Source organism: uncultured Aquimarina sp., from assembly GCF_947500065.1.
Taxonomy (GTDB): domain Bacteria; phylum Bacteroidota; class Bacteroidia; order Flavobacteriales; family Flavobacteriaceae; genus Aquimarina.
In genome coordinates this window covers 1-115,343 of the sequence record NZ_CANMQT010000012.1, presented here as the reverse complement: position 1 = coordinate 115,343, position 115,343 = coordinate 1, and the positions used below count along the sequence as shown (strand labels likewise).

Sequence of the window (115,343 nt, the reverse complement as noted above, 5' to 3'; positions counted from 1 at the left end):
AAATTAAAAGGCTATAAAACCAATGAAGAAGAAACCAGAGTTATTGGTAAAGTCGATGGTATTCTTGTGTTACCTGATGGTAGTCTAGAAGGAGGTGCCGATAAACGTGGTGATGATACTGCTATTGGGTTTTAAAAATGAACTTATGATAGGAACTTAATGACTTAATTATTTGAAACTAAAACATATTCTTAAATTATTACTTCTCTAATTCTAATTTTTATAATTATGGAGACCAAAAATTACTTGTTTAGCAATTAAACAACGTATTAAAGCGTATACGTAAGACTCATACATCAAAATTATTATCAATTGCAACAATTCTTATACTTAAGATTTATTCTTAACTATAAATTTAGTGTAAACTAATTGACATTGTTAAAACATTGACACAGGTTGTGTCAAAAAAGCAATGTTTTGAAATTTGTAATTATGATAAAAAGATTATTTTCAACGCTATTATGTTTAGGATTTTTTTGTAGCGCAACTGCTCAATATGCGATTAGCTATGATTCTGCTGATCCGGTAACCGTTGTGGCCGGTCAATCCATCACCTTAAATTACACATATACCGCATCGATGCAAGTAGGTGCGCAATTTCAAATTTTTGAAACCGATGATTCAGGTATTTTCGGAGGTACTACTGCTATAGGAACGGCGGTGGCTGAGTTCCCTACTCTTGATGCTGGAACTGATGTAACAGCCACAATTACTCTTAATATACCAACTAATTTTCCGTTATCCTCATCATTATCAGGAACCGAATATCGCATTTTTGGTAAACTATCTTCTGCTGCAAATTCCGATGCTACAACAGATGCAACCTGGGACACAGGAGGAGTATACCCATTAATAACAGTTACGAGTCCTCCGTATTCTATAACCTATGATTCTGCGAATCCCATTTCTGTAGCTGCTGGAGAACCTATAACTTTAAACTACACCTATACAGCATCTATGGATGTTGCTACGCAATTTCAAATTTTCGAAGCTGATGTGCCTGGTATTTTTGGAGGTACTACTGCAAATGGTACTGCTATTATTGTTACTCCGACTGTTACTGCCGGAACAGATGTCTCAACAACGGTAACACTTGATATTCCGTCCGATTTTCCGATTAGCTCTTCCCTATCAGGAACGAAATATTATATTTTCGGAAAACTATCTTCTGCTGTAAATCCAGATGCTAATTCAGACGTAGATTGGAGTGTTACGGGAGCATATCCTGAGATCAATGTTTCACCACTACTAACTACTAACGATTTTATTTTTGATAGTGATCAACTATATTTTAATAACGCTTCAACATCTTTAATAATTAATGATTCTATTGAAGCTACATTCTTAGACATATATAATACATTAGGTAAAAAAATATTTGAAGTAACAGATGTCAATAATACAGCAAGTGTAGATTTATCTTCACTACCAAGAGGGTTATATATTGCCCGATCTGATTCTAAATTTTTAAAATTCATCAGATAAAAAACATAAAATAGACTTCTAAATTTAAATAAGAAAAAGCCAATGAAAGATCTTTCATTGGCTTTTTAATTGTCCTACTTTTTTATAATTTGTCGATAAATAATGTTTCCGTCTTTATTAATTTTCACGAAATATACTCCTTTTATCAGTTTACTTATTTCAATAGGTTCCTTTGTATTTTGAATAATTGTTATTAGTATTTTCTTACCAAGACTATCATAGATCTCTACAATCGTCTTTGCTCCATTTTCTAAATAAATTACTTCTGATGCAAGGTTGGGATATAACTTAATAGGTTTTACATCCTTACCCAAAGTATCTGCAGGGCTTTTTGTATCACCTGAGAATTCCAACCAATTGATATTAAATAAATATCCGCTTCCTCTATCTGTAATATCACCACCTGATTGTCCTATACAATCCTTACTATCGTTATCTAAATCGATCGGAAAATTAGTTAAGTTATTCTGTCCAGAGTTTACTCCATTTAGACACCTTATAGTATTGATATCCATATACTTGGCCGCAACATTGTTACCCAACTTTAGTTAAAAACACAGAACATATCTAACTCATTACAAGTGTTTTGAGAATTTGTTATCGTTCATTTATAATTTGTTTGAGAATTAGTGTTTTACATTATAATGATTCTTATATTGGTTTTAAAATTTAAATAAATGCAGTTTATTTCTGAACTAATTTCCAAATTTGAAAGTAATGTCAATGAAGAAAATGCACTAGCAATGGAGGCATATTTGAAGAATCTCTTTTCATTATACGGTGTAAAAGCTCCTCTAAGAAAACAGTTATTAAAACAAACTGTCCAAGAGTATAAAAGCGAATTATCTCATAAAAACATAATTCCTATTGTAACTAATTTATACAACAAACCTAAACGGGAATTACATTACTGTGCTATCGAACTAGCTGATAAATTCTTAAAGAAAAAGTATAAAATTCAAGCAATTGATTTCATTAAAGATTTGATTATAACAAATTCTTGGTGGGATTCTGTTGATTTTATTGCCAAACATATTTTAGGTAATTATTTGATTCAATTCCCTGATGAGATTGGACGTATAATAACAATGTTTTCTTCTTCAGAAAATATGTGGTTAAATAGAAGTGCTATTCTTTTTCAATTAGGATATAAAGATAAAACTGATGCTACAATCTTATTCGATATATGCTTAGAACATAAATCATCTTCAGAATTTTTTATTCAAAAAGCAATTGGATGGTCTTTACGAGAATACTCGAAAGTTAACCCTGATGAAGTAGTATCATTTGTAACTACAGCTGGATTAAAGCCGCTTAGTCAGAAGGAGGCCTTGAAAAGAATAAACAAATAACTTTACTTACTCAGGAATTGAATCTAAATAAGTACTCTAAAACTATAATTGAGAGTGGTACGTATTTGTCACTTCTCTTCTTTTTCCTGAAGAAAGTAAAGGAATTTCTTCGACATATTGTATCACTATATTGGCATCTTGACCAAAATATCCTTTATACTCTTCTAACATCTTAATTTCGTCTACCTTTTTATCTGTATTTAATTTAATCAAATAATCTTTTTCACCACGCTGTACTAACTGAAACTGTTTATAATCTCCATACTTACATAACTTATACGAAACATGAGAAGGTATTATTTCACCTTTAGTATCATAAATAAGATCCAATTTCCTACCTTCTATCGATGAGAGATAAGATATATTATTTTCATCCAGATCCATAGTCCCTACATCTCCTGTATCATATCTAATTAAAGGCATCGCGTAATTATGCAAGTCGGTGACCATAATCCTGCCTTTTTTCCCATGATCTACGAGAACATCTTTATCGAGATCAAAAATCTCTATATAATAACTGGCAGTATTAATGATAAACTTGGATGTTTTATCTCGATCTTCTTGTGCCAAAATTCCATTTTCATTATTAGAATACCTTGATACTGGCGTAATACCAAAATACTTTTTCACGGAATATCTAACATATTCATTAAGCCCTTCTGACATTGTTATGACAGATTGAACATTGGATTCTATGGGTGCAGCTTTTATTTTGTCTAAATATTGACAAATAGTGGTAAGTGCAGAGGTATATCCTAGAAAACTTTTCTTCGAAGTATCTTTAGTCAACTCTATAATAAACTTCTCGATTTCTTTATCCGATAATTTAAAAACGCTTTTGGGATGTATATTCTGCCACCAATACCTTGATAACATATTATGTTTATAATTATCGTCCCAGATTTTTACATATATTAGTTTTTGTCCAATTTCATATCCTGATTTATTAGAAAAATATAGGTTATCTCCTGTATTCCGACAACGTTTACTCATATTTTGTAAAATGGAAAAGGGAGCACCGGTAGAGCCGCTAGTAAAAACTAAAACACAGTTCTTTGTTTTATATTTTGAAGACTTGAATTCTTCAAAATTATCACGAATCATATTTTTGTTAATTATCGGAAAATCCGAGATAGAATTATAGCCAGCATATTTTTGATAGAACCAGGTAGTACTCACAGCATGTTGCAGAATTTCCTGAAGATATAGATCTTTCTTAGCTTGAGTAGTTTGAGAATTTGGGTTCTCAATCAACTCTTGTATATCTTGATAATGCTTCTTAATATCATTTCCTTTAAGGATATCAAAAAACCAAAATATCTTTCTACGAAAAACTTGCGATAAACTCATTAGTATATTCCATTACTTAGATCAAACTTTGTGAGATCTGATAGCGGTTACCTATATTAAGAATAGCTGTGTGTGAAATAAAATACTATAGGGGTATATAAGCCTGGATAAAATTAAAACTATTTTTTGTTATAGCTACATATAAAAGAAAAAAAAAATGCACAGCGAGAGCTGTGCATTTTTTATATAGAATAACTATTCTTATTTCACTTCTTCAAAATCTACATCTTCCACATCACTAGCTTCAGCATCTCCTCCTTCAGGTTGTGCTCCTGCTCCAGCGTCTGGTCCTGCCGCACCACCTTGTGCTTCAGCTTGCGCTTTATACATCTCTTCACTAGCTGCTTTCCAAGCTTCATTGATTTTATCAAGTGCTGGTTGTATGACAGCAAGATCTTTAGTTTCATAAGCTTTCTTTAATTCTTCTAAAGCTTCTTCTACTGGCTTCTTATTATCATCAGAAATTTTATCTCCAAATTCCTTAAGCTGCTTTTCCGTTTGGAAAATCATTCCATCTGCTTCATTTAGCTTATCTGCAGTTTCTTTTGCTGCTTTATCCGCTTCAGCATTAGCTTCTGCTTCCTGCTTCATTTTCTCGATTTCCTCTTCTGTTAATCCAGAAGATGCTTCGATACGAATATCCTGAGACTTATTAGTTGCCTTATCTGTAGCAGAAACTTTGATAATACCATTAGCATCTATATCAAAAGTAACTTCGATCTGAGGTGTTCCTCTTTGTGCTGGTGGAATTCCATCTAAGTGGAAACGACCAATAGTCTTATTACCAGCTGCCATAGGACGTTCTCCTTGTAGTACGTGAATCTCTACAGAAGGTTGATTATCTGCTGCGGTAGAAAATACTTGTGATTTCTTAGTAGGAATCGTAGTATTTGCTTCAATCAGCTTAGTCATAACGTTACCCATTGTCTCAATACCTAGAGAAAGTGGTGTAACATCTAATAACAATACATCCTTTACATCTCCTGTAAGTACTCCACCTTGGATTGCAGCTCCAACAGCTACTACCTCATCAGGATTTACTCCTTTACTTGGTGCTTTACCAAAGAATTTCTCTACTGCCTCCTGAACCGCAGGAATACGAGTAGATCCTCCTACTAAAATAATTTCATCGATATCACTTGTAGACAATCCTGCTGCTTTAAGAGCAGTACGACAAGGTTCTACAGTACGTTTTACCAAATCATCAATTAGTTGATCAAATTTAGCTTTGGTTAATGATCTCACTAAGTGCTTAGGACCACTTGCAGTAGCCGTTACATATGGTAAATTGATCTCAGTCTGAGAAGAAGAAGATAATTCTATCTTCGCTTTTTCTGCTGCTTCTTTAAGACGTTGTAAAGCCATTGGATCCTTACGTAGGTCCATATCTTCCTCACTTTTAAACTCTTCTGCCAACCAGTCTATAATTTTTTGATCTACATCATCTCCACCTAAATGCGTATCTCCATCAGTTGATAATACTTCAAATACACCATCTCCTAATTCTAGGATAGATACATCATGCGTACCTCCACCAAAATCAAATACTACGATCTTCTGATCAGTACCTTTTTTATCAAGACCATATGCCAATGCAGCCGCTGTTGGCTCATTGATAATTCTTTCTACTTTAAGACCTGCAATTTCTCCAGCTTCTTTAGTAGCCTGACGTTGTGCATCATTAAAATATGCCGGTACAGTAATTACTGCTCTAGTCACATCTTGTCCAAGATAATCTTCTGCTGTTTTCTTCATTTTCTGAAGTGTCATAGCAGATAATTCTTGTGGTGTATATAAACGACCGTCGATATCAACTCGAGGTGTATTATTATCTCCTTTTACTACTTTATACGCAGCTCTTTCTGCTTCTTTTGCTGATTCCGAGAATTTATTCCCCATAAATCTTTTAATAGAAGAGATTGTTTTAGTTGGGTTTGTAACGGCCTGACGTTTTGCAGGATCACCAACTTTAATCTCTCCTCCTTCTACAAATGCAATTACAGATGGAGTAGTTCTCTTACCTTCAGCATTAGGGATAACAACGGGCTCATTACCTTCCATTACAGAAACACAAGAGTTCGTTGTCCCTAAATCTATTCCTATTATCTTACTCATATTACTATATATAAATGTTTTAGTGTTGTTCCTAATAATTCATTGCACATAAGTCAATGATTATGCCATGACGATCTTGCTGACAGGATGTCATTATTCTTACATAATAAGTAGTCAAATTCCAAAACACAATAAAAAAAAGAAAACAAAACATCTACCTTAAGTATTCCTTAAAAAAAAGTATTCTTTTTTATCAATACCCTATATTTACCGCCTTAATATTACACACAAATATTGATTATGGAATGTATCAGTGTTTTTGATATGCTAAAAATAGGCGTAGGTCCTTCTAGCTCACACACTTTTGGCCCTTGGAGAGCAGGTAGGCGCTGGATAGCCGAATTGAAAGAAAATAATTTCTTTGACTCAATAGAAACAATTACGGTAGACCTATTTGGGTCACTCTCATTAACTGGCAAAGGGCATGCTACTGACATTGCTTCTATGCTAGGTTTATGTGGATATGATCCTCAGACTATTGATGTTTCTTCTATTTCTAGTATTGTGGACGAAATAAAATCTAACAAAATTTTATTTCTTAATAAAGAATTAGAAATTAATTTTGATCCAGAAGTTCATATTATATTTAATAAAGAGTTTAAAGAATTTCATCCTAATGCAATAACTTTTAACGCAACATTAAAAAATAATCAAAAAATTGCCTCCACATTCTATTCTATCGGAGGAGGTTTTGTTGTAAAAGAAGAGCGAAAAAGAGAAAAGAAAAAAATGGAAGCTTTTAGAGAGTTTCCACTTCCCATCCAAAAAGCAACAGATCTTTTAACATACTGTCAAAAAAAGGATAAAAAGATATCAGAAATTGTTTTAGAAAATGAACGCTCTCTTCAAAGTGATAAAGAAATAGATGCAAGAATAGCAGATATATGGGATGTCATGCTAGAGTCTATGTATCTCGGTTGTCATACAGAAGGCACACTTCCTGGAGGATTAAATGTAAGGCGACGAGCTTTTGATACACATAAAAAACTAATCGGAACTAAACAATACGCTAATCATACAGAATGGGTAGAATCTATTAGAGATACTGAGGTAAAGTTTCGTCAGATACTAAAATGGGTATCTTGTTTCGCACTCGCCGTAAATGAGGTGAATGCTTCTTTAGGTAGAGTTGTTACCGCACCAACAAACGGAAGTGCTGGTGTTATCCCTGCAGTAATGATGTACTATATGGTGATTGAAAATCACGATGCTAATTTTGATGATATAAAACAATTCATGTTAGTAGCCGGAGAAATTGGCAGTTTATTTAAAAAAGGTGCCACTATATCTGCCGCTATGGGAGGTTGTCAGGCGGAAATTGGAGTTTCTTCAGCTATGGCAGCAGGAGCATTAACTGAATTAATGGGTGGTAGTCCAGAACAAGTAGTGATGGCAAGCGAAATAGCCATGGAACATCATCTAGGTTTAACCTGTGATCCTATCGGTGGTTTGGTACAAATTCCTTGTATAGAACGAAACGCGATGGGGGCTATAAAAGCGATTAATGCTTGTGAAATGGCTTTAGACTCTGATGCATCTAATGCTAAAGTTCCTTTGGACAAAGTAATAGAAACTATGTGGGAAACAGCAAAAGATATGAATACGAAATACAAAGAAACTAGTGAAGGAGGTTTAGCAATTAAAGTAAGCTTAAGTGATTGTTAATTTATACTAATGTTTAAAAGTATTTTATTTCATAAAATTAAAAACCTATTCCTCTTTTACTTCCGATTATTCGGATTGTATATTCTTTTCTTCATTTGTGTAGCATTCCTTCAGAGTATATTTCCATATTTGGATTTAAAAAAATATTCTCAGGATAGTATTTTCGAGCTATTGAAAGATAACAAGCTTCAGGCTTTTTTGACTATGGTAGTATTTGCTCCTATTATTGAAGAACTTATGTTCAGAACCTTAGTGAATCCCAAAATAAAGGAGCTTTTATTATTCTTAAGCTCATGGACGCTTTTTATTATAGGATTGTTTATTACGTTGGAACTAGAATGGTACTATCGCTATCTAATCTTTTTAGTTGCTATTTCTGGAATATTCTTTATTTATGAACAGCTAATTTCAAAAAACTATCTCGAAAAAGCGAAGTCGTTTTTAAATAATCATCAATCAATAACACTTCAGATTACCTCAATTATATTCGGCTTTCTTCATATTTTCAATTATGTAGATTCTGTTAGGATAGATAGTATCTTATTTCTCCTTATTGTTCCCAGAATTATTGCAGGACACATGTTTGGAAAGCTTAAAATAGAAAATGGTCATATTATCTGGCCAATCCTATTACATGCCTTAAATAATGGAGTGGTATTTTTAATAATTAGTAGTAGGTCTTAAATTATTTACAACCTTCTCTTTTTCTGGTATCAGCAATTGCCATAATTCTCCAGGTCTTACCATCATTAAATAATTGAAAAATATTGACACCACAATGGCTAAATTGATCGTTTACATAAAACTCATATGGAGTCCAAATCTGAGCAATATGTGCATCGGCGTCAATCTTAAAACTCAATAACTTCTCCAACCATTTCTGATCCTCGGGTCTGTTATGTATTACTTCTAAAAACTTTCCAATATCGGTTTGAACTGTTTTAATTTTACCGTCCTTTCCTTTAGAAATTGTTTGCATCGCCATATTAGAATCTATCGTCTTTCGTATCTGAATAGTATCTCCTTTATGAAAACCTTCAAAAAAATCTAATACCGCTTGTTTTGCATTTTTTTGGTTCTCATCTATTTCTTTTTGAGAAAAAACGGCGTTACAGGAAATAAATAAAAAGAATAGTATCAAGAATCTACGCATAACATTTGAGCTTTAATTAACCTAAAATTAAGGTTTTAATTGTTTTATCAAAAATATAAGAATTACTTCTTTTAAATAAATTTAAATCAAAAATAATATCCTCTTGTTACGATCTTACTAATTGATTACTTTTACGACACTAAATTAACACACAAATGTCTACAGCAAAAAAAGATTACAAGCGGGTTACAGTAAAATCTCTAATAGAGATGAAAGCCAATAAAGAGAAAATATCTATGCTTACTGCATATGATTATACGATGGCAAAGATTGTAGATGGTGCTGGAGTAGATGTTATTCTTGTTGGCGACTCTGCCTCTAATGTAATGGCAGGTCATGAAACCACCTTACCTATCACCTTGGATCAGATGATATACCACGCGTCTTCTGTAATTAGAGCTATAGATAGAGCATTGATTGTTGTAGATTTACCTTTTGGTAGTTACCAAAGTGATCCTAAAGAAGCATTACGTTCTGCTATTAGGATTATGAAAGAATCTGGTGGACATGCTGTGAAACTTGAAGGAGGAAAAGAAGTTAAGGAATCCATCAAAAGAATTCTAAATGCTGGAATTCCTGTAATGGGGCATTTGGGATTAACTCCGCAATCCATCTATAAATTCGGAACCTATACGGTGCGAGCAAAGGAAGAGGCAGAAGCAAAGCAGTTAAAAGAAGATGCTCTAATGTTACAGAAAGCTGGATGTTTTGCAATCGTATTAGAAAAAGTTCCAGCTGCTTTAGCAAAAGAAGTGGCAGAAAGTTTGACAATTCCGATTATTGGGATTGGAGCTGGGAATGGTGTTGATGGACAAGTATTGGTAACTCATGATATGCTTGGAATGACTCACGAATTTAATCCTAGATTTTTAAGACGTTACCTAGATTTATATACCGAAATGACCAATGCATTCCAACAATATGTTGCTGATGTGAAGTCTGTAGATTTCCCTAATGATAATGAACAATATTAATTGTTAGTTAGATTATTAGATCATTGGAATAGTTAGATAATTAGATTTGCTGATATAGGAATATGCATCGATTTAAAGATTTAGAAATATGGAAAAAAAGTCGTGTTTTTTGTTCCAGCATTTATGATATCACATCCAGGTTTCCGGAAACTGAAAAGTTTGGGTTAACAAACCAATTAAGGAGAGCAGCAGTATCCATTCCTTCAAATATAGCTGAAGGATCTTCTAGACAATCAAATAAGGATTTTGCTAGATATCTTCAAATTACTTTAGGTTCTGCCTATGAAATTGAAACACAACTCCTTATTTCTTTAGACTTAAAATTTATTAATCAAACTAAATTAGATACACTTTTAAGTGACTTGGAATCCATTGTTAAGATGACTTCAAAATTCAAATCTACATTAAAATAGTTCTAAAAATCTAGCAATCCAACGATCTAACATGTCTCAAAAAACTATCTCAAATAAATCCAATCTTCAAGTACTATATGAAGACAATCACTTGATCATCGTTAATAAACGAGCAGGAGATATCGTACAAGGAGATAAAACAGGAGACAAACCACTTAGTGAAATAGTAAAGGAATATATTGCAGAAAAATATAATAAACCTGGAGCTGTATACCTTGGTGTGGTGCATCGTTTGGATCGGCCCACAAGTGGAATTATTGTTTTTGCAAGAACAAGTAAAGCACTTCCTAGGCTTAATAAACTATTCGCAAATAAAGAAGCAAAAAAAACATACTGGGCGGTTGTAAAAAAGAGTCCTCCAAAAGAGAATGACACGCTTATACATTGGTTAAAACGTAATCCAAAGCAAAATAAATCATACACCTACAAAAATGAAGTGGTTGATAGTAAAGAAGCCATTTTAGATTATAAGATTATAAAAAAACTAGACAACTATTGTGCATTAGAAATTGATCTTCATACAGGCAGACATCATCAAATAAGAGCTCAATTATCAAGTATCGGATGTATGATTAAAGGAGACCTAAAGTATGGAGCTGATAGAAGTAATAAAAATGGAAGTATTCATTTACACGCAAGAAAATTGACCTTTATACACCCTGTAAAAAAAGAAGTTTTAACTATCATCGCTCCTCCTCCATCCGATCCGATTTGGAATGAATGTATTTAGCCATGTTTTTCTGATTTAATAAAAAATACATTCTGAATTACGTTTTTTTATAAGTAACATTTTACTCAATTACTATACTAACACATAGGGGAAACTCATTTTTTATTATTTCATCTCTAATTAAGAATACATGGATTATATAACGAATTCGTCAGAATTATTCAAAAATATTGATTGGGGTTTTATCTGGAGTATTCTTAGAGATATCATACTTCCTAACTCTGGTACGTTGATTCTTAATATCATCATATTTCTATTTTTAGGTTTTGTAATAGCTATTATATATTGCATTGTACTCTGGCGTAAGGGTATTTTTAAAAGAGCGCCTAAATATTATAATTGGGCAGTAAAATTATACATTCCATTACTGATTGTAGGAATTCTTTATATTTTTGGTCAATGGGGTTTTATAAGAGGTATCTATAAAATACTGGATAATGAAAAAACAATGATTGTTGAAGGCATCTACAATGGTTCTGTGCAGCAAATTTTTGAATCCGAAGAAGCCAAAAATAAATTTGTCCTATCTGCTCAAATGTTAGCAATAAAAGCCAAATCAGATTCTCAGGATTATGCCATATTTTTCAAAAAAAACCTTAAAAATTATGACACAGGTAGCTCTTTCCTGAATAAAACCAAAAATAAACTAGCAAAATTTATTGTCAACAATTATAGTGATGATCTATACAAATTAACGATGTATGCACTTATAACTTCTGCCGGTAAAGGACACATTGATTTTTCTGAAGCACTTCCTTATGACGAATTTAATGCGGCTATGGATTTATTATTAGAAGTGGGATATCAGGATATAGAAAAAGTAGTTTTAGACAAATTAAGTCAATGGTTTTCTATCGGTATTACGGCTCAATATAACGGAATAGTAAAATCATTATTAATCCTATTATTCCTTATTCTTATTGTTCCCTTATTAGAATATTTTATATACAAAAAATGGATTGCTCCAAAATACATTTCTAAAACAGTGTAGTACTACCTATTAAAAAATCAGAGTACTCATGGATACTTCCTAAATTTGCGATGAATTATCTAATTACCGATAAGATCTAACACTTTCTATAACGACAGAAGTTAGGATTAATACGCCTCCAATAATTGTCGTTAAAACTGGTATTTCTTTAAGAAAAATAATTCCTATAATAATTCCATATACTGGTTGTATACTACTTATAATACTAGCCGTTGTGGCAGAAAACCTCTTTAAACTAAATAAAAATAATGTATGCCCGATTGCAGTGGTCAGTATTGCTAACATCAATGTCCAAGGCCATTGGCTTACAAACCCAGAACTATCCATTATAAAAAGCGTTGGCAATAACATAATACTAATGATCACAAGCTGATACCACATTAACATAGAACCATGATAATTACTCACCTTCGTCTTCATAATTAGATTTCGAAGTGCATAACATAATGCCGAAACAACTCCAAAACCAACAGCTTTAGCATAAGAGTTTTCTAAACTAAAATCAGGCACTAAAAAATAGATTCCTAATAACACTAAAGCTCCCAAAACTAAATGCATTTTCTGAAATTTTGTTTTCAGAAGTATTGGTTCCAAAAAAGAGGTAATTACTGGATATGTAAACAAAGACAGCATCCCTATCGCCACATTAGACATCTTTAGTGCATAGAAATAGGTTATCCAGTGTAACCCCATTAATATCCCTCCAACGATGATTGTAAACCTATCTTTGGACGCTATTCCAAAAGATATCTTTTTCCATTTACAAAACAAGAATAAAACGATCCCTGCTAATATGGCTCTAAAACCAATAGTAACTGGTACTGGCATATCGATATATCTTCCTAGTGCTCCAGAGGTACTTATAAAAAGCATGGCGAGATTTAATTCTAGGATATTACGTAGGTGCTGTGAATTTTTTGGCATGAAATAAAATGGTTATCGAACCAATTTTTTTGATTTTTCTTTAATAATATCTGCAACTGGTCTACCTTCAATATTACTTTCTAGCCATGACAAAATATCAAGATATAAAAATGCTCTTTTTTCGTATGGATGATCTTCGTATTGTTTCAAAGTTTTGTGAAGTTTTCTGAACTCATCCTTGATCTGATGAGGAAAAATATCACCGAGATTTTTAAGGAATTTTATCATCTCTTTTTGTACCTCATGTAAATCATCCATTTTTATTAAAAACCTATACGTTTCCTTCAATTGAGTTTCTAAATGATAATCCATCCCCGCTTCATAATGCGCTACCAAACTTAGTACTCTGGCAAAGCACATCAGATCTTCCCGCATTTTTAGTGATCTATTATTAATAATCTTACTAAGGTACTCTATACATTTACGATGATTAGCCATTCCAAAATACAAACAACCTATCTTATAATATAACACCATGATATGATGATCATCTAAACGATTTTTATACTCCTTAATTCCTTTTAGAATTTCTGTTACTAAATATTCTCCTTCAGCAAAGGTTCCTTCCAAAAAATGAACATTTAGTCTATTGTTATATATAAACTGAAAAGAAAGCACCTCTATATTATCATCAATCGGAAAATCATCTGATTTGATTGTTTTCTCGAACTTACTCAGCGTTAATCTTAATTGAGTTTTATCTTGTATGAGATATAATGATTCCAATAAATAATGATTCCCTCTCAGAAAAAAAACGGGATTAAGAATAATCATTTTGGGGTTTTCATAAAAAAGATCTACCCATTTTTTAGAATACTTATAGCACGATAAAAATTCTTGTACCATAAAGCTATACCACAAGTGCGCTTTATACAACCATAACTTTTCTCTGAAACCAAGAATATCCCAATCATATTTTGGTAACTTACTTTGAAAATAGTTTGTGATAACAGTATGCTCCTTATCATTTCTTACATACCCGCTTTTTATCATCAAACCATACAACTGCAATGATAGATTCGATAATCGACTAGTTAGCACATTTTTCATGCTTAGCATTTTGGCCTCAATCGTCAGTTCATCCGCACGGCTATTGATACTCCTGGTTATGTATTGAGTTTCGATAACTTTTTCTAACTCTACAATTTCATAAGCAATATTATTTTCTTCATTTTCTTTGGCGACAGTTTTTGCTTTATCAAGGATTTTAAGACTTTGCTTATAGAGTCCTTTATGATATAAAATGGTTGCAAAATCAAGTTGCTCTCTTATTTGCGATCTGACATTTTGATGTAATGGACTTAGTCTAAGACTAATCAATATTTGTTTATACAAATGGGCCTTAAGATTAGAAAGCTGTTGCTTCTTCACAATTCCTTTGGACACAATTAGCTCTTCATCCAACGACTCGTTTTTATCGAGATGGTTAAAAAGTGCTAAAAATTTAGAATCAGTATTTACACCTAATCTTCCAACGTACACCTTAAATTGTCGTTTTTCAGACTTCGAGAGCGACTTTACTAAAACAAACAAAGGATCTTTTTGATCATTAGTCATTGTAAGAAAATATATTGTAATTAATTGATTAAAAGAAACTTACGTTCGTATCAAAACATTTCAACATTGTAAAACACGTAGGCAAATACCTTCTTTTTGAATAACCAAAATATAAATTCGTAAGAGAATACTAAAGCATCTTAGAATATATTTTAAAAAGATATCATTTAAAGAGATGATCAAAATTAATAATTCACATAATTCCTATGAGCGATAATAAAGTCCAAATTTTTGACACCACTTTAAGAGATGGAGAGCAAGTCCCTGGTTGTAAGTTAAATACCAAACAAAAATTGGTAATTGCAGAACGACTAGACCTTCTAGGAGTTGACATTATAGAAGCTGGGTTTCCGGTATCAAGTCCTGGAGATTTTACTTCGGTTAATGAAATTGCTAAAATTGTAAAAAACGCAACAGTTTGTGGATTAACCAGAGCTGTTGAAAATGACATCAAAGTTGCTGCAGAAGCACTTAAGTATGCCAAAAACCCTAGGATTCATACCGGAATAGGTACATCAGAATCCCATATCAAGTATAAATTCAATTCTACTCAGGACAAAGTGATCGAACGTGGAATCGCTGCTGTAAAATATGCAAAGTCTTTTGTAGAAGATGTAGAATTTTATGCCGAAGATGCTGGTCGTACCGATAATGAGTTTTTAGCGCGAGTCTGTGAAGCTATGATTAAAGCCGGAGCCACGGTACTTAACATTCCAGATACTACAGGATACTGTTTACCAGAAGAATATGGTGCCAAAATAAAGTACCTGAAAGAAAACGTCAAAGGCATTGATAATGTTATTATTTCTTGTCACTGTCATAATGATTTAGGATTAGCAACTGCCAATTCTATTGTGGGAGCAATAAATGGAGCAAGACAGATAGAATGTACTATTAACGGAATAGGAGAACGAGCAGGAAATACCGCACTGGAAGAAGTGGTTATGATTATGAAACAACATCCGTATTTAAATCTAAACACAGATATCGATTCTAAGTTATTATATGACACAAGCTTAATGGTATCCGAAAGCATGGGAATGCTAGTACAACCAAATAAAGCTATTGTTGGTGCTAATGCTTTTGCACATAGTTCGGGAATACATCAGGATGGGGTTATAAAAAATCGTGAAACATATGAAATTATAGATCCTGCTGAAGTTGGAGTAACCGAATCAGCTATCGTACTTACAGCAAGAAGCGGTAGAGCTGCTTTGGCGTATAGAGCTAAAAAAATTGGATACGAATTAACCAAACTTCAATTAGATGAAGTATATAAAGAATTCTTAAACTACGCTGATAGAAAAAAAGAAGTAGTCAATGAAGATATTCATCAGATTATGAAAACTGTTGAAGTAGAAGTAGCGGTAGTCGCTTAAATATCTAATCTTATCATCTCTTTTTAGTTTATAAAAGAAAGAGTAATAGAGAAAATATATGAAAAAAACATTGTTTGATAAAGTATGGGATGCACACGTCGTCAAAGAGATAGAAAATGGTCCTCAGGTACTTTATATAGATCAACATTTAATCCACGAAGTTACAAGTCCACAAGCATTTAATGAACTTGAACAACGTGGAATTCCTGTATATAGACCTAATCAAATAGTAGGTACAGCTGATCATAATACACCAACAGTTGATCAGCACCTACCTGTAAAAGATATTCTATCTAGGAATCAGTTAGCTCAACTTACAGAGAATTGTAATAAAAACAATATCACCTTATATGGTTTAGGTCATAAGTATAATGGTATTGTGCATGTAATGGCACCCGAACTAGGTATTACTCAACCAGGGATGACCATGGTTTGTGGAGATAGCCACACCTCTACTCACGGAGCATTTGGTTCCATTGCTTTTGGTATCGGAACCAGTCAGGTAGCACAGGTTTTTGCAAGTCAGTGTTTGTTGCTTCAAAAACCAAAAAGTCTACGCGTAAGCGTAAACGGAAAATTAAAACCGGGTGTTTTACCTAAGGATGTAATTCTTTATATTATTGCAAAACTTGGAACCAATGCCGGTACAGGATATTTCTGTGAATATGCTGGTAATGTGTTTGAAGAAATGTCTATGGAGGGTCGAATGACTGTCTGTAATATGAGTATCGAAATGGGTGCTCGTGGCGGTATGATCGCTCCGGATGAAACTACTTTTGAATATGTAAAAGGACGAGAGTTCGCTCCAAAAGGAGAAGCGTATGATAAAAAAGTAGCCTATTGGAAAACACTACCTACAGATGAAGGCGCTGTTTTTGACAAAGAATATCATTTTGATGCTGCAGACATAGCACCTATGATCACTTATGGAACCAATCCAGGAATGGGGATCAAGGTTACTTCTACGATACCAACAGAGAACAATGCTTCTTTCGAAAAATCATTAGCATATATGAATTTTGAAAAAGGACAATCTTTGATTAATCAAGAAATCAATTATGTGTTTATAGGAAGTTGCACCAATAGTAGAATTGAAGATTTTAGAGTTGCCGCCAATTATATCAAAGGAAAGAAAAAAGCCGACAGTGTTACTGCTTGGTTGGTGCCTGGATCACAACAAGTAGCATCACAAATAATTGATGAAGGACTGAACGAAGTTTTTGAAGAGGCTGGGTTTCAACTCAGGCAACCAGGATGTTCTGCTTGTTTAGCTATGAACGATGACAAAATTCCTGAAGGAGAATACTGCGTCTCTACTTCAAACAGAAATTTTGAAGGCCGTCAGGGACAAGGTGCAAGAACTATTCTTGCTAGTCCACTAGTAGCCGCAGCGACAGCCGTTGAAGGAAAAATCGTAGACATCACTAAACACTTGAATTAAAATTATGGATAAGTTTATCAAACTAACTTCCTCTGCCATACCATTACCAATAGAAAATGTAGATACGGATCAAATTATTCCTGCTCGATTTCTAAAAGCTACGGACCGTGAAGGTTTTGGAGAAAATTTGTTTAGAGATTGGCGTTTTCATAAAGATGGAAGTGCCAATGAAGATTTCACTTTAAACAATTCTGAATATACCGGAAGTATTTTAGTGGCAGGAGATAATTTTGGTTGTGGTTCTAGTAGAGAGCATGCTGCATGGGCGATTCACGATTATGGATTTAAAGTAGTAGTTTCTAGTTTTTTTGCAGATATATTTAAAGGGAATTCATTGAATAATGGATTGCTACCAGTACAAGTATCTCCAGAATTTCTTCAAGAATTATTTGCCGAAATCGAAAAAGATTCGACAACTCAAATTGAAGTAAATCTAGAATCTCAAAAAATCACAATCCTATCAACCGGATCTGAAGCCAATTTCGAAATTAATGGCTATAAAAAGACCTGCTTAATAAATGGATATGATGATATTGATTTTTTACTAAGTAACAAGTCCGAAATCGAAGCCTTCGAAAAGGCAAGAGTTTAAAAAATAAAATTGCCAGGCTGCGCTTGTCGAAGCCTAAATAATTATAAAATATGAAACTAGAAATAGCCGTATTATCAGGAGACGGAATCGGTCCAGAAGTTACTTCTCAAGCCATAAAAACATTAGAAGCTATTGCACATCGTTTTGATCACGCCTTTACTTTTAAGGATGCATTAGTAGGAGCTATAGCTATTGAAAAAACAGGTAATCCATTACCTGATGAAACCTTACAGCTTTGTGCAGCTACAGATGCTGTGCTTTTTGGGGCAATCGGGGATCCTAAATATGACAATAATCCTAGTGCAAAAGTACGTCCAGAACAAGGACTACTGCGTTTACGTAAGGAATTGGGACTATATGCTAATATACGTCCTGTAAAAGCCTATGAAACGTTGCTAGATAACTCTCCATTAAAAAGAGAAATCATAGCAGGAACAGATATTTCTATATACCGAGAACTTACTGGTGGTATCTATTTTGGAAAAAAACATCTAAACTCCGCAGGAACTGTAGCCTCTGATTTATGTGAATACTCTAAAGAAGAGATAGAACGTATTACACATCTAGCTTTTAAAGCTGCGCAGAATCGCAGAAAAAAGCTAACCTTGGTGGATAAAGCAAATGTGCTAGAATCTTCACGTTTATGGAGAAAGGTAGTTACAGAAATAGCTAAGGAATATGATGATGTAGCACTGGATTTCTTGTTTGTAGATAATGCAGCCATGCAGATCATTCTTAACCCTAGCCAATTTGATGTCATTCTTACAGAAAACATGTTTGGAGATATCATTTCTGATGAAGCAAGTGTCATTGGTGGCTCTATTGGATTATTAGCGTCGGCATCTGTTGGTGATACGTGCTGTATGTTCGAACCCATTCACGGATCCTATCCACAAGCAACCGGAAAAGGAATTGCAAATCCTATTGCAGCCATCCTTTCTGCTGCAATGTTGTTAGAGCATTTTAATCTTATCGATGAAGCTAATGCCATCAAAGATGCTGTAGAAAAAGCATTAGAATTAGATCTAACCACTCCGGATCTTAATAGTATCAATCCTTTGACTACAGAAAAAGTAGGAGATTTTATTTATGATTACATTCTCAATCCTGAGGATCCCAATATAAATTTTGAAAACATACACGTAGGTCAGTCTACGATCATATAATGATAGTTATATATTTTTCATTAAAAAGCAATCAGGTTTTATAGTTTGGTTGCTTTTTTTGTTTTGTACAATTTTAAATTTTTAAACGTAGAACCTGAACCTGGATTCGATATAAGAAAAGGTATAGACAAAGTATAATTACAAGTAATCATACTTTTTATGTTTCCTCTCCCTCTGAGAGAGGATTAAGGTGAGGGACTCTATTATGAAAAAACCTCATCCCTGCCCGTCCGGTCAGGCGGGCTAACTCCAACGCTACATCTCTCCTATCGCAATAGCAATTATCCTCCAAGGAGAAAGAATCCTTTAGATTGTAAAACATTAAATAACAGCACCTTTTACATCGAACTCAGGTTAAGAGTAAGGTATTGCTAAGCTTTTCGACTTCGTGAATCTCAGCCCTCTTGTGGTACTCATTTACTTCCCCGAAGCCTGAGATATCATATTGAACTTGCCACTTTTCGATTACATAGATATTGAACATGTCACATTTCGACTACCCTCAACGCTCACTTATTTCCTACGCCTGAAGTATCATACTGAGCTTATCCAAATCCTCAGAATATTCCAACCCTGAGCCTGTCGAAGGGTAATTTTTCTGGGTTTCGGCTACGCTCAACCCTCTTTCAGTTTTGACCTATGGATGTAATAAAAGAGTGAATTCTAAAATTATTTTCAAAAAAAATGAATTTTGATAGTAACATATCTTAATATCACGACACTTACCCATATAAAGTAAAACCAAACGGGAAATTTTGAAGAATAAAAATATAATGTATTAAGGGAATATTCACCTAAGCATCTTACTGTCAATTAAATATTCAAATACAATATTTAACAACAATAAGAACTTGTTAACAATTGAACTTTTTCAATTACGGGAATACCTTAACATCCTTATATTTGCACCCTTTTTCTAAACCCTAAAATAGAAGTGTTTTATTATCAATTTTAATTATATCAATTTTTCAATTATGAGAAAATCATTGTTTTTTCTGTGTGTTTTAGTGTCAAGTATGAATGTTTTTGGTCAGACCAATACGTTTCCTCCAGATGGTAATGTAGGGATTGGAACTACTTCACCTACTAAAAAATTAGACGTTAATGGTTCTATTGCTGGTCAAAGTTTTATAAATGTTCAAAAAGGAGGAAGTTATATGATCTCATTAAATGGTAATGAGCACGCGTATATCACTGGAAGGAATTCTAGTTTTGAAAATAAATTTCAGATTGCATCTAATGGAAATACTTATTTTAATGGTGGTAATGTAGGTATTGGTACTAATTCACCTTCGGCTAAATTACAAATTACTGATCAGGGAAATTCAAGCGCTACTACTTTACAACTAAACAATAGAATTAAGTTTAGAGGAGATGGAGTTATGAACTGGGGATCATCTGCTGATCATGGTATTTTAAGTTGGAATACAGGTAAAGCCATTATTGGAGCAAAAACGGGAAACGATTTAAGCATATTAGCATCAGGAAGTGAGAAAATGATTGTAAAAACCAATGGTAATGTTGGAATTGGGACAAATTCTCCAAATGACAAATTGGAAGTTATAGGAAATGTTCGTAGTAGTTCAAAATTTGTAGTGACTGGAATTGGTGCTTTAGAAAAGAATAATGCAGATTTTAGACTTTGGTCAATCCAGAAAATGAATTTTGGTTCTGGTATTTCCAATACTCATATGACAATTGACACAAATGGCTTCATCGGTATAGGCACTACATCTCCAGATTCAAAACTAGCCGTAAACGGTAACATCCATACCAAAGAAGTAAAAGTAGATCTAATCGGTTGGGCTGATTATGTCTTTAAAGAAGGTTACAACCTCCCTACCCTACAACAAGTAGAAGATCATATTGCTACAAAAGGACATTTAATCAACATCCCTTCTGCTGCAGAAGTAGCAGAAAACGGTATCCTATTAGGTGAAATGAATGCCAAACTCTTGGAAAAGATTGAGGAACTCACGCTTTATACAATTGCGCAGGAAAAGAAATTGAAGGAGCAGGAAACTATCAACAATCAACTAACAACGAACAACCAAAATCTTGAAGTTCGATTGGCTAAGATTGAGGCGTTGTTAGGTAAAGAATAATCACTTTAAAAGAAGACAAATGATTACAAAAAAATATATAACAACACTCTTAGTAATAATCGGAATCTCTTGTTGGGCTCAAGATGGCCATAGTAATGGTGGATTTGACTATGTGAGTGAGTTAAGCCGTTCCATTCCTTCTCCTGTTTCTCCCGAAGCTTTTGCTTTTATGCAATATGGACAAGTACCCGTAAATAGTTATACAGGTAATTTAGGGTATTCATTACCCCTATATACACATACCGGAGCAGAGATGACACTTCCAATAAGTTTATCGTATAATCAAGACATCAAGGTTTCTCAGGTCGCTACAGGAGCTGGTTTGGGATGGAATTTAAATCTTGGAGGAAGAATATCGAGAGTAGTTAATGGATTACCGGATAATGGAATTAGCGGTCAATCAGTATTTGACGGAACCATAAGATCACGATTACAATCTTATTATGGTCAGGGTGGCATTTTTGGCAGTGTATCTTCTGCACGAGATCACTATGAATGGACAAAAGATATCGAAAAAGGTCGTATTGATGTACATCCAGATTATTTTACATTGAATGTTCTTGGGATTAATGAAGTAATTGCTTTTGACATTACAGATGGCATGAAAGCCAAGGTGATTTCAAACCCTAGAATACAAGTTGAGGTGATCGGTGCTCCGTCTTCTTCAAATCAAGATATTCAAGGTTGGATTATCACTGATGAAGGTGGTAGTCGATACCATTTTGAAATGGCAGAGCAGACTAGAAAAATTGGAGATGACAGCTCCTTTAATTCATATAGTTTATTGCAGGTATATAATTCTTCCTGGGTATTGACAAAAATTGAATCTCCTAATAGAAGCGATGTATATATGTTCCAGTATCAACAGCAACCCTATAGTAGTGAGGTGGTTATTGCACAAGAATATCAAATTGCTTCTACTACGATAAAACCAAATCAGGTCAATCATGGTATAGACAATATTAGTTCTATTACACCGGATATTAGTATTAAACAACTTTTTTTAACAGGTGTTTCCTATAACGGAAAACAAATCTATGATATTACTTTGAGTAATCGATACGATTACAGGCAAGTAAATCGCTCCAATGGCACATACACATCTGTTCAAAATGCTATTGATATCATCGATGTATATCAATATGATTATACCAATAACACAAACCAGCATATTCAAAGTATTGACCTGAATCATAGCTATTTTGGCTCATCTACCTACGCCAATAACCCACAAACGGTTACCAATTGGGATCATTTAAAAATCAAATTAAAATTGGATGCTGTTGAGTTCAGAACACCTGATAATCTTCTGGATAAGAGATTTGGTTTTGAGTATCATAATCCAACCTGGGTTCCTGCAAGAAATTCAAAGGCTCAGGATTATATGGGATATTACAACGGTAAAAACAATTCCACTTTATTCCCTAAAATTGATGATCCTAATCTTCAAATAGCAGGAGCCAACAGAGATCCCAATTCGTTAGTATCCGCTACAGGAGTGTTAAAACGAGTGACATATCCAACTGGTGGATATACCGAATTTAATTTTGAAAACCACCGTATTACTAAAACCCAAGCAGCAGATCCTATTACATTAGAAAAAGTGACGGTATCTGGAGGAACAAGTACCTTTGATTGTGGAGGCCTTTGTATGGATAAATACATCCATCCACCAAAAGTAAGATCTGATATGCTCTACATCTCAGAAAGTGGTAACTATGATATCGAATTTACGAATTCGGGGAGTCAGCTTTATGATGCTTGGATTATAAAAAGACCTAACAGTACCATAGTCTATGATGGTTTTATCGGCTGGGGCGGCGGTGGCCCTCCTTTACCTAATTCTAGTTTTATTTGGTATCCTAATACCACTGCAGGTGATTATACAGATCGTGCTAAATATTTCGCGGCAGGATATTATCAAATTACAATTGCTAATAAACAAGCAGGAACTTCTGTGGGTATCGAAATTATCGATCAACGTTTTCGGGAATATGAAGTAGTAACGAGCATTGCTCCTGGTTTACGTATCAAGTCTTTAGAAAATTATGATCACGATGGTACAAAGTTAACATCAAAAGAATATCAATATGTCACAGGATTAGGAAATGGATTCTCTAGTGCTAGAGAATTATATAAGCCTTCTTTGGTAAGCTATAGTTCTTCAAAAATTTATAAGATCAATCAAGGCATAGTTGACACAAAAACTGTAGTTAGAAAAGCAGTTGCAACCGGTTCTCCACAAAACCATATAGTATACCAAAAAGTATATGAGTATAACCGTGTACTGGCAGACCAATATGATGGAAGCACCCCTCCCATAGGATCACCTCCGGATAATGAAGGCGATTGGATTATAGCTGAAGGAGTTGGCTCCGGCGACCCTAGAATTATTCAGGTTCCTAAAAACGGATATACAGTTACCCAATACAATGTAGGTCGAAACGGTATTGTTCCTGATCGATTAGGAAACAACTATTTTTCTGAATATAAGAATGGTAAACCCAAAATCATAGATACATATGATGCTTATAGAAGATTAAGATCTACAAAAACATTCACCTATGAAGACTACCCTGTATTTTCTTCTCCAGGTTTAGTGTTTCAGTTAAATGAAGAAAACAAATATCTGTATAAAGTATATTATAGTAATACTGGAGGAGGAGTTTATGAAGGAACGTACCCAGGAAACTTATTGTGCTTTCAATGTAGTAACGATTCTGTCCTTAATGAAGCAGCTCCACCTGATATATGCGATACCAATAATCCCAATAGGCCTGCAAATTTAGTGGATTGTAATTTAGATCCCAAAGCAGCTACCAAACAGCTCGTAGGAAGAACCATCAATGGGCGTGGCGGATATATGTCATCAGAAGTCGAATATATCTATAATTTTAATGGATCTATAAAAACCACAAAAAATTATACGTATGATCCTGATATTGATTATTTACTAAGGTCTGTTGAGATAGATAATAGTGCAACAGATACTTTGAGAACCCAATATTACTACCCAAAGGATTATCAACTGGGGAACTTACCAGACCTTAATTTATATAACAATGAGGAAAAGTCTGGATACGATGCTTTGGTTACACAAAATAGAATTGGAAACCCTATTCGTATAGAAAATTTTAAAAACGCAGAAAAACTGTCTACGGTAATAACCAGTTTTAAAAGTTTTGATGGTTTAGGACCATTACCCTTTAGAGTACATCAGTCCAAAACTAATAATCCATTTATCAATAGAATTGAGTATCAGGGCTATAATAACTTAGCAAAACCTACTACAGTTCTAGTCAATGAGAACATACACAAAAAAGTAATATACCATCCTAATAACAGATGGATTATGGCCCAAATTGAGAACCCTAATCCAGTCATTTCGGATGGTGGGATTAACACCATTGTAGCAAACGATGTAGAAGGTTTACTTCAGGATCTTTATACGGATCATCCCAATGCTTTGATTACTGGTTATGGCTATAATTTTTTAGGACAATTAGTAAAGGTGATTGACCCACGTGGTTATACCATGACGTATCATTATGACGACTTTAACCGCCTGGAATTGGTAAAAGACCAGGATGGGAATCTCGTTTCTGAAAACAAGTATAACTACAAAAACTAATGACAATGATAAAAAGTATAACAACATATATCACCTTGGCATTGCTTTTTGTAAGCTTTGCTGGTTGGACACAAACTCCTGCTACCATTATTAAAGATGGGAATTATACGGTTACGGGTACAGAAAACTTAACCGCTACTCAAAGTATTATCCTAAAGCCTAATACATGGATCAAACCTGGGAGTACCTTTACTGCCATCGTTGCACCCGATGCCTATATTGATATTTCGTTAAACCAGGACGAAAACTATGTATATACCCGAGTGTATCAAGAAGCGATGAGCACTGCAAATAATATCCGAAACAATTATGAGGTAATTGAAAGCGTTGCATATTTTGATGGTTTAGGAAGACCAAAACAACAGGTAGGTATCAAAGCCTCTACTAATAAAAAAGATATTGTAACCCATATCGAATATGATGTCTTTGGCAAACAAGACAAACAATATTTACCTTTTGAATCTTCTGGAGTGATCGGTAGTTATAAAAACGTAACGATTGACACCGATATCAATATGTATTATCAAAATAAATATGCCGATGATTTTACTGGTATCGATGTTAGCGATGTTAATGCCTATAGCCAAAGCATTTTAGAACTTTCTCCAATGAGCAGAGTCTTAGAACAGGGAGCTCCTGGTAAAGACTGGAAAGCTAATTCTTCTTTGGATACCGATCGCACGATTAAATTTAATTGGCTAAATAATGACCCCGATGAAGTTGTATATTTTGAAGTTAATTTTGATCAAGGTAATACAGAAGTACCAACTTTGGTGAAGAACGGGTTTTATGCGGCTGATCAATTGCACGTAACCATTACCAAAGATGAAAACTGGCAACCTGAACAAACCCACTCTGATGATCACACAACCAAAGAATACAAAAACAAACTGGGTAGAGTGATCCTAAAAAGAACCTATAATCAAGGTATAGCACATGATACACACTATGTTTATGACGATTTCGGGAATCTGACCTATGTAATCCCTCCTAAAGTTTCCGTTAATGATGGAGTATCTGCAGAAGAACTTGCCGAACTGTGTTATCAATATAAATACGATCACAGAAATCGATTGGTAGTTAAGAAAATACCAGGAAAAGGAAGAGAATCGATTGTATATAATAATTTGGATCAACCAATTCTTACTCAAGATGCAGTGCAAGCTCCTAATGAAGAATGGTTGTTTACTAAGTATGATGTTTTTGGAAGAGTAATTTACACTGGAACATATAGTGATGATCGAGGGAGAAACGATATGCAATTTGATATCAACTCCAGTAATCAATATGATCAGAAAGGAACTGCAGTTGTTGTTGATAACACTACTTTGTATTATACCAATACAGCTTTTCCTAATCATAGTCAACAGCTCCTTACCATTAACTATTATGATGATTACACTTTTGATCATACAACGACTAATCCGGGAACAGTTTTAGGACAAACTATTGATACCAATGCAAAAGGATTACCTACAGGATCTAAAGTACGTGTACTAGAAACTGATGATTGGATCACGACGATTACCTATTATGACGGAAAAGGAAGATCTATCTATGTACATAGCACTAATGAGTATTTAAACACAGTAGATGTAATAGAAAGCAAACTGGATTTTGCAGGCAAGGTATTAGAAACCAAAACTACCCATACGAAAGATAACAATACACCTATTGTGACCATAGACACTTTTACCTATGATCATATGGGTAGATTATTAGATCAAAAACAAACCATTAACGATCAAGCAGAAGAACAAATTGTAGCGAATACCTATGATGAACTTGGACAATTAGAATCTAAACAAGTAGGAGGCACTGCCCTGAGCGGAGTCGAAGGGGGATTGCAAAAGGTCGATTACACCTATAACGTGAGAGGTTGGTTAACACAAATCAATGATCCTGCGAGTCTAGCTAATGATTTATTCGCTTTTGGGATTAATTATAATACTACTACCGAAAACTTAGGTGCCGATCCATTATATAACGGTAACATAAGCGAAATCAGCTGGAAAACAGCTAACGACAATACCAAGCGGGCTTATGGGTATCAATATGATGCATTGAATAGGATTCATGTGGGTACTAGTAATGATGGTAGATATAACCTAAATAATGTATCCTATGATAAAAACGGAAACATTGTAGCGTTACAAAGAACTGGTGCGATTGTAGAAAATCCTTCTCATACTAGATCTGGGGACTTTGGCACTATGGATAATCTTGTCTATGCCTATGATAACAATAATGTTGGTAATAAATTAGTAAGCGTTACAGACAATAGTACTAGTGTATTTGGTTTTAACGATGGAAATACTGGCAGTGCTGATTATGTATATGACACTAATGGGAACTTAACCATCGATCATAACAAAGGAATCAGCAATATTACTTATAATTATCTCAACTTGCCTAACACTATTGGGATTTCCAATAGTGAAGGAACAGGAAATATTAGCTATATTTACGATGCCACTGGAGCAAAACTAAAAAAGATCGTATCCGGAGGAAGTTCTTTAACAACAGAATATGCTGGTAATTATATCTATAAGAATGGTGCATTACAGTTTATGAACCATCCGGAAGGATATATAGAACCTAATGGGAATGGTGGGTTTGATTATGTATACCAACTTAAAGATCACTTAGGCAACATCAGGCTTAGTTTTTCTGATAAAGATAATGATGGGAAGATTGATGTTTTACAAAATAACGTAGACGTTGATGGCGATGGTGATTTAGCTCATGAAATCTTACAAGAGAAGAACTATTATCCCTTTGGACTACAACACAAAGGGTATAACAACACCATTACTGGTAGGGAGCATACCTACGGATATAACAGTAAAGAAGAACAAGGCGAACTTGGCTTAGAATGGCTAGACTTCTCTGCCAGAAATTATGATCCTTCTTTGGGAAGAATGTTAAATATAGATCCCCATGCTGATAGTTATTATGGAATTAATCCTTATAACTATACACTTAATAATCCAATTTTATTGGTTGACCCTGATGGAAAGGATTCTGTTATTTCTATAAATGGAAATACTATTACAGTATCTACACAAATTTATATATATGGTAGTGGTGCATCCGAAAATGAAGCAAAAGAAATACAAAATCTAGTAAATAGTATTTGGGGAGCTTCAAATTTTGGATACACAGACGAAGAGGGTAATGAATATGATGTAGTCTTTGATACAAATGTAGAAGTTTATGACGAGGAAAATACAGAATTAGAAGATGGAGATAATTTGGTTGAAATTATTGATGGAACAGGTAGATCGCGTGTTGGACGGGACGGAGCATCTGGGAAATGGTATAAACAAGGTCAAAGCGGAAATAAATGGGAAAAAACCCTTTTATATCCACATGAATTTGGACATTTATTAGGTTTAGATGATAGATATTCAGATAATTGGCTTAGCAAGGGTTCGACACCGGATAGAGGTTGGGAAGATAATATTATGGCCTCCATTGTGGGGGATGTTGAACAAAGGAATATTGATGGGTTTTTAAAGGATGCAGTAGCAAAATACAATAATTTTATGAGGAATTACACCAACTATCAAGCAACTAAAAAAACTTTGAAATTTTCTAATAGAAGAGCTGAATTGGGTCATAAATTAAGAGAAAGACAATATAAAGAATATGAACGAACAGGTGTTTTTAGAAATGTAAAAAACGCAAGTTTTTATTTTAGATGGCAAGGAGACTAACAAAAATAAAATGAAGAAAATACTATTTGTGATTATAATCGATATATTTTTAACAATTCTTATTAGATTGTTTTTTAAACCTCTTTGTGAACCTTGTTTACCCGAAATGAATTGTCTTCCTTGTTTTGGAAGAGAAGAAATTATAGGATATATAGTTTTATTAATTATTAATTTAATTTTTGCATTTTTAATTCTTAAGAAGCCCCGCTCTTCGAAGAGTGAGTGATGATTTCCATGGTAAACTGGTCTTTTTATGCGATAGATTTAAGTTTTACATTTTTGATAAGTGCATCGAGGGTATAAAGAATATGCTCTTTATCATTGTCATCCATTTGTTGTACTTCTATTACTCTTTTTAGGAGTTGGTTATCTACCCCAGCTCTCCGAAGAGTGATTGATTGCTCTGCGATAGTTTTTAACTTCGCAGCGGTATGAGTGAGAAAATAAAACGATAAGACTGTAATACAATGTAAAAACTATATTACAGCTTTTTTTTAAATTAAAGTGCGAAGTTGTAAGCTTAGCATAGCGATATAACCTAAATAATGTATCCTATGATAAAAACGGAAACATTGTAGCGTTACAAAGAACTGGTGCGATTGTAGAAAATCCTTCTCATACTAGATCTGGGGACTTTGGCACTATGGATAATCTTGTCTATGCCTATGATAACAATAATGTTGGTAATAAATTAGTAAGCGTTACAGACAATAGTACTAGTGTATTTGGTTTTAACGATGGAAATACTGGCAGTGCTGATTATGTATATGACACTAATGGGAACTTAACCACCAGCTCTGCGAAGTGTGTGCTCTGCGAATGTCTATGACTTCGCAGCTATAATAGTAAGCAAGAAAAGACAAAGCTATAATATAATATTTAAATTATATTATAGCTTTTTTTTAATTAAAGTGCGAAGTTGCAAACTTCGCAAAGCCTAGTTATTTAGATAAAAATCTAAGTTCTATATAATGATTATAGATTCCAGATCAAGTCTGGAATGACATGGTAAACCTTATTATATAACTATTTGAGAACGATTATTAAAGAGTAGGTAGTTTGCAATGCAATAACCCTCGGATGTGATAGTAATGTTGTGGATTTTTTTATTTATAAGCCAATCTAGTTTTAGCATCTCTCAATAAAGCATCAAGATTATAAAGGATAGCTTCTTTGTCCTGTTCAGGTAGTACGCTTATATCTTTTAGTCTGCGTAACATATCAGAGTTTTTAAATAACTCATTAGTGTCAGCTTCTCCAACTAAATATGCCCCCGCTCGGGTATAGTATGCTGCTACTGCTAGTTTTCAACTAGTAGCGGTACGAGTAAGAAAATAAATAATGATAAACAGTCAACTAGAGATAGTTGGCTGTTTTTTATTGTGCTAGTTTTTGAACTTTTCTTTTAGTTAGAAATACATCAATAAAAGTTTTTACCAGATGTTTGTCATCTTTGTCCAATAGTTGTACTTCTACGAATTTCTGTGACTTCGTAGTGGTAAGAGTAAGAAATAAAAGTAAAGACCAGTTACATTTATTTGTAGCTGGTTTTTTTATTTAATCAATATCTTGTAATACGTTTTTAAGAGTACTTTTTAGTTTACGTTTACTTACAAAAGTATCAAGAATAGAAAAAATAGTCCCGATCGCTCTGATATGATAGTTTCTATACATTATTAATACTTATAACCAAAGTAAGACAAACGCTTTAGAATAGTCTATTACCTTCCTATCTAAGATATTGTACAATCAAGACAAACTCCTTACTACTTGCTAAGAAAATTACTTTTCTTAATTACTATCATCAGAGTACCTTCATCTGATCTACTGATTTTTATGTAATTCTCAAAAGTGTAACAAATCCATATAAGTAACAAAGGTAATATAGGGTACAAAAAACGTACATACGCAGAAAGCAAACTTACTCCTCCTAAATATACTATTGCAATCAAAAGCAGAAAAACCACTCTAGTCGGTAATAGTTTATAATTACATACAGAGAGAAAAATAGCCATACAGAGAAATACTATTAGAATACCATTAGGAAACAAATAAAATAACTGATTATTAGATTGAACTCTATAGGAATATGGTAATTCGATAAAAATACGACTGACGTTAGAAATCCAGTTTCTAACAAATTTTTCCTTGTGATCTAGAATATTTTCTACTCCTTTTTGTTTTAAAGCAGCATCCTTTTCTACAGGATCCAAATCTTCAATAGACGCTAGATACTCTTTATGATTTTCATAAACTTCTGGTTGTGATTCTTCAAGATTTTCGAAAAAATACCAATCCCCTAACTCACCATCATATGGACTACTCATCCAATATAAATTCATACCGCCAGAATTCCCCCAATAAAAAAACTTATCGGTTAATGAATAGGTATATATTAAATATGGACTGCATATCACTAAACTGCAAATCAATATTTTTATGCTAGCAACAAGTGTTTTTTTTGCTTTAGAAAACAAATACAAGATCAACAGAATTACTAAAACCGTAACGATTACGTAACCAAATATAACTTTAGTAATAGCCAAATACCCTAAAAAGAAAGCGCATAATAACAATTGCCAAGTTTTACGATATCTATGGTAACTCAAATAAAAACAGATAAATGCAGTACAACAAAGAAAACTTAATGCTTCTGTCATCAAAGTAGGTAATGCCATTAGTAAAAGAGGGTAGTACAATCCTAAAACACAGGTTACCAAAAGTGATTTTTTTCTACTAATAAAATGTTTTAGCGAACGAAAAAAGAAAATCAACCCGGAATACAAAAAGAACGCATTCATGAGTTTAGGGTATAACAAGGAGGTTTCTAAATATCGAAAAGGCATCAGTACTATTGGATACCCAGGCCCATTCCATAAATAGGAATACTCGCCAAACTCATTGTCTGCATAGTACCCTTTTAACAATTTAGCTGCATATGACCAAAACCGTCCTTCATCCCCTACTAATATATTTTGTTGTTTAAAAATAACAATCAATACATAAGCAACTAAGAACGGTAACAATGTGATATACTCTTTACTTAAAATATACTTCTTCATAGAGCTTTACATCCTAGAGATTTCTCAATTTTATTTTAATTAAAACAGGCATCACTCGGATGCCTATAAATTATATTTTTCGTTGATACTAGTATATCAGATATTTTGACTAAAAATAATTAATTTATACCGCTTTCAAATATTCTAACACATTCCCTTCTATCCTACTATCAATATCAGAAACATCAGCTTTGTTAAAAGAAGTACCTGTAATATTTTCGAACAACTCGATATAACGCTCTGATACAGAATTGATATACTCCTCATTCATATCAGGGATTTGTTGTCCTTCTTTCCCTTGGAAACCATTACTAATTAACCATTGTCTTACGAACTCTTTGGATAATTGCTTTTGGGCTTCTCCTTTTTGTTGTCTTTCTTCATAGCCTTCCGCATAGAAATAACGCGAAGAATCTGGTGTGTGAATCTCATCAATCAGAACGATTTTTCCATCCTTTGTTTTACCAAATTCATACTTGGTATCCACCAAAATCAAGCCTCGTCCTGCCGCGATCTCAGTACCACGTTGAAATAATTTTCTGGTATAATCTTCTAATACTAGATAGTCCTCTTCAGAAACGATCCCTTTTGATAAGATTTCTTCTCTAGAGATATCTTCATCGTGCTCTCCGTTATCAGCCTTTGTAGACGGTGTAATTATTGGTTCAGGGAACTTATCATTTTCCTTCATTCCTTCGGGCATAGGCACACCACACAATATTCTTTTGCCTGCTTTATACTCTCTTGCTGCATGTCCGGATTGATATCCTCTGATCACCATTTCTACTTTAAAAGGATCACAAAGATGACCAACCGCTACGTTAGGATCCGGAGTTGCAATCAACCAATTAGGCACTAAATCTTCAGTAGCTTTCATCATCTGAGTAGCAATCTGATTTAGGATTTGCCCTTTAAACGGAATTCCTTTTGGCATCACTACATCAAACGCAGAAAGTCGATCTGTAGCGATCATGACAAGTAATTCGTCATTAATATTATATACTTCTCTTACTTTTCCTTTATAGACTGATTTCTGATTCGGAAAGTTATAATTGGTATCTGTTATAGTATTCACTTTAGTCTTTTAGTTTTTGAGTGGTGAGTAATTGAGTACATTCCTATAAATCTCATATTACTCTTTAGCTTTTGATTTTAAATGTCTTTTAAAAGATGTTATCATCTTCGATAATTCTGTAATATCAGCTCTATTTCTTTCATCTTGATCTTCTGTAATAAAACCTCTTAATTTTGACTTAGTACTACAAACAATACATTCGTGAGCACTATCCCAAGCCATTTGAAGATATCTGTTAAACTGAGCGTTTGAACTTGCAGAACCTTCTGCTATATTTAATGCAATAGAATCCGCTGCTCTAATAAACTGAGAAGCTAACCTGTACATTTCTTCTTTTGGAAAAGAGGATACTTGGCTATTTACAGATTCTCCAAATTCAATAGCTTTATTGTAAATTATTAAATCTTCAAATTTAAAATGATATGTACTTTTCAATGTTTTTTTAATCAAAATAATACTTAGAATTACTACAAACATAACTGCTTAATAGGAAAACTCAATTACTCAAATACTCACAGCAAAGCATTCTCACCTCTAACTTAATCGTTTCTATTTTCTATCTCTTTATAAGCAGCAATTACCTTTTTCACTAACTTATGACGGATCACATCCTTATCGTCTAAGTGTATCACTCCGATTCCTGAAACTCCTTTTAATACTAACATAGCTTCTTTTAAACCAGAAGTCACTCTACGCGGTAAATCAATTTGTCCCGGATCACCTGTAATCATAAATTTAGCATTCTTACCCATACGGGTCAGGAACATCTTCATTTGCGCATGTGTTGTGTTTTGTGCTTCATCAAGAATAACAAAAGCATTATCCAACGTACGACCTCTCATAAATGCCATCGGAGCTATCTGAATCACTCCTTTTTCTATAAAACTTTCTAGTTTTTCCGGAGAAATCATATCACGCAATGCATCATATAATGGCTGCATATATGGATCTAATTTTTCTTGTAGATCTCCTGGTAGAAACCCAAGATTTTCTCCTGCTTCTACAGCCGGACGTGTAAGTATGATTCTCTTTACTTGTTTTTCTTTTAGTGCTTTTACAGCTAAAGCAACACCTGTATATGTTTTTCCAGTTCCCGCAGGTCCAATAGCAAAAACCATATCGTTCTTATACGTTAACTCTACTAACTTACGTTGATTAGCCGTCTGCGCTTTTATTAACTTACCTCCCACTCCATGAACCAATGTTTCTCCGCTAACAGCAGAAGTTTCATAATCGGCTTTGGTATCACTGGTAAGTACACGTTCAATCACATTCTCATCCAACTTGTTGTATTTTCCAAAATGTTCCAAGAGCATATTAAGGCGTGTATCGAATTCCTCGAGCATCTCTTCATCTCCGTACACTTTCATTTTGCTACCTCTAGCTACAATTTTCAGCTTAGGAAAGTATTTTTTTAATAATTGAATATTACTATTCTGGAGTCCAAAAAACTCCCGTGGATTGATTTCTGTCAGTTCAATAATAAGTTCGTTCAAAAGCTATAGAAATTTTAGTATGATTTGTTTTTTGGATTGACTAAGTTTGTTCTCCCAAAGCTATCGGGATTGTTTGAAGTTTTTGCCGGGGAATCAAAAATGAAAAACGTACTATAAGGTGTAACTTTTTTTAAGATCATAAAAGATATTAGTGGTCGAAAATGATAAACTCGTATGTTTTTATTTTAAATTTCTCGATTCAAAAAAACTTTGAATAACTTCATAGCAAATTTACATATTTTTAAGCGCTTATAATTAAAAGATATTAACAATTCTTGTAGATGCCAATAATAACTTTAACTACTGATTTCGGAATCAAAGATCACTTTGTGTCTGCGGTTAAAGGTGCTATCTATACCGAACTGCCAGAGGCAACTATTGTTGATATTTCTCACGAGATTTCACCATTTCATATTACCGAAGCCGCCTACATCATACAGAATGCTTACAAGAGTTTTCCTAAAGGAAGTATTCATATCATAGGAATTGATAGTGAATTGAATCCCGAAAATAAACATATTGCCGTAAAACTGGATGATCACTATTTTATTTGCGCCAATAATGGATTGATTTCACTAATTGCTTCAGAATTCAGACCCGAGAGAATCGTAGAGATCAATATACACGATGCTATCGGAACTAATTTTCCAGTACTAGATGTTTTCGTAGCAGTAGCTTGTCATATCGCTCGTGGAGGTACACTAGAAGTCATTGGGAAATCGATTACTGATATCAAATTAATAAAAGGAATCACTCCAATTGTAAATGTTGGTGACAAACAAATTGTAGGAAGTATCATTTATATAGATAATTACGGAAACCTTATCACAAATATTACTCGTAAACTTTTTGAAGATGTGGGTAAAGGACGTGAGTTTAAAATTACCGCCAGAAGTGCCATATTCAATACCATTTATCAAAGATATAGTGATGCTATAAATTTTGATATTGAAAAAAGTAAACGCGAAGAAGATGGTAAAAAACTAGCTGTATTTAATTCATCAGGATATCTGGAATTAGCCATTTATAAAAGTAACCCGAAAACAGTAGGTGGAGCCTCCAGTCTATTTGGGTTATATTTTCGGGATACGGTGAGTATTACTTTTGAGTGAATTAGTATGTAGTTTTGTAGTAGGTGAGTTATGAGATTATTAGAGCGTTGGATTGTTAGATGTTTAGAAATAAAAACACTCAAATATTCCAAAGCTAACAAACTAAAAAACTTTACAGAACTTTGTAGTTTTGAAAATTTAAAAAACTAACATGATCATACGAATTGTAAAATTGGGTTTCATTCCTGAGGAAATAGAAGCTTTTTTAGAGAACTTCCATCAAAACAAGGATAAAATTCGAAATTTTGAAGGATGTTCGCACCTAAAATTGATACGAGATATCCATCAAACCAACCAATTTTTCACCTATAGTCATTGGGAATCTGAGGAGCATCTCAATAACTATCGAAACTCTTCGTTATTCAAAGGTGTTTGGGCGAATACCAAAAATAAATTTAACCAAAAACCAGAAGCTTGGAGTGTAGAAGAAATTCAGTAAGTAGTATTTATTAAATTCTTATTTTCACTACCAAATTAACTAATAAACAATCGACAATAAACAAATATGCTTGCAGTAATAAGAAAAGAAATCAATACATTTTTTGCCTCGTCTGTAGGGTATTTAGTAATAGGAATATTTTTAGTACTTAATGGACTCTTTTTGTGGGTGTTTAAAGGGCAATTTAATATTCTGGATAGTGGTTTTGCTGATCTTTCTCCTTTCTTTTTAATTGCACCCTGGATCTTATTATTTTTGATCCCTGCGGTAACTATGCGTAGCATTGCTGAAGAAAAGAAGCAAGGGACGTTGGAACTCTTACTTACAAAACCAATAAGACATTGGCAATTAGTGATGGGTAAATATATAGGAAGTCTTTTTCTTATTATTATTGCCTTAATTCCTAGTTTAGTATATATCCTCACTATTCATCAGTTAGCAAATCCTGTTGGTAATCTGGATGTTGGTAGTATTATAGGTTCTTATATTGCACTGTTGCTACTTAGCGCTACTTATACAGCCATAGGAACTTTTTCTTCATCAATAACGAATAATCAAATCGTAGCTTTTCTTATTGGTATATTTCTTTGTTTTTTGTTCTATTTTGGATTTAGCGGATTGGCTAACTATCAATTATTTGGTGCTACCGATTATACTATAGAACAATTAGGAATTCAATTACATTATGAGCGTATTAGTCAGGGAATTTTAGACACCAGAGATATTGTCTATTTTCTAAGCATCATCGCATTATTTGTATTTTTAACCACTATTATTCTAAAGAAACACTCGAGAAAAACAATTCTTAAACTCGCATCTTTTGCTGTTGTTGGGATTGTATTAATCAACATTGCAGGTAGCTCCTTTTACAATCGTTTTGATCTTACAGCAGATAGTCGTTTTACCCTTTCCGAATCCACTCAGTATTTACTTTCTGAAGCGGAGGTTCCTATTTCTATTGATGTATTATTAGAAGGTGATTTTCCTTCTGAGTTTAGGAGATTACAAGGAGAGACTAAACAAATACTAGAAGAATTTAATGCTATTAACCCTAAGATACAATATGTCTTTACCAATCCTATTGAGGAAGAGGAATTTAGGAAAGAGACTTTAGAAGAATTACAAAGACTAGGACTTACTCCTATGGAGGTTAGTGTTCAAGAAAGTGGCAAAACAGCTATAGAAACTGTGGTTCCTTGGGCAATTATGAATTACCAAAACAGAAGTGTAAAAGTTGCTTTGGTAAAAAATACTATTGGAGCAACGACAGAAGAACGGGTGAATAATTCTATTCAACAGCTGGAATATGTTTTTGCCGATGCATTGAAAAAGTTAATTCATCCTAAAAAACATAAAATAGCCGTTTTAAAAGGGAACGGGCAATTGCCAGATGCCAAAGTCGCAGATTTTATAAAAACACTACAAGAATACTATTTTGTTGGTGCTTTCACGCTGGACTCTGTAGCTTCAAATCCAGAAAAAACATTACAAGATTTACAAAAATTTGATCTTGTTATCAATGCAAAACCAACACAACCTTTTTCTGAAAAAGAGAAATACGTATTGGATCAATTCATTATGGATGGTGGTAAATCACTTTGGTTACTAGAGTCTGTAGCTATGGAAATTGATAGTTTATTTTCTCCGAAATCACAAGGATCTGCTGTAGCATTCATGCAAGATCTTAGATTAGGAGATGCTATGTTTTCTTATGGAGTACGAATTAACCCTGTTATAGTGAATGACCTCTACTCTGCTCCATTAATGCTTGCTTCTGGTCAAGGAAATGATACTCAATTTACGCCACACCCTTGGTTTTATTCATCGCTAACTAAAAGTACTAGTAATCATCCGATTGTTAAGAATATAGAATCTGTAAAATTCGAATTTTCGAACCAGATTGATACATTGAAAAATGATCTAACAAAAACGGTTTTGTTAAGAAGTTCAGAAAGATCAAAACTAGAAGGAATCCCCACAGAAATCAATTTAAATGATATCATTGGGCAACAACCTGATATGGCTAGTTATACAGAAGGAAATCATGCGCTGGCAGTATTATTAGAAGGTAACTTTAAATCAGTGTATAAAGATCGTGTAAAACCCTTTACACTTAATGATGCTAAGAATATAAGTGAAGACACTAAAATGGTGGTGATAGCAGATGGAGATGTCATAAAGAATGGCCTTAGAAAAGGGAGACCTATCGCATTAGGATATGATCCATACTTAAATCTACAATACGGAAACAAAGAATTTCTATTAAATACTCTTAATTATCTTCTGGATGATTCTGGTTTGATGGAAGTGAGAAGTAAAGAAATCAACATTGCCTTCCTGAATATCGAAAAAGTAGTAGAAAACAAAACTTTCTGGCAGGTCATGAATATCATCATTCCTCTATTGATTCTAGGATTATTTGGAGTTGCATTCTCATTTATCAGGAAAAAGAAATACAGTAAAGCATCTTTAAAGTAAACCCTAAGGTATCTTAATCGATAAGAAAACTCAAGTACAAGAGCTTTCTTATCGAAAAGAATTGATTTCAATTAATCAAATACAACATTGATTATTTTGAACAGTACCAAAACAAACCATTCCGCTTGGACTAGGGACAGCGCAATTAACTCCATCAACATCAACTAGGTAAAATCGATAACAACCTCTTTGGCAGTCTGATAATCCCGGCATACCTCCTTTAATTTCTTTTTGAGAAGACTTTGATAATGCTTGAGCTCCTGGAATTGAATTAATCATTTTTTTCATAATAAAGGTTTTAAGAATTAAATTTATAATTAACATAAATTTTCCCTTTAAATCTACAATCGAAAAAACTAATAAAATATTAAAAATCTGTTATTTAACTAAATGATAATACGAATCTACTCCGTATTTCATCTAGAGCGATCGCATTTAAACTTTTTGTTATTTTTGGATTTCGGTCTACGTCAGAATGACAAGTTTTTATTTTTTTTTGTCATTCCAGCGTAGACTGGAATCTATGTTATACATAATTTTATGTTGTATTTTTTAAATGAAATTGTCTTGATAGTTCTTCTTAAAGATTCAGAGTCTTTAAGAAATTGCTTATATTAAAAAGCTAAATCAACACAATGAATGCAATCACATATCTCGAAGGAATTAAAAAACAATTTCTTTATTATAAATCATTAGGTGAGAAAACTATAGATCAGGTTCCTGACGAAAACTTATTCTGGCAATACAATAATGACAGCAATAGTATTGCAACTATAGTAAAACACCTTTGGGGAAATATGAAATCACGCTGGACAGATTTTCTCACATCCGATGGAGAAAAAGAATGGAGGACCCGTGATGCAGAATTCGAAAATGATATCCAAACCAAAGAAGAATTACTAAGTAAATGGAATGAAGGATGGCAATGTCTATTTGACGCACTAGATAGTGTAGATGAGGCTAATTTTAATCAACCTATTTATATCCGGAATATTGAACACAGTATTACTGAAGCAATTAATCGGCAATTAGCACATTACTCCTATCATATAGGACAAATTGTATTTTTAGGAAAAATGATTTGCGACCATAATTGGGAATCATTATCCATTGCTAAGGGGAAATCTAACTCCTATAATGAAAAACGTTTTGCGCAACCTAAACACAAAGCGCATTATACTGATAAGCTAATGAAAGATGAATAAACGATAGAATATTATTTCTTACCATTAGAACTTATGTCAAGTTTATTTATAAAACTGAGTTCAATCTAATAAAATTAAGTAATTCAGCTAGATTCCTGAAAAACTGTATTTTGAGTTTCTTATCACAGAGGGAGAAGGAACCAATAAAGTTTATAAAAAACTTATTGATAACATATTTAAAATCAAACTCAAATTACTAGATTACAAAATAGCACGTACTAAATAGCGCCAAGTTCTTTCATTTTTTTTGTCCAAGCTTTGGTAAAATCTATGGTAAACAAAACTTCACTATTGTTTGTTATCTTTTTAAACCATTTCTGTTGTTTAGGACTTAAAAAATGTTCTGTAGGTTGACCATTACCTAAAGCACTATTAATTCTTGTTTTTTGAAGTTCTGTTAGTGGTAAATAAATAAATTTGGTCTGCTGTAAATAATAGTGAATATCCTTTGGCGAAGATCTATAAGATTGCTTATTATCAATCAGACTCATGCTATTCGATTTTGCATAAGCATCTAATGCAGCTTTGGTCATTTCTTTAGGGTCATAAGTAACTTCTACCACTTCACTATGATTAATAAAACCTGATTCGGTATTTAGTACTGCTGGTAGTTTACCCAACTCTTTTTCTCCACTCCAGAAACAGGACATTTTATAATATGTTTTATGAGTATTGGTAACAGATAGCTCTTGCTCCAATAAATTGATATACTCGGGTATAATTTGCTCTTTTTCTATCAAAGCTTGCTGTATGCTTTTGCATAAACGCAATGCAGAATAGTCATTCCCAATACGATTTACTACGTCATCACCTTTGCTATTAACAATACGAACTACAGGGTTATTCCAACTAGGCTCATTATACTTACGAAGTATTTGCGCATCTTTACCACCTTTATTATTAAATATAGCTAGCGGTACGAATGAATTTTCTATCGCTTCTACCATTAGAGGATGATTTAATACATTGTGACCATAATTACGACAAGTACTACAACCCGGAACCTCCTGAAATAAAATTAGTATGTCTTTATTTTCTTTTTTGGCAAGCGCAATAGCATCATCATAGTCACGCAGCCATTGTACCTTTCCCAATTCCTCGCTTTGGCTGAAAGGATCCGTAGTTTTTTGAGCCAAGAGTAAATTACTCATAAACAATATGAATAGTGTAAGTTGAAAATTAAACGACATAATTATTTGAATAAGACTTTTACACTGGGTAGGTCGCGATTTTTCATAAAAGCTAACAGTGACTTAGGCTTAGCAATTAATCAATGAACCAAGAAGACTATAAAGGCATCGTTTTTTTATTTTGGATATATACACTTAATTAGAAGACTTAGTATTTACCAATGATTTATTTAGGAATATATTATAATTACATGCTAAACCTTATGCCTATATCTAATCAAGTATAGTCAATAACTCCTAGCTGTTTGTTAATAACTAACGTTTTTGGCATAATGAAATCCTTGCAGATTACAATTATATTTGCGTAAGCTATTAAATGATAGCTACTGTAAAAACAGTACTAATCTCAAAAAATTAAACGGGTGAAATTTATAGTTTCCAGTTCGTATTTATTAAAACAACTTCAGGTATTGGGTGGAGTTATCAATAACAGCAATACTTTACCAATTTTAGATAACTTTTTATTCGAATTAGACAATAACTCCTTGACCGTTTCCGCTTCGGATCTGGAGACTACTATGTCTGCTAAACTAGAAGTAGAATCTTCTGATGAAGGAATTATTGCGGTACCAGCAAAGTTATTATTAGAAACATTAAAAACATTTCCTGAACAACCGCTAACGTTTGTTGCGGGAGATAATAATACTATAGAAATCAGTTCTAACCATGGTAAATATGCATTAGCATATGCGGATGGAGAAGAATTCCCTAAGGCTGTCGAACTAGAAGATCCTAGTTCAACCACACTTTTGGGTGATATTCTAGCCACGGCAATCAGCAAAACAATTTTTGCAACAGGTAATGATGATCTTAGACCTGTAATGAGTGGTGTATTTTTTCAGTTCTCTACAGAAAGTTTAACTTTTGTAGCTACGGATGCTCATAAATTGGTAAAATACTCTCGTGAAGATGTACAAGCTTCTCAAGCTGCTGAGTTTATTATGCCTAAGAAACCATTGAATCTTCTTAAAGGTATATTGGCTGGTAGTGATACTGATGTATTGATTGAATACAACGAATCTAATGCTAAATTTACCTTTGATGAAACACAGTTGATCTGTAGATTGATTGATGGTAAATATCCAAATTACGAGGCTGTAATTCCAAAAGAGAACCCTAATAAATTAACTATTGCACGTACACAGTTTCTTAACTCTGTTCGTAGGGTTTCTATTTTCTCTAATAAAACAACGCATCAAATCAGATTAAAAATAGCTGGTGCAGAATTGAATATTTCTGCAGAAGATATTGATTACTCTAATAAAGCAGAAGAGCGTCTTACTTGTGATTATCAAGGAGATGATATGCAAATAGGTTTTAACTCTCGTTTCTTAAGCGAAATGCTTAACAATCTTAATGCAGATGATGTACAACTAGAAATGTCTTTACCAAACCGAGCAGGAATCCTTACTCCTACTGATGGATTGGATGAAGGTGAAAGTGTGACAATGCTTGTGATGCCAGTAATGCTGAATAGCTAAGAAAATTATCTAGCTTATAAAATATAAAAGTCCAGTTGCAGTGATGTAGTTGGACTTTTTGTTTAAAATATAATTGTATTAGCATATATACATAAGGTTACTTTAATTTAGCAAAAAGCAGTCTTTTTTAATACTTTTATGTTGTGCAAAATCTTAACTCTTATACGCATACTTCCGTATCAAAAAAACTATCATTTAGAAACCATATTATATGAACTTACAAGAAATTTTCAAAGATTTGACGCTAAGTGAACATAATAAAATGATGATTAGCAGTAAGCTCAAAAAAATAATGGTTACAAAAGGGGAAACTATACTACACCCAAACGATACAGCTTATTATCAATATTATGTGGTACAAGGATGTTTGCGATCTTTTTTTACCGATAAGACTGCAAAAGAACATACGATACAATTTGCAATTACGGATTGGTGGATTAGTGACTACACGGCATTCTTTAGAAAAGAAAAAGCAATTCTTCAGATTGAATGTATCCAAGACGCAACACTACTAAGACTTTCTAGAGACGATATGAATGAGATTTTCGATAAAATCCCTAACATAGAGCGTTACTTCAGAATAAAAACTGAATCTTATATCGGTTCCTTTCAGAAAAGAATTATCGGTGATCTATCAAAAACTGCCAAAGAACAATATATCGATTTTGTCAATACGTACCCTAACATCGAACAGCTGGTTAAAAACTATCATATCGCTTCTTACCTTGGAATCACATCAGAAAGTTTAAGTAGAGTACGGAAAGAAATTGCCCGGAATTAATTCTTTTTCTTATCATACATCATTTTTTTGTTTTTTGAGTTGCCTTAATTTTGATCCTATAAAAGACAAGAATTAACAAAAGGATTGTAAATGAAAAAAATCTTAGGCATAGCAGTAGTGATTTTACTATTTGCTTCATGTGGAAAGCACACAACTACTAAAGAAATAATTAAAAAAACAGATAACATGAAAAAAGTATTATTCGTATTAACGAGTCACAGCGATCTAGGAAATACAGGAGAAAAGACAGGGTTTTGGATTGAGGAATTTGCTTCACCTTATTATTTTTTGAAAGATAAGGGTGTAGAAATAACTATTGCTTCGCCTAAAGGAGGACAACCGCCAATTGATCCAAAAAGTGAATTGCCTGATTTCCAAACACCTGCTACCAAAAGATTTAACGGAGATCAAGAAACACAAACGATTCTGGCTAATACTACCAAACTAGCTAGTATAAACGCAAATGATTATGATGCAATTTTTTATCCTGGAGGTCACGGTCCATTATGGGATTTAGCAGAAGATAAAAGCTCTATTGCACTCATTGAGGCTTTTTATAATCAAAACAAACCAGTAGCTGCTGTATGTCATGCTCCGGCCATTTTTAAGAATACCAAAAAAACTGACGGAACACCTTTGGTAAACGGAAAGAAAGTGACAGGGTTTTCTAATACCGAAGAAGAAGCCGTTCAACTAACCGATGTAGTACCTTTTCTTGTAGAGGATATGTTAATAGCTAATGGAGCTACATATTCTAAAGAAGCAGATTGGAGTCCATACGCTATAGAAGATGGCTTATTAATTACAGGGCAAAACCCAGCCTCTTCAGAACTTGTTGCTGAAAAGTTATTGGGACAATTAAAGTAATATAGCCTACTGCCCATTTAGAAGTTAATCGTTTTAATAAGTATCAACTCGAGTATTGAAGAAAACGAACTGACGAGTTTTGGGTTAGAAAAGCCTAAATGCACAACTATACTTATTATATATATAAAAAGTAACTACCATACTGTTGCAAATATAATGATCCTTCAAATTCAATACTGTTGTTTAGCATTGAAAAAGAAGGATCATCTTCCACTTATCAAACCTAATTTAATTCTACTAATTCTTATAATTCATTAGACATTGAATTTTATTCTCCATATAAAACTTATTACTTTGCCAAACAGGAATCTGTACTTTTCCAGAGCTTATCATTGGTAATTTTTCTTTTACCTTAGAAGTAACTTGTATTTTTTCTATAGCGTTAGAATATCTTTTACTTACGGATTTTGAAGTACCTTGATACATATCAAACATTTTCCTTTTTAATTCCTCTTTTCTACTTCTTATTATAGATATATCAATATCACTCCGATTAAGAGCTTTTAGCAAAGACTGAAATTCTTCTTTTATCAAAAATGTACGCAATGCAGATTGCCTATGTTTTATAGATATGTCTTTTAAATTATATTTTTTAAAATATAGAATTACCACGAACATCACCGATGAGAGCGTAAATAGTCCTAATCCCAAATCAAATTTCTCTGTATATCCGATAATTAATATTCCAGACACAATAAGTAGTGCCATTAACACCTGTAGTCCTTTAAAAGTTAAGACTCTTTGATTTAGAATACGTGCGCATTTTTTCTGGGTACTATATAGCATAATTGCTTTATCATATAGTTTTTTAATTTGTAATTCTATTTTAACTGACTCGGGAAATTTATATCCAAATATTTCTTTCCATTTCTGTCTTGCACTCCATTTTTTACCAATATTTTCTAACTTTATTGCATTTTCGGCTTTAAAGTGCGCCACAATAGCTTTGTATCTAAAATTATCAGGATTATGAATCTGTTGGCTGTTCCCTACTCCATTCCAAATTATTTTTGATGGCTCTTGTTTCATCAAAAATTTAAAAAAATCCAGACACATAACATCAAAATTCGAATATGATTCGTATGTTTTTTTAGTAGACCGTAAAAACTCATATGCAAGTGTATCTATCAATATATCTTTGATTCTAACTTTGCAGTTTTGTTTCCAGGCTTTGGCCATTTTACATAACTTTGTTAAGTTATGATTTGTAACCTTATCCACTTCTTTTATTGCTTCAATTAAGTGTATAGGCTTTTTAGTATTCCAAATTCCGTTACCCGTAAGATCTGCGCATATATAATCTCCGCCATCTTTAATAAAAGCGGGTAATACATTAAAATGCATTCCATCAGAAAATCGAACCTTTATTATATGTTTTTCTTTATCTACATTTGACTTAGGGTACATTGTTGCTATTGATCTACGTACATCTTCCAGAAACCTGGCTTGGCATTTTCCTCCACATTCTTCGTATTGCAACAGCAAATGAGACGGCATCTCAAAGATCATATCAACCTCTTTGATGCCATCATTTGCAGTCTCTCTTCCATAGCAACCTACATAAACACCTCCATAGCTGGTATTTATATTCCAAAAATCATTGTTTAGTTTTTTACTTATTGAATTGTAACGAAGTGAAATAATTGATTTCTTTTTTGCAGAAACCTCCAACTGGTTACAAAACATATTAAAATTAGCAGATATACTCATCCTTCTTATATATTTTAAGCTATCATTATTTGGTATAAAACCATAATGAATAGTATATAATTGATTTATTTTCCACTCCGAGGCGGCATGCATATAGTAACACAATCCGAATACGAGTATCTATATTAATCTGTAGAATTTCTTTTATAAACTTTATTAGAATTCAACTCAATATTAATGCGAGTTAATATGAGCAAGAAATAATCATTAATAAATAATCGCTGAGTGGTAAGTCTCCATATTAATCCAAAATTCGATCCGGATTAATTGGTTTTAAGAGTACATTTAATTAGCGAAAAGTTAGCTTCCAATGTAATAAGAAGTCAACCAGTAAATAGTATTTTTTTTTCATATCAATTTTATTTTGGGATTATTAAAAACCTAATAAAAAGCGCTTTATAATTTTTCTTAGTTACAATGTACAAACAAAAGCAAAAAATAAATTACGGTAAAACCATAATTAAAATACGCTTAAAAAACACTAAAAAACTCAAAGCATTGTAAAACCTATAGATCACAAAAAGAATTCACCTACATTGATATGTTAAAAAAATCACATTTTAACATTTAAACCCCTAAAAACGTGTATTTTATCGTAAAATACTAGTAGTTTAACGTGAAATAAAAGGGGAATTTCCCCCTAAAGCTAAATCATTTTACAGCATAATTATTCAAATTCTACTTACAAACCGTAATTCATTTACCTAAAAGTTGGAAAATTCCCTATTTCTTACATAAAAAACAACAATAAACAGGCTCCTATTTATCAAATTTATAGTTCAAAAATTACCTAACAATGATTTGTTTTAATATGGCAGTATTTTTAAATGGAAATGAAAAAATATAGGTACCTGTTTCTAAATTACCTAGTGCTTACGATTAATACTAAAACAATTTGTTTCATAGATGCAAATTTTTAAATTTTATCGAAAATATTAAAAACCTATATCCAGAAAATTCAAGAATTTTTAACCAGAGACGAAGACTTTATAAGTTGTTGATATACCTATCAATTAGGTCGCTAATATCTATAAAATCTCTTTCTGATTTTTTAAAAAATTTCTGAAACAAAAAACCCTGTTCTAAAAAAAACAGGGTTTATAAAACTATATACTTTTAAAATTATTTTTTTGTAAACTTTTTGGTAACTGTTCGTTTTCCGTCATTAATAGAGATAAAATACATTCCGGATGGTAATCCATGAAGCTGAATCGGTTCTTTTATAACTTTTCCTGTTTTTATAACCTGACCAATATTATTTATGATTTTGTAGTCCACTTCTACAGAATTTTCTAATTGTATGACTACCTCTCCTATAACTGGATTTGGGTACAAACTAAAATTAAATGGATTAGGAATATCCTCCTTTACAATATCATCTGAAAAATTCCTGGAGGCACCGCCTACACAAAAATCTTTACTTTCCTGAGATCCAAAAGAACCTCCAGATGCAAGTGCTCCACCATTAGCATCTGTTAACTCATATGAACCGTTGCCATAGCTGCAGCAAATACCATCTCCATATGCATCCTTTACTACCAATGTATAGCAACCAGAATCCAACGTTCTCGATAAGTTAATGGTAGAACCATCGGCTTGAGCTCCATAAGTTCCTCCAGAAAATACAATCTGATTATTATCATTTCTTATTTCCCAACTGGTTTCTTCCGGATAGTTATCAAAAGTGATTCTTAGAGTAACATCACTAGTAGTAGATCCACCGCCACCTGTACCAGAAGTAGAAAAGTTAACTGCATCAACAGCCATATCTCCTTGCCACGTGGTTCCTGTTACTCCGTTAAAACGTAGTTGTACTTTTTCACCTATATAACTAACTAAGTTAACTGAAGCTGTCTGCCATGAGTTTCCTTGATTTCCAGATTTATTCCAGATAGATGTCCAGTTGGTTCCATCTAGGCTTGCCTCTAAAGCAAGACTTCCCATTGCAGAAGTACCATACATATGATACTTAAATGAAAAGGAAGCTTGACTCGCATTCGTAATATCATAACAAGGTGAATATAATATTGCTCTTTTAGCAGAATAATTAGGGCTAGAAGATTCCATATAGATATAATAAGAACCTGCATTAGCTGAACTTGGACCAGTATTAGAAGATGGCGTACTGCCAGAACGAGTTGCCCAATTAAAGTCATCTCCAGATGTAGCTTGATTCCAGGCTCCAAAAGTATTTTCAAAACTTTCACTGTAAGGAAAAGAAGTAATAGTTGAACTACATAGTGTATTTCCTCCACCTCCAGTGTTCCCGAAACGATCTTCAGCTTGTGGTCCTCCCCAAATTTGTGTTGCAAAAGCAGGATTATCTATAAATGGATTTCTATTTCCCTGTAAATTTTCGATAACTGGATTTCGCTGTAGTTCTAATGGAGAAACCGGATCTTCCGCATTCCATTCCAAAAACAACTGGATCATATTAGTATCACCAGATACTGCTGTTCCTACTCCTACATTAGACGGTAAGCAACGGTTACCATATCTGATATACATAAACATCATCATCCGTGCAACATCCCCTTTAAACTCGTCGCCAGGATACCAATGTCCTTGTGATGTCGTTCCAGAATTACCAGAACCATCAGCAAATTTCCGACTCCCGCGACTAGAGTTTCTCTGCACATCTGCAGGTCTTAGGTTGTGTGCATCTGCTCCCGCTCCTGTAGTTCCCAAATTAGGGTTCGCTAAAGATTTTGGATATGTATGTTCTCGATTCCAATCTGTAGAGCCTCCACCATTATTATTTATTCCTCTTGTTCTATCCGTTGTAGAATTCCCATCTGTATCATTAAATCCATATATAAGAACAACTTTAGAAGGATTCGTAGGATCAAGATCCGTTTGTTTTAGTGCATCCCAAACACCAGGAGTATACGATAATGTATTTGTTTGTGTATTAGTAACTTTAGTCGTTAGTTCATTTTTTAGGGATTGACCAGATAAAGAAAGATTGACATCATTATAATAAGATGGTACCTGACCAAAACTAGTAAAGGAATACCCCATCACTAGTATTAGTAATAACTTTTTCATTGTGTGTTGTGAGTTAGTTTAGTAAATTTTAACGCTCTCGAAGCTAAAACTATTTTGTTAAACTAACTATAGACACATGTTACTAAATCGTTACCCAATATGTTGACAATGTATCTATTAGCCCTCTACTCAACAGCAAAGCGCTAAAAATCAGCAACTTACAAAAAATAAGCTTTGTTAATAAGTTGTTTCTTACAAGGCACTATAGGAATTATACTTCAATATTGATACATAAGATTCAATAGTAAGAATTTAAAAGTTATTCATAACTACTTTAACATCAATTAAACCAGCAATATTCCTGTAAAAAAACCACCTTTATTTAACGCATTCCACGTAATACAATTAGGGAATTTTCACTTACTTTTAAAGAACTAACTTAAATATTTTACACAATGAAGAAAATCTTAGATTTACAAGGAATCCAAAAATTAAGCAAAGACCAACAAAGATCTATTAAAGGTGCTTGGGGAAATGTATCATGCTGTAGTTCTGGCAGAGGCTGTCAGATCAGCTTCCCTGGAGGAAGTTTCTGCGAACCTGGATACTGTGATCCATATGGATGGGGAAATAGATGCATTCTCTATTAAAAATAATGGTTTAAAAATAGACAAAGGCATTCCTAATTAGTCTGCCTTTTTTCAATTCAATAAATAACATCCATATTAACTCAAATATTTTACACAATGAAAAAAATCTTAGAATTAAAAGGAATCCAGAAATTAAGTAAAGGAGAACAAAAATCAATTAAAGGAGCTTGGCAAGGACGTGCTACGTGCTGTCCAAGTGGAAGAGGTTGCCTTATAAGTTTTGGAAATCAAAGCTTCTGCGAACCAGGATATTGTGATGGCTGGGGAAGATGTATCTTTTATTAGTATAGTAAAAATTTAAAACCGATAAAGGCAATCCTAACTAGTCTGTCTTTATTATTATAAAAAGTAACATCTACATTAACTTAAATATTTTACACAATGAAAAAAATCTTAGAATTAAAAGGAGTACAAGAATTAAGCAAAGGAGAACAAAGATCAATAAAAGGTGCGATGACAAGTATCACTTGTTGCGGTAATAACAGGTGTCGTATTAGTTATCCAGGAGGCAGTTTCTGCGAGCCAGGACGATGTGATCCTTGGGGATGGGGAGGATGCATGCTTTATTAATAATAATTAGTAACATTCAGAATAAAAAAGGCAAACTTATAAAAGTTTGCCTTTTTTGCTTTTAATTAAACTTTTTAATTCTCTACGTAAAAAAACAGATCAAAAAATAACCTTACCCTAGTATAAGTTTACTTTACAAAGTACATAAGGCGTCTAAAAAACGGTATCCTAGACACCTTACTTCTGTACTTCCTGATACAATAGGTTTTGGATTTCTGTAAAAAGAATTACAGATCTATTTTTTCATAAAGATTAGTAATATCATTAAACACTATAGTTAGTTCATCACTTAATTTATAAACCTCTTCTTTCTTTAGTGTTTTATTCATTAATTTTTCTCTTTGGGTTTTAACATTCTCCCATTTAGTAAGTGCTAATCCAATTTTTTCATCTATCGCTGGATTATTAAACTGACATATCATAAGTTTAGTCAGTGCTCCTTCTAATTCATTAAATGTATTACTCAATATTCTTGTAATATCTTTATCATTTACTGCTATTGTATTAGCATAATAGTATAATGCTAATCTTTGCGACAACATTCTTTGTCTCCCCGATACATTAATTACATTTTGAAGCTCAAATCGATCTTCTGCACTTACATTATCGCCTAAAACTTCAGCATCCGTTGCACTAGTAATTAACTTAGAATTGTTTATAATAGAAACTACGGTCCGATTAGCAGCCACTAGTAAATCAGTATTGAGATCAGTAATCTTCTTGGCATTTTCATAACCTGGAGTAGTTTCTAAAATTTTTTTAAAATCGGAAAATAACTCATTTACCTTCTGTATATTAGAAGAAGTTAATTTGTTTCTAGAGTTTTGTAATAAAAAAGCATTTTGTCTCTCAAATAAAATTTTAGATGTCAACAAATCCTTTTTTGCCTTCATATCATTTGGATTTGAAACCAGATATAGATATGCTTTGGACATTTTTTGCGAAAGCATTCTTTGTTTTCCCGCAACGTTAATAGCATTATTGAAAGAAACATTTCCAAATTTAATGTTTTGTTGTGCTTGTGTAGAGAAGCCAAATACCATAAGCAATAATGTAATAATACCACTTTTCAAATTGTTGTTTGTAATCATAATAAATAGATTTAGGTTTATTATTTTCCTTGTAGAATAGCCTCAAAGAAAAAGTTAAAAAACAGCGCAAAAATGTAGGAAGTAAACGTTAAGTAAGTAAGTTTTATCTGACTAATGGGAAATAAAAATATGTATATTTTAACATTAAAAAAAACTTTATATGTTAAAATTTCCCCGATAAAAAATCACAAAACACAATGCAGTAAGGTTTTTACGTAATTTACGTATGCATAAATATCAACAAAACACTAGTCTAACAATCTCATAGATTGCTTGGCTATCTCCAATTCTTCATTTGTAGGAATTACAAGTATTTTCACCTTAGATGATGTACTACTTATGTCTCTAATCTCTTTAGACCTGATCTTATTTTTTTCTTCATTTAGATCAATACCCAAATACTCTAACTCGGTACAAACTAACTTTCTCATAACATCAGAATTCTCTCCAATTCCAGCGGTAAATACAATTGCGTCTACTCCATTCATAATTGCCGTATAGGAACCTATAAACTTCTTTATGCGATATGCATTCATTTCTAATGCTTGCTGACAATCGATATTTCCCTTTTCTGCTTCCGATTCAATATCGCGTAAATCACTATATTCTGTAAGTCCTAACATACCGCTTTCTTTCTGAAGTAATGAGTTCACCTCGTCCAAAGAATATCCTAGCGATTGTACCATATAAAAAATCACAGCTGGATCAATATCTCCAGATCTAGTCCCCATGATTAATCCATTCATTGGTGCAAACCCCAACGTATGATCTATACTTTTACCATCTTTAATAGCGGTCATACTGCACCCATTCCCTAAATGAATTGTAATAATTTTTGTGTTTTGCTTTCCTAAAAATTCAATTGCCTTTTCTGATACATATTTATGACTGGTTCCGTGAAAACCATATACTCTTATATCATGCGCTTCTAAAAAAGAATTAGGAATTGCATACTTGTATGCTTCAATCGGCATGGTTTGATGAAAGGCTGTATCAAATACTGCTACTTGTTTTGCTTGTGTAAAAATTTCCTCTGAAACCAAAATTCCCTGTAAATTAGCTGGATTATGAAGTGGCGCCAATGCAGAAAGTTTTTCTATTTTTTGTTTTACCTCATTATTAATCTCTACTGTTTTAGCAAAGGTACTTCCTCCATGAACTACTCTATGTCCAACTACTTCAATTTCTGAAGCGGATGCAATCACTCCTATAGTAGCATCTAACAAATATGAAGCTATCAATTGCAAACCGGTTTTATGATCTAGAATATGAACTTCTTTTTCAATATTCTGAGTATCTGTTTTATAATTGATCTTAGCATCCTCTAATCCAATACGTTCTACCAATCCCGAGCAGAGAACTTGGGCTGAAGGCATATTGAATAATTGGAATTTAATGGATGAACTTCCCGAATTTAATACAAGTACTTGCATAGTATAATTTTCCTATTTTTTTATAGCCCTTGAGCCTGAATTGCAGTTATAATTACTGTATTGTAAACATCATCCACAGTACATCCTCTACTTAAATCATTTACTGGTTTATTTAATCCCTGAAGCATGGGTCCAATAGCCAAAGCTCCGGTTTCTCGTTGCACTGCTTTATACGTGTTATTTCCGGTATTTAAATCTGGAAATATCAAGACACTCGCTTGTCCTGCAACTTCGGAGTTGGGAAGTTTACTTTGTCCTACTCTCATATCTACGGCAGCATCATATTGTATTGGGCCTTCTATTTTAAGTTCTGGGTGTTTTTCTTTTACAATTTTTGTAGCTTCTCTTACTGTTTCTACGTCCTCTCCTTTTCCTGATGTACCAGAAGAATAGGACAACATTGCCACTTTTGGTTCAATACCAAATGCAGCGGCTGATTGCGCTGATGAAATTGCAATTTCTGCTAATTGCTCTGCGTTAGGGTTCGGATTAATTGCGCAATCTCCAAACACAGAAACCCGATCATCTAAACACATAAAAAACACGGAAGACACAACTTTTACACCTGGTTTGGTTTTAATAAACTGTAATGCCGGTCTGATTGTATGTTGCGTAGTATGTACTGCTCCAGAAACCATTCCGTCAGCGTGTCCTTTATAAATCATCATGGTACCAAAATAAGAAACATCTGCCATCATATCTTTGGCCATATCCATATTCACATTCTTATGTTTTCGCAATTCATAAAATGTCTCTACATACTCATCAAAGTATGGAGAGTGTATTGGCGAAACGACATTTACTTTACTAAAATCTATAGGGATATCCAGTTTAGTAGCCTTACTTTTAATTTTCTTTTCATCTCCTATTAATGTAATGTCTACCACGTTTGATGCTTGTAGCCTAAATGTTGCTCTTAGAATTCTCTCGTCAGAACCTTCTGGCAGAACGATATGTTTTTTATGTTTCAAGGCACGTTTTAGTAAGTTATACTGAAACATACTTGGAGTCAAACTATCAGATTCGAAAGTAATTAAAGGATCTACTAAGCTATCCGCGTCAACAAATTGTTCGAATGTGCTAATGGAAGTGTTAATCTTCTGATGATTATCCGCATAAATCTTAGATCTAATAGCACCTATCTTATTTGTAATAGAAAAAGTTCCTTGTGGTACCGATATAATTGGAACCGAGAGAGAAACACCTTCAATCAATTTAAGGATTGGTTCTTCTGGTATGATTCCTCCGGTAAGTATAATTGCAGAAATCTTAGGATAATTGTCAGATATATTAGCTTGTAAAACACCTAAAATAATATCTGCGCGATCACCAGGAGTGATTACTAAACTATTATCCTTAAGATGTGTTAGGTAGTTACGCAATTGCATGGCTCCTACTCCAAAACTACCTGCTTGATTATTCAGAAACTCTTTCCCAAAGAGAACGTTACCATCTAATTCATTTACAATCTCTTTAATTGTAGGATTAATCAAAGAACCAATCTTAGGAATGATAATTTGTGCAACATCTTCTTCGAAATCTTTTTCCAATGCTGTCTTTAATTCTTTTTCGCAACCATTCTCTACTTTATTAGCAACAACAGCAACTACTTCCGCATCTTTACTGGTAAAAGTATCGTATGCCAGTTTCAGGTTACCTGCTATTTCTTCATTAGTTTTATCTACACCACTTGCTACAATAATAGATGGAATTCCCAGGTTTTTTGCAATGATTATATTAATATCAAATTCGATGATACTTCCTTCATCAGAAAAATCTGTTCCTTCTACCAGAATAAAATCAAACTTCTCCTCGAGGTTTTTATATTTCTCAATAACCCCATCTATAATTGCTCCAGATCTACCTTGATTATATTTTTGAAGCACTTCACTTCTGGTAAAAGCATAGGTGTTTTTAAAATTAATATCTAACTCGAAATGAGATATTACGGTATTAATATGATTATCTATTTCTCCTTCTTTAGGATCATCTATAATAGGTCTGAAATATCCTACTCTAGCTACTTTTCCAAGCAACATTCTCATTAATCCTAGAACTACAATGGATTTACCACTATTAGGTTCAATAGTAGCAATATAAACGGCTTTACTCATGTATTTAAATTTGGTGGCACAAAGATATGGTAATACTGTTAAAATAGTACAACCAGTCACAACAAGAAATAGTTATCCTGTTACGCTTAAAAATAGTATTAATTTTACTTTTAAATCAATAAAAAAAAGGATTAGAAATTTTCTAACCCTTTTTTGTAAATAGTTGATATTTTTAATTACTTAAGGCTTCCTATTTTGAATGCACCGCCTTAAAGCGGATTTTCAAAATAGGGCTTCACTTAATTGATATCTTCTCCTTTTTTAAGTTTTTCCAGATCACCTGACAATCTTCCTTTAAATCTTTCCGGAGCATTACCCATAGCTACATTAATAGACTTAATTGCATTTTTATAGTCTCCAGTTGCCGAATATGCTCTTGCTAAACCATAATTTGAGGGCCAGACTCCTTTATTATTCTTTACATTATTTTTTAGAATCTCTAACGCTTTATCTTTTTGTCCTTGACCAATAAGACCATTTCCTAATTGAAACACCTGCGTAGCATTGCCAAGCGTAGCTGCTTTATCTACTATTGTCATTGCTTCTTTAACCTTACCTTGTTTTGCTAAAATTTGAGACTTAAGAGACAGGTTTCCAAAAGTTTCTTTACTAAAGAAATTTCCACTAATTGAGGCATTTACCCATTCTAATGCTTGATCTATATCTCCTGCGTTGAATGCATAATTTGCTGCATTATCCCAATTGGATTGTGTAAACCCAGCATTGCTTCTAAGGTCATCTTTGATTCCTTTCATAACAATATCACTCACATTCACTTCTATCTTAAAAGGAATTTCTTTCTTTTCCCAACGTAATGCTGCGATTGTACTATTAGCTTCAAAAGAAGGAAATAAGAACAATAATGTTTCTGTATGCGCTGCCTCTTTTGTTTGGACATCTACACGTAACGCATCTTCTTTTTCATCATAAAAATAACTCCCCCAAGAGGTTGCATTTTTAGAAAATATTATGGTTGCTCCTCCATCTTCTTTTAAGGCAATATGCAGTCCATAGAGTCCAGCCTCAATATCCTTACCTTCTACTTTTACATCATGAGAAAATTCTATAGTAGAATTTTGATTTGCTCCAGCTCTCCAAGGCGCTGCAGTGGATGTTCCAAATCCAAGGTTATTATATCCATAAGGAACTAGTTTTCCCCATACTTCACGTTCCTTTACACTTGGCCTTCCATAATCAATGGTAATATCTGTTATTCCTACTCGCTGACTTACTGTTGCACGCTGACTTGCCTCAGGAGTTTTAAGTTGTCCGTTCATTTGGATAGTGAACAACATCATTGCGCTTGCAATAAACGTTGTGATTAGGTCAAATTGTTTCATCTGTTTTTCTTTTTAGAGATCAGGTAGAAATTACCAATAATGATTAAGCAAAGTATAGGCTTAATCACCATGGTTTATTTCATTACTGAGTTGTTTGAATTAGTATTATGCTTTTCTATGACAGAAAAATCATACGTGTCAAACAATATTAAGATGATATTCTTAATCCCAATGTTACGGTATTGTTAAAGTAAAAATGTAATTCCTAATAAATGTTAAATCACTTATTCTTTTAACAGCTGATTAACAAAACTCTCGAATTCATTTGTATAATCCACATACTTCTGACCTGTTGCGGGTCCATTGAAACCTGTATGGATTTTACGAACTTTCCCTTTTTTATCAATAAAAACTGTAGTTGGGTATGATAGTACGTGATTTAGCATTGGTAGTTTTTCCTGAGCTTTTTCTTTATCCGACGTACCATACTGAGCCAAAAGAATAGGATATTCTACATTTAATTTAGAACGTAACCTCTCAATCGATTTAAATGCCTTTTCTGAAGTTTTAGCATATTCGAATGCCAATGCTACAAATTCAATATCTTTATTTTTGTTTTTATTATAGTACTCTACATAATATTTTGTCTCATCCATACAATTAGGACACCAGGTTCCCATAATCTGAACCATGGTTACTTTTCCCTTAAAACGGTCATCTTCAAGAGAAACCTGATTTCCTTGTGCATCTGGAAAACTAAATGCTAGTTTATCATATCCTTCTTTAATAAACGTAAGAGAGTCTTCTGAAGGTAATTCATATTGCTCATTGCGTTTTGCTGTAAAAGGTTCTTTCCAGTGATTCCCTGAATAAAAATGGCCATTCATATTACTATCAGTAACCTGCCCTGTAAAAAGAAAAGCATGAGCTCCATCAAAAGTTGATAGTTCTAATTTATCATTATTAAGTACTCCTTCGAGATATCGATAATCACCTGTTGTTGTTCTGAAAGTTCCAGTAACAATATTGCCATTTTGTTTAAAGATTCCTTTGGCAATATATCGATCCTCTGGCACATCCTTACTAAAAACTGATTCCCAGTTACCTTCAATGTTTGCTGTCGGTTTTGAAATAACCTCAAACCTATCTTTTACCCCAAATGTTCCTTTAAAGGGAACAATTCTATCAAGACTCTCTTTGATAAAACTTCCGGAGATCGTCAAGGAATCTTCAAATTTAGCAGCGATATACCCTTCAAAAACAGGGAACTTAATAAAAACTGAATCTCCTTTTATTCTAACTTCGTCCACATCAATTGTTTCTTCTGCATTAAAAATCTTTAAAGTTTGATTGTCAAAAACTTCAAACAGAAAAGGTAGTTCTTTATCATCTTGTACAGCCAAAGAGGCTTTCCAAAGACCACTTTTAAGAAATAATTCATCATTAGGTTTCTCTTCTTTACAAGAGAATAACATAAGCCCTGCTATTGTTATTATTATATATTTATTCATAAGTATGTGTGGATACAAAAAATGCCTAGAAAGATTATCAAATCTTACTAGACAGTTTTTTTATTATAAAATGTTTTTAAAACAAATAAAAATTCAATTAGTTCTAATTATTCCTTTTTGAAGGAGTTTTCTTTTTAGTCTTATTAGCTTCTATAATTGCTGCTATTCTAGCTTCTCTCTCCTTCTTTGCTTTTTCTGGTGGAATATTTCCTTTTCCACTCTTCTTTGTTTTCTGTGCGGTTAAAGCTCTTGCATCCCTTTCTGATTTAGAATGCAATTTTATAGTTTCATCCGTTTTTATAGTGCTAGTTTTACTTTTTTTAGTTTTTACTTTTTTTGAATTATTAACCGACGTAGAAGTAGCAGTAGACTTTTCATTGCCATCGGAATTATGTTGTTGTGCACTTACAAAATTATTTCCACACAATAGTGAAAAAACTAAGATCACAATTAATTTAAATGATTTCATTGGGGGAACTTTTAAAAGTATTTCATCTCAAAAATACATAATATTATTATTAAACAATAATTTATACTTTGTTATTGCTTTTATCTCAGACTGATAAGTAGTTTTTTTAAACAATAAAAAGGCTGCTTATTTATAAATTCTGTATTTACTATTTTATTGATCTTTAGGGTACACCTTATCCAGTTTTCTTTTCTCTTCCTGTATTTTCACCTTTCCTTTTTTGATAGACTCTTCATAAGATTTAAGTTTTTCCTCTGCTTTAGTAATTTTAGCCTCTTTTTCTGAAAGCTCCTCTGCTGTCAAAGCATCTTCACCTTCTTTTTCTTTAGCTTTAGCCAAGCGCTCCTTTGCCGCTGCTATCTTATCTCTTCCTCTCTGTAATTTTTTTTCTTCCTTGTTTAATCTTGCTTCACTTTCTTCTGCCTTAGCTTTTGCATCATTAGCTCTTGCTTGTCCATAGGCTTTTCCTATAAGACCTTCCTTGTCTTTTCCATATGCATTGCCTTTTATTTCTTTTTCAGCTTTGTCTGCTTTTTTCTCTGCTTTTCTACTTTCTTTTTCTGCTTTTCTACTTTCTTTTTCTGCTTTCTTCTCAGCCTTTTCTGCCTCTTTTTCTGCTTTGTCCTTTAGCGTATCATCATCTAGATCATCAGATTTATCTTTTGCTTCTTTTGCTTTATCCTTTCCTTTTTGTCCAGCATCTTTAAGTTTATCTTTACTTTTTTCAGCCGCCTTTTCTATCTTACTATCCGCTTTCTTTAGCTTTTTTTGAGCTACTTTTTCTTTAGTTTCCTTTGATTTTCCTTGAGCGATGGTAACCTGATTTCCAAATGAGAAAATTATTAATAGTACCATTACAATTCTAAATAATTTCATTTTAATATTTTTAAGTTAATATTTTGTAGTTGGGTATGAAAAGTCTTTAATAATTGATTAATTAGATCATATACTATCAAGATCTTTTAATGAATCTTCCAATTCTTCCGCTTTTTTCTCCACTTCTTCAGAAACTTTCTCTAATTCAGCTTCAACAGACTCAATTTGTTCTACTGCGGCCTTTGTTTCTTCCTCCTCTTTCTTTTTGTCAGTACAAGAAATAATTATTGTTAGGAATAACAAGGTAAAAAGTTTAATTGTTGTTTTCATAATACTTATTGGGTTAAGTTAAACTCAATCCTAAAAATACACTTTTTTATTTGAGATAAGAAAGATTTCTTGTTTGTCAACTTTACCCAAAGTAGTATCTTTACCGACTAATTTCAGAATCATCATTAATGAAAATTTCATATAACTGGCTTAAGCAATTTATTAAGCTTGACTGGGAGGCGGAAAAAGCAGGAGAATTACTTACCGATTTAGGACTAGAAGTAGAAGGAATAGAGACCTATCAAAGTGTAAAAGGAGGTTTAGAAGGTGTTGTTGTAGGACAAGTGATTAGCTGTACGCAACACGCAAATGCGGATAAACTAAAAGTTACAAAAGTAGATTTAGGTACTGGAGAGCCTGTGCAGATTGTATGTGGAGCTCCTAATGTAGCGGAAGGTCAAAAAGTTCCTGTTGCAACTATTGGAACAAAATTATATGACGAAAATGGTGAAGAATGGAAAATCAAAAAAGGTAAAATCCGTGGAGAAGAAAGCCATGGAATGATCTGTGCTGAGGATGAATTAGGACTTGGAAAAAGTCATGATGGTATCATGATTCTTGATAAAGATATCGCCGTTGGTACACCTGCAGCTGATATTTTTGATATTGAAAATGATCATGTCTACGAAATTGGATTAACTCCTAACCGAGCAGATGCAATGAGTCATTGGGGTACTGCACGTGACTTAAAGGCTGGATTACAACAAAGAGATTTGAATCTGGAACTGATTACACCTTCTGTAAGTAATTTTAAGGTAGAAAACAGATTACATAAAATAGATATCGACGTTAAAAATCCTGAATTAGCGCCAAGATACTGTGGTGTTACAATTTCTGGGCTAAAAGTAGCAGAGTCTCCTTCTTGGTTACAACATCGACTAAAAGCCATCGGAATTGCACCAAAAAACAATGTGGTAGATGTAACTAATTATGTATTGCATGAGCTTGGGCAACCTTTACACGCTTTTGATGCTCATCATATAGAGGGTAACAAGATTGAGGTAAAAACCTTACAAGCTGGTACTAAATTCACTACTCTTGACGAAGTAGAACGCGAGTTACACGAGGAAGATCTGATGATTTGTGATGCTAAAAAACCGTTGTGTATTGCAGGAGTTTTTGGAGGTATTAATTCTGGAGTTACAGAAAAAACTACATCAATCTTCTTAGAAAGCGCCTATTTTAATCCTGTAAGTGTTCGTAAGACTGCAAAACGTCATGGGTTAAACACAGATGCTTCTTTTAGGTTTGAGAGAGGGATTGATCCTAATATAACTGAATACGCTCTGAAAAGAGCTTCCCTTCTGATACAAGAACTTGCTGGTGGAGATATTACCAGTGACATTGTGGATTTATATCCTAAAAAAACTGAAGATTTTCAAGTGTTTTTATCATTTGAGAATACTGCAAAACTTATTGGCGAAGAGCTTCCTCAGGAAACTATCAAAGATATTTTGAGTTCCTTAGAAATCAAAGTCAATAACATAACAGAAAGTGGTCTCGGACTTACTATACCTGCATATCGTAATGATGTACAAAGAGAAGCAGACGTTATTGAAGAAGTTCTTAGAGTATATGGATATAACAATATTAAGTTTACCCAAAAATTAAACGCTTCTATCTCTAACATCGATAAATTTTCTGATCATAATATTCAGAATACGATTTCTAATCAACTAGTAGGTCAAGGTTTCAATGAAATGTTGGCAAACTCTTTGACTGCTCCTGAATACATTTCTTTATCAGAGCAATTACACGCAGAGAACAATGTAGAAATGCTCAACCCATTAAGCAATGATTTAGCGGTAATGCGACAATCATTATTGTTTTCTGGATTAGAAGCTGTTTCCTATAATATCAATAGAAAACGTTCTGATCTTAAGTTTTTCGAATTCGGAAAAACATACCATAATTACGAAAGTGGTAGAATAGAAAACAAACATCTAAGTATTCTTATTACTGGAAATAAAACTAGAGAGAACTGGAAAGTAACTCAAGAAACTGGTGAATTCTTTTATATAAAGGGTATTATAGAAACCATTTTAGATCGTTTGGGAGTTAAAGTATCCAAAACCTCTCCTATTAAGAATGATCTTTTTTCTGAAGGTATTTCTTATAGCTTAGGGAAATCAAAATTGGTAGAATTCGGAATTATCAAAAGATCTGTTTTAAAACATTTTTCTATTTCGCAAGAAGTATTATACGCAGATTTTAATTGGGACACTATTCTGGAATTTGCAAGACGTACTAAAATTAAATTTACGGATATTCCTAAATTTCCAGAAGTACGTCGTGATTTTGCTTTGTTACTAGATAACGCTGTGACTTTTGAGGAAATTCATACCATTGCAAAACAAACAGAAAAGCAATTGCTTAAAAACATCAATTTATTTGATGTCTACGAAGGAAAGAATTTACCTGAAGGCAAGAAATCGTATGCAGTAAGTTTTACATTACAAGATGATCATAAAACACTTACAGATAAGCAAATTGATAAAATCATGAATAAGCTTCAGTATAATTTTGAGAATAAATTAGGAGCAGAATTGCGATAAAAAAAGCAATCATAATATAAATATCACAAAAATGCCTTTGAAAAACTCAAAGGCATTTTTATTTAAAAAAACAATCTCTTTACTTCGTATTAGGTAGTATGCATGGAAGTTTAGCTATGAAGGTTTCAATTAAACTAAAATCATTTCAACTGAAAAGAATATCAATATTTTGAACAGTATTGAATCGAAATCAATTTACTTTTAAAATATAAAATCCTAACTCTTAAAAATAGACTTTCCAATAGCTTTTATTGATATAACGTTTAGAGGGAACTCTAGAAATACATGGAGCAAACTACAAAACAATAATAGCGTTAGTCCTACTTTATAATCATAAAAATATAATCCTACAGACGCTCCCCAAAGTACAACAATGAGTACTGTCTTTTTACTGGACATCTTTTTATGCCATCCTATAATTGTCGTTTTTGAAAACCAATTGAGATAGTGATAGGTGTATGCAAAAGCAATAAACATCTGGATTTTTAAATCTATTATTTCATAAAAAAAGAATTTAGTACCGTCTGTCAATCCAAGTATTTTAGAAATATTAGCATTTAATACATGAAAATTATTCTCTACATAATTAGATTTTACTTGGTTAGAGAAATCATAGAATCCTTGGTCTACTGAAATAAAAACAATTATTACTGGAACAAGCAGCATCAATCCTACATTAAGGTAGCCGATCCGACTATTCTTTTTTAAATTTCCATACCACATAAATAACAATGTAAATAAATACACATGGATAATAGTAGGTAGAAATATCCCAAAAATCACATGATATAATGTAAATCGATGCATCAATATTGCCGAAACTACTCCTGAACCTACGATGATCCATTGCTGTTTTTTGTTCTTAAATCCTATAAAAGCAATAGCAATTATAATTGTGATAAGAAATAAGGAATTAAGGTACGTAGGAACCGTAAATCGTATTTGATCCGCTATCTTGTTCTCTTTAAGAAAGTCAAATAATGGCAGTTTTAAAATAGCGGGAATAGAGAGTAAAACGGCACATCCTGCAATGATATATACCCAATTCTTATTTGCTACAAAATACTTTTTATCTCGAATCCAATTGATCTCTGTAAAATAATGTAAAGGTCCCAAGATGGCATATGCCAACAAAAAAAGCTGAAATGGTAAAAAGTATGCTAATCCAAAGGATAAAAAGATCAGAAATGTATTTAAGAGATCAACTCGAGAAGTATTCATAGTTTTTAAAAATAGAAAAAGCTTCGCTAGAAGCGAAGCTTTTTTATGAATTTATAATTAGAGCGGATTATTCTATTACCATTTTCTTTGTATCAATCTTTTGACTACCAACATAAAGAGTATAGTAGTAAACTCCTGCTGCCAGACCATCACTATTGATATTCATTTCTGCATCTCCTCTATCATTTAGTGTAATATTAGAAATTACCTTACCACTAGTATCGCTAAATACCATTGCTGCGTTACTTACTCCTAATGGTAAGTAATATTTAATAGAAGATGTACTATTAAATGGGTTAGGAATATTCTGATATAAGATCGCTGTCTTTGCTTTTCCTTCTGGTACTTCTTCTATATCCAAGGTTGAACAAGCACAGTCTTCCAATGCTTGCAGACGCGTTAACACATCTGTCATCTGAGTTTGTAATGTAGCTACCTCATCTTCTGCTGCGGTTAAATCAGATTGTAATGTCGAAATCAATGGAGAAAGATCTACTGTAGCAGACGCTCCGTTCTCAATCTGAATCGTAAGATCTGAACCTAATAAGGTTGCTCCGGTAATATCCTGATTATCGCTACTTAGATACGCAGAAAGATCCACAGTATTTGTACTACCTGAGATACTCAACGTATTATTAGTTAATGATAAATCTTGACTATCCGTGTTATCCAAATAACCCGAAAGATCAACTGTGGTTCCATCATTGGTTAAACTTAGTGTGTTATTTGATAACTCTAAGTCCTGAGCATCTGTGTTATCTAAATAACCCGATAAGTCTATAGTTCCTGAATCTCCTGAAATACTTAAGGTGTTGGTCGCTAAAGATAATGCCTGAGCATCTGTATTATCCAAATATCCTGAAAGATCAACCGTGGTTCCATCATTGGTTAAACTTAGTGTGTTACTTGATAACTCTAAGTCCTGAGCATCGGTGTTATCTAAATAACCAGATAAGTCTATAGTTCCTGAATCTCCTGAAATACTTAAGGTATTGGTTGCTAATGATAATGCCTGAGCATCTGTATTATCTAAATATCCTGAAAGATCAACCGTGGTTCCATCATTGGTTAAACTTAGTGTGTTATTTGATAACTCCAAGTCCTGAGCATCTGTGTTATCTAAATAACCAGATAAGTCTATAGTTCCTGAATCCCCTGAGATACTTAAGGTATTGGTTGCTAATGATAATGCCTGAGCATCTGTATTATCTAAATACCCAGAAAGATCAACCGTAGCCGTTCCTCCTGATATACTCAATGTATTAGTTGCAAAAGATAGCTCCTGATTATCTGTTTGTGTAGCCCAAGTAAGTGCTCCAGATCCATCTGTAGTTAATACTTGTGCCGAAGTACCATCAACAATAGGGAACTCATATGCCCCTGCGATATTTAGACTATTGGCAATTTGTAATTTACCGGTATTATCCATTCCTGCAATAGGGATCTCTCCATTAAGACCCCAGGTCCATCCTCTTCCAGCTATATTCAATGTAGTATTTTTAATACTACGACCAGTAACCGGACCGTAGTGATAATCCGAAGAACCTCCTGCGGATATCTGATAGTCGTCACTCCCATAAAAACGAATACCACTCCCACTCCCTTCAAAATTAATCATGTTGGTATCCATATCTAATACAGTAGTAGCGGTATGATTCCCAAGATCATCGGCAATAGTACTATTCCATTGTGTTCCATCCCAAGTATGTAACGTTTTTATATCCGTATCATAGACCATCAACCCTTCTTCTGAAGCAGCCAGGTTGTTTCCGAGTGAACTTCGTTCTCCAGTGGTCATACTGTTGATCAACAAACCTTTATTGGTACCTGAAAGTTCTAAGGATGCATTCGAGCTAGGTGTGTCAGTACCAATACCCACACTTAATGGATTGGTAGCTCCTCCTAACACCATCGTATTAGCATTAGCTGCGGTTGCTGCATTACCAATAGCAATAGCATTATCACCACTCACAATAGCATTATATCCTATAGCAATATTATTAGTGGCATCAGGATCTCCATTAGTATTATCGATCACATCATTAGAGGCAGCGCCCGTTCCTATAACGATAGCTCCCGCATTTTCTGAGACTACATTTCTCCCCAATGCAACCACTTCTGCCTGACTTACATTTATAAGATCTCCAATCCCTATAGAATGATCATCTGATATATTGTTTTGATATCCAATCCCAATGGAGTAATCAGCATTAGCACTCATTGTTCCCTGATATCCCACACCTATAGCACCTGTAGCATTTAAGATATCGACTTCATTACCCACAGCAATACCATATCGCCCATCTACTCTGGTAGAATACCCTATTAGCGTAACATCATTATTACCAGCATCTGCATTGGCTCCTATAAAAGTTGCTCTACTGGTATTAGTACTTGTTCCAAGCTGAGTTCCTACAGGGCTAGGTTGCCCTGAACTTCCAAAACTAGCAAAAGATCCCATCCCTACATTATCTTCACCCTGACGGTTACTAGAACCTGTTAATACTCCCACATAGGTATTTCTATTAGCATCACCAGTATTATTGGTACGGTTATTATCATACCCCGCTCTTACTCCAATAAAAGTATTAAAATCTGCGTACTCTGTAGCGGCACCAGATGCCTGACCTACAAAAGTATTATAGATCCCTGTCCCGTTATCAAGCCCGGCAGAATCTCCAATAAAGGTATTATTATACCCATCTTTATTATCATATCCTGCTATATTTCCAAAAAAAGCATTTTTATACCCTGTGGTATTGGATCTACCTGCCTGATTCCCTACAAAGGTATTATCATTGGCAGTGGTATTATAATACCCAGCATCTTCACCGATAAAAACATTGTCATCTCCATCTGTATTTCTATATCCTGCTTGTTCCCCAATAAAAGTATTATCTAATCCTGTAGTATTATCAATACCTGCTTCTGAACCTATAAAAGTATTATCGGTACCTGTATTGTTATAACCAGCCCATTTACCAATAAATGTATTATCGGTTCCTGTGGTATTAGCATACCCTGCAGAACGACCAATAAAAGTGTTATCTGAGGAATTAGTTGAGCTAAATCCTGCACGTGCACCTATCATAACGTTAAGGGAACCTGAGGATAAACTATACGCTGCAGAATCACCAAGCATGACATTATAATCACCAGTGGTTATAGAAACTCCTGCCTGTTGTCCTAAAGATTCATTTGCGGTTTGGGCTTGGGTGCTAATGCCAGCACAAAATAGTATAGCAACTATACCGTTTAGTAGTTGTTTTTTCATAGAGGGGCAGATTTAAAGGGTTATTAATCTGTAATTCGCAAATATACGAATTCCCAAAACAATGTTAATATTTTTTAAAACAAAAATATTAACATTGCTAAAAAAACAAACGATTGATCATTAAGTCTTTATAAAACAAAATCACTATACAAACTAGCTGAACCCATTATAATTATGGTAAAAAAAAGGGCTTTTATTTTTTTTATTCTATCACCATTTTCTTTGTATCAACCTTTTGACCGCTAACATAAAGAGTATAATAGTAAACTCCTGCTGCCAGACCATCACTGTTGATATTCATTTCTGCATCACCTCTATCATTCAGTATACTATTAGAAATTACCTTACCACTAGTATCACTAAACACCATTGCTGCACTACTTACTCCTAATGGCAAATAATATTTAATAGAGGATGTTCCATTAAACGGATTTGGAATATTCTGATATAAGATCGCTGTTTTTGCTTTTCCTTCTGGTACTTCTTCTATATCAAGGGTTGAACAAGCACAGTCTTCTAATGCTTCCATGCGTGTGATCAGATCATTAATCTGATTTTGCTGAGCAGTATTTTCATTTTCTAATGCAGTCAAAACAGGTGAAAGATCTACCGTAGCAGATGCTCCATTTTCAATCTGAATCGTTAGATCGTTTCCGGATAATACGGCTCCGGTAATATCCTGATTATCGCTACTTAGATAAGCAGAAAGGTCGACAGTATTTGTACTACCTGAGATACTCAACGTATTATTAGTTAATGATAAATCTTGACTATCCGTGTTATCCAAATATCCTGATAAATCAACCGTTGTTCCATCATTAGTTAAACTCAGTGTATTACTTGATAATTCCAAGTCCTGAGCATCTGTATTATCTAAATAACCAGATAAGTCTATAGTTCCCGAATCTCCTGAAATACTTAAGGTATTGGTTGCTAACGATAATGCCTGAGCATCTGTATTATCTAAATAATCAGATAAGTCTATACTTCCTGCATCTCCTGAAATACTTAAGGTATTTGTTGCTAAAGATAATGCTTGAGCATCCGTGTTATCCAAATATCCTGATAAATCAACCGTTGTTCCATCATTAGTTAGACTCAGTGTATTACTTGATAATTCCAAGTCCTGAGCATCTGTATTATCTAAATAGCCAGATAAATCTATAGTTCCTGCATCTCCTGAAATACTTAAGGTATTTGTTGCTAACGATAACGCCTGAGCGTCCGTATTATCTAAATAACCAGATAAGTCTATAGTTCCTGCATCTCCTGATATGCTTAAATTATTGGTAGCTAAGGATAATGCTTGCGCATCTGTATTATCTAAATAACCAGATAGGTCGATTGTCCCTGCATCTCCCGAAATACTTAAGCTATTGGTAGCCAACGTTAGTGCCTGAGCATCTGTGTTATCTAAATACTCTGAAAGATCAACTGTAGCTGTTCCTCCTGATATACTTAATGTATTTGTTGCAAAAGATAGTTCCTGATTATCTGTTTGTGTAGCCCATGTTAGTACTCCAGCACCATCTGTAGTTAATACTTGTGTCGTAGTACCATCCGTATTAGGTAAGGTATACGCTCCAACAGTCATCGTATTGGCTATTTGCAATTTACCTGTATTATCCATTGCTGCAATAGGAGTTTCCCCATTAAGACCCCAGGTCCATCCTCTTCCAGCTGCATTGAACGTGGTATTTTTAATACTACGGCCAGTAACCGGACCATAATTATAATCCGAACCACCTCCTGCGGATATCTGATAGTTGTCATCTCCATAAAAACGAATACCGCTCCCACTTTCTTCAAAACTAATCATGTTAGTATCCATATCTAATACAGTAGTAGCAGTATGATTTCCTAAATCATCGGCAATAGTACTATTCCATTGTGTTCCATCCCAAGTATGTAACGTTTTTATTTCTGTATCATATACCATCATTCCTTCGTCAGTAACCGAAAGATTACCTCCTAAGGATGTCCTCTGATTAGTTGTCAAACGATTAATCAATAATCCCTTATTGGTACCAGCCAATTCTAGACCAGCATTAGCACTAGGCGTATCGGTACCAACACCAACACTTACAGGATTAGTAGCACCTCCTAGTACCATTGTATTATTATTTACAGCTGTAGCAGCATTACCTATAGCAATGGCATTACCACCGCTTACTATAGTACTTGTTCCTATAGCGATATTATCTGTAATATCTTCATCACCACCTGAATTATCAATCACATCATTAGATTGTGCTCCTTCGCCAATAACAATAGCGCGAGTATTTTGTGCAACAGTATTTCCTCCTATAGCAATAGCCAGGTCTTTGCTTACATTTGCCAAATATCCAATTCCTATAGAATGATCATCTGATATATTATTTTGATATCCAATTCCAATGGAGTAATCTGCATTAGCACTCATTGTTCCCTGATACCCCATACCAATAGCACCTGTAGCATTGTCGATATCTACTTCGTTACCCACAGCTATACCATATCTCCCATCTACTCTGGTAGAATACCCTACTAGCGTAACATCATTATTACCAGCATCTGCATTCGCACCTATAAAAGTAGTTCTACTCCTAACAGTGCTGGTTCCTAGTGTAGTACCAACGGGAGTAGGTTGTCCTGAAGTACCAAAACTAGCAAAAGCACCCATCCCAACATTATCCTCTCCTGTACGGTTACTAGAACCTGTTAGCACTCCAACATAGGTATTCCTATTAGCATTACCGGTAGCATTATTACGATTATTATCATACCCTGCTCGTACTCCTATAAATGTATTAAAATCTGCATACTCTGTTGCTGCTCCAGAAGCTTGTCCTACAAAAGTATTATAGATCCCTGTCCCATTATCAAGCCCGGCAGAATCTCCAATAAAGGTGTTATTGTATCCGTCTTTATTATCATATCCTGCTACATTACCAAAAAAGGCATTTTTATATCCTGTGGTATTGGATCTACCAGCCGTATTACCAACAAAAGTATTATCATCGGCAGTGGTATTATAATACCCTGCATCTTCACCGATAAATACATTGTCATCACCATCAGTGTTATAAAATCCTGACTCTTCCCCAATAAAAACATTGTCAACTCCTGTGGTGTTAGTCATTCCAGCATTAGTCCCTATAAATGTACCATCCGTAGCGGTATTATTAAGACCTGCAAATTTACCTATAAAAGTGTTATCTACTCCTGTGGTATTAGCATATCCGGCAGAACGACCAATAAAGGTATTATCTGAGGAATTAGTTGAGCTAAATCCTGCACGTGCACCTATCATAACGTTAAGGGAACCTGATGACAAGCTATAAGCTGCAGAATCACCAAGCATGACATTATAATCACCAGTGGTTATAGAAACTCCTGCCTGTTGTCCTAAAGATTCATTTGCGGTTTGGGCTTGGGTGCTAATGCTAGCACAAAACAGTATAGCAACTATACAGTTTAGTAGTTGTTTTTTCATAGAGGGGCAGATTTAAAGGGTTATTAATCTGTAATTCACGAATATACGAATTCTTAAAATACTGTTAACGCTTTTATATTAAAAAGTATTAACAGTAAAAAACAAACATACTGTATAAATTCCCTAAAGCCATTATAATTATGGTGGCAAAAAGTGGCAATTTGGTTTTTCTTATAGATATCACAAGCGAAACTAGTATACCATTAAACCTGTTCTTGAAAAGAATAAAATAGTGTTCACGAACACTTCTAACACTAATTTTATGTTTTTAGCAATGGAATTTTAAACCTATATTGCTGTTCAAAATTTAAGCGCTTTGGAAAAAGAAACTAAAACCTTATGCTTTATCTTATTAGGTTTTGTCCTGATACATTGTTGTGGATTATTATTTCCGGATTACTGGTGGAGTGTGCATTTTATAAAATTTATTTCGCCCATTTTTCAGATCATACTTCTTTTAGTAATCAGTTGGTTTGGGTTTAAGATAATTCGTTCCGCTAAAACGAATCCTGAGAAAACAAGCACATTACATATTCAACCTAAGAGCATTGTTTTTATCAGTGTTGTTTTCTTAGTGTCTGCTTTAGTTTTTGCTATGGTTAAGGACTTTTATGGTGATGCCTATAAATTCAATAAGTTTTTACCTAAAATTCCTCCTGTTATTCCAAAGGGTACAAACGAGAAGTTTTTCACCTATAGCTTAACACCTTGGGCAGGAGAAGGCACAATCCTGGCAGTTATTACCTATATGGCCTATTATTTCCAGATAACCTATAAAACGGCTTTCTTGATTTTTGATGCTGTTTTTGGAGGACTTTTTGTTTTTACATGGCTACATTTTATTCATAGTTTTATAAAAACAAATACCTGGAAAATTATTCTTGCTTTAGCCGGAATTACTGCACCATTTATGTTAGCCTTCTTTGGGCATATCGAGATTTATGCACCTGTATTTTTTATCAATTTGCTATGGATTTATCTCGCTTTACTATATATAAAAACCGAAAAAAAATACTTGCTTTGGACGCTTCCTATCGTTTTATTAATAGGACTTAAACTTCATTCTATTGCTGTTTTATGTATCCCTGGGTTACTTCTTTTATTTTGGAAACGATATAAAGGTACGTATCCTAACTGGAAACAAGTAAGCTACTTTATCATTGCACCAATTTTTGTGATCGGAGCAATTATGTACTTCTTTGTTTTTGAAGACCATATTGATGATCGAAGCCTTCAGCGTAACGCGATGGCTTTTGAACATATTTTTTTACCACTATTTTCTCCTGAAGCTCCTTTGGATCAGTATAACTTGCTAAGCTTTAATCATTTTTTTGATTTCCTCTCTGTGATTTTGCTATGGTCACCAATTGCATTATTGTTAATTGCTTTGTTCCTAATACTAAAACGAAAAGAAATTGACTGGAATACTCCAAAAATAATCCTTTCGGGTCTTTGTCTACTTCTGTTTGTTGCTTTCTTTTTTGTTGTCAACCCATTATTGGGTCTGCCAATTGATTGGGATTTATTTTCGCTTCCAGCACCCTTTTTACTTGCCTTTACAGTAATTCTTACTGCACAGTTAGAAGAAAAAATTGCTCCTCGCTCTATTTTATATGCTTCCGGTATATTAGTCACGCTAAGTCTACCCATTTTTATTGTACATCAATCAGAAAAATCAGTATCAAAAAGATTAGAAAGTGTAGCAGTAAGAATGTTTGACACCTATTATGAATGGACTGCACAAACTGTGGAAAATGCCTTTTCTCTGGATGATGAATATCGAATTAATCGATTAGAACGCGGAGAAGCATTTATCAAAAAATTAACTCCAAAAGCGCAAAAAGGAATTGATTATGAATATTGTGCATTACTAATCGATCAAGGGAGGTATTTTCTTAGAATACAAAATAACCCTACTAAAGCACTAGCGTTATTTTCATTGGCACAAGAATATGCTCCGGCAAACAATGCTAAGCTATTGTCATTAGAAGCCTATTTTGCACTTAACCAATATCAAAACGCTTTCGAAATTTCTAAAGAATTGGTGCAACTACAATTTCCTAATCCAAGAAAAGCACTTAAAATGAGTTTACATTGTGCATTAGAAGCGGAACTATATACCGATGCTTTTGAGATCAGTAAAATAATCTTAAAAAATTGGCCTGACGATGAAGCTTCTAAAGAAGTATTTCAGCGACTGAGTACTAATAGCAGAATTAAAGAATTGAAATTTTTGTTTGCAAATGCGTATAGAAAATAAAACCTTTTTATTAAAAATATTGATAGTATTGCTCATCTGCTATTGCTAATAACTCTTTATCTCCATTGCTGTTTCCATAAGCATAGCAATAGGTCACTGCATCTAAGTCATATCTTTCTTTTATTCGACTTACTTTTTCTGGCCCATTACAGTTTTTACCCGCTAACTTACCCGTAATTTTATCTTGCTGAATTTCCAACTCAGAAGCAATGATTTCAATACCAAGTTCATCACACCAGGGTTTTATCCATTGCGAGATAGATGCGGTAACCACCACAACCCTATGACTTTGATTTTTATGCCATTGAATTCTCTTCAATGCTTTAGAAAAAATAATGTCCGACAGCTTATGTTCACAATACTCTATTCCTAGTTTTTTGAATTCTTGCGCTGTAGTTCCTTTGTAATAATGTGAGATAAAAAGCTCTTTTAATTTTTGATCAGATACCCACTTTAATTTATACCCTAATATATAGTAGGAATACATAAACAGTCCTACCCATAATTGCAACTTTCCGTGAGTAAAAGATATAAAATCCAGAAAGCTGTCTTTTCTGGTAATGGTACCATCAAAATCAAAAAAAGCAACGATCATAGGTTCATTTTTTTGAAAATAAATTCTGGTATCATTTTGATTATCAACATAATATACCTCCAAGTCCATTTCACATAAAGCACATTCTTCTTTTTCCTCTGCGCTTTAAAGACCGATTTAGCTACTTGATCAGGTTGTATCGATAATAGTTTTGGCAATTCTAAATGTGCAGTCATTTTGGTGTATACAAAACCTGGTTTAACAGTCAAAACATGTACTCCTTTCTTAGCTAATCGAGCTCTTACACCACTCAAATAGGACGTAAAACCAGCTTTGGCACTACCATAAAAATAGTTACTTTTTCTACCACGATCTCCAGCTACAGAACTGACCCCAATAATAAAACCTTCTTGTATTTGTTCTAGGTATGAAGCACAAATACTTAAAATATTTACACAACCAACATAATTTGTATTTATAATTAAATTAGCTTCATTCGTATCTCGTTCTGCTACTTCTTGATCACCGAGATATCCTATACAAGAGATAACCCCAAAAGGTTTTGTTTTTAGATTTTCGAAAAATATATCGTGTGTATCTAATTGTAATACATCAAAATCTTCTAATTGCACAGAAATTGTATGCTCTTCTTCAATCGATTTTTTGAAATCTAACAAAACATTGATTTCTCTTCCGGCTAAAATAAGATGATATCCGTTCTTAGCATATACCACTGCCAAAGCTTTAGCGATATCACTTTTTGCGCCTAAGATTAGTACATATTTCATTTAATTATAACAATTTAAGTGGTTCTACAAACCTAACCTTTTTGATTGTAATGATTGTAATCTTTCCAATTTGTATTGTTTTCTGATGTTTTTAAAAGCTACTAACTTAGGATATCCTGTTTCGAAAAAAGCTTTGCTCATTCTGGCATCTTTTGCTAGATATCCTCTTCCCTCATATCCAACAACAATCTTATCCAATTGATTCAAAAAATCAAACACTCCTTTTTTTATTTTAAAATCCATTGCAATAGTGTATCCTTCTAGAGGAAATGATAGATAATTCTCATTTTCTTTTCCTAATAGTTTCAACACTGTTAAGTAAGAAACATGGTTGCTTTTAACAACAGCGTCCAGAAGTTCCATAATACCTTGATATGCATTTTTCTTTGGGATCACTACCTGATACTGTAAAAATCCTTTGCTACCATAAATTCGATTCCAGTTATCTACCGCATCCAATGGATAGAAGAAGGAGTCTAACGAAACTTTTTCAGAAGTTTTTGTATAACTTCGATAGTAGTATTTATTGTAAACAGCAATACTCCAGGGATTCAGTAAAAAGGATGGAAACCATGTAGGAACATTTATTTTTTTCCGAAAAGAAAACTCGAAGTTATTATCCTTAGCATGTTCCCCTACTAAAAGCAATCCTTTTCCTGTATTTGCTTTTTTTGCCAGCGCATCTATCCAGGCCACAGTATAACTTGCTTCTTGATTTTCTTCAAAGGCCCTAAAGGTTTCTTTAAGATTATTGGTTTGTATGGTATATTGATCTATAAAAGCACTTTTTATAGGTAACAGCTGAATCGTAGCTTCCAGAATTACTCCTGTCAATCCCATTCCACCGCAAGTTGCTCTAAAAAGTTCTGCATTCTCATTTTTAGAACAATTTAGTATGTCTCCTTCTGGTAGAGCTAGTTTTAAGGATATCACGTGATGGCTAAAACACCCATTTTTATGATGGTTTTTGCCATGGACATCTGCAGCAATTGCTCCGCCTACTGTAATATATTTTGTTCCTGGTGTAACCGGAAGAAACCATTTATCAGGAAGTATTTCTACTATAATATCCGATAACAGAGCTCCAGATTCACATTGCAAAATTCCTTTTTGAATATCAAAAGAGAGGATTTTATTGGATTGGATAGTCATAAGGGAATTTTCGTGCAATGCACAATCTCCATAACTTCTTCCATTTCCGTGAGAGATATATTCTTTGTCTTTTACAGAAGCTGGAAGTGTTCCAGACTTCATAAAATGTAACTGGGATTTAATTTTATGATAATTTCCCCAAGATCCTATATTCTTTATATGTTTTAGAATAGTACTCATATATACTTTAGGATTATAAATGAAGAAATCCATAATAAAATAATACACTGTAATTTCCAATCTCCTATAACAATCGCTGTAGGATCTTTGTATTTTTTACTGGATCTAACAACCCGAATATACCTGATAATCCCAACTATTACCCAAATACTTGTTATAAAGACAAAAGAACTACCTACTCGATCTATTACTTCTTTACTTATAGTATAAAAGGTATAAGTAATGCCAATTATTGTAGCCAAACTAAATATAATCCTATCAATAGCTATAACGGAAAATATTCGAATATTTTGAGCCTTCAATCCATTTGCATTAGCCAATACTACATCTGCCCTTCGTTTAGAAAAACCTAAAAATAAGGATAGCAGAAACGTCATTATTAATATCCACGAGGATGCAGAGATATCCGTTGCATAACTTCCGGCAAGAATTCGAAGTACAAACCCGAATGATATGAGCAACACATCTATAATTGGAACTTTTTTTAGATATAAGTTATAAAACACATTGATAATTAAATAGCTTATAAAAACATAAAATAGCGCTGTATTAACCATGTAAGTAATCGTCAAACTGATGAGCATTAATAGTATTCCAATGACAAAGGCTTTTTTAACAGATATCGCTCCAGATGGTAATGGCCTAAGTTTTTTAACAGGGTGTTTTTGATCGGATTTTAAATCAAAAATATCATTAAATATATATACACTACTGGCGATTAAACAAAATAAGACAAAAGATATAAATGCATTTTTAATGGTTCCTATATCAAACTGAAAACCAAAAAACAACGGTGCAAAAATGAATAGATTTTTTATATAATTATCTACCCTAAATAATGAAGAATATGTTTTAATGGTTTTTATCAACGCTTTTTTATCAGTTTAATTACTTCTTCCTTTTGTTGTATTGTAAAATTATTAGTATTATTTAATTGAATACTTTTTTCTAAGTCTGTTAATGCATCTTTATAATTACCACTTAATTTATATAATAATCCACGATTTAGATACACCAAATAATTCTCGGGATCATATTTTTGAGCTTGGTTAAAATTAAACAAAGCAGTTTCAAATTGTCCTTGATTCATCAAAATAATTCCAAGATTAATATAAGCATCTATTTGATGGCTATCTAATCGAATAGCTTCATTAAAATCATCCATAGCTTTAGCATAATCTCCTGAATCAATATATGTATTCCCTCTTAACGCATAGGCACTAGCCATTTTTGGATTGATTTTGATTACATTAGTAAACCCTATAATAGCTCTTTCTTTTTCTCCTAGAAGCATAAACGATTTCGCTTTTACAAAATAGGCTTTATCCATACGATTATTTAACGATAATGCTGTAGTTGCATCGTTAATTGCTTTTTTATATTTTCCAATCTTTTCATACAATGATGCCCTATTAAGATATGCAATAGCATCTTTGGGTTTTAAAAGAATGGAGGTGTTAAAATCTTTTAGCGCCTTATCCAATTGCCCCAATTCCGTATATACTATTCCTCGGTTCTGATATGCCTGAAAAGACTTATCATTATACACTATGGTTTGAGTATATTCTTGTATGGCTTCTTCCTTTCTTCCTTGTTTCTCATATATATATCCCCGATTATAAAAGGCTAAGTAATAGTCAGGTTTTAACGCTATTGCTTTATTACAATCTTGTAAAGCTTCTTTTAATCTACCTTTATTGATTCTATATTCTGATCTATTGACATAGGATACAAAATAATTCGGATAATATTTGATTACTCTGTTCCACGCTGTTTCAGAATTTTTATACGTCTGAACATACGAAAATGTAATACTAGATAGCACTACTACAAAACTTATCGCCACTACTACTATAGGAGTTTTTAGTTTTGGTTTATAATTTAATAACCAAACTACTCCTACCGATAGTATATAAAATATCCCGAAATAAGGGAGATACGTAAAACGATCTGCAGTAACCGAAACTGCAAATGACAACACCTGAATTACAGGGATTAATGTGATAAAGAAAAAGCCAAAACCAAAGACCATTTTTCTGGCTGTTTTAATTTTATAAAAACAATATATCGCAATTGCTAATACAGGTATAGCTGCTGCAGAAAAATACCACGGAACCGCCGTTCCTGATGGTGTAGGATATGGGTGTAACATACTAAGATGATATGGAATAAATACCTTTATTAAATAGGTTAAATATCCATAAAACCCAACGCTTAACGAATCTAATACCGAGTAGAATTCTCGGTATAACAATGCTTCTCCTTCATCTTGGGCTTTAATAGAAATATAGGTGAATATGACACTCAAAACCAAAAATGGAATTTTCTCAACAAATAATCTTACGGTATCTTTTCGCTTTCTTAAGTAATCAAAAGCCCATAAAATTAATGGAAAAGTCAATGCCGATCCTTTTGACAATAATGATAGTATGTATAACAAAAAACAGAGTCCCAAGTAATACCATCTAGGACGCTTTCCGTCTTTTTGAAGATAATATGTATAAGCAATTAGACCTGCAATATAAAACAATGTATACAACAGCTCTTTTCTTGATGTAATCCATGCTATTGATTCTACGTGCATAGGGTGAATACCAAATAACAATGAAGTTCCAAAGGCTACCCAAGTATCTTTAGAAAGTCGTAATGCTAAGCAAAAAACCAAGGCTACAACAATGAGGTGTAAAAGTAGATTCGTCCAATGGTAAAGTGTAGGCTCTAATCCAACCATATGATAATCCAACCCCCAAGAAAGAAGAACAACTGGATTATAAGAGCCATTTACATGTGATGTCGTAAACATTTGTTGTATCCCTTTCCAGGAGAAGTCTCTTATCAAAAAATTGTCTAGTATATAAATAGGATCGTCGAGATTAGTCCAATCATTTCTTAATGTTGGCAGCAATACTATAAAAGTAATCATCAAAATAATGACCAGAAAAGTATACTGTTTATTCATATACCAAGGTTTGTCTCTATTCCAACGAAAATAAGAGTAATTGTTAAAATTCACATCATTGTTATAAAAAGATATTTTAATACACTCTAATTGATTTTTGTAGCGTCATCTATTTTGCATTACTTTCGGTATTCATTAGTTTTAAGGTATAAATCCAGACATGCAGTTTCTAAATCATAAATTTTTAACATATACTCCACTACTAATTGCAGTCGGTTTACTATTAATGTATGTCTTCGGACTACTATGGCCAGACATTTTCTGGGGTACACATTTTTTAGCTTTTCTTTCGACTGGATTGAAATATGGAATCCTATTGCTTGTTGCTATAGTTCTTTTATGGATTCATTTCGGAAGTATTTCAAATACTGAGATTTCCTTTCGACTTAATAATGCTTCTATATCCATAATTTCTATTGTAAGTCTTATCATATTTTACAATTTAGATATTGCCAATGATTACTATGGAGATGCTAAAAATTTTGCTCCTTATATGGATCAAAAACTAACCACGTTTCCTGAAGGTTATTGGGGGAATTTATTTTCTATCGAATTTAAAACGGGACATGGGCGTTGGGGTGTCTTTAATCTATATAGTGTTATTGCATATGCCTTAAAAACTAATATGTTTCAAACATTTAAGCTCATGGACGCTTTGTTTGGCGCTGGTTTTGTGTTTATTTGGCTTTCTGCAATCCGAGAATATGTAAGGAATTCCTGGTTGACAATTACGCTAATTATTTTGGGATGTACCGCTCCATTGGCAATAGTCTTCTGTGGTCATATAGAAACGTATGGTTTTGTTCTGTTTTTACAACTATGCTGGATTTATATTTTTGTAAAAGCATTTCAGGATAAAAAAGTGATCTTACTGTATCTCTTAATACCCTTACTCATTATCTGTGTGCGATTTAACACCCCTTCTTTATTATTGACTCCAGCGCTGATTTTAGGTTTTACACATCACTATTTTTATCATCTCCCAAAAATTCGTTCCTTGTATACTGCAAAAAAAATGTTCTTTACCCTGCTGGTTCCATTGATTATCTTTGGGTTCATTATTTATTTTTTTGTTTTAGGTGATTATAATGATTCTCGTTCTTTAAATACAAATGATCAAGATATTGATAGATTGTTTTTACCATTACTTTCTCCAGAAGCACCTCTGGATATGTATAATTTATTAAGTTGGAATCACATCTTTGATTTCCTAATGGTTCTTTTCTTTTGGTCACCTGGAATCATGTTTCTAGGAATTATGGCAGTAATTCATCGAAAAAAAACAGATTGGAATACACCCTTGATCAACATCATACTACTCACACTTATCTTGACGTTAGGGTTTTTATTTATGATCAATCCATTAATGTCATTACCCATGGATTGGGATCTATATACCCAACCGTTTCCGTTTGTATTAATGTTGTTATTACTCATTTTCAAACAACAAAAAGAAATTGTGACACATAAAAAAACATTGTTTTTTGCTTTAGCATTACATCTATTATCTATTCCTGTTTTTATAGTAATGATGAATAAAATTATGCATTCTTATCGTATCGAAAGTGTTGGCGTACGTGTATATAAAACATATTATCAGCATTCGGATTCGTTTATGTTATATGCACTACAAATGCTTGATGGGAAAGAACGTTATGCGGCTAGAAAAGAAAATTTACTGACTAAACTAAAACCTTATGTACGTGGAAAAACAGATCAAAACTACGCTGCGCTTTTATTAGACGAAGGTATTAATGCTTTTGCTGATCAAGATTATATTCGTTCTCGAGAATTATTAATGTACGCAGAATCCTATGCTCCGTATCTAAAACTGACTCACGAGTATCTCGAAAAAGTGAATGTAGAATTTGTCAATGCTAGTATCCCTATTCCGAAAAAAAATATAGAAACCGCAGACTCTTTGATTACAAGTGGATTAATCGCTTCTCGAAAAAACAAATTTTATAAAAAAGCACTAAGAGACTTTAAACGAGCATCCTATTATAATCCCTACTCTCACCAAGTTCCATTGTTTCAAATGGAAGCTCATTTTTTTCAAAAGGATTACAAAAAAGCTTTAAAAAATGCATCACAATTGATTGCTTTAAAACACCCAACTGAAAAAGAATCACTTCTTTTTGGGGTACATTGCGCCTTAGAAGCAGAAATGTATTTGGATGCTTTGGAGTATACTAAAAAGTATCTACAAAAATGGCCAGAAGACCCGTTTCTACGTACAATTTATGATCGATTACAAAACAATGATTCGGTGTCGGAATTAAAGTATAAATTTGCAAAAAAATAAGTCAATGACTCATAAGTTATCGCTCCTTATACTATTTTTTTTATTTCATTCTGTCCATGCACAACAAGAACGAAGCACAGCCAGAAAAATGATAGATCTCATGCTGGGAATGGTAGTCGAAGACGGACAAGGCCCCACTGTACAAGCACGTAATTTTTTTCACACTTCTGCCGCTATGCATGATGCTTGGGCAGCTTATGATCCGAGCCAATCAACTTATTTTTTAGGAAAGAAATATCATGGATTCGAACTCCCTTTTGATCCTGATTTTAAGAAAGTTTCTAAGAATATCGACAGTCTAAGAAATATTGCTGTTATGTACGCTGCTTATGGTGTCATATACGGACGATATAATGAATATGGTAGTAAAGGACGAACGATTGATTACTTAACTAGCCAATTGGATAGTTTAGGATACTCCATAAGTTATAGAAAGGATGATTATCAAAAGGGATCTCCGGAAGCGTTAGGCAACTATATAGCAAATTATATCATCGAATTAGGAGCTAATGATAATTCTAGAGAAGATGACCGTCATGAATCAGAAGATTATACTGGTGCTAATCAGAACCTAAGACCTGAAATAGCTGGCACAAAAGGATTAAACAACCCCAATCGCTGGCAGCCTATTGATATTGAACACTATATTGATTCAAAAGGGTATGACAAAACTCTGAAAGACTGGAATTATCTTCTGATTCCTGGGAACACACAGTTTCTGACCTCTTATTGGGGAGAAGTTTTCCCATTTGCGTTACCACCGTCAGAAAACAATCTTCATTTTGATCCGGGTTCACCACCCTTATTCGATGTAGAGGATTCTATGAGCACAGAAAGATATCGCTGGGGATTCCAATTGGTGCAGAACATGTCTGGTTATTTAGATCCAAAAAATCCTGAAATTTGGGATGTGTCACCAAGAGGAATTACCAGTATGGATGATCATCTTCCTTCTACTTTTGAAGCATACCAACAGTATTATGCTAATATCAAAAACAACCATCGAAAGAAAGCAGTAAAAAACCCTTTTACCAAAAAAAGATATCCTAAAAACATGGTAAAACAAGGCGATTATTGCAGAGTCATTGCAGAGTTTTGGGTAGATGGTCCTAATACTACTTCTCCTCCTGGTCATTGGCTACAATTTTTAAATAAAATATCATATAATCCAGACTTTGAAAGAAAGTGGAACGGAAAAGATTCATCTTTATCTCAATTAGAATGGGATATTAAAAGCTATTTTTTAATGACTGGAGCTTTGCACGATGCTGGGATTGCCTGTTGGAGTGTAAAGTCGTATTATGACTATGTTCGTCCTATTTCAGCAATTAGATATCTGGGAAAATTAGGGCAATCCTCCAATCCAGAATTACCAAATTACAATTCTTCTGGGTTAAAGTTAAAAAAAGGTAGCGTAGCACTAGTAAAAGAAAATGATCCATTAGTAGGCACTAACAAAGAACACCTAAATAAAGTAAAGGTATACTCTTGGAAAGGACCTGATGCGATCAAAGACCCAATTACTGATGCTGCAGGAAGTGGATGGATTTTAGCAGAAAACTGGTGGCCCTACCAAAGATATAGTTTTCCAACTCCTCCATTTGCTGGATATACATCAGGCCATTCTACTTTTTCTACTACAGGAGCGATACTTTTAGATTATATGACAGGATCTCCTTATTTTCCGAATGGGTTAGAAACTTTTACAGCAAAGAAGAATGAGTTCCTTCTTTTTGAAAATGGTCCTTCAGAAGAAGTTACGTTACAATGGGGTACCTACTATGATGCTGCAATAGAAACATGTTTATCCAGAGTATGGGGAGGTATCCATCCTCCTGCCGATGATATAGAGGGAAGAAAAATGGGTAAAAAAGTTGCCGAAAATGCTATTGAATTTGCTGAACAATTTTTTAAGTGATTGTAGATTAACTAGAAGATTAGTACAATGTCTAAAAAAACTATACATATATTCCTATACCTGATTGGTGTATTCATTTTTCAGGAAATGGTATTCAGGTATTTCTTTCCTACCCGCGAGATACAAAATTTTGATCGGGTCAACTTTATGAAGTTGTATTTTGATGGTAGTGGCTCAAAACACTCCAGAGATCAAACCTGGGAATGGAGATCGTTTCCTGATACTACTGCAGTATTTGAACATAAAATGAATCTTTATGGGTTTAGGGATGACGAATGGTTTGTTAAAAAGCCTAGAGACAAAAAGCGCGCGCTTTTTATTGGTGATAGTTTTATCGAGGGAGTGATGGCTGGGCAGGAAGAAACTATTCCGAAAGCTTTTGAGCTTGCCGGTAAAGGAACATATCAAACATTAAATGGTGGATTGCTAGGATGTGGACTCGATTCTTATTTACAATTAACCGCAGATATGATCCCAACTTATAAACCTGATGTAGCATTTTTATGCATCTATGCCAATGACCTTGGTAAAAAAACTCCTAAAATACCTGATTACTTTCTAGAACCAGAATATTTCAATCCTTACATCCCCAGATTAATCGAGATCATTAATCAAACAAAAAAATATGGGTCACTGCGTTTTAGGTGGATAAAAAATGGTCTACCATATATTCCCCCAGTTCCGAATAAAACAAATCCGTGGTCTCGTCTTGAAGACAGCTTAAAATATGACGTGACCCCTATATTAGCAGAACACATGAAGGAATCTACTTTTAATCCTTTTTTGGGAAACGCGCTTTACAAAGAAGAGAAGTTTTTAAAATCTTCTCCGGCTATAGGAGAAACCATTGGTTTTTTTAAGTATGTATGTAGTCAAAATAATGTTAAGCCCGTAGTGGTATATATCCCTAGTCGTAATCAGGTTACGGATTATTATCTACAATTCGAAAAGCAGTATTGCCTTAATGAATGTCCTGATACTATTAGTCTTACTGGACCAGCATATCAAAGACATCAAGAATTCTTAAAAAAACAATGTGCTGCTTTAGAAGTACCCTATATTGATGTAACGAAAACCATTAAAGAAAGAGAGGTAAATGGAGAACATCTCTACTGGAATTATGACCAGCATATGCGTGCTAAGGGATATCAATTGGTTGGTGAAACTATATGGAACGAATGGAATACTAAATAACTTGATTGAATCATTACATCATCTTGTATCATTTAGATTTTGAATTAGATAAAAAAATCAAGCATAACAGCGTTACGATTTCTTTTTATCCTGAAACGAGAACAAAAAAGGGGTGTTTTATTGTATTATATTCAACGTATAAATAGTATTACTTTGTGTCTAAGACCTGTTGTATTTTTTCTCGATCCCGTATGGCAGACATAAAATCTGGTTTCAGTTGTAAGCATTCATTAAAATCTGTTATTGCAGCATTATAATTTCCAGAAAGCTGTAACAACAATCCTCGGTTATAATAAATCAGGTAATCATTAGGCGCTAATTTCTGCGCTGCATTAAAGCTTTGTAACCCCTCCTTAAACCTTGATTGATTCATCAAAATAACCCCTAAATTAATATACGCATTGAGCTGATTTTGGTCTAATCGGATTGCTTGTCTAAAATCTTTTTCAGCAGCAGCATATTTACCGATATCAAAATACAACGTTCCTCTTTTAGTATATACTTTTGCCATATTAGGATCTAACCTAATCGCTTGATCAAAATCTGCAAATGCTTGTTCTTTTTGTCCAATTAAAGTATAAACTTCTCCTCTACTAACCAATCCTTCAGAAACCAATTGTCCCAAAGAAATCATGATAGACAAATCCTCTATGGCAGTAGGATAGGCGCCTTTCTTTTTATTGCTCAATGCTCTGTTATAATACGCCTTATATGCCTTAGAGTCTAATCGAATAACTTGACTAAAATCGGCAATCGCTTTATCAAAATCTCCCTTACGATTATAAATAATCCCTCTATTCAGAAAACTAGAAGTATACTTGGGATCTAATGCTATAGATTTGTTGTAATCCATTAAGGCATCTTCATATTTCCCTAAGCCATTATATGCCAATGCTCTGTTATATGGAAGCCAATAATAGGTATTATTTAAGGTCATTCCATGATTTAGATCTTCTAGTGCTTTTATATAGTGCCCTTGCTGCACTCGATAACTCCCTCTGTTCATATATCCCAGAAAATCATCCGGATATACCTTTATTACACGAGACCAAAATGTCTCACTGTTTTTAAATATTTTTGCATATCCAAAACTTACCACACCTAGTAGTAGAAAATAACTCGCACCTATTATATAGACCCAATTCCTATATCTACCGACACGATCCAATAGTGTTATAATCCCGAGCCCAAATAAGAAAAATAATCCAAAATATGGCAAATAAGTATACCGATCTGCTGTGACCGCTGACCCAAACGGCATCACTTGTATTACCGGAATTAATGTGATAAAGAAAAAGGCAACTCCAAACACAAACAAACGATATTTCTTTGCATTTATAACGGTACCAATAAAAAGTAACAACACAGGAATCGCAGAAGCATAAAAATACCAAGGGTTTGTCGTTCCTATAACATTCGGATACGGATGATACGAGGATAAATGAAACGGTACTATGGACTTAATCAAATAAGTGAAATATCCATAAAATCCTACAGAGATCGAATCCCAAAAAGAAACAAAAATTCTGTCTTCCATAGCACCTGCTATCTTTTGAACATGGATAGCTACCATAACAAAGACAACGCTTAAAAGTAAAAAAGGTATCTTTTCTAATACAATCCTTTTATAATCTTTTCTTGCTGCCAGATAATCAAACAAAAGTAATATCAAAGGAAATGTAACTGCTGTACCTTTAGAGAAAAGAGATAACACGTATAACAATATAGATATGATAAAATAATACCATCTCGGATATTTTGTAAGTTCATTGACATAAAAATAATACGCAATCAATCCAGCTATAAAAAATAAGGTATACATAATATCCTTACACGAAGAAATCCAACTTACCGCACCTACATGCATGGGGTGTATTCCAAAAAGGATAGAAGCTATAAAGGCGACTTCGATTCGTTTACTTAACAAAAAAGCCAAATAAAAAACCAATACTACCACTAACATATGCATTAATATACTTGTGAGATGAAATGTTATTGGATTCAGACCGGATATTGCATAATCTATAGTCCAGAACACTATTACTATTGGCGAATACGTTCCTACAACCCTTTCTGTATTGAATATGTTTTTAATTCCCTGAAAGGAGAAATCTCGTATCAAAGGATTGTTTATTACATAATCTGGATCATCAAAGTCTAAAAAATTATTGCTTAGATTAGGGCTTAAGCATATAAATGTTAGCCCTAAAGATATGAGTAACCAAAGAAAATGCTTCTTTTGCATAATGTGGTAGGAATTAAACACCTTCAAAAATACATTTCTTTTTAATAGATAGACATTTTCTTTTCTAATTTTAGAATAGTAAAACGCAATCTTTATGTATAGATATACATAGGACACACTTTTACTTTATGAATCATAATAAAAAAATTATTATAGTTCTCTCCGCATATAATGCCTCTTCTAGACTACGTAATACCTTAAAGAGATTACTGCTAATATCGTAGAGAAATCATTTTAGTTGATGATAAAAACAATACAAGTGGCTAAGGATCTCGGAGTAAAACACATTATAACTCATAAAACAAATAAAGAATACCAATTGGTTGGAAAAACTATCTGGAATCAATGGAATACTAAATAATTTTTTAGTTTTTTCTACGTATGTTCATTAGTTTTTCTCTATCCTTTTTTACAGGCATAAAACCGGGTGCTATTCTCATACATTCATCAAAATCGCTCAATGCAGCATCTGTATTACCCGATATCTGATATAAAATGCCTCTATTGTAATATATTAAATGATTATTTGGAGCCAGCTTTTGCGATTTATTAAAGCTTTCTAACGCTTCCTTATATCTAGCCAGATTCATTAGTATTAGTCCTTGATTAATATATGCATCTACGTATCCCGAATCTAATTTCAAGATGCTACCGAAATCTTTTAATGCTGCATTGAACTTTCCTTTTTCGATATACAAGTTTCCACGATTTAAATAAGCTTCAATATATTCAGGATTTAATTCTATGGCTTTTGTAAAATCTATAAGAGCTTCATCTTTTCTTCCAAGATTTACGAGGGTCTTACCGCGAGACAATAGTGACTTGGGTAGATTATAATTTAAAGAAATTAGACTATTAATATCTTGTAGCGCTTTTTCATACTGCGCTGTTTTTTGGAACACCATAGCTCTATTGAAATACCCTTGCGGGTTTTTAGGCTCAATTACAATGGAACTATCAAAATCTTGAATAGCTCGATTATACTGTTTGTCTTTGAAATATAAAATACCTCGATTAGTATATGCTGAATAATACTTAGGATACATATTGATGGACTTAGAATAATCTTTTATGGCAAGCTCATTTTTCTTCATCACTTCATTTACAAAACCTCGATTATAATATAAAGCATAACTTTCGGGTTTTAGCGTGATCGCTTTGTTGGCATAAATAAGTGCCTCATCAAACTTCTTCTGAGAAATTTTATGATTTGTAATATTCATATATGCTAAAAAGTTTTCTGGGTACTTGTCAATTACATGTATCCATAACGTTTCTGTATTTTTAAATACTTTAGAATATTGAAATGTAATTACACCTAGCACCAATAGAAGTCCTAATGAAATTAATTTTATTCCTTTTTTCCAGTTTGCTTGTTTTTCAACCAAGCTAACAAATCCAATACCCAAAATAAAAAACAATCCGAAATAGGGTAGATATGTATATCTATCTGCTGTAACTGCAGAACCAAAAGGCAACACCTGAATTACAGGAATTAAAGTGATAAAGAAAAAAGTAATTCCAAATGCTAAAATTCGATATGTTTTAACCTTAACTACTGTATACATAAAAAGTGCGAGTACCGGAATAGCAGAGGCATAAAAATACCAAGGTATATTTTCTCCAAGGTTATATGGATATGGGTGGTATGGACTAAGATGGAAAGGGATTATAGATTTTACTAAATACGTAAGATATCCATAAAACCCAACAAAAAGAGAGTCCCAGAAAGAAACAAAATTTCTATCTTCCATAGCTCCACCACTTGCTTGGGCATCAATTGCTACAAATAGAAAAATTCCGCTTAATATCAGAAAGGGTAGTTTTTCCAAGACCAACAACTTTATATCCTTTCTATTTTTCAGATAATCGAACAGAAACAATATTAATGGAAATATAACCGCCGTTCCCTTAGACAACAGAGATAGCAAGTACACTAGTAAACATCCAATAAAATAATACCATTTAGGGTATTTAGCGGATTTTTCTGTGTAAAAATAATAGATAATCAACCCTCCAATAAAAAACAATGTATATAAGATATCTTTCCTCGCAGAAATCCAACTTACTGTTTCCACGTGCATTGGGTGAATCCCAAATAAAACAGCTGTAATAAAAGCAACCTCAACTCTCTTACTTAGGATAAAAGCAAGATAAAAAACCAATATAACTACTATAAGGTGTAGTATCATATTAATTAGATGAAATGTAAAGGGATGTAGTCCTGATATAGCATAATCTATGGACCATGATAATAATACTACGGGTGCGTAGGTACTTACAACTTCTTTTGTAGTGAAAATGTTTTTAATACCTTGAACAGATAAATCCTTGATCAGTGGATTATGTATTACATAAGCAGGGTCATCCCAGTTAAGGAAATCATTAGCTAGATTAGGGCTTAAGAAAAGAAAAGTGATAATCAGACAGGCTGATAACCAAATATAGGATTTCTTTTGCATTGGTTTCATTTAGGAATCTCTTTCAAAAATACATTTCTTTTTAATAGATAAACATTTTCTTTTCCTATTTTAGGATGGCAAAACTTAATCATCATATCTAAATATACTCGGCTTAGGCTTTACTGTATGATTCACAATAAAAAAATTGTTGTTGTTCTTCCTGCATATAATGCATCTTATACGCTACGCGATACTTTTAAAGAGATTCCTACTGATATCGTGGATGAAATCATTTTAGTTGATGACAAAAGTACCGATGAAACAATACAAGTTGCTAAGGAATTGGGAATAAAACACATTGTAGAACACAAAGTAAATAAAGGATATGGGGGTAATCAAAAGTCATGTTATAAAAAAGCATTATCCCTGAATACCGATATTGTAGTCATGCTACATCCAGATTATCAATACACCCCTAAACTAATTCATTCTATGTGTTACCTTATAGCTAATGATGTATATCCTGTTGTCATGGGATCTCGAATTTTGGGAAAAGGAGCACTTAAAGGCGGGATGCCAATTTATAAATATATAGCCAACCGATTTTTGACACTACTTCAAAACATTATCATTGGACAAAAACTCTCGGAATACCACAGTGGATATCGAGCTTTCTCCAGAGAAGTATTGAACTCTGTTTCATTAGCACATAATTCAGATAATTTTGTTTTTGATAATCAAATGATTTGTCAAATTTTTAATAAAGGATATGAAATTGGAGAAATCACCTGTCCAACAAAATATGTTGAAGAAAGTTCCTCAATTAGTTTTAAACGAAGCGTGGTATACGGTCTTGGAGTGATAAAGGTATCTATTCAATACTTTCTTCATAAACACAAAATAATTTCAAATAAATTATTTAGATAAGACTATTGCATATTCATTCAAAATTCTCTCTAAGCATTCAAATGACGACTAAACCCCCAATAAAAACAATAAATGACAGATAGGTGACATCTAAATGGCGTAACAAATACTTGAATCTATCCATAGCTTTGTCCTGTACATAAAATCGAAAACATGGAACATCAATCAATTTCAAAAAATCTATTATATCATCGTAAATTAAAAGGATATACACAGGAAGAGTTGTCAGACAAAACAACGGTAGGGATACGAACCATCCAACGTATAGAAAAAGGAGAAGTAACACCTCATCTACAAACCATAAAACTATTAGCTGTTGCCTTGGAAGTTAATGTAGATGATCTTCTCCCTATAGAAAATCCTAAAGAAGAAACAATACAACAAAAATGGCTATTACTATTACATGCTGTTCCTATATTAGGATTAATGATACCTCTCTGTAATATTTTAATTCCTTTATTTCTTTGGATTCATAAAAGAGAGGATAATAAAATCTATGATACTCATGGAAGAGCAATCATAAATTTTCAAATCACCATGACCATTCTTTTCTTACTTTCATTTATAGCATTAGTTACATTACCTGGTCTCGGTTTTTTCCTTTTTATTTCGGTTCTTCCGTATTGTATTATAGTGATGATTGTAAATATTATTTCTGTATTAAACACACGAAAATATTATTACCCTTTATCTATTTCTTTTTTAAAGAAAAACAAAAATTTAAAACACCTTGGAATTATTATTCTTTTAATTTCATTTAGTGCTATTAGTTGTTCAGACCCTACATCCAAACAAATTGTTAGACTGGATAGTTCAACAATTGCGAAAGATTCTTTGACATTCAAAATACAACAACTTGTTACCGATGCACAGGTACACGGAATTGCTGTATCCATTTTTAACGATGGCCAAATCACTTATAAGAAAACTTTTGGATATAAAAACTACGAAAACAAACAACAGTTAACGGATACCACCAATATGTATGGAGCATCTTTTAGCAAGGCAGTTTTTGCTGTTCTAGTCATGAAACTTGTAGAAGAAAAAGTTATAGATCTAGATACACCGTTAGAATCTTATCTTCCTAAAAAGATATATAAATACAAACCAGAAACCAGATGGCATGATGATTTCTCTTCTTTACAAATGGATTCTCTATATCACAAAATAACTGCTCGCATGTGTTTAGCACATACAACAGGGTTTAATAATTACAGATGGTTTGAACCAGATCATAAATTAAGAGTTCATTTTGAACCTGGCACTCGTTATAGTTACTCTGGAGAAGGATTTATTTATTTACAAGTCGTATTAGAGAAGTTACTTGGTAAAGGACTTGAAGAAATAGCACAGGAAAAAATATTTGAACCACTAAACATGACTCATTCTAGTTATCAATGGAGTGCATCGTTCGATAATGATTTTGCATATGGTCATGCTACAGAAGGTACTCCTCTTAAAAAAGATAAAGACAATGAACCTAGAGGTGGAGGTACACTAGAAACTACTGCTAAAGATTACAGCAAGTTCCTAGAAGCTGTATTGCAGCATAAAATTATTTCGGAAGATTCCTGGAATGAAATTTTCAATCCTCAGATAAAAATACGAACGCTTAGACAATTTGGACCTTTATCACATCAAGAAGGATCATTGAATGATGATATCCAACTTAGTTATGGATTAGGATGGGGAATATTAAAATCACCATATGGAACGGGAGCTTTTAAAGAAGGACACGGAGATGGTTTTCAGCATTATTCTATTCTATTTCCAGAAGCAAAAAAAGGAATTATGATTATGACCAATAGTGATAATGGAGAAAGTATTTTTAAAGAATTGTTAGAAGTAGCATTAGGAGATATCTATACACCTTGGGAATGGGAGAACTATACACCTTATAATGAGAAGAAAAAGAATCTATAAAATAATTAAAATATCTATTTTTTCTTAGCAAGAAACTGATTATGCAAGGCTGAATGTACATGATTTATGTAAAAATCAACATTTGTTAAAAAATAATCAAAATTCACTCCATAACATTTATGAGTGCTATAAATTAGTCATACTTATTTTCCTAACAATCTCTTTTTCTTTGTCAATCAAAAATCTGATCGCCTTCAATGCTGATGCGATGATCCACAGGACCAATATGTATTTGGCGATCTATTTTTGGTATATTCCAGCTAATGTTCTTAAATTACCTTCTTACCACTGTAGCCGATGAACAAGTATTATCCAATTGAACAGCACCTTCTTCAAAATTTCCCTGATAATCCCGATCTTATTGCGGACTTGCTCTCTAAGAAACAACTTGTACACTTTTCGAAAAACGAGATAGTTTTAACTCAAGGTGAAGTTAGTAATAAACTTTATTTTCTGGAAAAAGGAGCTCTAATGCAGCAATATGTCGAAGGGAAACAGACGAGAGCCTCCCAGTTTCACTTTGAAGGAGAGCTTGTTACTTCATTTGAGAGCTTTGAATCGAGAAATGTATCGGAGCATAATATCATATGTTTGGAAGATTGTACTTTACAAGAGTTTCACTATGAAGATGTCCGGAAATTCCATATTTCCTATGATGAAATGAATTTGAAGAAGACGAATAATTTCCTCAAGATGTTCCTTGATTACCGGGAACTACACTCAAAACTTCTATCCTATTCCAGCGAGAAAATGTACAACTATATTCTAACAAATCATCCTAATATTATTTTGCGAGTACCATTAAAGTATGTGGCAGAGTACATGGGAATATCTGGTGAACATTTAAGTAGAGTTAGAAAGGCTGTAAGTACTACTAAGGGTTAATAAATTGATAATTATCAAAAAATGATACCATCATAGGTTGTTTTCTACCTTAAATTAAGCCTTAATCAAGATTTGGATTACTTTTATGACTTAGAGTTTTGCTAGCTGATATTAGCTTCAGCCAAACATTATTTACAAAAATCAAATCAAATGAAAACAATAGCTTCATCACTTTCAATGCTTGCAGCAATTATGTTAACAGTCGTATCCTGTACTGGTGAAAAAAAGAAGAATTCTTTGTCCGACACAAATATGGCTGCAGATTATATTTTTACTAATGGAAAAATCAACACTGTTGATGATAATAATAGTATTGCTGAAGCAGTAGTCGTAAAAGATGGAAAAATTGTTCATGTTGGAAGTACTCAAAAAATTCAATCTCTAAACTTAACTGACGAAAAAACAAAAACTATAGACTTAAAGGGGAAAATGTTAATGCCAGGTATCATTGATGGTCATTTTCATGCAGGAGTAGGTGTTATTACAGAAATTGGTGTAAATCTTTTAGGAACCCGAACACCAGAAGAGGCGCAAACCAGAATTCAAGATTACATTGCAAAAAACCCAGATAAAGAGGTCATCTTTGGTTTTGGCTTAAATATGGCTGGCTTTACCACTAAAAATTCTGATGGCACATTTTCTGGTAGCCCGACCAAAGAATTTCTGGATGTAATAAATTCAGAAAAGCCTATTTTTTTAATTTCTAATAGTGCCCATGACGCTCTGGCAAATAGTGCTACACTAGAACTTATTGGCATAAATGCAAGCACGCCAGACCCTCATCCTGGAGCTCATTTTTATGTAAGAGATCATGATGGAAATCCTACAGGTAGATTGGTAGAAGGTAGTGCTTTTTGGTCGCATCTACCGGCTTTAAACATAGGAACTCTTGAGCAACTCAAAAATGGACTTCCTACACTTTTAAATAAACTACCTGCACAAGGTATCACAACTATTTTTGATGCTGGTGCTCCTTCTATAGAAAGAAATGCATTTCAGGTGGTTAGTGAAATGAAAGATTCTGGGACATTACCGGTACGTTATTTTGGCTCTCATTACATTACCTCTCGTGAAGATGCACAAAATGCCGTTGCAGATATGCAAGCTTTACAGAAAGATTTTAATTCTGATATGGTAAGGGCTTCTTCCATAAAATTCTCTAATGATGGAATTACATTTATGGGACCATTCATTCAATTTGAAGAAGAGGAAATGCAACAATACCTAGGCAATCTTAACGATGCAGGTATAGATGTCATGATTCATGCCATAAATAAATCTACTATTAACGAAGCGCTCAATGCTATTGAATCAGTTACCAGTGAAAAAAGCAACAGTAGATTTACCATTACTCATAATACCTTTCTTCAAATGGCAGATGTTCCAAGATTTAGCCAACTTGGTGTAATAGCGGATATACAACTGGCGCATGATTTCCCAATGGAAACACCCGTAGCTGAATTATTTAGTTCTAGTGCAATAGTTAAAATATCCAGTGATTTTCCAGCTTCAGGACCTGTAGAACGTGCAACACCTTTTGTTTCACTTGAAAAAGGTAGGGCTTTTGGTGTTGACATTCAAAGTCTTGTTAGAGCCATTACCATTGAAAGCGCATACCATTTGCGCATGGAAAACAAGTTAGGGTCAATTGAAGTAGGTAAACAAGCTGATCTAATTATTTTAGATCAAGATATTACAAAGATTTCAACCGATTCTTTACCAAATACTAAAGTATTATTCACTATGGTCAATGGTGTTGTAAAACATAGTGAATTGTAAATCTTATTAATGATAATTGAGGAATACTCCTTTTAATGACTCAAAGAACTCTTTAAAAAATTATTTTTTTCTTAGCAAGAAACTGATTATGCAAGGCTGAATGTACATGATTTATGTAAAAATCAACATTTGTTAAAAAAATGAAAGCCTTGCAATCCATATCGTAAATAGTTAATTTAGTGGAGCTAAAGAAAAATAAAAATGATATTCCCTAAAACTAATATCGAAAAACAACTTACTCAACTACGAAACAAACAATTTGACATTTCTAACTGGAAACTACAACTTGAGTCTATTTTTCAAAAAGAAGAAAAAAAGAATGACCGTATACTTAAAACACTGAAAAACGGTTCTGTATCCGAAAGAAATGATTTCATTTTTGATCATCTAGAGAGCTCTAGAATATATCATATTGATCAGATTAAAAAAATCTGTATTGATTATCGATTACGTTTTTTAGATGCTAAGTATTTTAAAGGTAAACTTCCTCTGGAAGCATTGTCAGAGATAAAAGATTTAGAGAAAACCCACCAGATAGAATTAAAAGGGTTTAAAATCATTGCTCCTTCTAAGCTATTTAAACTAGCAAATGCAGATGATCCTTTGCTTTTTGCTCCTATGGGAAATGACTACCATTATTTAATTCACAAATGGGGAAATGACCTCCACCCTTTTCGCAAGTTAATGATGTGGTTTTTTAAGAGTTTTGAAAACTTAATAATTCTTACTTTTTTAGTGAGTCTTTTAATTACCTTTATGGTCCCACAAGGATTGTTCAGTAAGGAAAATAATACCTCGGAATTTATAATGATATTTTTCTTTATGTTTAAGTCTGTTGCAGCTGTAGTTTTATTTTATGGGTTTGCATTAGGTAAGAACTTTAATACTGAAATCTGGGATAGTAAATATTTTAACGCGTAAACAATACTATATGTTTCCAGAAAGTGAATATGAAAGAGTATACACAGGTAGCTTGATTAACATACAATTTTTACAAAATCTGCTACAAGATAGCGGCATTAATTCTATAACCAGAGATGACATGAAATCAGGTATGGCAGCTGGTTTTGGAGGTGGAATTCCAGATCACGTTCAGCTGTTTGTAAAGAAAACCGATGTAGAAGAAGCAATTCCAATCATAGAAAAAAGCCTATCTTAAATTATTATGGAAGAAGAAAATAAAAATCCCAGAAAAAACTGGGACTTCATGATCGGTATTGCGTTGGTATTATTTGGAAGTTTCAGGTTATATCAAAGATTACAAACCGAATCAGAGTGGAATTATAGAGTGGTTCTCACAGTAGGATTGATCCTCTATGGTGGTTTTTTGATTTATCGGCACTTAAAAAATAAAAACACACATGAAGATTAATTCTCTTTAATAGGTATCTTACTCATTGCGTGTTCCGTTATTGCTGTAATAGATAGAGAAGGATTCACTCCTGGATTGGCGGATATCATAGATCCGTCACAGATATACATATTTTCATATCCAAATACTTTGTTATCCTTATCAATTACTCCATCTTCGGCATTGGCAGCCATAACAGCGCCTCCCAAAATATGAGCGGTTGAAGGGATTCCTGCTAACGGTTCTAAACCAAAAACGGTTTCTTTACCTCCTGTCAGTTCTGCATATTGCTTTGCTAAACTAAGGGATTGAGGAATAAAAGCACTTGGCTTCTTGCCAGCAGCTACTGTAGTATTCATACGACCTAAGGAGGTTCTTTTAAATTTTAATGTACTGTCTAATGTTTGCATAAACAATAGAATGGCAGTGCTTTTACTCCAGTCTCTGGTTGTATATAATTTAATATAAGATACTGGATGTTTTATAAAGCTAGTTACCATTTTTGAGACTCGTACAACAGCATTTTTACCATGGGTTAATGGTAAATGAGATAATCTCCAAAATCCAGACCCTTTAGCATATCGCACAATTTCTAAATGACTATTTTCATCAGTATTCAAAATAGAACCAATAGCAACGCCTTTTGACATTTCCTTTTTTCCATTCAAATTCGTCACACTAATCAAACTTTCATTATTAGTTCTAATATCTGATCCTAGGTGATCTGATAATTTAGGTAAAGATTGTTGCTTTAATTTTAGTAACAATTTTACTGTACCTAAAACCCCTCCTGAAAAGATAACTCCTTTTGCTTTTATAGATTTTTTAGATTTAAAAAACCTAGTTGCCGATTTAAATTTCACCTGATACCCTTCTGTAAAAGGAATCACATCAAACACTTCGTTTTCTGCTAGAATATCTGCTCCTAATTGCTGAGCTAAGTATAAGTAGTTTTTATCTAATGTGTTTTTTGCTCCAACCCTACATCCTGTCATACAGCCACCACAGTAATTACAACCGGTTCGATCTGGTCCCTTCCCATCAAAATAAGGGTCTGGAACTACCTTATTAGGTGTGCCAAAAAAAACAGCAACATCTGTGGCAGAAAAATCATCTTTTATATTCATGCTATCCGCTAGTTCTTTTAGCGCTTTATCTCCGTCAAAAAGCTGTGGATTTTTCTGAGCTCCTAGCATTTTTAATGCGATTTTATAAAATGGCGCCAATTCTGATTGCCAATCTACTAGGTTTTTCCAACTACCCGAAGTAAAGAATTCTTTCTTTGGAACGGGAAGTGTATTAGCGTATACAAGAGAACCTCCTCCTACTCCAGTGCCAGAAATCACGACTACATGCTTAAAGAAGGACATTTTCATGATACCAAACCATCTAAAAAAAGGAATCCATAACCATTTCCTGAGATTCCAGTTTGATTTAGGAAAATCCTTAGGTTGATACCATTTTCCTTTTTCGATAACCAAAACCTTATACCCTTTTTCAGAAAGTCGTAATGCACTTACGGAACCTCCGAAACCACTACCAATAATTACATAATCGTATACTGATTCAATACTCATATCTTCAATGTTATATCAGTTTTTGGTGTACACATACAAGTTAGTATATGTCCCTGGTTAATTTCATTATCAAGAAGCACTATATCCTCTTTAGAGTTCCAGATTACATCTCCATGAATAAGTTTTGCTTTACAAGTTCCACAATCTCCCATCATACAAGCATGAGGAAGTTCTTTGTTAGCTCTCAAAGCAGCATCTAGAATTGTTTCTGAAGTATCGGCCTTAAATGTCACATCCATACTATTCATTTCTGTATGAACCAGGTATTCGTTTCCTGAAAGTTTTTTTGGTTCTTGAGAAAATTCCTCTGTTTTGATTAAATTGTTAGAAACACCGATCTTGTTTAATGCAATTCTAGAAGCTTTCATCATTGGTGCTGGTCCACAGACAAAACAATAGGTATCTATTTTTGTATTCATTGTATATTCATACTGTCGATCAGAATCCAATATTTCAAAACATAAAAGATATGTAAATTGTTTAGGATATTTATCTAAAAGTTCCTCGAGTGCTTTAGAAAAAATTACATCAGCATTGGATCTGCATCCATATAACAAGGTGACTTTTTTTTCTGAAGTTCTAAGAACAAACTTAATCATTGATATTATTGGAGTAATGCCACTACCACCCGCAATAAAAAGAAATGGTTTATCGATATACTCAGGTAATAAAAATTTTCCGAAAGGTCCAGAAACTCTCAGTTTATAATTTCTCTTAACCTTTGCTACCAAATAATTAGACAATTTTCCATCCGGAACACTCTTTACTGCAATACCCAATTTCCCAGTTATTGGATCTTCACAAATTGAATAACACCTACTTACCTGTTGATCATTTACATAATCAGAAACCACGACATATTGACCTGGTTTAAACAAAAAATTCGTTTTTTCTAAATTCTTAAAAACAATATGGACACTATCTGGTGTTGCTTGAAAAACATTTTCTACTTCTAGAATATAGTCCCAAGTTTTTCCGGACTGAATATCAACATAGGTGTTTTGCTTATCAAGCAACTTTAGATCCTGACTTCTGAAACCTTCAATAGGTGATTGCTTTTCGAGAAGCTCTGCTTCTATATCCAGAAAACAACTGCGATACTTATAGAACGGAACTCTAGGATGTAAATGATGTATTAGATGATAACTTTGGTATAATGATAAAAACTCAAGTCCGGGAATCGTTACTATGCGTGTATTATGATATTTACTTAAATTATTATGCGGATAGTGAGGCAGCCAATCAAAAGAAAAAGCCAGAATTGGTGCCGCAATGAGCGCAGACAATATAAAAACATAGAATAAAGCCTTACCATTTCCTGACAAAATCAAAATACCAAGAACAGCAACCAATACAAACATAAATGCAATAGATTGATTTCTAATTGAATTCATTGCGATATTCTTTTTACTATCCGTCCCTAAGGTTAACCCAAAATAGTGACCAATTAGTGTTAAACACCTAAAAAAGATTGCAAAAGGATTACTACCATTTACATAATGATCCGGATCATTAACAGGGTCATTGGTATGTGCATGATGCCTAAGATGAATCACAACAAATGCTGAAAATGGGAACAACAGAAAAAAACTTGATAACCAACCTAGAATTTCCTCTAGTCTTTTATACGATTTTATTCCTCCAGAAATATTACCATGACTCGCTTCATGAGCAATCGTAAACATTCCATAAGCTATTCCTGCGCCTAGTAATGAAGTCCACAACCCTGAAAGCCCAAGATTGTAAAATTTCCAAAGCAGTATATATCCAACACATAAAAACACGAATAGAATAATGGTTGGCCAGGCTACCTTTCCCGAATATTTTTGCCAAGCTGTTTGATTTTTCACGACTCAATTTATTATGTTTGATAAAACATATTTATTTATCGAACTATAACCACAAATATAGTTCGGTTTTAGTACATTACCAAGTATGGGAAGAAAATCGATTAGCCGAGAAAGAAAAGATAAAAATAAAAAGGTTGAACAATGGACGCAAGCACTCCTTTCTAAACTAAGAACAACTGAACTCGGAGATCTTACTATAGATGATCTAGCTACATTGATGAATAAGAGTAAATCTACTATTTATCAATATTTTGTTACTAAGGAAGAGATTTTTGAATACATCACTCAGGTTAGAGTAGATTACCTTAAAGCTTATAAAAACGAAATATCTGGAGAGCTGTCAGGACTAAATTATCAATATGAAACATTAGCTAAAATTCTCGCTGAAGGCGTAAAGGACATCTCGCCTTTCTATCTGAAACAATTACAAATCCATTATCCAGATGCCTGGAATATAGTCGAAGGCTTTTTACAAGGTTTATTAAAGGATCTTAAAAACTTTTACATTTTTGGTATTGAAAATAATATGTTTAAAGCTGTTTCTCCTGAATTACTAATCAAGTTAGATGAATACTTTATTATGCAACTCATTACGGATCATACTTTTTTTAATAACAATAAACAGACATTAGAATCAGCTATTACCGAATATATGTATATTAAATTTGAAGGATTGGTTATGAAATAATTAAACAAAAAAAATCCTGCAGTTTGCAGGATTTCTATAATTACATAGTATTATATTTTCTACACATTTACTGCGTACATCTTCTCTCTTAATTCTTTGATTTTTCCATCGCTCATATACTCATCAAAAGTAGTATAACGATCTATCACTCCACCTGGTGTTAGCTCGATAACGCGATTAGCAACCGTCTGAGCAAACTCATGATCATGAGTTGTAAAAAGAATGGTCCCTTTAAAATTCTTTAAAGAATTATTAAACGCCGTAATAGATTCTAAGTCTAAGTGATTTGTAGGTTCATCTAGCATCAATACGTTTGCTCTAGTCATCATCATTTTAGATAACATACATCGTACTTTTTCTCCTCCGGATAATACGTTTGATTTTTTTAGTGCCTCTTCCCCACTAAAGATCATTTTACCTAGGAATCCTCTTATAAATACTTCTTCTCGTTCTTCTTCGGTAGTTGCCCATTGACGTAACCAATCAACTAAGGTTAAATCATTCTGAAAATACTCACTGTTATCTGCTGGTAAATACGATTGAGTGGTTGTTATTCCCCAAGCAAATTTACCGGATTCTGCTTTTTGTTTTTCATTAAGTATTTGATAAAAAGCAGTAGTAGCTCGAGAATCTTTTGAGAAGACAACGACTTTATCTCCTTTTGCCAAGTTAATATCAATATTTTTAAACAATTGCTCTTCTTCCTGACTCACCGCAGCTAGTCCTTCTACATTAAGAATCTGATCTCCGGCTTCTCTATCTCTTTCAAAAATAATTGCTGGATAACGACGACTAGAAGGCTTTATATCTTCGATATTAAGTTTCTCAATCATCTTTTTACGTGAAGTCGCCTGTTTTGACTTTGCCACGTTTGCACTAAAACGAGCTATAAATTCTTGTAATTCTTTCTTCTTTTCTTCTGATTTTTTATTTTGTTGCGCACGTTGCTTTGCTGCTAATTGAGAAGACTCGTACCAAAAAGTATAGTTACCACTGTAATGATTAATTTTAGAGAAATCAATATCTGATATATGGGTACACACCGAATCTAAAAAGTGACGGTCGTGAGAAACAACAATAACTGTATTATCAAAATTAGCTAAAAAGTGTTCTAACCATGAAATCGTTTCGTAATCCAAATCATTGGTAGGCTCATCCATAATAAGCACATCCGGTTTACCAAATAAACACTGAGCTATCAATACACGAACACGTTGTTTCGTGTCTAAGTCTGACATACTTGTATAATGCAAATCTTCTTTAATACCTAAATTAGAAAGCATTGTAGCAGCATCACTATCTGCATTCCATCCATTCATTTCTTCAAACTGTACCTGAAGTTCTCCTATCCTTTCTGCATTTTCATCCGTATAATCCGCATATAAAGCATCAATCTCTTTTTTTACATTATACAATATTTTATTTCCCATTACAACGGTCTCTAAAACAGTAAACTCATCATAAGCATAATGATCTTGCGACAAGACAGACATTCGCTTACCTGTTTCTAGAATCACATGTCCTGAAGTTGGATCCAAATCTCCTGCTAAAATTTTTAAGAAAGTAGATTTTCCTGCACCGTTCGCCCCGATAATACCGTAGCAATTACCTTGTACGAAACTCGTATTAACATCGTCAAATAAAATGCGTTTTCCGAATTGAACTGAAAGATTAGAAACTGATAACATAGTTATAAATTGTATTTTCGGCAAAAGTAAAAAAATGGATCCAGAACCTGCAAAAAATATAGTAGTATTTTAAGCTTGAAATGATAAAACTAAATACTAAATCCAAAAAAAACAGAATTAACAAACACCTTTTAATCTTCTCTCAAATTGTCTAATAATAATACAATTAACGTATTCTTAACAAGCCAAAGCAGTCTTTCCATTTATTTTTGAATGTTTGTCAGTAAAATAATAGCGCCCAAAATGCATTTCTTTAGGATAAAATATTTTATTTATATCTCTATTATCAGTTTTTGTTTGTGTAATTGTGAATCTCCTTCACAAGAAGCTACAAGTGATTATATTTATTTTGGTGGAGAAATTGTAAACCCAAATACTGATTACATTGTTCTTTTCAAGGGTAAAAAACTTCTGGATACAATATACTTAGACAAGAATAATCGATTCTTACACAAAATTAAAGGATTAAAAGATGGTCTCTATTCTTTTAGGCATAATCCCGAGTACCAATTAGTATTGTTAGAAAAAGGAGATAGTGTTTTAGTACGCTTAAATACTTTGGAGTTTGATGAATCATTAGTTTTTACTGGTAAAGGTTCTAGGAAAAATAACTTCTTAATTGATATGTTTTTGCAAAATGAGATAGAAAGAGATCTATTAAAAAACAGACGATTCAGACAAACACCTACATCGTTTAAAAAAGAACAGGATTCACTATACACCTTAAGGTTAAAAAAGTTTAACCATCTTATTAATAAATATAAGTTAAGTGATCTATCTTCAAATATTTGTAAATCCAGTTTTGAATATGATTTCTTTTCAAGGTATGAAATGTATTTATATAAATATCAATATTCTGGAATGAAGAATATCGATGGAGCAAATGAATTTCCTAAGGATTTTTTCACTTATAAGGATGAAGTTAATTTTAATGATGATAACTTAATGAGATTATACTCTTATAATCGATTTCTAAACCATCATTTTACAAACTCCTCGTATACCAAATACATGAATAAAAAATCTTTCTCCAAGAGCAAGGTTGAATATACCATGTACAAACTAGACCTTGTTGATAGTACAATACAACACTCTTATATAAAGAATAATCTTTTACGAGGAATAACAACCAATTTTATATTAGACAACAAAAATGATTATACTTCACGAAAAGTATTAGATCATTACTTATCTATCAGCAGTGACAAAAAATTTCAAAAAGAACTCATCAAGTTAGCAAAAGCTACTGCCAGACTTAAACCAAATAATATCATTCCTGATCAAGATCTTATTTCTTCTAATGGAGAAATAACCAAACTATCCGCACTATTTAAGAAACCTATTACTGCCTTATATTTTTGGTCTATAGAGCGAAAAGATCATTATATAAAAGCTCATAAAAAAACTGATTATTTAAGTAAGATTTATCCTGAGATTGATTTTATCGGAATCAATACGGATGATGAACAAACAGACAACTGGTTAAAAACAATTAAACGCCATAACTACGACCTTGATAATGAGTATGAATTTAAATTCCCGAAATGCTCCTCTGACGAGTTGGTAATTCATTACTCTAATAAGGTCATTCTTGTGAATCAACAAGGAAAAATAATTAACCCAAATGCTGATTTGTTTTCATCAATTTTCGAAAAACAATTAGTAAGTTATAACAGAATGGCAACTATAGAAAAACAAAAAACTGCTCTCGATTAAAAGAACAGTTTTTTTTTAAAAAATTTTATATCTACTAAGGTTTAATTCCCTTTTTTATAATCTGCTAAAAATTTTGCCAAACCGATATCCGTTAATGGGTGTTTCAACAATCCTTCTATAGATGAAAGTGGACCAGTCATAACATCTGCACCAATTTTCGCACAATCGATAACATGCATAGTATGTCTTACAGAAGCTGCAAGAATCTCTGTATCAAAACCATAGTTATCATACACCAATCTAATTTCTGCTATTAGATTAAGGCCATCTGTAGAGATATCATCTAATCGACCAATAAATGGAGAAACATACGTTGCTCCTGCTTTTGCAGCTAATAATGCTTGTCCAACAGAAAAAACCAAAGTACAATTCGTTTTGATTCCTTTGTCACTAAAATATTTTATTGCTTTTACACCTTCTTTAATCATTGGCACTTTTACAATGATTTGGTCATGAAGTTTAGCTAGTTCTTCACCTTCTTCGATCATTCCTTCAAAATCTGTAGAAATTACTTCAGCACTTACATCTCCGGTAACTATGTCACATATTTTTTTATAATGCTCTATAATATTTTCCTTTCCTGTGATACCTTCTTTAGCCATTAATGACGGGTTTGTTGTTACTCCATCAAGTACACCAAGATCTTGTGCTTCTTTAATCTGATCAAGGTTAGCAGTATCAATAAAAAACTTCATATTGTTGTGTTTAGATTTATGATTTATTTGTTAAGATTCTTATTCTTTATTTGTCCCTTCTTAATATGTTGTCAAAATTACAACTTATAATGATTCATCAGCAATTTCTCATATACTTTATCCGGTAAAATTCGTTTTAAAACAATAGAAATTTTTTGCATAAACGCTCCTACTTTATAATGTACTTTTGGCTCAGAAATCTGTATAACTTTATACACTACTTTAGCCATTTCATCTGGATTCATACCTTCATCTACATGTTCATCCATCAATCTCAAAGACTCCCCATAGGTTTTTTCATAAGGAGATCCTTCTACGACAGGAGCATGATATCGTCCAGCAGCAATATTAGTGGCAAAATCACCGGGAGCAATGTTAGTCATCTTGATATTAAAGGACTTTAACTCCATTCTCCAAGCTTCAGTAGTCATTTCTAAAGCCGCTTTGGAAGCACTATAAATTCCTCTAAATGGCAACCCCATATATCCTGCAATGGAAGTAACATTAATAATTAAACCATCACCTTGCTTTCTCATTAATGGCAAAACAGCCTTAGTAACATTAATAGGTCCAAAATAATTGGTAGTAAAGTTTCTAATAATCTCTTCTTCGGGAATCTCTTCTAATGGTCCGGTAATACCAGCTCCAGCATTATTAATCAAAACATCTAACCTTCCATGTTTCTGATTTATAATCTTAACAGCAGATGCAATACTATCTTTATCAGCAACATCTAATTGTAGTAATGTAAACACATCAAAATCTGAAAAACGTGAAGGATTTCTACTTGTTCCGTAAACAGTATACCCCTTATTGGCTAGAAATATCCCTATAGATTTACCAATACCTGAGGAACCTCCGGTAATTAAAACGATTTTAGAATTTTGACTTGCATTCATGTCCGCAAATATACATTATGAATTATAAATTACGAGTCACGAATTACGAATTATGAAATGGAAATTAGCAATATTGAAGTGTGAACTAAGGTTTTAAAATATTTTTTTAAGGAAAGTATTGGGTACAAAAAAAGGCAAGCTACCTACATCACACCGCTACAACCGTTTACCTTTGCTGCGTTCCCGCCCTGGAGGATTCAACAGGAGCTAGTTGTGTAGGACTTGCCGCTGCAAAGATACAATCTTTAGTATATAAAACAATGATTTTTTAAACCCAATTAAAATAAATATCTTGCTCTAAATATAGCCAACATCATGAACAAACGTAACCTCTTCGTAATTATCACATTATGCCTTCTGTTTTTTTCTTGTGGAAGTAATGCGGATGCGAAAAAAAAATATTTTTCGATAAAAACGGATAATAATCAAACTAAATTTAAACTAGGTGAAACGGTAAAAGCTAGTATTATTAATGACAAAAAAATTGAAATTGATTCGGTAGTATTCTATCTGGGTGATCTTAAATCAAATGATAGTGGTGGATTTACCTATGAAGAGAAGCTTGATAACGAAAGATTAGGTAAACACCTTCTTAAAGCCATTGTATATTTTGAAGGCAAAGAAGAAGATATTTATAAAAAACTTACTTTCTTAAATAACACTCCTCCTAAATTATATAAGTATAAAATTATTGCAGAATATCCTCATGACCAAAATGCTTTTACACAAGGACTAGAATTTATGGGCGATACTCTTTATGAAAGTACAGGTAAAAATGGTATGTCTTCATTAAGAAAAGTCAATTATAAAACCGGAGAAGTACTTATTAAAAAAGATATAGACAGGAAGTATTTTGCAGAGGGCATTACTATCATTAATGACAATATCTTTCAATTAACCTGGCAATCTAAAGAAGGATTTATTTATAACCTAAATACATTAGAAAAAACTGGAAGCTTTGCTTACCATAAGAGTAAGGAAGGCTGGGGATTATGCAATGACGGAAAACAAGTTTATAAAAGCGATGGTACGGAGAAAATCTGGATATTAGATGCTGAGACATTGGCGGAAAAGTCCTTTATTGAAGTTACCACTAATAAGAAGGTAAAATCAAAGTTTAATGAGTTAGAGTGGATAGAAGGAAAAATTTATGCCAATACTTGGCAAAAAGATGGAATCGCTGTTATTAATCCTCAAAATGGTGCACTGGAAGCCGTTATCAACTTATCTGGTCTGCGAGAAAAAGTAACACAGCATTCGGACCTTGATGTTCTTAATGGTATTGCCTATAAAAAAGATACTAAGCAATTATTTGTAACCGGTAAGAATTGGGACAAACTTTTTGAAATTGAGATCATTAAGTAGTTTTTGACATGATTTGATCACCTACACATACCAATTCTTTTGTCACATCAGAATAAGTACATCGTTATTATTATAGACAGATAATAAACCGTACCTTTGCGGCTTATTTTGAATTATATGAACAAATTTGAAGCATTAGGCCTCAGTGAAGCCATTATTAAGGCGGTGGATGAAATGGGGTTTGAAACCCCTAGTGAAGTACAGGAAAAGGCGATCCCTATTTTGCTTGATGAAGATACCGATATTGTAGCATTAGCACAAACGGGAACAGGAAAAACCGCTGCATTTGGTTTTCCTCTTATTGAAAAAGTAGACAGTGATAGTAGAATTACGCAAGGATTGATATTATCTCCTACGCGTGAACTTTGTCTACAGATTACCAATGAACTAAAAAATTACTCTAAGTTCGTTAAAGGACTTCGTACAGTAGCTGTTTATGGAGGTGCCAGCATCCATGATCAATCTAAAGAAATCAAGCGAGGTGCTCAGATTATTGTTGCTACTCCAGGACGTATGCAGGATATGATCAATCGTAAGATGGTAGATATATCCAATATTGGCTATTGTGTACTTGATGAAGCAGATGAGATGCTTAATATGGGATTTTATGAGGATATCACTGCTATTTTATCTCATACTCCAGAAGACAAAAGCACTTGGTTATTCTCTGCTACTATGCCTAGAGAAGTTTCTACCATTGCAAAACGTTTTATGCATGACCCTGTAGAAATTACAGTTGGACATAAAAATACAGGATCAGAAAATGTATCTCACGAGTATTATGTAGTAAACTCAAGAGATCGTTATGCTGCTTTAAAAAGATTATCAGATGCTAATCCCGATATATTCTCAGTAATATTTTGTCGTACCAAAAGAGATACACAAAAAGTTGCAGAGAGCTTAATTGAAGATGGATATAATGCGGCAGCTTTACACGGAGATTTAAGTCAAAATCAACGTGATTTAGTAATGAAAAGCTTCAGGAATCGTCAGATTCAGATGCTAGTTGCAACCGATGTAGCTGCTCGTGGAATTGATGTAAATGATATTACACACGTAATTAACTATCAATTACCTGACGAGATCGAAACCTATACGCATAGAAGTGGAAGAACGGGACGTGCAGGGAAAAATGGTGTATCGATGGTAATTGTTTCTAAAAGTGAACTTAGAAAAATTAAGACCGTTGAGCGAATTATCAAAAAGAAATTCGAAGAAAAAGAAATCCCTAGTGGTGAAGAAATCTGCCAAGTACAGTTATTTCATTTAGCCAACGATATTGCAAAAGCAGAAATCGATCATGAAATAGATAGCTATTTACCTTCTATTAATGAGGTATTAAAAGATTTTTCTAAAGAAGAGTTAATCAAAAAATTCTTCTCCGTAGAATTTTCTCGTTTTCATAATTATTATAAGAAAGCGAAAGATCTTAATGCAGCAGGTGAAAGCAGAGGAGACTCCAGAAGAAGTGATGGTAGTACTCGTTATTTCATAAATATTGGTGAAAAAGATGGATTTGATTGGATGAGGTTAAAGGATTTCCTTAAAGAAACCTTAGATCTAGGTAGAGATGCCGTGAGTCGTGTAGACGTTAAAGAAAGTTTTTCTTTCTTTAATACAGATTCAGAGCATCAGGATAATATCCTAGCAATTTTTGAAGATTTTAAACTAGAAGGAAGAAAAGTAAATGTAGAAATCTCTAAAGATTCTGGTCGTAGCAGAGGTGGTGGTCGACGCGGAAGAGATAATAATGGAGGTGGTTTTAAAGGAAAACGAAGAAGCGATGGTTTTAAACCAAAAGGAAAAGGACGTCGTGATAATGATAGTGGTGGTGATCGCGGAGGTAGTGGAAGAAGAGACCGAAGAAAACGTAGTGATCGCAGATAATTTTTTCTGAATTAACGAAACTATATGATTTTTGGTACGATTTTTATGTTATGTTCGTATAAATAGATCGTCATATATAAGAGTTAATATAGAATTACTACTAAAAATAAGCTTTTGAGAAGAATATTAATATACATAATACTCATTACAGGCATTAGTACTTATGCCCAAGATACCACTTCAGAAACGGTTTCTGGAAAGGTACTTAATGCCTCTACTGATATAAAACTGCAAAATGTACATGTTGTAAACCTTAGTCAGGTAATCGGTACTATTACTAACCAAGAAGGTGATTTTGAAATTAAAGCTAAAGTAAACGACACCTTATATTTTACGTATATAGGCTATAAGCCTCTTAGAGTTAGAGTCACCAATGATTGGAAAAAATTTGGTGATGTAAAAATCAAAATGACTGAACTCGGTATTGCACTTGAAGAAGTTGTTGTGGCAGATGTGCAACTTACGGGATACTTAGAAATTGATGCTAAGAAAATTCCAGTATACAATAATTACAGGTATAGTATTTCTGGGTTAAATTCTGGATATGAAGGAGGAAGCAAACAACCAGGAGCTGTAAATAAAGTACTCGGAGCTATTTTTAACCCTGCAGATTTTTTATATAATATTTTCAGTAAGCGATCTAATGAATTACGCAAACTGAGAAAAATGAAAAAAGACGACGAAATTCGAAATCTTCTTGAAACGAAATTCGATAGAGCTACCTTAACAGCATTACTGCAGGTAGAACGCTTAGATATTGACGAAATACTTAGAAATTGTAATTACTCTGTTGATTTCATAAAATTTGCCAACGATTTACAAATTCTTGATGCCATTAGCGAGTGCTATGAAGAGTATAAAGTATTAGATAGAAAGTAATATATATATTATTATTTTGACGAGTGCAATGCAACTCTATTACCTTCAGAATCTATAAAATATGCCATGTACCCGTGATCTGGAGATATTTGTGTTTTATTTGATAACACCTCACCTCCTGCGGCTTCTACTCTACTAATTTCGTTAGTTACATCCTCACAAGAAAAATAAATCAGAACACCATCCTTACTAGGTTTATAATGGTCTCCTGCATCAATTAAGGTTCCGGTGGCAATACCAGATTCATTTTTATTAGGGAACCATCCCATTTGCAATCCATCCATTTTATGAAGACCGACTTCTATATCAAAAACCTTTTCATAAAAAGCTTTAGCACGATCCATATTTGTAACCGGAATTTCAAACCAAGTAACCATAGATTATATCTTAATAATTAATAAAGTATTAAGATACAATTTGTATTTAAAATTAAAAATGTATGCGTAAACAATCTCTAGCTAGTATGCATCAGCTAGAGAAACTAAAAGTAAGACTTCTTTTCTTTTAAGAAGTACTTGTTCTTTTATGGAAGATATCGTGAACTACTTCTGAAGGATAATTAATTACTGCTTTATTGGATTTAAAGCCTGTTTTCACTTGCTTTAAAAGCATTTTTACTTTGTTGGTAGGTGACTGTTTTTTGCTCATGACAAAGGTGTTTTTAGGGAGTTAAAACGTTTAGTCTTTATCAAATATAGGGAATTAATTTTTAAACTCTTTGATTTAAGCACATTAACCTTTTACGCGTAAACCGTTATCTATAAGTAAATTACAATTCAAAAAGAAGGTTAACAATTAGAATTTGTGGTTCATTATTCGTAATTCGTAATTAACTGTTTAGTATTTGTCACTTATTTTCTTCTTCATATCTCGCTATAATTTTTTTATGACTTTTAATCACTTTTTTAGCCCAATCTAATCTTTTTTCTAGTTTTTCCTCTTCGGATAACTGCCAGTCAGTATTTGAATTTCTAAGTAACGATGTAACGTGTTGTAAAATAATAGCTGCAGAAACAGAAATATTCAGACTTTCTGTAAATCCAACCATGGGAATATGCAATTTTGTATCTGCTGCATCCAGTACGGTATCACTTAATCCTTCCTGTTCTTGGCCGAAGAAAAACACTGAAGGTTTACTGATATCGAAATCTTTCAATTCTACCGAATCATCATGTGGTGTTGTTGCGACAATCTGATATCCTTTGTTTTTTAGAGAAGCAATACATTCTCTGGTAGTAGTATATCGATTAATATCCACCCATTTCTGAGCTCCCATAGCAATTTCGCGATCAATACGTTTCGCATTAATCTCCTCTATTACATGTACATTCTGAATACCAAAAACATCACAGCTCCTTATAACTGCACTAGTGTTATGCAATTGATACACATCTTCTACCGCCACCGTAAAGTAATTGGTACGTTGCTCAATTACTTTTTTATTCAAACCCTGTCGTCTTGGAGTGAGAAAAGATTCTAAATACGTTAACAGTTTATGATCTATCATAGACTGCTAAAATATAAAAGATTGATAATTTAGAAAGTAAAAATCATCTTGATCTTATACAATCAACATTTTTTTTTAGTTCTTCAAAATTAAAACATGAAAGTATTCATTAGGAATAATCGCTAAGCGGTTAACTTTTATGAAGATAGGACATACTGAATAAACCTATTCACTCTTGAAAAACATAGGATGAAATTTCGGTTAATAAGGAAGACCTCTCTGTCGTTACCCATACGCTTAGAGAGGTCTATACCGAAATAAGATCAAAAATTATTGTAAGAATTTGTTGCTTAACGTTTTTATTCCCATCGTCATATAAAAATAAAAAACATTGTCATTTTTGAAATTAAATCAGCTCCCATTAACAAATCATATTAAATTATTTTTTACATGGTTTTCTAATCGTGCTTATCTACATAATATTTTAGGATAAACATATTGATCTAAAAGTTTTATTATACATTATTCTAATAAAATAAACTCGCTTCTTCTGTTTTCTTGATGTTCTTTTTCATTACAGTTTACATTGTTGTCGCAAGTATTCACTAACGAAGATTCCCCATAACCTCTTCCTGAAAGTCTAGATCTATCTATACCACCTTTTTCTGTAATGTATTTAATAGTGCTTTTGGCACGACGTTCACTTAAATACATATTGTAATCGTCTGATGATCTACTATCTGTGTGAGAACGTACATCAACTTTCATTTGTGGATATTCTTTCATCACTGCAATAATTTTTTGCAATTCTACCTCTGCATCTTTTCTAATAAAAGACTTATCCAGATCAAAATAAATAATCTGTAGATCTAATACCTTTGCAAGATCATCACCTGGTTTTACGGTTTGTCCGCTTAACCCTCCTTTTCCTAATTGTAATGGTAGTTGGTGTGTATATTCTAGTGCTGTGTTTGTTTCCAAAGGAGCTTCTGTAGGACTATAACTTGTTTTTGTTCCTCTTACAATATATGTTGTTTCGCATGATACAGGAAATTTATATTTCCCTTTAGTATTTGTCGTAGTTCTTCCTAATTCCTGATTGTTACTATCAAATAACAAAACTTCAGTACCTGGAAGAATCTCTCTAGTATATGCATCTGTAACAGTACCTTCTACATATTGACCACAAGTAGTAATAAGGTCTTCTGTTTGTTTAAAACTATAAATATCGTCGTTGCCTTTTCCTCCATATCGATTGCTGGCAAAATACCCTATTCTAGTTTCTTCATTTAAAACAAAAGTAAAATCATCTTCTGAACTATTAACTGGTTTCCCTACATTAAATGGTTGCGAAAAACCTATAAAATCGGGTACGGCAACAAATATATCCAGACCACCTAATCCAACATGACCATCACTAGCAAAATACAATCTACCAGAATCACTTATATAAGGAAACGTCTCTCTACCTTCTGTATTGATCTTATCCCCAAGGTTTTTTGGGTATCCAAAACTACCGTCTTCATTTATATCTACAACATATAGATCTGACAATCCTTTACTATCAGGCATATCACTGGCAAAATATAACTTGGTACCATCTGCGCTCAAGGCAGGATGTGCTACAGAATATTCTTCACTATTAAATGGTAATTCTTCAATATTTGTCCATTTTTCACCATCTAATGTAGCTCGATATAACTTTAATAGAATCGTACCGTTAGTATCTGATCCCAATTTTTTTTTGGTAAAATTATTTCTAGTAAAATAAACGGTTTGCCCATCTTTGCTAAATGAAGTAGACGATTCATGGAACCTAGTATTGATCTTCCCTTTAACTTTTTTAGGCTGAGTTAAAGCATTTCTTTTTCCTATAATATCAGATGTATACAAATCTAAAAATGGCATTTCATTCCATTCATGTACTGTTTTCACCATGGAGTTTCCACCGCTTCGTGATGATGCAAATATCATCTGCCCTTGATTATTAAAACTTGGTGCATAATCAGAAAATTGAGAATTGATATATAACCTTTTCAAGGTATACTTTCCAGATTGCATTTCTATAAATCGAAGATAATCACGTGTACTAACAAAGTAGTCTGCTCGTTGATCATTTCCGGTTACTGTGTTAAACTTTTCCATGATCTTATCCGCTTCATTATAGCGTTCTACACTTTTTAAACTTTGAGAATATCTAAATAAATATTCAGGATCTAATTCTTCTGAATAACCACCTACTAATTCTTCATACCACTTAACAGATTCTTCTAGTTCTGCATTAAAATAATATGAATCTCCCAGTTTTTTGTATAAATCTGCGGATGCATATCCACTTTTTACTACATTCAAATAGATTTTACGAGCATCTACAAAAGCATATCTATCAAAGCTTTCGTCTGCTTTTTCTAAACGTTTTTCTTGAGCAGATAATGTACCGCATACGATGATACTTAAAGATATTTTTATAAAGTATTTTTTTAAGTTCATAATTGATCTTTTTATTTTTTCGTTTCCTTATAGACCTCAGTCATATTTTTGGAATGACAAAACGTATTTTATATTTATTGAGCTCTCTTCATTGTTTTGGATTCCGGCCTACGCTGGAATGACAATTATAGAAACCCCAAGTTTAAGACTTGAGCAATATTCTTAAAAGAACCTAGGTGTTAGCATTCTGTTATATTTTCTAAACAATTCAAAGCGTACTAGTACTTCATAACTTCCATCATTAAACTGAGTCCTTCCTAATCCTGTAGTTTCTTTATCATAAGCAAATCCGATCATCAGAGAATCAGAGATCTGAAATCCTGCCATCGCGCTAACAGCAGCACTCCATCTGTATCCAACACCCAATGTTAACTTATCATACAATAAGAAATTAGCGGATATATCTACTTGTAATGGTGCTCCAAACACTAGCTTACTTAATACTGCTGGTTTAAACTTTAGGTTATCGTTAAGGTCAAAAACATGACCTGCAATCAAATAATAGTTAACTCGTTCTTCTGCTATAAACGTAGCCGAGTTATTATTATTTATAGTAGACTCCTCATCAAAATGATCTGTTTCTAATAAATTAGGCGCACTTAATCCAAAATAAAATTTATTAGTATGATAGTAAATACCTACTCCAACATTAGGACTAAATTTATTATCTATATTATTTTCAAAATTAGGGTCATTAATATCAAATTGGCTAAGCCTTTGAAAATCTACATTTAAAAGATGTCCACCTGCTTTTAATCCGAAACTTAATTTTCCTCTATCAGAAGTTGGAATCGTATATGAAAAGTCTATATCAAAATAGGTTTCATTGGTTGGTCCGATTTCATCATTGACAATTGAAAGCCCTAGACCAACTCGATTATTTTCCCCAAAAGGAGTATTAAGGGACAATGTCTGTGTACGAGGTGCCCCATCTAGTCCTACCCATTGACTTCTATGCAAACCCGTTATACTCATAACACCTCTGCTACCTGCATATGCAGGATTTACACTGATTGTATTGTACATATACTGGGTATATTGAGCATCCTGCTGGGAATATCCCCTATGCTGGAAAGCGAGACTTAAAAGTACTGCAGTAATTAGTATGTATGCTTTTTTCATCAGCTCTAGTTTAGTATTTTTATTTATACCCGCGAGAATTTCACTCACGGGTATCTTGTTTTGATCGATTATTTATTGATGTATAAGTATCCCGCTCTATTTTTACGTTCTCCATTATCGAGAACATATTCCAGAACATAGTAGTACGTACCTACTGGTAATTCATCTTTTACTTCTATAGTGGTTCTTCCATTAGAAATCCCTCTAAAGAAATTATCATTTCTACCGTAGTTATCCGTACCAAATACTTTTACTCCCCAACGGTTATAAATTTCCAAAGTATTCTCCAGATTTTCTATTCCTCTAATTACCAATACATCATTTATACCATCTCCATTTGGTGTAATACCTGTAAAGATTTCAATTCCATCTTCTGCATTCGGATCAATTGGTCCGTTCGGGTCAAGATAATCAGGTATACCATCACCATCAGTATCAATGGCATCATCAGGATCTCCATCACCATCCGGATCTGGATTTTCATCTTCAGTCAATATACCATCACCATCATCGTCGGTATCTAAATAATCAGGGTCTCCATCACCATCTGTATCATCAGGTCCATTACCGTCTCCATCAGGATCAATCTCTTCATTAGTATCTACACCATCACCATCATCGTCGGTATCAAGATAATCCGGAATACCATCTCCGTCTGTATCCTGTGTATCTCCGGTATCAGGATCTCCATCACCATCTGGATCTGGGTTTTCATCTTCTGTTAGAATACCATCACCATCATCATCGGTATCAAGATAATCTGGAATACCATCTCCGTCAGAATCTTGAGTATCGCCTGTATCAGGGTCTCCATCACCATCTGGATCAGGATTTTCTTCAGCAGTATCAACACCATCACCATCATCATCCACATCTTGGAAATCATCAATTCCATCACCATCACTATCCTGAGGATCATAATTAACATCTCCTCCATCAGGATCATCCTGCACTACATCTGGAATTCCGTCATCTCCAAATGGTCCGTCTAATCTTCCATCTCCATCTAAATCCAGTTGTCCATGTCCTGATTCTACTACATCATTCACTCCATCTCCATCGGCGTCCAGATCTTGGCTATCGATGATTCCATCGCCATCGGTGTCAAGGTTTGGATCCCCGTTTTGTTCTTCAACATCAGTAATACCATCATTATCGTCATCCAGATCATCTACATTCGGGATTCCATCACCATCACTATCTAAGAAGCTTATAGTTGGATCATCAGGATCACCATCTCCATTTGGATCAACATCGGTAAGATTGTTAGGATCATCGGATGTTTCAGTAATCGTTTCTCCAAGTGGAGTAGTACCTTCTGCAATTGCTGAATTTATAACTTGTCCAGCTACTATATCTGCTTGTGTCACTACATGCTCTGCAGTTACGGTTGCGGTATTACCAGGAATCAGTGAAGCTATTGGTGAACCGGAAGTAATAGTGGCATTAGCATCTGTAACTACAATATTATTCATAGTTACATTTCCGGTATTAGTCACTACAATCGTATAGGTAATCACATCTCCTACAGCTATAAATTCTGGTTGATCTGCTACTTTAGTTACTCCAAGATCACCTAAAGGTGTTAAGTTAGTCGTAGTAATTGTAGCATCGTCAGGATCTGGTGTTGTAGGATCATCTGAAAGATCTGTAACCTGACTACCATCAGGAGCATCTCCAGTTACATCTGCCTGATTAATTACTACACCTGCATCCAAATCAGCTTGTGTGATCGTATGTGCCGCCGTGACCATAACACTAGCTCCTGAAGCCAGAGTAGGTATAACAGCTGGTGTGATACTTCCTATATCTGCATTTGCATCATTTACGACTACGTTAGTCAATGTTGTATTACCTGTATTAGTAACCGTCAACATATAAGTAATCACCTCGCCAACAGTATCGTAAGCTCCATCAGCCGGAGCGTCTTGCACTTTGGTCAACATTAGTTCCGGTGTTTGATCAACAACCGTTATTGTAGGATCATCCGGTGTTGGTGTATTAGGATCATCGGATGTAAGGTCCTCTATAGGCATTCCGTTCGGATCTTCAGAAGTTACTTGTGCGACATTGGTTACACTACCAGCATCTATATCAGCCTGTGTAATAATATGTGTCGCTGTAACCGTCACGGTCTCACCCGGATCGATACTGGTAACAGTGGATGGTGTGATCATGTCGGCGTTAGTATCTGTAATCACAACATTTGTTAAGGTTACGTTTCCATCATTGGTTACTTGTATCGTATAATTGATATTCTCTCCTACCGTATCATAAGAACCATCAGCCGGAGCATCTGTTGCCTTCGTGATACTGATTACTCCGTTAGCAGGAAGCGTAATTACTGTTGGATCATCTGGACTACCATCCGTATTAGGATCATTGTCTGTTGGATCATTAGGGTCATCGGATAGATCTATAACTGTAATCATATTAGGATCTAATCCACTTACCGTAGCTTGATTGGTATAACTACCTGAATCAATATCTGTCTGAGTAAGCGTATAAATTGCAGTATACGTAGTACTATCACTAGCTCCAGCTACTAAATCTATAGTAGTAGTTGGGGTAATAACCGCTCCTGGATCTGTTACACTGATCCCTGTCAAGTCTACATTCCCTGTATTCGTAATCACAAATGTATATGTGATATTTTCTCCAGCATCCGCAAAACCATTTGCATTAGTATCATCTAACGTTCCTGTCTTGGTAATATCCAGTAACGGTTGACTTAAGTCAGTTACTGTTGGATCATCTGGACTACCATCATTATCTGGATCAACATCAGTCGTGTTATCTGGATCATCAGAATCGTCTGTGAT

Annotated in this window: 87 protein-coding genes and 1 other RNA gene (1 of these 88 running past the window's edge); 44 read left to right on the top strand and 44 right to left on the bottom strand. The window is 33.4% G+C overall.

All coding sequences use genetic code 11. The features are described from left to right. Positions 1-135 carry the 3' portion of a gamma-glutamyltransferase gene (gene ggt, locus Q0975_RS24205; RefSeq protein WP_299441996.1) on the top strand. The gene continues 1,575 nt to the left of window position 1, outside the view, so the window shows 135 of its 1,710 coding nt (coding positions 1,576-1,710); its start codon lies beyond the left edge, outside the window; the stop codon is at positions 133-135. Between the two features lie 297 nt (positions 136-432). Beyond that, positions 433-1,485: a T9SS type A sorting domain-containing protein gene (locus Q0975_RS24200; protein WP_299441993.1), complete on the top strand. Its 1,053-nt coding sequence runs from the start codon at positions 433-435 to the stop codon at positions 1,483-1,485. 74 nt (positions 1,486-1,559) lie between these two features. On the opposite strand, the gene Q0975_RS24195 is transcribed toward Q0975_RS24200, so the two are convergent. After that, positions 1,560-2,027, bottom strand: a complete 468-nt coding sequence (locus Q0975_RS24195; RefSeq protein WP_299441990.1) for a T9SS type A sorting domain-containing protein — start codon at positions 2,025-2,027, stop codon at positions 1,560-1,562. A gap of 135 nt (positions 2,028-2,162) precedes the next feature. On the opposite strand from Q0975_RS24195, the gene Q0975_RS24190 reads away from it, so the two are divergent. Continuing rightward, positions 2,163-2,837: a DNA alkylation repair protein gene (locus tag Q0975_RS24190; protein ID WP_299441987.1), complete on the top strand. Its 675-nt coding sequence runs from the start codon at positions 2,163-2,165 to the stop codon at positions 2,835-2,837. Between the two features lie 42 nt (positions 2,838-2,879). Here the strand turns inward: Q0975_RS24190 and Q0975_RS24185 are convergent, their stop codons facing one another. Next, complete coding sequence (locus Q0975_RS24185) at positions 2,880-4,187, bottom strand: CoF synthetase (protein ID WP_299441984.1); 1,308 nt, start codon at positions 4,185-4,187, stop codon at positions 2,880-2,882. A 201-nt stretch (positions 4,188-4,388) separates the two neighbouring features. After that, complete coding sequence (gene dnaK / locus Q0975_RS24180) at positions 4,389-6,302, bottom strand: molecular chaperone DnaK (protein WP_299441981.1); 1,914 nt, start codon at positions 6,300-6,302, stop codon at positions 4,389-4,391. Positions 6,303-6,542: 240 nt separating this feature from the next. Here dnaK and Q0975_RS24175 point away from each other — a divergent pair, with 240 nt between their 5' ends. Further along, positions 6,543-7,967 (top strand): L-serine ammonia-lyase, encoded by a 1,425-nt coding sequence (locus Q0975_RS24175; RefSeq protein ID WP_299441978.1) that lies wholly within the window; start codon positions 6,543-6,545, stop codon positions 7,965-7,967. Positions 7,968-8,096: 129 nt separating this feature from the next. Then, the gene (locus Q0975_RS24170) at positions 8,097-8,651 is read left to right on the top strand and encodes a CPBP family glutamic-type intramembrane protease (protein WP_299441975.1); all 555 of its coding nucleotides are present in this window, start codon (positions 8,097-8,099) and stop codon (positions 8,649-8,651) included. Between the two features lies 1 nt (position 8,652). Here the strand turns inward: Q0975_RS24170 and Q0975_RS24165 are convergent, their stop codons facing one another. Further along, complete coding sequence (locus tag Q0975_RS24165) at positions 8,653-9,120, bottom strand: nuclear transport factor 2 family protein (protein ID WP_299441972.1); 468 nt, start codon at positions 9,118-9,120, stop codon at positions 8,653-8,655. Between the two features lie 155 nt (positions 9,121-9,275). Between Q0975_RS24165 and panB the strand changes: the two genes are divergently transcribed. The 4 genes from panB (at position 9,276) to Q0975_RS24145 (ending at position 12,228) form a co-directional block, all read left to right on the top strand. Continuing rightward, on the top strand, positions 9,276-10,094 hold the full coding sequence (panB, locus tag Q0975_RS24160; RefSeq protein WP_299441969.1) for a 3-methyl-2-oxobutanoate hydroxymethyltransferase: 819 nt from the start codon (positions 9,276-9,278) through the stop codon (positions 10,092-10,094). Positions 10,095-10,156: 62 nt separating this feature from the next. After that, complete coding sequence (locus Q0975_RS24155) at positions 10,157-10,507, top strand: four helix bundle protein (protein WP_299441966.1); 351 nt, start codon at positions 10,157-10,159, stop codon at positions 10,505-10,507. 31 nt (positions 10,508-10,538) lie between these two features. Then, entirely contained in the window at positions 10,539-11,237 is a 699-nt protein-coding gene (locus tag Q0975_RS24150; RefSeq protein ID WP_299441963.1) for an RluA family pseudouridine synthase, read from the top strand. 130 nt (positions 11,238-11,367) lie between these two features. Further along, entirely contained in the window at positions 11,368-12,228 is an 861-nt protein-coding gene (locus Q0975_RS24145; RefSeq protein ID WP_299441960.1) for a hypothetical protein, read from the top strand. Positions 12,229-12,291: 63 nt separating this feature from the next. On the opposite strand, the gene Q0975_RS24140 is transcribed toward Q0975_RS24145, so the two are convergent. Together Q0975_RS24140 and Q0975_RS24135 are read right to left on the bottom strand one after the other, a co-directional pair. Continuing rightward, on the bottom strand, positions 12,292-13,152 hold the full coding sequence (locus Q0975_RS24140; RefSeq protein WP_299441957.1) for an EamA family transporter: 861 nt from the start codon (positions 13,150-13,152) through the stop codon (positions 12,292-12,294). Positions 13,153-13,164: 12 nt separating this feature from the next. Further along, entirely contained in the window at positions 13,165-14,709 is a 1,545-nt protein-coding gene (locus Q0975_RS24135) for a hypothetical protein (RefSeq protein ID WP_299441954.1), read from the bottom strand. Positions 14,710-14,915: 206 nt separating this feature from the next. Between Q0975_RS24135 and Q0975_RS24130 the strand changes: the two genes are divergently transcribed. The 8 genes from Q0975_RS24130 to Q0975_RS24095 all read left to right on the top strand — a co-directional run bounded on the left by Q0975_RS24130 (position 14,916) and on the right by Q0975_RS24095 (position 29,571). Further along, complete coding sequence (locus Q0975_RS24130) at positions 14,916-16,088, top strand: 2-isopropylmalate synthase (RefSeq protein ID WP_299441951.1); 1,173 nt, start codon at positions 14,916-14,918, stop codon at positions 16,086-16,088. A 58-nt stretch (positions 16,089-16,146) separates the two neighbouring features. Further along, on the top strand, positions 16,147-17,529 hold the full coding sequence (leuC, locus tag Q0975_RS24125) for a 3-isopropylmalate dehydratase large subunit (protein ID WP_299441948.1): 1,383 nt from the start codon (positions 16,147-16,149) through the stop codon (positions 17,527-17,529). A 4-nt stretch (positions 17,530-17,533) separates the two neighbouring features. Further along, a complete protein-coding gene (leuD, locus tag Q0975_RS24120) occupies positions 17,534-18,121 on the top strand; it encodes a 3-isopropylmalate dehydratase small subunit (protein WP_299441945.1) in 588 nt (195 codons plus the stop codon). 50 nt (positions 18,122-18,171) lie between these two features. Continuing rightward, positions 18,172-19,287 (top strand): 3-isopropylmalate dehydrogenase, encoded by a 1,116-nt coding sequence (gene leuB / locus Q0975_RS24115; RefSeq protein WP_299441942.1) that lies wholly within the window; start codon positions 18,172-18,174, stop codon positions 19,285-19,287. 974 nt (positions 19,288-20,261) lie between these two features. After that, on the top strand, positions 20,262-21,392 hold the full coding sequence (locus Q0975_RS24110) for a hypothetical protein (protein WP_299441939.1): 1,131 nt from the start codon (positions 20,262-20,264) through the stop codon (positions 21,390-21,392). Between the two features lie 19 nt (positions 21,393-21,411). After that, positions 21,412-25,023 carry an RHS repeat domain-containing protein gene (locus Q0975_RS24105; protein ID WP_299441937.1) on the top strand — a complete coding sequence of 1,204 codons (3,612 nt, stop codon included), beginning with the start codon at positions 21,412-21,414 and terminating at the stop codon, positions 25,021-25,023. Positions 25,024-25,028: 5 nt separating this feature from the next. Beyond that, positions 25,029-28,742 (top strand): DUF6443 domain-containing protein, encoded by a 3,714-nt coding sequence (locus tag Q0975_RS24100; RefSeq protein ID WP_299441934.1) that lies wholly within the window; start codon positions 25,029-25,031, stop codon positions 28,740-28,742. Positions 28,743-29,385: 643 nt separating this feature from the next. Then, positions 29,386-29,571, top strand: coding sequence for a hypothetical protein (locus Q0975_RS24095; RefSeq protein ID WP_299441931.1), 186 nt, complete (start codon positions 29,386-29,388; stop codon positions 29,569-29,571). 937 nt (positions 29,572-30,508) lie between these two features. Here the strand turns inward: Q0975_RS24095 and Q0975_RS24090 are convergent. The 4 genes from Q0975_RS24090 to Q0975_RS24075 form a co-directional block, all read right to left on the bottom strand. After that, the gene (locus Q0975_RS24090) at positions 30,509-31,804 is read right to left on the bottom strand and encodes a hypothetical protein (RefSeq protein WP_299441928.1); all 1,296 of its coding nucleotides are present in this window, start codon (positions 31,802-31,804) and stop codon (positions 30,509-30,511) included. A 124-nt stretch (positions 31,805-31,928) separates the two neighbouring features. Then, on the bottom strand, positions 31,929-32,879 hold the full coding sequence (locus tag Q0975_RS24085) for a phosphoribosylaminoimidazolesuccinocarboxamide synthase (RefSeq protein WP_299441925.1): 951 nt from the start codon (positions 32,877-32,879) through the stop codon (positions 31,929-31,931). A 57-nt stretch (positions 32,880-32,936) separates the two neighbouring features. Continuing rightward, the gene (locus Q0975_RS24080) at positions 32,937-33,314 is read right to left on the bottom strand and encodes a four helix bundle protein (RefSeq protein WP_299441922.1); all 378 of its coding nucleotides are present in this window, start codon (positions 33,312-33,314) and stop codon (positions 32,937-32,939) included. A 104-nt stretch (positions 33,315-33,418) separates the two neighbouring features. Then, positions 33,419-34,375: a PhoH family protein gene (locus Q0975_RS24075; protein WP_299441919.1), complete on the bottom strand. Its 957-nt coding sequence runs from the start codon at positions 34,373-34,375 to the stop codon at positions 33,419-33,421. Between the two features lie 281 nt (positions 34,376-34,656). Here Q0975_RS24075 and Q0975_RS24070 point away from each other — a divergent pair, with 281 nt between their 5' ends. From Q0975_RS24070 to gldG, 3 genes are all read left to right on the top strand, one after another. Next, positions 34,657-35,487: an SAM-dependent chlorinase/fluorinase gene (locus tag Q0975_RS24070; protein WP_299441916.1), complete on the top strand. Its 831-nt coding sequence runs from the start codon at positions 34,657-34,659 to the stop codon at positions 35,485-35,487. 151 nt (positions 35,488-35,638) lie between these two features. Then, positions 35,639-35,926: an antibiotic biosynthesis monooxygenase family protein gene (locus Q0975_RS24065; RefSeq protein WP_299441913.1), complete on the top strand. Its 288-nt coding sequence runs from the start codon at positions 35,639-35,641 to the stop codon at positions 35,924-35,926. A gap of 66 nt (positions 35,927-35,992) precedes the next feature. Beyond that, entirely contained in the window at positions 35,993-38,404 is a 2,412-nt protein-coding gene (gene gldG / locus Q0975_RS24060; RefSeq protein WP_299441910.1) for a gliding motility-associated ABC transporter substrate-binding protein GldG, read from the top strand. Positions 38,405-38,479: 75 nt separating this feature from the next. Here gldG and Q0975_RS24055 read toward each other — a convergent pair whose 3' ends face one another. Further along, positions 38,480-38,692 (bottom strand): hypothetical protein, encoded by a 213-nt coding sequence (locus tag Q0975_RS24055; protein WP_299441907.1) that lies wholly within the window; start codon positions 38,690-38,692, stop codon positions 38,480-38,482. Between the two features lie 347 nt (positions 38,693-39,039). On the opposite strand from Q0975_RS24055, the gene Q0975_RS24050 reads away from it, so the two are divergent. After that, entirely contained in the window at positions 39,040-39,609 is a 570-nt protein-coding gene (locus Q0975_RS24050; RefSeq protein WP_299441904.1) for a DUF1572 family protein, read from the top strand. Positions 39,610-39,827: 218 nt separating this feature from the next. Here the strand turns inward: Q0975_RS24050 and Q0975_RS24045 are convergent, their stop codons facing one another. Beyond that, complete coding sequence (locus Q0975_RS24045; RefSeq protein WP_299441901.1) at positions 39,828-40,760, bottom strand: VPGUxxT family thioredoxin-like (seleno)protein, type 2; 933 nt, start codon at positions 40,758-40,760, stop codon at positions 39,828-39,830. A gap of 401 nt (positions 40,761-41,161) precedes the next feature. Between Q0975_RS24045 and dnaN the strand changes: the two genes are divergently transcribed. The 3 genes from dnaN to Q0975_RS24030 all read left to right on the top strand — a co-directional run bounded on the left by dnaN (position 41,162) and on the right by Q0975_RS24030 (position 43,928). Then, positions 41,162-42,280, top strand: a complete 1,119-nt coding sequence (dnaN, locus tag Q0975_RS24040; protein ID WP_299441898.1) for a DNA polymerase III subunit beta — start codon at positions 41,162-41,164, stop codon at positions 42,278-42,280. 211 nt (positions 42,281-42,491) lie between these two features. Further along, positions 42,492-43,061, top strand: a complete 570-nt coding sequence (locus tag Q0975_RS24035) for a Crp/Fnr family transcriptional regulator (RefSeq protein ID WP_299441895.1) — start codon at positions 42,492-42,494, stop codon at positions 43,059-43,061. A 90-nt stretch (positions 43,062-43,151) separates the two neighbouring features. After that, positions 43,152-43,928 (top strand): type 1 glutamine amidotransferase domain-containing protein, encoded by a 777-nt coding sequence (locus Q0975_RS24030; RefSeq protein WP_299441892.1) that lies wholly within the window; start codon positions 43,152-43,154, stop codon positions 43,926-43,928. 237 nt (positions 43,929-44,165) lie between these two features. On the opposite strand, the gene Q0975_RS24025 is transcribed toward Q0975_RS24030, so the two are convergent. Then, positions 44,166-45,638 (bottom strand): hypothetical protein, encoded by a 1,473-nt coding sequence (locus Q0975_RS24025; protein ID WP_299441889.1) that lies wholly within the window; start codon positions 45,636-45,638, stop codon positions 44,166-44,168. Between the two features lie 1,122 nt (positions 45,639-46,760). Continuing rightward, entirely contained in the window at positions 46,761-48,686 is a 1,926-nt protein-coding gene (locus Q0975_RS24020) for an endonuclease (protein ID WP_299441886.1), read from the bottom strand. 395 nt (positions 48,687-49,081) lie between these two features. On the opposite strand from Q0975_RS24020, the gene Q0975_RS24015 reads away from it, so the two are divergent. The 3 genes from Q0975_RS24015 (at position 49,082) to Q0975_RS24005 (ending at position 49,846) form a co-directional block, all read left to right on the top strand. Further along, positions 49,082-49,276 (top strand): hypothetical protein, encoded by a 195-nt coding sequence (locus Q0975_RS24015; protein WP_299441883.1) that lies wholly within the window; start codon positions 49,082-49,084, stop codon positions 49,274-49,276. A 96-nt stretch (positions 49,277-49,372) separates the two neighbouring features. Beyond that, complete coding sequence (locus Q0975_RS24010) at positions 49,373-49,561, top strand: hypothetical protein (RefSeq protein ID WP_299441880.1); 189 nt, start codon at positions 49,373-49,375, stop codon at positions 49,559-49,561. Positions 49,562-49,657: 96 nt separating this feature from the next. Then, complete coding sequence (locus tag Q0975_RS24005; protein ID WP_299441877.1) at positions 49,658-49,846, top strand: hypothetical protein; 189 nt, start codon at positions 49,658-49,660, stop codon at positions 49,844-49,846. Between the two features lie 227 nt (positions 49,847-50,073). On the opposite strand, the gene Q0975_RS24000 is transcribed toward Q0975_RS24005, so the two are convergent. The 8 genes from Q0975_RS24000 to Q0975_RS23965 form a co-directional block, all read right to left on the bottom strand. Next, positions 50,074-50,937: a type IV pili methyl-accepting chemotaxis transducer N-terminal domain-containing protein gene (locus tag Q0975_RS24000; protein ID WP_299441874.1), complete on the bottom strand. Its 864-nt coding sequence runs from the start codon at positions 50,935-50,937 to the stop codon at positions 50,074-50,076. 248 nt (positions 50,938-51,185) lie between these two features. After that, positions 51,186-52,370, bottom strand: a complete 1,185-nt coding sequence (locus Q0975_RS23995; RefSeq protein ID WP_299441871.1) for an acetate kinase — start codon at positions 52,368-52,370, stop codon at positions 51,186-51,188. Positions 52,371-52,390: 20 nt separating this feature from the next. Further along, the gene (gene pta, locus Q0975_RS23990) at positions 52,391-54,484 is read right to left on the bottom strand and encodes a phosphate acetyltransferase (RefSeq protein WP_299441868.1); all 2,094 of its coding nucleotides are present in this window, start codon (positions 54,482-54,484) and stop codon (positions 52,391-52,393) included. 239 nt (positions 54,485-54,723) lie between these two features. Continuing rightward, a complete protein-coding gene (locus tag Q0975_RS23985) occupies positions 54,724-55,824 on the bottom strand; it encodes a DUF2911 domain-containing protein (protein WP_299441865.1) in 1,101 nt (366 codons plus the stop codon). Between the two features lie 224 nt (positions 55,825-56,048). Beyond that, positions 56,049-57,275: a TlpA disulfide reductase family protein gene (locus Q0975_RS23980; RefSeq protein ID WP_299441862.1), complete on the bottom strand. Its 1,227-nt coding sequence runs from the start codon at positions 57,273-57,275 to the stop codon at positions 56,049-56,051. A gap of 103 nt (positions 57,276-57,378) precedes the next feature. Next, entirely contained in the window at positions 57,379-57,744 is a 366-nt protein-coding gene (locus tag Q0975_RS23975) for a hypothetical protein (protein WP_299441859.1), read from the bottom strand. A gap of 153 nt (positions 57,745-57,897) precedes the next feature. Continuing rightward, positions 57,898-58,620, bottom strand: coding sequence for a hypothetical protein (locus tag Q0975_RS23970; protein ID WP_299441856.1), 723 nt, complete (start codon positions 58,618-58,620; stop codon positions 57,898-57,900). A gap of 66 nt (positions 58,621-58,686) precedes the next feature. Further along, on the bottom strand, positions 58,687-58,890 hold the full coding sequence (locus tag Q0975_RS23965) for a hypothetical protein (protein WP_299441853.1): 204 nt from the start codon (positions 58,888-58,890) through the stop codon (positions 58,687-58,689). Between the two features lie 128 nt (positions 58,891-59,018). Between Q0975_RS23965 and pheT the strand changes: the two genes are divergently transcribed. Next, entirely contained in the window at positions 59,019-61,445 is a 2,427-nt protein-coding gene (gene pheT / locus Q0975_RS23960; RefSeq protein WP_299441850.1) for a phenylalanine--tRNA ligase subunit beta, read from the top strand. Positions 61,446-61,661: 216 nt separating this feature from the next. Here the strand turns inward: pheT and Q0975_RS23955 are convergent, their stop codons facing one another. The 3 genes from Q0975_RS23955 to Q0975_RS23945 form a co-directional block, all read right to left on the bottom strand. After that, positions 61,662-62,666, bottom strand: a complete 1,005-nt coding sequence (locus Q0975_RS23955) for a hypothetical protein (RefSeq protein WP_299441847.1) — start codon at positions 62,664-62,666, stop codon at positions 61,662-61,664. Positions 62,667-62,733: 67 nt separating this feature from the next. Further along, positions 62,734-65,940 carry a T9SS type A sorting domain-containing protein gene (locus Q0975_RS23950; RefSeq protein ID WP_299441844.1) on the bottom strand — a complete coding sequence of 1,069 codons (3,207 nt, stop codon included), beginning with the start codon at positions 65,938-65,940 and terminating at the stop codon, positions 62,734-62,736. A gap of 202 nt (positions 65,941-66,142) precedes the next feature. Further along, the gene (locus Q0975_RS23945) at positions 66,143-69,415 is read right to left on the bottom strand and encodes a T9SS type A sorting domain-containing protein (protein WP_299441841.1); all 3,273 of its coding nucleotides are present in this window, start codon (positions 69,413-69,415) and stop codon (positions 66,143-66,145) included. 316 nt (positions 69,416-69,731) lie between these two features. Between Q0975_RS23945 and Q0975_RS23940 the strand changes: the two genes are divergently transcribed. Further along, positions 69,732-71,675: a hypothetical protein gene (locus Q0975_RS23940; RefSeq protein ID WP_299441838.1), complete on the top strand. Its 1,944-nt coding sequence runs from the start codon at positions 69,732-69,734 to the stop codon at positions 71,673-71,675. A 10-nt stretch (positions 71,676-71,685) separates the two neighbouring features. Here the strand turns inward: Q0975_RS23940 and Q0975_RS23935 are convergent, their stop codons facing one another. From Q0975_RS23935 to Q0975_RS23915, 5 genes are read right to left on the bottom strand one after another with little or no spacing between them, the layout of a single operon-like run. Continuing rightward, the gene (locus Q0975_RS23935) at positions 71,686-72,270 is read right to left on the bottom strand and encodes an HAD-IB family hydrolase (protein WP_299441835.1); all 585 of its coding nucleotides are present in this window, start codon (positions 72,268-72,270) and stop codon (positions 71,686-71,688) included. Next, positions 72,267-72,998: an SDR family oxidoreductase gene (locus Q0975_RS23930; RefSeq protein ID WP_299441832.1), complete on the bottom strand. Its 732-nt coding sequence runs from the start codon at positions 72,996-72,998 to the stop codon at positions 72,267-72,269. The genes Q0975_RS23935 and Q0975_RS23930 overlap by 4 nt, the downstream gene beginning before the upstream one ends. A 24-nt stretch (positions 72,999-73,022) precedes the next feature. Next, entirely contained in the window at positions 73,023-74,330 is a 1,308-nt protein-coding gene (locus Q0975_RS23925) for an FAD-binding oxidoreductase (RefSeq protein WP_299441829.1), read from the bottom strand. Then, a complete protein-coding gene (locus tag Q0975_RS23920) occupies positions 74,327-75,199 on the bottom strand; it encodes a UbiA prenyltransferase family protein (protein ID WP_299441826.1) in 873 nt (290 codons plus the stop codon). Before Q0975_RS23920 ends, Q0975_RS23925 begins: the two co-directional genes overlap by 4 nt. Beyond that, a complete protein-coding gene (locus Q0975_RS23915) occupies positions 75,196-77,289 on the bottom strand; it encodes a tetratricopeptide repeat protein (protein WP_299441823.1) in 2,094 nt (697 codons plus the stop codon). The genes Q0975_RS23920 and Q0975_RS23915 overlap by 4 nt, the downstream gene beginning before the upstream one ends. Positions 77,290-77,449: 160 nt before the next feature. On the opposite strand from Q0975_RS23915, the gene Q0975_RS23910 reads away from it, so the two are divergent. From Q0975_RS23910 to Q0975_RS23900, 3 genes are all read left to right on the top strand, one after another. After that, positions 77,450-79,594 (top strand): hypothetical protein, encoded by a 2,145-nt coding sequence (locus Q0975_RS23910; RefSeq protein ID WP_299441820.1) that lies wholly within the window; start codon positions 77,450-77,452, stop codon positions 79,592-79,594. 4 nt (positions 79,595-79,598) lie between these two features. After that, a complete protein-coding gene (locus Q0975_RS23905; protein WP_299441816.1) occupies positions 79,599-81,512 on the top strand; it encodes a vanadium-dependent haloperoxidase in 1,914 nt (637 codons plus the stop codon). A 147-nt stretch (positions 81,513-81,659) separates the two neighbouring features. Beyond that, complete coding sequence (locus Q0975_RS23900) at positions 81,660-82,706, top strand: hypothetical protein (protein WP_299441813.1); 1,047 nt, start codon at positions 81,660-81,662, stop codon at positions 82,704-82,706. Between the two features lie 148 nt (positions 82,707-82,854). Here Q0975_RS23900 and Q0975_RS23895 read toward each other — a convergent pair whose 3' ends face one another. Together Q0975_RS23895 and Q0975_RS23890 are read right to left on the bottom strand one after the other, a co-directional pair. Further along, the gene (locus tag Q0975_RS23895) at positions 82,855-84,951 is read right to left on the bottom strand and encodes a tetratricopeptide repeat protein (RefSeq protein WP_299441810.1); all 2,097 of its coding nucleotides are present in this window, start codon (positions 84,949-84,951) and stop codon (positions 82,855-82,857) included. A gap of 365 nt (positions 84,952-85,316) precedes the next feature. Then, positions 85,317-87,413, bottom strand: a complete 2,097-nt coding sequence (locus Q0975_RS23890; RefSeq protein WP_299441807.1) for a tetratricopeptide repeat protein — start codon at positions 87,411-87,413, stop codon at positions 85,317-85,319. A gap of 126 nt (positions 87,414-87,539) precedes the next feature. Between Q0975_RS23890 and Q0975_RS23885 the strand changes: the two genes are divergently transcribed. The 7 genes from Q0975_RS23885 to Q0975_RS23855 all read left to right on the top strand — a co-directional run bounded on the left by Q0975_RS23885 (position 87,540) and on the right by Q0975_RS23855 (position 94,239). Further along, a complete protein-coding gene (locus Q0975_RS23885; RefSeq protein WP_299441804.1) occupies positions 87,540-88,280 on the top strand; it encodes a glycosyltransferase family 2 protein in 741 nt (246 codons plus the stop codon). Positions 88,281-88,433: 153 nt separating this feature from the next. Beyond that, complete coding sequence (locus Q0975_RS23880) at positions 88,434-90,203, top strand: serine hydrolase (RefSeq protein ID WP_299441801.1); 1,770 nt, start codon at positions 88,434-88,436, stop codon at positions 90,201-90,203. Positions 90,204-90,500: 297 nt separating this feature from the next. Then, complete coding sequence (locus tag Q0975_RS23875) at positions 90,501-91,088, top strand: Crp/Fnr family transcriptional regulator (protein WP_299441798.1); 588 nt, start codon at positions 90,501-90,503, stop codon at positions 91,086-91,088. A 150-nt stretch (positions 91,089-91,238) separates the two neighbouring features. Beyond that, complete coding sequence (locus Q0975_RS23870; RefSeq protein ID WP_299441795.1) at positions 91,239-92,867, top strand: amidohydrolase family protein; 1,629 nt, start codon at positions 91,239-91,241, stop codon at positions 92,865-92,867. A gap of 201 nt (positions 92,868-93,068) precedes the next feature. Next, a complete protein-coding gene (locus Q0975_RS23865) occupies positions 93,069-93,788 on the top strand; it encodes a hypothetical protein (RefSeq protein ID WP_299441792.1) in 720 nt (239 codons plus the stop codon). 10 nt (positions 93,789-93,798) lie between these two features. Next, entirely contained in the window at positions 93,799-94,026 is a 228-nt protein-coding gene (locus Q0975_RS23860; protein WP_299441789.1) for a DUF2007 domain-containing protein, read from the top strand. A 6-nt stretch (positions 94,027-94,032) separates the two neighbouring features. Continuing rightward, a complete protein-coding gene (locus Q0975_RS23855; RefSeq protein ID WP_299441786.1) occupies positions 94,033-94,239 on the top strand; it encodes a hypothetical protein in 207 nt (68 codons plus the stop codon). Here Q0975_RS23855 and Q0975_RS23850 read toward each other — a convergent pair. Together Q0975_RS23850 and Q0975_RS23845 are read right to left on the bottom strand one after the other, a co-directional pair. Then, positions 94,236-95,795 (bottom strand): GMC oxidoreductase, encoded by a 1,560-nt coding sequence (locus Q0975_RS23850; protein WP_299441783.1) that lies wholly within the window; start codon positions 95,793-95,795, stop codon positions 94,236-94,238. The two genes, Q0975_RS23855 and Q0975_RS23850, sit on opposite strands and share 4 nt — an antisense overlap. Beyond that, positions 95,792-97,645, bottom strand: coding sequence for a fatty acid desaturase (locus Q0975_RS23845; RefSeq protein ID WP_299441780.1), 1,854 nt, complete (start codon positions 97,643-97,645; stop codon positions 95,792-95,794). The genes Q0975_RS23850 and Q0975_RS23845 overlap by 4 nt, the downstream gene beginning before the upstream one ends. Before the next feature lie 85 nt (positions 97,646-97,730). Here Q0975_RS23845 and Q0975_RS23840 point away from each other — a divergent pair, with 85 nt between their 5' ends. After that, entirely contained in the window at positions 97,731-98,333 is a 603-nt protein-coding gene (locus Q0975_RS23840; RefSeq protein WP_299441777.1) for a TetR/AcrR family transcriptional regulator, read from the top strand. Between the two features lie 59 nt (positions 98,334-98,392). Here the strand turns inward: Q0975_RS23840 and Q0975_RS23835 are convergent, their stop codons facing one another. Beyond that, complete coding sequence (locus Q0975_RS23835) at positions 98,393-100,021, bottom strand: ATP-binding cassette domain-containing protein (protein WP_299441775.1); 1,629 nt, start codon at positions 100,019-100,021, stop codon at positions 98,393-98,395. Positions 100,022-100,318: 297 nt separating this feature from the next. Between Q0975_RS23835 and Q0975_RS23830 the strand changes: the two genes are divergently transcribed. Then, complete coding sequence (locus Q0975_RS23830) at positions 100,319-101,737, top strand: hypothetical protein (RefSeq protein ID WP_299441772.1); 1,419 nt, start codon at positions 100,319-100,321, stop codon at positions 101,735-101,737. 41 nt (positions 101,738-101,778) lie between these two features. Here Q0975_RS23830 and fsa read toward each other — a convergent pair whose 3' ends face one another. The 3 genes from fsa to ffs form a co-directional block, all read right to left on the bottom strand. Next, positions 101,779-102,432, bottom strand: a complete 654-nt coding sequence (gene fsa / locus Q0975_RS23825) for a fructose-6-phosphate aldolase (RefSeq protein ID WP_299441769.1) — start codon at positions 102,430-102,432, stop codon at positions 101,779-101,781. A gap of 77 nt (positions 102,433-102,509) precedes the next feature. After that, positions 102,510-103,331, bottom strand: coding sequence for an SDR family oxidoreductase (locus Q0975_RS23820; RefSeq protein ID WP_299441766.1), 822 nt, complete (start codon positions 103,329-103,331; stop codon positions 102,510-102,512). 129 nt (positions 103,332-103,460) lie between these two features. Beyond that, an RNA gene (gene ffs, locus Q0975_RS23815) (signal recognition particle sRNA small type) lies at positions 103,461-103,559 on the bottom strand. A gap of 87 nt (positions 103,560-103,646) precedes the next feature. Here ffs and Q0975_RS23810 point away from each other — a divergent pair. The 3 genes from Q0975_RS23810 (at position 103,647) to Q0975_RS23800 (ending at position 107,462) form a co-directional block, all read left to right on the top strand. Then, positions 103,647-104,696 carry a glutaminyl-peptide cyclotransferase gene (locus Q0975_RS23810; RefSeq protein WP_299441763.1) on the top strand — a complete coding sequence of 350 codons (1,050 nt, stop codon included), beginning with the start codon at positions 103,647-103,649 and terminating at the stop codon, positions 104,694-104,696. Positions 104,697-104,813: 117 nt separating this feature from the next. After that, a complete protein-coding gene (locus tag Q0975_RS23805) occupies positions 104,814-106,583 on the top strand; it encodes a DEAD/DEAH box helicase (RefSeq protein ID WP_299441761.1) in 1,770 nt (589 codons plus the stop codon). 114 nt (positions 106,584-106,697) lie between these two features. Then, complete coding sequence (locus Q0975_RS23800; protein ID WP_299441758.1) at positions 106,698-107,462, top strand: carboxypeptidase-like regulatory domain-containing protein; 765 nt, start codon at positions 106,698-106,700, stop codon at positions 107,460-107,462. Between the two features lie 11 nt (positions 107,463-107,473). Here the strand turns inward: Q0975_RS23800 and Q0975_RS23795 are convergent, their stop codons facing one another. From Q0975_RS23795 to Q0975_RS23770, 6 genes are all read right to left on the bottom strand, one after another. Then, positions 107,474-107,839 (bottom strand): VOC family protein, encoded by a 366-nt coding sequence (locus tag Q0975_RS23795; RefSeq protein ID WP_299441755.1) that lies wholly within the window; start codon positions 107,837-107,839, stop codon positions 107,474-107,476. Positions 107,840-107,966: 127 nt separating this feature from the next. Further along, positions 107,967-108,110, bottom strand: a complete 144-nt coding sequence (locus Q0975_RS23790) for a hypothetical protein (RefSeq protein WP_299441753.1) — start codon at positions 108,108-108,110, stop codon at positions 107,967-107,969. A gap of 199 nt (positions 108,111-108,309) precedes the next feature. Next, complete coding sequence (locus tag Q0975_RS23785; RefSeq protein WP_299441750.1) at positions 108,310-108,969, bottom strand: RNA methyltransferase; 660 nt, start codon at positions 108,967-108,969, stop codon at positions 108,310-108,312. Between the two features lie 462 nt (positions 108,970-109,431). Continuing rightward, positions 109,432-111,399, bottom strand: coding sequence for an OmpA family protein (locus tag Q0975_RS23780; protein WP_299441747.1), 1,968 nt, complete (start codon positions 111,397-111,399; stop codon positions 109,432-109,434). Between the two features lie 162 nt (positions 111,400-111,561). Then, entirely contained in the window at positions 111,562-112,521 is a 960-nt protein-coding gene (locus Q0975_RS23775; protein ID WP_299441744.1) for a type IX secretion system membrane protein PorP/SprF, read from the bottom strand. Positions 112,522-112,589: 68 nt separating this feature from the next. Beyond that, positions 112,590-115,343 (bottom strand): gliding motility-associated C-terminal domain-containing protein (locus Q0975_RS23770; protein ID WP_299441741.1); only part of this gene is annotated, 2,754 nt, incomplete at its 5' end.

Bases quoted from the DNA above. Each gene is read 5' to 3' on its own strand.
- Q0975_RS24130 (WP_299441951.1), top strand. From the start codon at position 14,916: ATGAGCGATAATAAAGTCCAAATTTTTGACACCACTTTAAGAGATGGA.
- Q0975_RS23955 (WP_299441847.1), bottom strand. From the start codon at position 62,666: ATGAATACTTCTCGAGTTGATCTCTTAAATACATTTCTGATCTTTTTA.
- Q0975_RS23860 (WP_299441789.1), top strand. From the start codon at position 93,799: ATGTTTCCAGAAAGTGAATATGAAAGAGTATACACAGGTAGCTTGATT.
- Q0975_RS24050 (WP_299441904.1), top strand. From the start codon at position 39,040: ATGAATGCAATCACATATCTCGAAGGAATTAAAAAACAATTTCTTTAT.
- Q0975_RS24025 (WP_299441889.1), bottom strand. From the start codon at position 45,638: ATGAGTATATCTGCTAATTTTAATATGTTTTGTAACCAGTTGGAGGTT.
- Q0975_RS23790 (WP_299441753.1), bottom strand. From the start codon at position 108,110: ATGAGCAAAAAACAGTCACCTACCAACAAAGTAAAAATGCTTTTAAAG.
- Q0975_RS24140 (WP_299441957.1), bottom strand. From the start codon at position 13,152: ATGCCAAAAAATTCACAGCACCTACGTAATATCCTAGAATTAAATCTC.
- Q0975_RS23890 (WP_299441807.1), bottom strand. From the start codon at position 87,413: ATGCAAAAGAAATCCTATATTTGGTTATCAGCCTGTCTGATTATCACT.
- Q0975_RS24020 (WP_299441886.1), bottom strand. From the start codon at position 48,686: ATGAAAAAGTTATTACTAATACTAGTGATGGGGTATTCCTTTACTAGT.
- Q0975_RS23855 (WP_299441786.1), top strand. From the start codon at position 94,033: ATGGAAGAAGAAAATAAAAATCCCAGAAAAAACTGGGACTTCATGATC.
- Q0975_RS24090 (WP_299441928.1), bottom strand. From the start codon at position 31,804: ATGAAGAAGTATATTTTAAGTAAAGAGTATATCACATTGTTACCGTTC.
- dnaK (WP_299441981.1), bottom strand. From the start codon at position 6,302: ATGAGTAAGATAATAGGAATAGATTTAGGGACAACGAACTCTTGTGTT.
- Q0975_RS24035 (WP_299441895.1), top strand. From the start codon at position 42,492: ATGAACTTACAAGAAATTTTCAAAGATTTGACGCTAAGTGAACATAAT.
- Q0975_RS23945 (WP_299441841.1), bottom strand. From the start codon at position 69,415: ATGAAAAAACAACTACTAAACTGTATAGTTGCTATACTGTTTTGTGCT.
- Q0975_RS23895 (WP_299441810.1), bottom strand. From the start codon at position 84,951: ATGCAAAAGAAGCATTTTCTTTGGTTACTCATATCTTTAGGGCTAACA.
- Q0975_RS24045 (WP_299441901.1), bottom strand. From the start codon at position 40,760: ATGAGTAATTTACTCTTGGCTCAAAAAACTACGGATCCTTTCAGCCAA.
- panB (WP_299441969.1), top strand. From the start codon at position 9,276: ATGTCTACAGCAAAAAAAGATTACAAGCGGGTTACAGTAAAATCTCTA.
- Q0975_RS24150 (WP_299441963.1), top strand. From the start codon at position 10,539: ATGTCTCAAAAAACTATCTCAAATAAATCCAATCTTCAAGTACTATAT.
- pheT (WP_299441850.1), top strand. From the start codon at position 59,019: ATGAAAATTTCATATAACTGGCTTAAGCAATTTATTAAGCTTGACTGG.
- Q0975_RS24055 (WP_299441907.1), bottom strand. From the start codon at position 38,692: ATGAAAAAAATGATTAATTCAATTCCAGGAGCTCAAGCATTATCAAAG.
- Q0975_RS24185 (WP_299441984.1), bottom strand. From the start codon at position 4,187: ATGAGTTTATCGCAAGTTTTTCGTAGAAAGATATTTTGGTTTTTTGAT.
- Q0975_RS24005 (WP_299441877.1), top strand. From the start codon at position 49,658: ATGAAAAAAATCTTAGAATTAAAAGGAGTACAAGAATTAAGCAAAGGA.
- Q0975_RS23950 (WP_299441844.1), bottom strand. From the start codon at position 65,940: ATGAAAAAACAACTACTAAACGGTATAGTTGCTATACTATTTTGTGCT.
- Q0975_RS24000 (WP_299441874.1), bottom strand. From the start codon at position 50,937: ATGATTACAAACAACAATTTGAAAAGTGGTATTATTACATTATTGCTT.
- Q0975_RS23840 (WP_299441777.1), top strand. From the start codon at position 97,731: ATGGGAAGAAAATCGATTAGCCGAGAAAGAAAAGATAAAAATAAAAAG.
- Q0975_RS23775 (WP_299441744.1), bottom strand. From the start codon at position 112,521: ATGAAAAAAGCATACATACTAATTACTGCAGTACTTTTAAGTCTCGCT.
- Q0975_RS23980 (WP_299441862.1), bottom strand. From the start codon at position 57,275: ATGAATAAATATATAATAATAACAATAGCAGGGCTTATGTTATTCTCT.
- Q0975_RS23820 (WP_299441766.1), bottom strand. From the start codon at position 103,331: ATGAATGCAAGTCAAAATTCTAAAATCGTTTTAATTACCGGAGGTTCC.
- Q0975_RS23880 (WP_299441801.1), top strand. From the start codon at position 88,434: ATGGAACATCAATCAATTTCAAAAAATCTATTATATCATCGTAAATTA.
- leuB (WP_299441942.1), top strand. From the start codon at position 18,172: ATGAAACTAGAAATAGCCGTATTATCAGGAGACGGAATCGGTCCAGAA.
- Q0975_RS23995 (WP_299441871.1), bottom strand. From the start codon at position 52,370: ATGCAAGTACTTGTATTAAATTCGGGAAGTTCATCCATTAAATTCCAA.
- Q0975_RS24110 (WP_299441939.1), top strand. From the start codon at position 20,262: ATGAGAAAATCATTGTTTTTTCTGTGTGTTTTAGTGTCAAGTATGAAT.
- pta (WP_299441868.1), bottom strand. From the start codon at position 54,484: ATGAGTAAAGCCGTTTATATTGCTACTATTGAACCTAATAGTGGTAAA.
- Q0975_RS23900 (WP_299441813.1), top strand. From the start codon at position 81,660: ATGAAGTTGTATTTTGATGGTAGTGGCTCAAAACACTCCAGAGATCAA.
- Q0975_RS23805 (WP_299441761.1), top strand. From the start codon at position 104,814: ATGAACAAATTTGAAGCATTAGGCCTCAGTGAAGCCATTATTAAGGCG.
- Q0975_RS24105 (WP_299441937.1), top strand. From the start codon at position 21,412: ATGATTACAAAAAAATATATAACAACACTCTTAGTAATAATCGGAATC.
- Q0975_RS24065 (WP_299441913.1), top strand. From the start codon at position 35,639: ATGATCATACGAATTGTAAAATTGGGTTTCATTCCTGAGGAAATAGAA.
- Q0975_RS23975 (WP_299441859.1), bottom strand. From the start codon at position 57,744: ATGAAATCATTTAAATTAATTGTGATCTTAGTTTTTTCACTATTGTGT.
- Q0975_RS24095 (WP_299441931.1), top strand. From the start codon at position 29,386: ATGGATAATCTTGTCTATGCCTATGATAACAATAATGTTGGTAATAAA.
- Q0975_RS23905 (WP_299441816.1), top strand. From the start codon at position 79,599: ATGACTCATAAGTTATCGCTCCTTATACTATTTTTTTTATTTCATTCT.
- Q0975_RS24200 (WP_299441993.1), top strand. From the start codon at position 433: ATGATAAAAAGATTATTTTCAACGCTATTATGTTTAGGATTTTTTTGT.
- Q0975_RS23965 (WP_299441853.1), bottom strand. From the start codon at position 58,890: ATGAAAACAACAATTAAACTTTTTACCTTGTTATTCCTAACAATAATT.
- Q0975_RS23970 (WP_299441856.1), bottom strand. From the start codon at position 58,620: ATGAAATTATTTAGAATTGTAATGGTACTATTAATAATTTTCTCATTT.
- Q0975_RS24190 (WP_299441987.1), top strand. From the start codon at position 2,163: ATGCAGTTTATTTCTGAACTAATTTCCAAATTTGAAAGTAATGTCAAT.
- Q0975_RS23785 (WP_299441750.1), bottom strand. From the start codon at position 108,969: ATGATAGATCATAAACTGTTAACGTATTTAGAATCTTTTCTCACTCCA.
- Q0975_RS24015 (WP_299441883.1), top strand. From the start codon at position 49,082: ATGAAGAAAATCTTAGATTTACAAGGAATCCAAAAATTAAGCAAAGAC.
- Q0975_RS24100 (WP_299441934.1), top strand. From the start codon at position 25,029: ATGATAAAAAGTATAACAACATATATCACCTTGGCATTGCTTTTTGTA.
- leuC (WP_299441948.1), top strand. From the start codon at position 16,147: ATGAAAAAAACATTGTTTGATAAAGTATGGGATGCACACGTCGTCAAA.
- Q0975_RS24165 (WP_299441972.1), bottom strand. From the start codon at position 9,120: ATGCGTAGATTCTTGATACTATTCTTTTTATTTATTTCCTGTAACGCC.
- Q0975_RS23870 (WP_299441795.1), top strand. From the start codon at position 91,239: ATGAAAACAATAGCTTCATCACTTTCAATGCTTGCAGCAATTATGTTA.
- Q0975_RS23915 (WP_299441823.1), bottom strand. From the start codon at position 77,289: ATGAATAAACAGTATACTTTTCTGGTCATTATTTTGATGATTACTTTT.
- Q0975_RS23795 (WP_299441755.1), bottom strand. From the start codon at position 107,839: ATGGTTACTTGGTTTGAAATTCCGGTTACAAATATGGATCGTGCTAAA.
- Q0975_RS24155 (WP_299441966.1), top strand. From the start codon at position 10,157: ATGCATCGATTTAAAGATTTAGAAATATGGAAAAAAAGTCGTGTTTTT.
- Q0975_RS24145 (WP_299441960.1), top strand. From the start codon at position 11,368: ATGGATTATATAACGAATTCGTCAGAATTATTCAAAAATATTGATTGG.
- Q0975_RS23925 (WP_299441829.1), bottom strand. From the start codon at position 74,330: ATGAGTACTATTCTAAAACATATAAAGAATATAGGATCTTGGGGAAAT.
- Q0975_RS23985 (WP_299441865.1), bottom strand. From the start codon at position 55,824: ATGAAACAATTTGACCTAATCACAACGTTTATTGCAAGCGCAATGATG.
- Q0975_RS23910 (WP_299441820.1), top strand. From the start codon at position 77,450: ATGCAGTTTCTAAATCATAAATTTTTAACATATACTCCACTACTAATT.
- fsa (WP_299441769.1), bottom strand. From the start codon at position 102,432: ATGAAGTTTTTTATTGATACTGCTAACCTTGATCAGATTAAAGAAGCA.
- Q0975_RS23935 (WP_299441835.1), bottom strand. From the start codon at position 72,270: ATGATCGTTGCTTTTTTTGATTTTGATGGTACCATTACCAGAAAAGAC.
- Q0975_RS24030 (WP_299441892.1), top strand. From the start codon at position 43,152: ATGAAAAAAATCTTAGGCATAGCAGTAGTGATTTTACTATTTGCTTCA.
- Q0975_RS23850 (WP_299441783.1), bottom strand. From the start codon at position 95,795: ATGAGTATTGAATCAGTATACGATTATGTAATTATTGGTAGTGGTTTC.
- leuD (WP_299441945.1), top strand. From the start codon at position 17,534: ATGGATAAGTTTATCAAACTAACTTCCTCTGCCATACCATTACCAATA.
- Q0975_RS23810 (WP_299441763.1), top strand. From the start codon at position 103,647: ATGAACAAACGTAACCTCTTCGTAATTATCACATTATGCCTTCTGTTT.
- Q0975_RS23780 (WP_299441747.1), bottom strand. From the start codon at position 111,399: ATGAACTTAAAAAAATACTTTATAAAAATATCTTTAAGTATCATCGTA.
- Q0975_RS23835 (WP_299441775.1), bottom strand. From the start codon at position 100,021: ATGTTATCAGTTTCTAATCTTTCAGTTCAATTCGGAAAACGCATTTTA.
- gldG (WP_299441910.1), top strand. From the start codon at position 35,993: ATGCTTGCAGTAATAAGAAAAGAAATCAATACATTTTTTGCCTCGTCT.
- Q0975_RS24070 (WP_299441916.1), top strand. From the start codon at position 34,657: ATGCCAATAATAACTTTAACTACTGATTTCGGAATCAAAGATCACTTT.
- Q0975_RS23865 (WP_299441792.1), top strand. From the start codon at position 93,069: ATGATATTCCCTAAAACTAATATCGAAAAACAACTTACTCAACTACGA.
- Q0975_RS23885 (WP_299441804.1), top strand. From the start codon at position 87,540: ATGATTCACAATAAAAAAATTGTTGTTGTTCTTCCTGCATATAATGCA.
- Q0975_RS23930 (WP_299441832.1), bottom strand. From the start codon at position 72,998: ATGAAATATGTACTAATCTTAGGCGCAAAAAGTGATATCGCTAAAGCT.
- Q0975_RS24175 (WP_299441978.1), top strand. From the start codon at position 6,543: ATGGAATGTATCAGTGTTTTTGATATGCTAAAAATAGGCGTAGGTCCT.
- Q0975_RS24010 (WP_299441880.1), top strand. From the start codon at position 49,373: ATGAAAAAAATCTTAGAATTAAAAGGAATCCAGAAATTAAGTAAAGGA.
- Q0975_RS24135 (WP_299441954.1), bottom strand. From the start codon at position 14,709: ATGACTAATGATCAAAAAGATCCTTTGTTTGTTTTAGTAAAGTCGCTC.
- Q0975_RS23875 (WP_299441798.1), top strand. From the start codon at position 90,501: ATGAACAAGTATTATCCAATTGAACAGCACCTTCTTCAAAATTTCCCT.